Here is a 113,375-nt window from a genome sequence, read left to right on the forward strand (position 1 = left end):
CGCGCCAAGGTGTGGGACTGGGACAGCGCCGAGCTGCTGGCGCTGGAGGTCTATCTGGCGCGGCGCTCGGCCGGCATGGCCATGCAGCCGCCCGGCGTGCGGCCTTGAGCTGAAGCGGACACTGGCGGTGTCGCCTGCTCCGGCTTCGGCGCGCAGGCCCGCCGGGCTCTAAAGTCGGGCGTCATGCCTGCCTACCTCGCCCCCGGCGTCTACATCGAGGAAACGAGCCTGCGCGCCAAGGCGATCGAGGGCGTCGAGACCTCGACCGCCGGCTTCGTCGGCCCGTGCCGCTCGGGGCCGGTGGCCGGTGTGCCGGCGCTGCTGACCAGCCTCGGCGACTTCGAACGCCTGTATGGCGACGGCCAGCCGCTGGCGCTGGCCGCCGACGGCACCGCCGCGGCGCGCCCCAACTTCCTGTGGCATGCCGCACGCAGCTTCTTCGACAACGGCGGGCGGCGCCTGCATGTGAGCCGGGTGTTCCAGCCGCTGGCTGCGACGGCACCGGATGCGCCGCTGTGTGCCGATGGGCGTGCGCGCGGCCGCGCGGGCGAGGCGCCCGTGGCGGCCCGTCATCCGGGGGCCGCCGGCAACCTGCGCGTGCGGCTGGGGCTGAAGCTGGGTGCGGCGCTGGCCTCCTGGGCCGCGCTGGCGGAGGGCGACGTGGTGTGGGTCACGCCGACCGCTGCGGCATCGGCCGTGCGGCATGCGCAGGACCTGCCGCTGGGCAGTGCCACGCTCGGCAGCGATGGCCGCTGGCAGGTCAACGGCGCCACGCCCGTGCCGGCCGCCGTGCAACTGCTGACGGTGAGCGTCGAGACGCTGGCCGCCGATGGCCGCGTGGCGTCGGCGTGGCGTGGCATGTGGCCCAACGGCGCGCGCGCAGCGCAGAGCCTGCAGGCCAGCGTCGGTGCGCAGGCCGGGGACGGCGTGCCGGTCGTGGTGCCGGGCGACGCCTTCGCCGACGGCCTCGCCTGGGTGCAGGCGCTGGCCTCGGGCCTCAGCTGGCAGCTCCCGCCGGCCGACGTGACGGCGGCGGGCGGCGACGAGCGGCTGGCCTGGCGACGCAGGTTCGAGGCAGGCGTGACGCTGACGGTGCAACTGGCCGGCGGCAACGACGGGCAGCTGCCCGGCAGTGCCGCCTACGAAGGTCGTGCCGATCCGGCGACGGGGTTGGCGGCGCTGGCCGCCGTGGACGACGTGGCCCTGGTGGCTGCGCCCGGCAGCACCTGGCACGCCGTGCAGCGCCCGAGCGAGGTCTCGGCCATCACGGCGGCGCTGATCGCGCATGCCGAGCGCCTGCGCTACCGCCTCGCGCTGCTGGATTCGCCCGAGGCCCTGACGGTGAGCGAGGTGCGCGACCTGCGTCGACGCCTGGACAGCCGGCATGCCGCGCTGTACTACCCCTGGGTGACGGTGGCGGACCCGCTCGCCGGCCAGCCGCTGAACCTGCCGCCATCCGGCTTCGTGACCGGCATCTGCGCGCGTGTGGACCAGGAGCGGGGCGTCTGGAAGGCGCCTGCCAACGAGGTGGTGGTGGGCGCCCTCGGTTTCGAGCGGGCCGTCACCGCCGCCGAGCAGGACGTGCTGAACCCCGAGGGCATCAACTGCCTGCGCGCGTTCGCGGGCCGGGGCCTGAGGGTGTGGGGCGCCCGCACGATCAGCTCGGACCCTGAATGGAAGTACGTCAGCCAGCGTCGCTACTTCGCGTACCTGGAGCACTCCATGGACCTCGGGACGCAATGGGCGGTGTTCGAGCCCAACGGCGAAGCGCTGTGGGCCCGGGTGCGCCAGGCCATCGGCGACTTCCTGTCCGGCGAATGGACACGCGGCGCGCTGCTGGGCCAGAAGCCGGAGCAGGCCTTTTTCGTGCGCTGCGACCGCACGACGATGACGCAGAACGATCTCGACAATGGCCGGCTCGTGGTGATGGTGGGCGTGGCGATGGTCAAGCCGGCGGAGTTCGTCGTCTTGCGCATCGGCCAGCAGACCGCCGGCGCCGGGCCCTGACAGACCCTATCGCTGCAGCACCTGCCGCTGTCCGAACAGCGCCTCGCGCGCCCTGTCGTCCGTGAGCGGTTTGCGCGCGCCCGCCAGCACCTGCACGCCGCGCTGCACGGCAGGCCGCTTGGCGATCTCGTCGAACCAACCCTTGAGGTGCGGATAGTCGGCCATCTCCACGCCCTGGGTCTTCCAGGCGCGCAGCCACGGGAAGACGGCGATGTCGGCGATGGAGTAGTCGGGGCCGCCGAGGTAGGTCGCGTGTGCCAGCCGCTTGTTGATGACGCCGTAGAGCCGCTGGGCCTCGCGGGTGTAGCGCTCAATGGCGTAGGGCAGTTTCTCGGGTGCGTAGACGCGGAAGTGGTGCGCTTGGCCCAGCATGGGGCCGACGCTGGCGATCTGGAACATCAGCCACTGCAGCACCTCGTATCGGCCGCGCACATCGGCCGGCAGCAACCGACCCGTCTTGCCGGCCAGGTACAGCAGGATGGCGCCGCTTTCGAACATCGACATCGGCGTGCCATCGGGGCCGTCGGGGTCGGTGATTGCGGGAATCTTGTTGTTCGGGCTGATGGCGAGGAATGGTGGGGCAAATTGCTCGCCGGAACCGATGTCCACGGGATGCACCCGGTACGCGAGGCCGCACTCCTCCAGCATGATGTGCACCTTGTGGCCGTTGGGCGTGGGCCATGAATACACTTCGATCATCCGTCGCCTCCGTCCCAGGGCAACAGGCCCTACAACCAGCCCGATTCTCACGACTCATGGTGGTAAAGCAAGTCAAGCACTGGCTCGTGACCCGCGCCAACGCCGCGCGCTGGCGTCCGATCCAGGACTGGGCCGAGGCGCGCAACGCCAGTTTCACGCAGACCCGCGACGGGCTGGGCTTCCTCATCGAGGCGCCCAAGGCCTTGCCCGGGCCGCTGCGCGTGGAGTGGGGCGTGTCGCAGCGCAGCTACCTGCCCGGCACCGAACTGCGCATGCGCTGCGAGATGGGCCTGCACCCCGACCTGCAGCTCATGGTGCTGTGCCGCTCGCTGATGGAGAACCTGGAGCGCGCGGTCTTCGAGGCCTACACCGACACGCTCAAGACGCGGGTGGACACCGACACGCCCGAGGAGATGCGCTGGCTGGTGATGTTCCCGAAGTTCAACAACACGTCGCAGCTGGTGCGCCAGCGCTACGGCGTCGTCGGCGTCACCAAGGACCTGACCGGTGCTTGGATGGAGGGCGAGCTCAGCGACGCGCTCGTGCAGGCGAGCCAGGACCTGCTGCCCGACGGCCATCCGTTCGTGCTGATGTGCATGCGCGGCAACATCTACCTGCGCACCGAGATGGCGGAGCCCGACATCGCCAAGGTGCAGGCGCTGGTGCGGCTGCTGGAGTGCGCGGCGCGCGAGGCGCTGCGCGTGAATGGCCGGCTGTCGGACAGCGGCGCGTGGCCGACCACCACGTCCATCGCCTTCACACCGTCCACGCGGCCCGGCGACGTGGCCTGAACGCTGTCAGGCCGTCGTGCTCAGGCCTTCTGCGCGAAGCGCCAGGCCAGCTGCGACAGCGGCCCGGCGCTCTTGGCCGTCTCCCGGGCCTGCGCGCTTGACGCGGTGCCGTCCACCACGCGCTTGGCGATGCCCTGCACGATGGCCGCGATGCGGAACAGGTTGTAGGCCATGTAGAAGTTCCAGTCGGCCATGACGGCATCGACGTCGGCGCGGCCGGTGCGTTCGCAGTAGCGCTGCACGTAGTCGCGTTCTGACGGGATGCCCAGCGCGGCCAGGTCCTGGCCGCCCAGGCCACGCGCCGCGCCCGAGGTCTGGATGTGCCAGCTCATGCAGTGGTAGCTGAAGTCCGCCAGCGGGTGGCCCAGCGTGGACAGCTCCCAGTCCAGCACGGCGATGATGCGCGGCTCGGTGGGATGGAAGACGACATTGTCCATGCGGTAGTCGCCGTGCACGATGCCGACTTCGCGCTCGTCGCGCGCAGAAGCCGGGATGTGCGCCGGCAGCCAGGCCAGCAACGCGTCCATCGCCGGGTTGGGTTCGGTGACGGAGGCCAGGTACTGCTTGCTCCAGCGGCCGATCTGGCGCTCGAAGTAGTTGCCGGGCTTGCCGTACGCTGCCAGCCCCACGGCGTTGACATCGACCTTGTGCAGCGCCGCGATGACGCGGTTCATCTCGTCGTAGTGCGCGGCGCGCTCGGCGTTGCCCATGCCGGGCAGGCTCTGGTCCCACAGCACGCGGCCGGGCATGAAGGACATGATGTAGAAAGCCCGGCCGATGACGGCTTCGTCGTCGCACAGCGCATGCATGGCCGGCACGGGCACGTCGGTGGACGCCAGCGCACCCATGACCTGGAACTCGCGCTCGATGGCGTGCGCCGACGGCAGCAGCTTGGCGACGGGGGCCGGCTTGCTGCGCATGACGTACTTCGCGCCGGGCGTCGTCAGCAGGTAGGTCGGGTTGGACTGCCCGCCCTTGAACTGCTCGATCGTCAGCGGCCCGGTGAAGCCGTCCACGTGGGCGGACAGCCAGCCTTCGAGGGCCGCGGTGTCCAGCGGTTGGGCAAGGGGGCGGGTGCCGGTGAATGCGTCCATGGAGGTCGGGTTCGAGAAGGCCAATCGCCGATTCTGCGAGGCGAGGGCGGCGCGCCGTGTCGCCTCGGCGGCAGCCTCAGCGGGCGGCGGCGGCCAGCAGCTTGTCGCGGTTGAGCACGACGAGCCGCGTCGGCTCCACGCGCACCGCGCCTTCGCGCTCGAAGGCCTTGAGCTCCTGGTTCACGCGCTGGCGTGACGCGCCGAGCAGCTGCGCCAGGTCTTCCTGCGCCAGCTGCAGGCCGATGCGGATCTCGTCGCCCTCGTGCACGCCGTAGGAGCGCGCCAGCAGCAGCACCTGTTTGGCCAGGCGTGCGGCCAGCGGGCGGGTGTTGAGGTCCTCGATCATGTCGAACATCAGGCGCAGGCGGCGGCAGTTCAGCCGCAACAGCGCGTCGTACAGCTCGCTGTGCGCTGCCAGCAGCGCGCGGAAGTCGGCCTTGCGCACGCACAGCAGTGTCGTCTCACCGTGCGCGTAGGCGTCATGCGTGCGGGGCAGGCCGTCGAAGAGGGCGATGTCGCCGAACCAAGTGCCGGGCTCGACGTAGGTCAGCGAGATCTGCTTGCCGGCCAGCGACACCGAGCTGACGCGCACGGCGCCCTTGGCGACGGCCGACCATTCCTCGGCGGGCTCGCCGCGGTGGGACAGCATGGTCTCGTCGGCCAGACGGCGCACGAAGGCGCGCTGCAGGATGTCGTTGCGCAGCGGTTCGGACAGTCTGGAGAACCAGACGCCCTGGTCGATCTGCTGGCGTTCGGCGGGAGTGAGGCTGAGTGCGTTCATGGCTGACGGGCATTGTGCCGCCCGCGCGCACCCGGGCCGGCGCCGGGCTGCATGCTAGAGTGGTCCGAGCAGCTGTTACACCTCTTATCAACTTCACCGCAAGCCACTGCCGTCAATGCCCCTCACGGCCCTGCGCCCGACGTTGCTGGGTGCCCTTGCGCCCACCTTGGCTCTGCTGACCAGCCTGACGCCTTCCGGCGTGCAGGCGCTCGGGCTCGGGCGGCCGCAGGTGCATTCGACGCTGGGCCAGCCGCTGGATGTCAGCGTGCCGCTGACGTTGGCTGAGGGCGAACGGCTGGGGGATTCCTGCCTGCGAGCGGAGGTGTCTGCCGGCGACGCGCGCGTGCCGGCCGGGTTGTTGCAACTGCGCGTCGAAGGCGAGCCGGGGCAGCAACGGCTGCGGCTGCAGAGCCTGGTGCGCGTCGAGGAGCCCGCGTTGCGCATCACGCTGGCGCTGGGCTGCCCGTTGCGGCTCACGCGGGAGTTCAACGCCTTCATCGACCCGCCGGCCACGTCGGCCGCCACCGCCGCGCTGCCGCTGCCCGCACCGACGCCGCCGCCTGCGGTGACGCCGCCGGCCGCCGAGCCCGTCGCACGCACTGCGGGGGATGCACCGCCCGCGCCGGCCGTCAAACCAGGGCCGCGCCCGAAGCCGCCTCGCCAGACCGGCCCGCGCCTGGTGCTGGAGCGGCCCGAGGTGCTGGTGGGCCAGGCGCCGCGTCCGGCCAGGGCCGTTGCCAGCGCACCCGAGGTGGAACTCACGCCCGAGCTCGAAGCGCAGATCGCCCAACTGGAGCAGACGGTGGCCCAACTGCGTGCCGAGTTGCAGGCGCGCCAGGCGGCTGCCGCATCCGCGGCCCAGACAGCCGCCGCTGCGCCGCCGGAGCCAGCTTCGGCGCCTGCATCCGTGGCTGCGTCGGTACCAGCCTCTGCACCCGCAGCGGCTCCCGATCCAGCGCCAGCGCCCGTGCGCGGCGTGCGCCCCTCGCCCTACAGCGATCCGATGACGTGGCTGCTGACGCTGGGCCTGAGCCTGCTGGCGGGTGCCGTGGCCTTCTACGGCAGCCGCTGGCTCGACGAGCGGCGGCGCCGCGAGCGTGCCTACTGGCGCGCGCTGCACTCGGCGGAGGGCGGCCGCCGGTCAACGCCAGCGGCGCCGGCCTCCGGCATCGCACCCGCTGTTGCAGGCGGTGCTGCGGCGCTGCCCGACGAGGGGCAGCACACGATCACGAAGCCCCAGCCGCGCCCGATGGCCTGGCCACCGGTCACGCCGGAGCCGCCGCAAGTGGACGACGCGCTCACGGCCTCGCAGGCCATGCGCACCCAGCCCATGCCTTCGCAGGCTGTGGCGTCAGCGCCCCTGCTGTCCGAGGAGTTGCCGGCCGAGCTGACCATCGCCGACGAGCTGCTGGACCTGCAGCAGCAGGTCGATTTCCTGCAACTGCTGGGCCAGCACGAGGCCGCGGCTGACCTGCTGGCCGCGCGGCTGCCCCGCGGCAACGCGGGGGCGATGCCCTACCTGATGCTGATGGAGTTGTGCCAGCACCGCGGCCAGCCCGAGGTGTTCGCGCAACGGGCGATGCAGTTCGAGCAGCGTTTCGGGGCGGCGCCGCCGCAGTGGGCACAGAGCCTGGCGCGAGGCCGCAGCCTGGATGCCTGCCCCAGCGTCATCGCGCACCTGCAGGTGGTGTGGGCCGATCCGGCCGGCGCGATGAAGATGCTGCAGGAACTGCTCGCGCGCGGTGGCGGCCCGGGCGTCAGCAACTTCGATCTGCCGGCCTACCGCGACCTGCTGCTGCTCTACAGCGTTGCGCGCGACCTGTTCGAAGCGGGCCTGCGCGGCGAGGGTGTGGACCTGATGCTGCCGCTGGACTCCAGCTTCGGCAGCGAGACCTGAGCGCTACAGGCCGAAATCCGTCGCGTCGCCGTTCATCGCCTTCTCGATGAGCTTGCGGCTCAGCCGTTCGGACAGCAGCTCGGCAAAGCTGTACACGTAGTTGCGCAGGTAGGCGCCGCGCTTGAAGGCCACGCGCGTGACGTTGCTGCCCAGCAGCGTGCCCAGCGGCCGCGCGACGAGGTCGCTGTTGGCGGGTTCCTCGCGCATGGCCATCTCGGCCACGATGCCCACGCCCATGCCCAGGCGCACATAGGTCTTGATGACGTCGGCGTCGATGGCTTCCAGCACGACGTTGGGCGTCAGGTGGCGGGCCGCGAAGGCCTTGTCGACGCGGGTGCGGCCCGTGAAGCTGGGGTGGTAGGACACCAGTGGCTCCGCGGCCAGTTGTTCCAGGCTGATGCGCTCGACCGAGGCGAGCGGGTGGTCGCGGGGCACCACCATCACATGCTGCCATTCGTAGCAGGGCAGGGTGACCAGCTCCGGGTACTGCGTCAGCGACTCGGTCGCCAGCCCCAGGTCGGCGGACTCGTCCAGCAGCATCCTGGCGACCTGGTCGGGGCTGCCCTGGTGCAGGCTGACGCGCAGCAGCGGTAACTGCTTGCGCAACTGTGCGACCGGCGCGGGCAGCACGTAGCGGGCCTGCGTGTGGGTGGTGGCGATGGAGAAGGTGCCGCTGTCCTGGCGCGAGTACTCCTCGCCGATGCGCTTGAGGTTGCCCACTTCGCGCAGGATGATCTCGATGCAGGCCAGCACCTGCTGGCCCGGCTCGGTGATGCGGCGCAGCCGCTTGCCGTGGCGCGAGAAGATGTCCACGCCCAGCTCTTCCTCCAGCTCCAGGATGGCCTTGGACACGCCGGGCTGCGACGTGAACAGCGCCTTGGCCGTCTCGGTCAGGTTGAGGTTGCGGCGGGCGGCTTCCTGGACGAAGCGGAATTGGTGCAGGTTCATGTCAGTGGCGCGCGGCCGCTCCTGAGCTGCTGACGCGGGGGTGTTTCATTCGAGTGTGCCGAGGCAGGCGTCGCACATGGCTTGAAGTACGGCGTCGTGCTCGCCGAGCGCAGGGTGCAACCGCCATTCAACGGCGTGGCCGTGGCGTGCGCGCAGATGATCCAGCAGCGGCGGGATGTCGCGCCGCACATGGCCGCCGGTGCCGAGGAACAGGGGCAGTACGTGCACGCGTGTGCAGCCGGCGGCTACGAGCGTCTCGGCGGCCGCCTCGACGCCGGGCGACATGAATTCCAGGTAGGCCAGTGCGAGCGGGGTGTCGGGCCTTGCGGCGCGCAAGCGCGCGGCGACGAGCTCGAAGGGCTTCGCCCAGGCCGCGTCCCGGGCACCATGGGCAAACAGCAGCAGGCCGTCCATCAGCGGTAGCGCACGAGCCATGTGAACGCGGCCATCGACAAGCCGAGGTAGAGCAGGCTGGGCGTCGCAGCCACGACCCACGGTGTCCAGTTCTTCAGCAGGCCCAGGTGGCCAGCCACGTTGTTCAGCAGCACGAAGCTGATGCCCAGCATGATGCCGCCGAACACCTTGATGCTGATGCCGCCCGAGCGGCCATGCAGGTAGGCGAACGGCAGCGCCAGCGCCACCATGACGAAGCAGGCGAAGGGGTAGAACGCCTTGCGCCAGAACTGGATGTTGTGGGCCTGGGCCGACTGCTCCTGCGCCGACAGATGCTTGATGTAGCGGTACAGCTCCAGCGTGGACATCGACATAGCCGGCAGCACGGCGGCGGCGATGACGCCGGCATGCAGCGAGCTCTTCCAGTCCAACTGGTCGAGCTGCTGCTCGCTGACGACCACATCGCCCACCGGGCTGGCCGACGCCGATGTGCCGGGGTTCCAAAGGGTGCGCTTGACGGCCTGCAGATGCCACAGGCCCTGCGCGTTCACGTCGACCTTCTCGGCCTCGGTGCGCGACATCAGCCGGCCTTCGGCGTCGAACTCGTAGATGCGCACGTCCTCCAGCTGTCCCCCGGAGCCCACGCGCCCGACCTTGACCGAGTAGCTTCGGTCCTGTCCATCGACCTTCTGGTGGTCCTTCAGCCAGGCGCCACGACTGACGGGATTGGCGTCGTGGCTGAAGCGGGCGCGCATGTCATCGCCCTCGCGTTCGAACTGCGGCGCGACGTAATCACCTACGACGAAGGTCAGCACCGCGAATACGGCCGCGAGGCCGGCCAGCAGCGTGAGCGCGCGCGCCGGGCCGAGACCGCCGGTGCGCAGGATGGTGAACTCGCTGCTCTGCGCGAGGCGCGCCAGCGCGACGATGGCGCCGATCAGCACGGCGATGGGAAACAGCTCGTAGAAATGGCCGGGCAGTTCCATCAACGCCAGCACCGCGGCCTTGCCGCCACCGGCGCCGACGCGGGCCATGCGTTCAAGCTCGTCGACGAAGTCGATGAAGAAGAACAGCGACAGGAAGGCCACGGCGACCAGCAGCACGGAGCCGGTGATGTCCTTGTAGAGCAGGCGGCGCACGGTCCTCATGTGGCGGCCTTCTTCTGCAGCCGCCGCCGCAGGCAGAAGCGGTTGCCGTTGTCGCGCAGCCAGATGACGGACAGGGCCAGCACGAAAGCCGTGCCATGCACGCCGAGCAGCGCCTGCGGCAGCCCGGCGCGGCCGTTGCCCACCCAGGACTGCGACAGGTTGATGAGGTTGAAGTAGACGATGAAGGCCAGCAGCGCGAACAGCAGGTTCCAGTTGCTGGCGCGGCGCGGGTTGGACGCCGACAGGCCCACGCCCAGCAGCGCCATGTTGATGCCGCCCAGGATCATGCCGAAGCGCCATGTCAGCTCGCCCTGGTTCTTGGGTGTGGGCAGGCGCAGCAGGTCCAGCGTGGCCATGGCCTTGGGCGGCAACTGGCTGGCGTTGGCCAGCACCTGCGTGTCGGTCATGACGTGGTACTGCTCGAACCGGGCCAGGCTCTTGTCTCCGGTCTTGAGCTGGGTCTCGTTGCGCTGGCCATGGTCCAGCACCAGGAAGCGGTCATCGCCTTCCATCTCCAGCCGGCCGCGCGCGGAGGTGGTGATGGATTCGCGCTCGTTCTGGTTGGCCAGGATGAAGACGTTGCGGCCCGTGGCGGCGTTGTCGCCATCGCGCTCGATGAAGAACACGCGGCTGCCATCACGTGAGCTCTGGAACTGGCCCGGCGCGACGCGCGACAGGTCGCTGCGCTTCTGGTAGCGGTCGCGCAGCTCGGCGCTGTTCTGGTTGCCCCAGGGCCAGACCAGCAGTTCCAGCACGACCACGGCCAGCAGCACGGGCCAAGCCATGCGCAGCACCGGCCGCACGAAGCGCGCCAGCGGGATGCCGCTGGCAAACCAGATCGTCATCTCGGACTCGCGGTACAACCGGCCCAGCGTGATGACGACGGCGACGAACAGCGACAGGATCAGCATCGTCGCCAGGTGGGAGATGGTTGCGTATCCCATCAGGAGCAGCACGTCCTGCGGCGCCACGTTGCCGCCAGCGGCCTGGCCCAGCGTGCGGATCAGCGTCGACGTGAGCATGATGGTCAGGATGACCACGAGCGTGACGCCGAAGCTCTTGGCCAGCTCGGACCGCGTCGATGAATCGAATAACATCAAATCACTCTATCTACTTCTGGTCATTATGGACTTCAAGATTCAAACCGCAGAGCTCGATGGGCTCGCGGGCGCGGGCGCTGATGCGCTCGTCGTCGTGATCGGTGGCGAGGCGTTGCCCCAGGGTCTGGATGCCGTCGTCGCCAAGCATGTGCAAGCCGCGATCAAGCTCGGCGATTTCGCATTGAAAGCTGGCCAGGCCTTGACGCTGACCCATGCGGAAGGCATCAAGGCGCCGCGCCTTGTGCTGGCCGCCAGTGGCAAGTCGACGCTGGCTGCGGCACGCAGCGCGCTGGCTGCGGGCCTGGCGCAGATCAAGTCGCGCGGCGCCGTCAGCGCGGCCGTGGCCTTCGCCGGTTTTGGTGATGACCTCGCCGAATCCCTCGCCGAGCAGACGGCGCTGGCGGGCATGGAAGCCGTCTACGTCTACCGCCATACCAAGCCCAGCGCGCCTGCTGCACCCAAGCTGGCCAAGGTGGCGCTGCTGGTGGGCAAGGCCGGCTTGAAGGCCGCCAAGGCCGGCCTGCTGCGTGGCCAGGCCATCGCTGCCGGTGTGGAGCTGGCGCGCGAGTGCGCGAACCGCCCGGCCAACTACGCGACGCCGACCTACCTCGGTCAGGTCGTGCAAGGCCTGGGCAAGAGCCATGGCTTGAAGGTCGAGGTGCTGGACCGCAAGGCCGTCGAGAAGCTGGGCATGGGCAGCTTCCTGTCCGTCGCGCAGGGTTCGGATGAGCCGCTGCGCTTCATCGTCGCCCGCTACGACGGGGCGGCCAAGACGGTGGCGCCGGTCGTGCTGGTCGGCAAGGGCATCACGTTCGACACCGGCGGCATTTCGTTGAAGCCGGGCGCCGAGATGGACGAGATGAAGTTCGACATGGGCGGCGCGGCCAGCGTCATCGGCACGCTGCGCGCGGTGGCCGAGCTCCGCCCCAAGCTGAACCTCGTCATGATCGTGGCGGCTTGCGAGAACATGCCCAGCGGTCATGCGGTCAAGCCGGGCGACGTGGTGACGTCGATGTCGGGCCAGACCATCGAGATCCTGAACACCGATGCCGAAGGTCGCCTGATCCTGTGCGACGCGCTGACTTATGCCGAGCGCTTCAAGCCCGCGGTCGTGGTGGACGTGGCGACGCTGACCGGCGCCTGCGTCATCGCGCTGGGCGGCGTGCGCAGCGGCATGTACGCGAGCGACGACGAACTGGCGGCCTCGCTGACGGCGGCTGGCGACGCGGCGCTGGACCCGTGCTGGCGCATGCCGCTGGATGAAGACTACGCCGAAGGCCTGAAGAGCAACTTCGCCGATGTCGCCAACATCGCCGGCCGCGCGGGCGGGTCGATCACGGCCGCGAAGTTCCTGCAGCGCTTCGCCGGCAAGTACCGGTGGGGCCACCTGGACATCGCCGGCACGGCCTGGAAGGGCGGCGCGGCCAAGGGCTCGACGGGCCGCCCCGTGGGCCTGCTGACGCACTTCGTGCTGGGCTACGCGAAGTAAGTGGTGGGAATTCCTCAGCGGGCCGAGCGCCGGGCCGCCCCAAGCCGGCCCGCCATCCCCTCGGGGGATCGCCAGGCGTATCCGACGGCCGAGGGGCGGACATGACGCAGGTCAGCTTCTACAGTGACGCGGCCGACCCGTTGCACTACGCCTGCCGTCTGATCCGGCGCGCTCTCGCGTCGGGCAAGCCGGTCGGCGTGTGCATCCCAGCGACACAGGCGGCGCGCCTGGACGGGTTGCTGTGGAGCTTCGACGCGACGGAGTTCATCCCGCATCGGCGTTGGGACGGCCAGGACTCGCACAGACCGCCCGCACCGGGCGAGGTGCTGCTCGTGGACGACGCGGCGCAGTTGCCGCACCGCGGGCTGTTGCTGAACCTGGGCGACGAGATGCCGTCCGAGGCGCTGCACTTCGAGCGCGTGCTCGAAGTGGTCGGCACTGATCCCCAGCAGGTTCAGGCGGGGCGGGTGCGCTATCGCCACTACAAGCAGTCCGGCGCCAAGCTCGATCACTTCTCGGCGGCCGGTTGACCACTTGGCGTCCACGCTTTCCCGAATGAGGCCCCCCCGGATTTGGGGTATGTTCAATCGGTTGAAAACTCAGCAGTCGATAGCTGTTTTGTTGTTGTTCCTCTCTTTTCCAAACCGGAGTTGATCCATGCAAGTCAAGTTGAATTTGGTGGTGGGTGCCGTCGCCGCGCTGCTCAGCGGTGCCGCGATGTCCCAGGAGCTGGTCGTCAAGATCGGTCACGTTGCACCGACCAGCGGCGCGATTGCCCACCTGGGCAAGGACAACGAACTGGGTGCCCGTCTGGCCATTGAAGAACTGAACGCCAAGGGCGTCATGATCGGCGGCAAGAAGGCCAAGTTCGAACTGCTGGCCGAAGACGACGCCGGCGACCCGAAGCAAGGCACGGCTGCTGCCCAGAAGCTGGTGGACTCCAAGGTCAACGGCGTTGTGGGCCACCTGAACTCCGGCACGTCCATCCCGGCCTCCAAGGTGTACAGCGACGCGGGCATCCCGCAGATCTCGCCGTCGGCCACGAACCCGAAGTTCACCCGCAACGGCTACAAGACCACCTTCCGAGTCGTCGCTGACGACGTGCACCTGGGTGGCACGCTGGGCAAGTACTCGGTCGCGCAGCTCAAGGGCAAGTCCATCGCCGTCATCGACGACCGTACCGCCTACGGCCAGGGCGTCGCCGACGAGTTCGAGAAGGGCGTCAAGGGCGCTGGCGGCAAGGTCGTCGGTCGCGAGTTCACGAACGACAAGGCCACGGACTTCACCGCCATCCTGACCTCCCTGAAGGGCAAGAAGCCCGATGTGGTCTTCTTCGGCGGCATGGACGCCGTGGCCGGCCCGATGTTGCGCCAGATGAAGCAGCTCGGCATCGAAGCCAAGTTCATGGGCGGCGACGGCATCTGCACGGGCGAACTGCCCAAGCTGGCCGCTGGCACGATGGCTGACGGCCAGGTCGTCTGCGCCGAGGCCGGCGGTGTCGAAGGCGAAGCCAAGAAGGGAATGGACGACTTCCGCACCAAGTTCAAGTCCAAGTTCAACGTGGACGTGCAGATCTACGCGCCCTACGTCTATGACGCAGTGAACGTGCTGGCCGCGGCGATGGTCAAGGCTGGCTCTTCCGATCCGGCCAAGTACCTGCCTGTGCTGGCCAAGACGTCCGGCTACAAGGGCGTGACCGGCGTGATCTCCTTCGACGACAAGGGTGACATCAAGAACGGCGCCCTGACGCTCTACACCTACAAGGGCGGCGCTCGCGAGCAGCTCGCTGTGGTGCGCTGAGTTTTCGCTGCGACCCGGAATGCCCACTTCGGTGGGCATTTTTATTTTCTGAGAACCTGCCCGAGGCAGGTTCTATGCATTTGGGGCTTGATCGGGCGAAACACGGCTCCCGGTAACGTAAGCGTTATTTGACCCTCTGCTTTCGCGCCGCCGTGAATATTGCCGATGACAGGCGATACGTATCAATCGCCCAGCGTTTGGCGCTTTGGGAATCGCGCCGGCGGCTGTTCGGGCGCCCAAATCGAGACAGCTCTATCCCAAACAAATGGTTGTGCGTTTCGCACGTTTTGCGATGCCCGATGCAAGGTGCGTGGTGTCGCCGCGATGGACTTTCGGGTCTACTGCCGCCGGAGGCAAAACGCGCGAAACATCAGGTGAGCGCCGCCACCGCCACCCGACCCGAATTCAAGGGGCGGGCACCCTCCAAACGGGGGGCTTTCAAGGTGGGGTGGCGAAGGCATGATGCCGGCGCGATCAAGGTTGGTTCGCATGTCTGATGGGCGTCAAGCCACTGGCATCCACTGGCATCCACGGGCCAGCCGGACGGTCTCCTAGATAGCCTGCAGCAGTTGGGCACGCAAGTTGATGCTGTGGACGGCCAGTGCGCCGGGATGAATGGAAATCGATACTGTTTCGAATTTCGTTGATCGACTTGCACAGGCTTGGATACCGGCGATAGGGATCGGGAATGCAGATGATTCGGATATTCAACCACTACTTGCACAGGCAAACGTTGCTCCAGGTCTTTTTCGACCTCGGCCTGATTGTGTTTGCCGTCATCGCGGTGGTGCTCAGCCAAGGTGAAGCCGCACAAACGGCTCTGCCCTTCGCGGCTTCTCATGGCTTGTCGCTGGCTGGTTGCATGTTCGTCATCAATTCGGCGACGGGCTTCTACCAGCACGTTCACAACCGCTCGATCACTGAATCCTGCGCCCGGGCGCTGTTCGGCTTGTTGTTCGGGCTGCCGCTGGCTTATGCGATCTTCAGCCTGGTGCCTTCGGGTACCAGCCACCGTGACATGCTGACTCTGGTGGCCATGGCGGCGGTCGCGGCGGTCATGGTTCATCGCGTCTACGCAGCGCATTCCGGTACCCAGGCCCGCCTGCGCAGTCGCATCCTGATCTTCGGCACAGGTGCCGCGGCGCGCGCCGTCAGCAACACGCTGCGGGCGTCCGACCCTCATGCCCAGATCGTGGGCTACTACGCCGGTCCCAACGAGGACAAGCCGGAGGTCCCGCATGCCGAGATCATCAATGGCAGTGCCAACCTGACCGAGGCTGCGCTGCGGCATAACGTGGACGAGATCGTGGTCGCCTTGAGTGAACGCCGTGGTGGCAGCATGCCGCTGCGCCAGTTGCTCGACTGCAAGCTGTCCGGCGTGCGGGTGGTGGACATCGCGACGCATTTCGAGAAGACGCTGGCCCAGATCAACATCAAGCACGTCAATGCCGGCTGGCTGATTTTCGGCGATGGTTTCAGCCAGGGCATGCTGCGTGCAGCGATCAAGCGCGTTTGTGATGTCGTCTTTGCCGCTTTGATTTTGGCGGTGGCCTGGCCCATTATGCTGGCCACCGCGGTGATCATTCGTCTCGAGTCGCGAGGCCCGGTGCTGTACCGTCAAGAACGTGTGGGCCTGAACGGCGTACCCTTCAACGTCATCAAGTTCCGCAGCATGCGCACGGATGCCGAGAAGGACGGCAGGCCCCGTTGGGCGACCAAGAACGACGACCGCGTCACGCGTGTGGGGCGCTTCATCCGCAAGGTGCGCATCGACGAATTGCCACAGTTGTTCAACGTGCTCTGGGGCGAGATGAGCATGGTCGGACCGCGTCCGGAGCGTCAGTTTTTTGTCGACGAACTGGTCGGCAAGATTCCCTACTACGCTGTTCGGCACAGCGTGAAGCCGGGCGTCACCGGCTGGGCCCAGGTGCGCTATGAGTACGGCTCCACGATCGAAGATTCGGTGGAGAAGCTGCAGTACGACCTGTACTACGTGAAGAACCATTCGCTCTTCCTGGATCTTCTGATCATGCTGGAGACGGTTGCCGTCGTGCTGACCGGCAAGGGCGCCCGCTGACCGCTTGCCGAGCCCGGCGCCAGCGTCGATGCGTGAGGCGGCCTGGGCATGCTTGAATCTCGCATGCCATTCGCAGCTGAACTGGAATCTGCTCCTGGTGCCTGGGTCGGGGTGCTGTCCGCGCTCTCATCGTTGAGCAGCGTCGGCGATCTGGTCTGCTGCCTGGCCTATGGTCTGTTCGCCCTTCATTTCGCCGTCCGGCTGAGGCAGGGTCGACAGCCGGTGACGTCGCTGGCGCTGGTGTTCCTTGCGGCGCTGGCCGTGAGTTCGCTTTGGGCCGGCGTTGCGCTGGTCGATGCGCTCAGGCATTGGTCTGATCGACTGCCGGGATGGGTCGTGCCGGGGCTGGACCTGCTGCGTTTCAGCCTGTGGTTCGCGTTCATGCTGATGTTGTTGCCGCCCTCCCGGCGCAGCGGCGGCCTGGGCTGGATCCGTCCGTTTGCCATCGGCATCCTGCTGCTGCAGCTGGCCCTCATCGTTGTGGGCGAGTACCTCATGCCGGACAACCTGAGCCGGCCGCATGCCTTGCTGTCGCTTGCACTGGCGGTGCTCGGCCTGGTGCTGGTCGAGCAGATGCTGCGCAATTCGACAGCCGATGCACGCTGGAATGCCAAGCCCGTGTGCCTGGGGCTGGGCGCGATCTTCTTCTTCGACCTTTTCATCAACTCGCAGGCTGCGCTGTTCCAGCGTTTCGATGGCGATGCGGTCAGCGTGCGTTCGCTGGTTCATGCGGCGGCTGTTCCGCTGCTGTACGTGGCTTCCCGCCGGCACGCGAACTGGCTGGGCAAGCTGCATGTTTCCCGCGCGGCGGTCTTTCATTCAGCGACGCTCCTGCTCGTCGGTGCCTACCTGCTGGTGGTGGCCGGCGTCGGCTATTACGTGCGCTACACCGGCGGTCACTGGGGCAGGGCCTTGTCGGTGGCGCTGGTCTTCGTCGCGCTGGTTGCGCTCGCCCTGCTCGTGGCGTCCGGCTCCATGCGTTCGCGGCTGCGCGTCTACATCAGCAAGAATTTCTTCAGCTACCGCTACGACTATCGTGAGGAGTGGTTGCGATTCACCCAACTGCTGTCGGGCAGTGCTGAGACGCAGAACACCTCGGAGACCGTCGTGCGTGCGTTGGCCAATCTGGTCGAGAGCCCCAGCGGCATGCTTTGGATGCAACGCTCGGCAGGCGGCGACTTCATCCAGGCCGCACATTGGAATCTCCCCTCCGTGCAGGGTGGCGAGCCACGTGACGCATCGCTCGCGACCTTCTGGCGCGAGCGGGCCTGGATCGTGGATGTGGACGAATGGCGTGCACGGCGCGAAGCCTACCCAGGCTTGGAGCTGCCGGGCTGGCTCGCCGAAGAGTCGCGCTGCTGGCTGCTCCTGCCATTGCTCGTTCGCGAGTCGCTGATCGGGTTCATCGTGTTGGGCCGCCCGCGCGCCGTTGTCGAGCTGAATTGGGAGGTGCGCGACCTGCTGCGCACCGCCGCCAGCCAGGCTTCGGGCTACCTGGACCAGGCGCAGGTGACCGAGGCACTCCTGGAAGCTCGCAAGTTCGACGCCTTCAATCGCATGTCCGCGTTTGTCGTGCATGACCTGAAGAACATCGTCACGCAACTCTCGCTGATGATGAAGAACGCCAAGCGCTTGCGCGACAACCCGGAGTTCCAGCAGGACATGCTGGATACGGTGGAGAACTCGCTGGAGAAAATGCGTCAGCTCATGCTGCAGCTTCGCGAAGGCGACAAGCCGCACGGCGTGACCAGCGGTGTCGATCTTGAGCAGATCGCCAAGCGGCTGGCGGCAGCGGCGACCAGCAAGGGCCGCACGCTGGAGCTGCGTTTGCAACCCGGTGTCAGCACGCGCGGCCACGTGGAGCGCGTGGAGCGCGTGCTGGGCCACGTGGTGCAGAACGCCTTTGACGCCACACCGCTGAGCGGCTACGTCCGCTTGAGCCTGGACGCCGAAGGCAGCCAGGCTCGCGTTTGCGTGGAGGACAGTGGTTGCGGCATGAGCGAGGATTTCATTCAGAATCGCCTCTTCAAGCCGTTCCAGACCACCAAGGCCAGCGGTATGGGCATCGGCGCCCACGAGAGCTATCAATACGTACAGGAACTGGGAGGCAAGATCAGCGTGCAAAGCGAATTGAACCGGGGCACCACCGTGACCCTGCTGCTTCCCCTGTTCCACGCGCAGGCTGATGCTCCGCTGGCGGCCCTGGACGCTCGATGAGCACACCGCGCCACGCCCCGCTGTTGATCGTCGAGGACGATCTCGCGCTGCAGAAGCAACTCAAATGGTCGCTGGACCGCTTCGAATCCGTCACGGCCGACGACGTCGCCAGCGCGGTGCTGCAGTTCCGCCGGCACAACCCCGCGGTTGTCACGATGGACCTGGGCCTGCCGCCGGACCGTGACTCGGTCTCCGAAGGGTTCAGATGCCTGGAGAAGCTGCTGGAGCTGGACCCTGCGGCCAAGGTCATCGTGCTGACCGGCCAGAACGACCAGGACAACGCGCTGCGCGCCATCCGCATGGGCGCTTACGACTTCCTGGCCAAGCCGGTCGACCCCGACGTGCTCAGCCTGACCGTCGAGCGTGCGTACCGCCTCTACGAGCTGCAGCAGGAAAATCGTCGTTTGCAGATGCGCCAGAGCAGCGACGTGTTCTCGGGCCTCATCACGCGCGACCCGGGCATGCAGCGGGTGTGCCGCATGATCGAGAAGGTGGCGCCCAGCGACGCGACGGTGCTGCTGCTCGGCGAGAGCGGCACCGGCAAGGAGGTGCTGGCCCAGGGGCTGCACGACGCCTCCAAGCGCAAGGGTCGCTTCGTCGCCATCAACTGCGCGGCCATTCCCGAGACGCTGCTGGAGAGCGAGCTTTTCGGCTACGAGAAGGGCGCTTTCACGGGCGCGACCAAATCCACGCTGGGCAAGATCGAAACAGCCAACGGCGGCACGTTGATGCTCGACGAAATCGGCGATCTGCCCATGCCGCTGCAGGCGAAGCTGCTGCGCTTTCTGCAGGAACGCGTCATCGAGCGCGTGGGTGGCCGGCAAGAGATCCCGATCGACGTGCGCGTCGTCGGTGCCACCCACCAGGATCTCAAGGCACGCATCGCCGACGGTCGCTTCCGCGAAGACTTGTACTACCGACTGGCCGAGATCGTCGTCGAGATCCCGCCGCTGCGTGATCGTGTCGGCGATCCCGTGCTGCTTGCGCATGCGATTTCGCGCCGGTTTGCCACCGAGATGCGCCGCTCGGCGCCGACGCTCTCCGATGATGCAGTGAGGTCCTTGGAGGCCCATCGCTGGCCCGGCAACGTGCGTGAGTTGCAGAACATACTCAAGCGCGCCGTCATCATGTGCGAAGACGACCGCATCACGGCCGTGGACCTCGGCCTGCGCGCGGGGCCCCAGTCATCCGAAGACAGTGGGCTGCTGGACCTTCGTACCGTTCGCGAGAACGCCGAGCGTCAGGCCGTCATCACCGCGCTGGCGCGCACCGATGGCAACATCGTTCGCGCGGCGGAGCTTCTCGGCATCAGCCGACCGACCCTTTACGACATGATGAACCGGTTGCAGATCAAATGAAGAACGACAAGGTGCGCTTCGTCCCCGTCCGCCTGCTCGGTGTCGTGCTCGCGGCCTCCGTGCTGCTGGTGGGCTGCGGAGGGCAGTCCGCCACGCAGCTCGTTGAATCGGGCAAGGCGCGCATGCAGAAGAAGGAGTACAAGGCGGCGTCGATCGAGTTCAAGAACGCCCTGCAGAAGGACAGCTCCCTCGTCGAGGCGCGTTTCCTGCTCGGCAAGGCCCTGCTGGAGAGCGGCGACCCCCAGGGCGCGTGGGTGGAGCTGTCCAAGGCCCGCGAGGCGGGCTACAGCAACGACGAGCTGGTGCCGCCGATGGCCGCGACCCTGATCCTGCGCGGCCAGGTCGACAAGTTCGTCTCGGAGTACGCAGACGTCGAGCTGACCGTGCCCAAGCGCCAGGCTGAGCTGAAGGCCGCGCTGGCGACGGCCTACGGCGCCCAGGGCAAGTACGCGCTGGCCCGCACCGCAGCCGATGCCGCCCTGCAGGCCGACCCGAACAACGTCGTGGCCCAGCTCGCCGTCGCGCGGCTGCTGCTGATCAGCGGCGACAAGGCGGGCGCGCTGGCCCAGATCGAGCAGGCTCGCAAGGCGCAGCCCGATTCCGCCAGCCCCTGGCTCGCCAGGGCCGAGACGCTGCAGTTGTCCGGTGCGGATACCGCCGAAGTGATGGCGGCCTATCACGAGACGCTCAAGCGCGAGCCCACCAACCTGCAGGCCCACATCGCCATCTTCAGCCTGCTGTCGAAGCAGCGCGACCTGGCGGGGATGGACCAGCAACTGGCCGACCTGAAGAAGGCCGTGCCCGGGACGCCCTACATCAACTACTTCGGTGCCACGCTGGCGCTGGAGCGCAAGGACCTGAAGACGGCGCTGGAGAACGCCCAGCAGTTGCTGAAGATGGCGCCGGACAGCCCGCGCTTCCTGCACCTGGCGGGCGTGATCGAGTATGAGCGCGGCGCCTATCAGCAAGCAGCGGCCCACCTCGGCAAGGCCGTGTCCGTCGGGCCGCTGTCGCCCGTCGCGACCCGCACGCTGCTGGCGCGGTCGCTGCTGCGCGCTGGCGACCCGCGCAAGGCGCTGACGGCCGTGCAGCCGCTGCTCGACGCCAAGACGCCGCTGCCGGCCGACGTGTATTCGGTCGCCGCGGACGTCTACCTGCAGCTCGGCAATGGCGAGGCGGCCAAGAAGATGTATGCGAGCGCCGTCAAGGCCAATCCGGGCGACGCGCGCGGGCGCACCGCGCTCGCGCTCGCCGAAATCAGCGAAGGCCGCACCGAGCGGGCGATGACCGAGCTGAAGTCGATTGCTGCGTCGGCCGATGGCGCCAACGAAGCCGAGATCGTCATGGTCATGGCCCATATCCGCAGCGGCCGCTTCAACGACGCGCTCACGGTGCTCGACGCGATGGAGCGCAAACAGCCGGGCAAGCCGCAGGCACCGTTCTTCCGAGGCCGTATCGAGCAGTCGCTCGGGCACCGTGACAAGGCGCGCGAGCTGTACGAGCAGTCGATCAGCCGCCAGCCCTCCTACCTGCCTGCGACCATGGCGGTGGCGGCCCTCGACCAGGAGGATGGCAAGCCTGCCGTCGTGGTGAGCCGCTTTGAAAAGCTGGTTGCTGCCGATCCGCTGTCGGCCAATGCCTTGATGGCGCTGATTTCCGCACGGGCCCGAGCCGGCGCGAAGGCCGACGATATCCAGGCGCAGCTGGAGGCCGCCGTCAAGCGCTTCCCCGATGCCGACTCGCCGCGCCTGGCGTTGGTGGCCAACCTGCTGGAGCGTGGCGAGCCCAAGGCGGCGCTGCAGGCCGCCACCGAAGGTGTGGCGCGCTTTCCTGAAGATCCGAAGTTCGTGGAGGTCCAAGGCCTGGCCGAACTGGCTGCGGGCGACTTGAATCAGGCGGCGCAGTCGTTCAGCAAGATGGCGGCTCTGCAACCGAATTCGGTGGGGCCGCTGATGCGCATGGTCGACGTGCACGCCGCGCGCAAGGACGTGCCGGCGGCGATCAGCCAGTTGCGCAAGGTGTTGGTCGTCAAGCCCGACTACCTGCCGGCTCAGGTCCGCCTGGTCACGCTGCTCTCGCGCTCCAACAAGATGGATGAAGCGCTGGCGCTGGCAAAGGGTATCCAGGCCCAGTCCCCTGGTGAGCCGCAGGGTTGGACCTTCGAGGGCGACCTGCAAGCCTCCAAAGGCAACGGTGCGGCGGCCATCTCGGCCTTCAAGACCAGTTTCGCCAAGCGTCCGGCGGAGGAAACGGTGCTCAAGCTGCACCGCGCGCTGATTGTTGCCGGGCAGACCGCCGAGGCAGACAAGCTCGAGGCGGACTGGCTGTCCAAGCATCCTGATGCGTCGATGTTCAGCCTCTACCTCGGTGACCAGGCCATGTCCCGCAAGGACTTTGCCCGCGCCGAGCCACATTACCGCAGGGTGCTTGCGATCCAGCCTGCCAACGTGATCGCCCTCAACAACCTCGCCTGGCTGCTGCACCGTTCGGGCAAGCCGGGTGCGCTGGAGATGAGCGAGAAGGCCTTGGCTTTGGCCCCCAATTCCGATGCTGTCCTCGATACCGTCGCAGAGATTCAAGCGGCCGCGGGACACCTCGACAAGGCCCTGACGATGCAGAGGCGCGCCATCCAGCTCGCGCCCGAGCAGCCCATGCATCGCCTGCATCTGGCGCAGTACCTGGTGACAAATGGCCAGAAGGCGCAAGCCAAGCAGGAGTTGCAGGCACTGGCCGAACTGGGCACAAGCTTCCCGCGCCAGGATGAGGTCCAAAAGCTCCTGGCCTCGCTGTAGCCCCATGATGCCTAACGGACCGTTTGTCCTCCTCCTCCCGTAGGATCGATCCGGCATGCAGATCAAGCAAGCAAGTTTCAGGAAGCGCCTGCATCAGTTGATGCGGCGGGCCTTCGCACGCCTGCCGCGAGACACGCGGCATGGCATCTATCGCAGCATGATCGATTGCGACCCGGCACCCGACCCGCGGCTGGAACTCAAGGTTGCCGAGACCCGCGAGGAACTGGAGGACTGCTTTCGCATCCTGCATGACGCCTACGTCGCCAGCGGCTTCATGAAACCGTCGCCATCGGGCCTGCGCGTGACCATGTATCACGCGCTGCCGACGACGACGACGCTGTGCGCCAAGTACGAGGGCCGCGTCGTTGGCACGATGTCGATGATCCGTGAAGGCGTGTTTGGTTTCCCGTTGCAGTCGGTCTTCGACCTCAGCAAATTGCGCGCCAAGCAGGGGCAGATCGCCGAGATCTCGGCGCTCGCCGTGCACCCGGATTTCCGCAAGACGGGCGGTGCCATCCTGTTCCCGCTGATGAAGTTCATGTACGAGTACTGCACCGAGTACTTCGACACGCGCCACCTCGTGATCGCCGTCAACCCGGACAAGATCGAGCTCTACGAGTCGCTGCTGTTCTTCGAGCGCCTGCAGGAGAACGTCGTCGACAAGTACGACTTTGCCAACGGCGCACCGGCGGTTGGTGCAACGCTGGACCTGCCGGTCGCCAAGGAGATATTCCGGCGCGTCTACGGCAAGCGCAAGGACCGCAAGAACCTGCACCGCTACTTCGTCACGCTGCGCTTGGCGAACATCAAGCTGCCCAAGCGCCGCTACTTCACGACCAACGACCCGGTGCTGACGCCCGCCATCCTCGATCATTTCTTCAATCAGCGCAGCAAGGTCTTCGAGGAGCTCGACGACCGCCGCAAGGCGCTGCTGTGGTCGATCTACGACCAGCCCGAGTTCCGCGCCGTGCTGCCGATGATGAGCGGCTCGGCGACGGGATTCCATCCGATGCGGCGCCATCAACGCTTCTCGCTGCGCTGCCCGGCCGAGTTGCGCCTGCGCGTCGAGGGCGGCGAGCGCGCCATCGTGATGACGGTCATCGAGATTTCGCTGTCGGGCTTCCAGGCCCAGTCCAGGCTGGACATCCCCGTCGGGGCAGAGGGCTTGGTCAGGGTTGAACTGGGCAGCCAGGACAAGGCGACGCTCGATGTGACGGTGATGCGCCACCACCATACCGACACTGGCGAGTTCTATGGTTTCAAGCTCGAAGAGCCCGACGAGGTCTGGCGCCGCGCGGTCAGCGCGCTGGAAACCGAGCATGTCGCGGGCGACCTGTGAGGGCTGAGCGCCGGCGTCTGCTGGGCTTGGGGGCCGCTGCACTGGCCTGCATGAGTGCTGGCGTTCGCGCCGGCACGCTGCCTGACCTGGTGGCGCGCGCCAAGCGCTCCGTCGTCCTCGTCGGCAGCTACGGGTTGATGGACAACCCTCGCTTCGGCTTCCGCGGCACCGGCTTCGTCGTGGCCGGCGGGCTTCATGTGCTGACCAACGCGCACGTGATTCCCGAGGAAACGCCAGGCAGGATTGATCGCAGCATCGCCGTCCAGGTCTGGACGCCCGAACTGCAATGGGTGATGCGCGCGGCCAAGCTGGTCAGCAAAGACATCGCCCATGATCTGGCGCTGCTGCAGATCGACGGGCCGCCGGTGCCGGCGCTGCGCCTGGCCGTGACAGAAGCGCCCGAAGGCACGGCCATCGCCCTGATCGGTTTCCCCATCGGCGGTGCTTTGGGCTATTCCCACGTGACCCATCGGGGCATCGTGTCCGCCCGCACGGCCATCGTGCCCCCCGCTACCGGTCCGCAGGGCCTCAGCGAGCGGGCGGTGAGGCAATTGCGGCAGGGTGCCTTCGAAGTCGTGCAGCTCGACGCCACGGCTTACCCGGGCAACAGTGGTGGCCCGGTCATCGACGTCGAGACAGGTGACGTCGTGGGCGTCGTCAGCATGGTGCTGGTCAAAGGCACCAAGGAGTCCGCGCTCAGCGCGCCGAGCGGCATCAGCTATGCCGTTCCCGTGCGGGATGCCGCGGCGATGCTCGCCGTTGTGGAGGCGCGCTGATTTCAGTGGGCCGTCGGTCACTGCAATCCAGGCAGCGAAAGCGGCGAGGCTTCAAGCGTGAGGCAGGCTCATTTCTGGTCGGTGTCCTGACCGCTTGCGCGCTGAGGGGCTGTCTAAGCCCGTCACGGATCACATACAGAGAGCCAATAAAAAACCCCGCCGAAGCGGGGTTTGTGCGATCAGCGAAGCGAGGTCGCCGCTGATTACTTGGCTTGGCGACGGCGGCTGACGAAGCCCACGCCAGCCAGGGCCAGACCGACCAGCGCGACGGACGTCGGCTCGGGCAGCGCGGTTGCTTCGATGGTGGCAGACCAGGTGTTGTTGCCCAGTGCGCCGCCGCCCAGGATCGTGGCCGCAATCTCGGCAACGGTCGTGTTGGTGAACTGTGCGCTGAAAATGCCCGTCCACTTGGTGATGTCATCACCAGCGTTGCAAGTGCCGCTCAGGTTCAGGTCATCGCAGGCGGTGCCGTAGATCGTCATCGTGACGCCCACGTTGGTGCCTTGCTGCGTCAGCACGAAGGGCGAAATGCCCAGGTAGCCGGGGACCAGGTAGGTCGCGTCGAAAATCCAGTTCGGCTGAGCAGCGAACGTCAGGAAATTGTGGACATTCGTCACCGTGCCGAGCGGGAATGCGTTGCCGGTGTCACCAGGCAGGATGGCCGGATCGGCCATGTCGCGGATGGTGCCGAGGGACAGTTGCGGCGTGCCGGTCAGGAAGGAGCCCGTGCGCGTGTTGATGACGCGGAAATCGCCGGTCGTGATGTTGGCGCCGTTCGGGGGGGGATCGATGTTGGTCGGATCGTTGTTCCAGTCCACACTGCCGTTGCGCACGATGACCTGACCGATGGTCAGGTTGGCGATGCCGACGATAGGCGTGGCGGAAGCGAGCGTCGTCGCTGCGAGGGCGGCGGCAGCAAACAGCGTCTTCAGGGTCTTGCTCATTTGAATCTCCTTGATTCACTTGCTAGAAGTTGGGGCGCTGCCCCGGACGATGTGTACTAAGCAGGGAGCGTGCCAGTTTCTTGAGCGGCGCATTTTGTCTTTTAAAAACAATGTGTTGGCGAGCTGCTCCATGATGCGCCGCCGCTGCTTTGTGGTGATCGAGGCGGTCGCTGTAAAGTCCACCGACAGTGACAGGGGGGCGCGGAAATGAGGGTGATGTGGAGCAGTCTTTGAATCTGCATCGCGCGGCGCGGCGCGACACGGGCAATGTCACAGGTTGTGATCGGGGCGAACTGGAGTGCTGGCGACCGACGTCGGTGGGCGACGTGCAGGCCTGTGTGGAGCGCGCCCGGCGGGAGTCGCGGCCGCTCTATCCCGTCTCCACCGGCCTGAACTGGGGCTACGGCTCTGCCACGCCACCCCAGCCGGGGGCGGTGCTGCTGGACTTGAGCGGCATGAACCGCATCCGCAATGCGTCCGAGATTTCCACGACCCAGCCTGTTGCCGTCATAGAGCCGGGGGTGACCCAGCGTCAGTTGCAGGAGTTCCTGCGCGAGTTCCACCCCGGCCTGAGTTTCAATGTGACCGGCTCGTCCATGGATACCAGCATCCTGGGCAATGCCCTGGACCGCGGTGTCGGCTACCTCGGCCCACGTCGCGAAGACGTTTTCGGCTTGGAGATCGTCACCGGCCTGGGCGATCTGCTGAAAACCGGCTTTCGCCGCCTGGGTGAGGATTCGCCACTCGCACACACCCACCCCTACGGCCTGGGGCCGATGATGGACGGGCTGTTTTTCCAGGGCAATTTCGGCATCGTGACCAGTGCCTGCCTGAAGCTCTTGCCGCGCCCCGCGCGATCCGTCGCCGTCTCTCTGGCCCTGCGCGACGCTTCGAAACTGGCGCAGTTCCTCGATGGGCAGGCGCTGCTCAAGCGCCTCGGGGTCATGAGTGGCGTGACCCACGTGGGCAACCAGGCCCGCACGCGGGCCAGCATGATGTCGGGCATCAGCGACTATCTGAGTGCATCCTGCGGGTTGTCGGGCGCGGCCCTGGTGGCCGAGGCGGACCGGGCGCTCGCGACCGTGGCGCCGTATGAGTGGACGAGCCTGGGCGGTGTGGCGGGCAGCCCGGCCCAGGTCAAGGCGGCCGTCGCGGAGGTGAAGCGGGTGCTGGGCGGCATTGCCCGGCTGACCGTGGTGGACGACGCAAAGTTGGCGGGCGGATTCCGGCTGCTGCATCCTTTGCGCCGCATCTGGCCGTGGGCGCGGGCCAATGCTGCCGCGATCGCTGCCATTCGGCCCCTGCACGGCCTGGCCGACGGTCGCCCCACGGATGCGGCCATTGCCAATCTGCTGTGGCGATTCGGCCAGTCGCAGACGGCCGCGCGAAACCTGGATGACTCCCGCTGCGGCCTGATATTCATCAACCCAGCGCTCCCGATGGATGGCGCAGCGGTGGTGGGCGTCGTCGATGGCATGAAATCCGTGGCGGCGGGATTCGGCCACGAGTTGTATGTGACGCTGAATATTGAAACCACGACATCGCTGGTTGCCGTGGCCAATCTCCTGTTCGACCGCAGCGACGCCGTGGCGGTGGGGAATGCCCGGGCCTGTGCGAAAGCGGTGTGGGAATATTTACGCTCGCGTGGTCTGGAGGTGTATCGAGCGCGGGCGGACATGATGGAAGACATCGTCGATTCGCGAGATCCTTTCTGGCGCACTGTCTGGGGGCTCAAGTCGGTCTTCGATCCTGACAATCTGATCGCGCCCGGTCGGTACAACCTCGCCGACGCGCCGCAGACGCCAGGCGCAGCGGGCGTGTGAAAGTCCGCGTTGTACGCGCCGCGCCCCCGGTTTAGGTTGCCAGGCAAGGCGAGGCGCTATGGCATGATTCCAAGGCTTCAGCCTGGGACGCTGGCGACATGCTCGCCGTGATCCTGGCCCTCGATGAACAGACCCACAGAGGACTCGTCTTGAACACCATTCATGCTTCGAATGACAGCGGTGCGCAGTGGATGCCGGTTGGTAACGCGGCGAGTCGCCCCGGCCGGACTGGCCGGTTTTTTTCGGTGCAGTCTTTGGCTGGATTGGCGCTCGTGTTGTTGTCGGGTTGCGCCAGCACCAGCCATCCGGCAGCGCCCGTGACCGTTGCGAACGACGACTACAGCTACATCATTGGTGCTGGCGACAACCTCAACATCCAGGTCTGGCGCAACCCCGAGTTGTCCATGTCGGTGCCGGTCCGCCCTGACGGCAAGATCGCGGCGCCGCTGGTCGACGAGATGGTGGTCCAGGGCAAGACCTCCGTGCAGGTGGCGCGCGAGGTCGAGAAGCAGTTGGGCAAGTACGTGCGCGACCCGATCGTGACCGTCATCGTCACGGGTTTCATCGGCCCCTACAGCGAACAGATTCGTGTGGTCGGCGAGGCTGCAAAGCCGCAGTTCCTGCCGTACAAGCAAAAGATGACGGTGCTCGACGTGATGATCGCGGTCGGCGGTCTGACCGATTTCGCCGCCGGCAACAGCGCGACCATCCTGCGTACCGCTGAAGGCAACAAGCAGTATTCCGTGCGCTTGAAGGACCTCATCAAGCGCGGGGATGTGTCTGCCAATGTCGAGATGCGCCCGGGGGACATCCTCATCATTCCTCAGAGCCTGTTCTGAATGGTGGTGGCGGTCGGCCGATCGCTCGTTCGTCCCTGCGATAGATTTAACCGAGACTGTTCCCGATGGAATTGCTGATTGCTCAGCTGCTGATGATTGCCCGGCGGATGTGGAAATACCGCTGGGTCGGCCTGGGCGTGGCCTGGGTCGCGGGACTCATCGGTGCCGTGGTGGTGTTCGTCTTGCCCGACCGTTATGAAGCCAGCGCGCGGATCTATGTGGACACGCAGTCCATCCTGAAGCCGCTGATGTCGGGCCTGGCGATCCAGCCCAACGTCGAGCAGCAGGTGACGATGCTGAGTCGCACGTTGATCAGCCGCCCGAATGTCGAGAAGCTGGTCCGCATGGCGGACCTCGACCTGAAGAACCAGTCCAAGGCCCAGCAGGAGGCCACCATCGAGACGGTGACGAGCAACTTGTCCATCCAGAGCAGCGGGCGCGACAACCTCTACATCCTCGGCTACCGTGACAGCGACCCCGAGACCGCCAAGCGCGTGGTGCAGGCGCTGGTGTCCATCTTCGTCGAGTCCAGTCTCGGCCAGACTCGCCAGGGCACGTCGACGGCGACAACGTTCATCAATGAGCAGATCAAGGCCTACGAAACCAAGCTGGAAGAGGCGGAGACCCGCCTGAAGGAATTCCGGCTGAAGAATCTGTCCAGTGGCGCGGGCGACGGCAAGGATTCCGCCTCCCGCATCGCCGAGCTCTCGACCCAGCTCGAGCGCGCCAGGCTCGAATATCGCGAGGCGGTGAATGCCCGTGACGCGGCCAAGACGCAGCTGGAAGCGGAAAAAAACCGCGGCGGCGCGCAGACGACGGTGCAGAGCCTGATTCAGGAATCCACGGCCAACGTCAGCACGCCCGAGATCGATGCGCGCCTGGCCGACCAGCGCCGCAACCTGGACGCATTGCTGCAGCGCTACACGGACCAACATCCGGACATCGTCGCGACGCGCAAGCTCATCAAAGACCTGGAAGAGCAGCGCAAGCGCGAAGTCGCTGAACTGCGCAAGCAGGCGATGAACATGCCGACAGTGGCAGCCGCTCAGGGCGGCGGGAGTCTTGCCGTGCAAGAGATGGTGCGCCTGCTGGCGACGGCAGAGGTGCAGGTCGCGGCGCTGAGGGCGCGTGTCGACGAGTATTCGTCCCGTTATGCGCTGGCCATGTCAAGCATGAAGACGGCGCCGCAGGTTGAGGCGGAGGCGGCGCAGCTCAATCGCGATTACGCCATCCAGAAGCGCAACTATGAGGACCTCGTGCAGCGCCGCGAGCAGGCGTCGATTTCCGGAGAACTGGATGTCGCCTCCGGCGTTGCCGACTTCCGCGTCATCGACCCGCCACGCGCCAATCCCAAGCCTGTGGCGCCCAACCGTTTGCTGCTGCTCGCCGGCGCGATGGCCGGCGCGCTGGGCATCGGCATCTTCACGACGTTTGCGTCGAGTCAACTGCGACCGGTGTTTCATGACGTGAACGACCTGCGCGCCCGCGTTGAACTGCCCATCCTGGGCGTTGTGACGCGGTTGGTCACGGACGCTGACCGTGCGCGTCAGCGTGTGGATCTGGTCCGCTTTTCGGCAGGAGCCGGAGGTCTGTTGGTGATGTTCGCCATCGCGCTGACGGTGTTGGCCGTCCAACTGAGTCGGCAGGTGGTTTGAGATGACGAGCCTGATCGAACAAGCAGCCCAGCGACTGGAACAACTGCGTCAAGCCGGCGTTGTCCTGCCGGGCGACGAGCAGACGCTGCCTGGCTCCGCACCAGCGCGCTTGCCTGCGGTCGAAACGCCCGCCCCCTCCTCGACGGCCGTCGCACCGGCCGCAGAGGCGCCGCGCGCCAATGTCGGCATTTCGGTGCTTGACGATGGGTTGAGCCCATCTTCCAAGCGAGTCGAACTGGATGTCGTCGCCCTTGCGGCCCAGGGTTTCCTGATGCCGCACACGCCGCGCTCCCAGACGGGTGACCAATATCGCGTCATCAAGCGGCCGCTGATCAAGAACGCGATGAGCAAAGGTGCCGCGACGATCAACCATGCCAACCTGCTGATGGTGACGAGTGCACTGGCCGGAGAGGGCAAGAGCTTCACGTCCATCAACCTGGCCCTGAGCATTGCGGCGGAACTGGACAACACCGTCATGCTCGTGGATGCGGACGTGGCGCGCCCGTCGGTGCTGCGCATGCTGGGCTTGCCGCAGGGGCCGGGGCTGTTGGACGTGCTCGAAGAGCGCGTTGAGATGGCCGAGGTGCTTTTGCGGACCAACGTCGAGAAGCTCACCATCCTTCCCAGCGGCACACCGCATCCGCGCGCGACCGAATTGCTCGCCAGCGACGCGATGAGCCATCTGCTGGAAGACATGGCCAAACGCTACCCGGATCGCATCATCATCTTCGACTCGCCGCCGCTGCTGCTGACGACGGAGTCCCGCGTGCTGGCGACGCACATGGGGCAGATCGTCATCGTCGTGCACGCCGAAAAGACACCTCAGAGCGCCATTCAGCAAGCGCTGGCGACCATCGAGAATTGCCCGGTGAAGATGATGCTGCTCAATCAGGCCAGTCCCAACGCTGCCGGCGGATACGGCTATGGGCAGGGCTATGGGTACGGTTATGGTTACGGCTATGGCTATGGCAGCAATGACTCGGCTCAGTCCTGAGTCGCGCCATCTGCTCCTGGCCCTTGCCATCTTTGCGGTGGCGGCCCACGCCCAGCAGGACAGCGCTACTGGCGCCGGTCAGTCGGGCGGCTCGTCGATCCGGCCGCGGATCGGCGTCTCTCTGACCTGGACCGACAACCTCAAGCTCAGCGAAACCGAAAAGGATGCAGCGCTGATCACCACGGTATCGCCGGGGCTCAGCATGGTGAGCAACAGCGGCTCCGTGCGTGGCTCCTTGGACTACTCGCTCAACGGCATCGCCTATCTGAAGTCCAGCCAGGGCTCGCAACTGCAGAACTCGCTGACGGCGAACGGCCAGGCCGAGATCATCCCGGGCACTTTCTATGTCGATGCGCAGGCCAACATCGGCCAGCAGAGCCAGTCCGCCTTCGGCCTGCAGGCCACGCCGACGCTGGGATCGCAGGGTGCCGTGGCCACGCTGGGCAACCCCAATCAGCACGAAAGCGGCACGCTCAATGCGTCCCCCTCGCTGCGCGGCCAATTGGGGGGATTCGCCAGCTTCGATCTGCGTGGCAACTTCTCGATCACCGAAGTCCGCGGCAGCAGCCTGGGTGACAGTCGAGGTACGGGCGCAACGCTGCGTGTCGCGCAACTCGCCCCCGGGGCGCTGGGCTGGTACGCAACGGCCAGCACCCAGCGGGTGCGGCCCGACGCAGCGCCATCCAACAGCAGCAGTTCAATGATTGCGGGCCTCAACTACCGGCCGGACCCTGACTGGTCGTTCTCGGGCAATGCGGGTCGTGAACGCAATGATTACCTCAGCGGCGGAGGCAACTCTCAGCAGGGCTTCACGGGCGGTGTTTCCGCCCAGTGGACGCCCACGCCGCGCACCCGCGTGAACGCGGACTGGCAGCGCCACCAGTACGGCAACAGCCACGGCCTGACGCTGGAGCACCGCATGGCCCATGCGGTGGTGAGCTTGTCGGATATGCGCAATGTCATGCTGGGCAATACCGGCGCGACTGGCGGGGTGCGCACCGTCTACGACCTGTACTTCCTGATGTATGCATCCGTGGAGCCTGACCCGATCAAGCGGGACGCGCTGGTGCGCGCGCTGCTGCTGTCGCAGGGCCTGTCACCCGATGCGCCGTTGTCGCTCGGCTTCCTGTCCAGCGGACCGAGTGAATTGCGCAACCAGATGCTCAGCTTTGCATTGCAGGGCGTGCGCACCAATCTGACGGCCACGGTGGCCCGGGCGGTCACCACCCGCCTGGGCGACAACCTGAACCAGGGCGACCTGGCCACCAATGCCCGCATCGAGCAGCGGTCGTACACCTTGTCGGGCAGCTACCAGCTCACGCCCGTGTCCAGCCTGTCGCTGACGGGGTCACGGCAGCAGAGCATCGGTGATCCGGGCACCCCTGGCGCCCAAATCACCAGTCTGGCGCTGAACTGGACCGGCCGTCTCGGCGCCCGCATCAGCTTGCAGCTCGGCTCGCGCCACAGCCGCTTCGAAGGCGTCACGTCCTACGCCGAGAATGCGGTGTACGCCAACCTGACCCAACAGTTCTGACATGAAAAAACCCTCGCGTTCACGCCATTCGCACCTTCGGCAAGGTGCGCGGGTGTGCTTGCGGGCGGCCGGGCCTCACTGACATGTACGAAGCCTTCTACGGCCTGAGCAGCAAGCCCTTCCAGCTCAGCCCGGACCCCAACTTCTACTACGGCAGCAAGCAGCATCGCCGGGCGAAGGCGTACCTGGACTACGGCGTGCTGCGCAACGACGGCTTCATCGTCATCACCGGCGAGATCGGTGCCGGCAAGACGACGCTGCTGCGCGGCCTGCTGGACAGCCTGAACCGCAGCAACGTCGTCATCGGCAACGTCGTGACCACCCAACTGGATGCGGAAGACACCTTGCGCATGGTGGGGGCCGCGTTCGGTGTGCGGGTGAAGGACGCGCCCAAGTCCGAGCTGCTGATGACGCTGGAGGCGTTCTTCGTCAACCAGGTCACCCAGGGCAAGCGCTGCCTGCTGATCGTCGACGAGGCGCAGAACCTGACGGCGCGCGCGGTCGAGGAACTGCGCATGCTGTCCAACTTCCAGTTCAGCAACCAGTCGCTGCTGCAGACCTTTCTCGTCGGCCAGCCCGAGTTCCGCGGCATCCTGCAGCGGCCCGAGATGGAGCAGTTCCGTCAGCGCGTCGCAGCCACTTGCCACATCGGCCCGATGGACGAGGACGAGACGCAACGCTACATGGAGCACCGCCTGAAGTGCGCGGGTTCCACCGGCAAGCCCACCTTCGACCACGACGCCTTCCCGGCCATCCACAAGGCCAGCAACGGCATCCCGCGACGCATCAACCGGCTGTGCGACCGCCTGCTGCTGCTGGGTTTCATGCAAGGCCGTACGCACCTGACGCTGGCCGATGTGAAGGAAGTGCTGCGCGACATCGCTCAAGAGAGCGAAACGCCCAGGCACAGCGATGTCAGCCCGCTGGACAGCGTGCCGGCCAGGCTGCCTGACAGCCGGCCCGGCGCCCTCGACGGCGCAGCCAGCGTGCCGGGCTCGCTGGATATCGCGAAGCTGAAGATGAGCGTCGCCGACGTCGACGGGCTGTCGTCCGAGATCGCGGCGCTCAGTGCCGACCACCAGACGGACCGCCTGCAGCGCCTGGAGCGCAGCATGATGCGGCTGGAGCGCATCAACCTGCAGACGCTGGCGCTGCTGCAGAAGCTCGTCGACGCTGTCAAGCAGCATTGATATCGAGGTTGCCATGTTGATGCCCACCAAGACTCCCGCCCTGCGCAATGCCATGAGCATCGACGTGGAGGACTACTTCCAGGTCTCGGCCTTTGCGCCCTACATCCGCCGCGATGACTGGGAAGGCCTTGAGTGCCGCGTGGAGCGCAACATCGAGCGCATCCTGGCGCTGCTGGCCGAGAAGCAGGTCAGGGCGACGTTCTTCACGCTGGGCTGGATTGCCCAGCGCTACCCGCAGATCGTCAAGGCCATCGTCGCCGGCGGCCATGAGCTGGCCAGCCACGGCCATGGCCATGAGCGTGCCAGCGACTTGAGTCCCGCGGCCTTCCTGCAGGACATCAGCAGCGCCAAGAAGCTGCTGGAAGATCTCGGCGGCGTGCCCGTCGTCGGCTACCGCGCGCCGAGCTTTTCCATCGGCAAACGCAACCTGTGGGCCTTCGACGTGCTGCGCGACGCCGGCTACCGCTACTCCAGCAGCGTCTATCCCATCGCCCACGACCACTACGGCATGCCGGACTCGCCGCGCTTTGCCTACCCGGTGCGCGACGGCCTGCTGGAGATCCCGGTGACGACGTTGCGCATGGGCTCGCGCAACCTGCCCAGCAGCGGCGGCGGCTACTTCCGGCTGCTGCCGTACGCGCTGTCGCGCTGGATGATCCGCCGCGTCAACGAGATCGACGGTGAACCCGCGGTCTTCTACTTCCACCCCTGGGAGATCGACGCCGGGCAGCCACGCGTTGCCGGCATCGATGCCAAGACGCGCTTTCGCCACTACGTCAACATCCCGCGCACGCATGGCCGCATCGCGCGGCTGCTGGAAGACTTCCGCTGGGGACGCATGGACGAGATCTTCCTGGGCCGCGAGGCCAGCCCGCGTGCTTCGGCACCCTCGCTGAGCCGGGCCTGAATGAGCTCTCCCCTCCGCATTGCGCGCCTGGCCGCGCAAGACCAGGCCTTGTCCGCGCGCTGGGACGCATTCGTCTTCGCCCATCCACAGGCCACGTTCTTCCACCGCAGCGGTTGGCTGCGCGTCATCGAGAAGAGCTTTGGTCACCGCGGCTTCTTCCTCTACGCCGAGCGTGACGGCGTCATCGAGGGCGTGCTGCCGCTCGCCGAGGTCAAGAGCCGGCTGTTCGGCCATGCCGTGACCAGCCTCCCGTTCGCCGTCTACGGCGGCGTCGCGGCGCTGAACGACGAGGCCGCGGCGGCGCTCGAAGCCGAAGCCGAGAAGATCGCCCGAGGGCAGGGCGCCGAGCACCTCGAATACCGCAACCTCGGCGTCACGCGCCATGCCGACTGGCCGCGGCAGGACCTCTACGTGACCTTTCGCAAGGCCATCCTGCCCGACGAGGAGGCCAACATGCTGGCCATCCCGCGCAAGCAGCGGGCGATGGTGCGCAAGGGGATCAAGAACGAACTCAAGGCCGAGGTCGATGCCAGCGTCGAGCGCTTCTTCGACCTGTATGCGGACAACGTGCATCGCCATGGCACGCCGGCCATGCCGAAGAAGTACTTTCAGGCACTGCTGGACGAGTTCGGCCCGGATGCCGAGGTGCTGACCGTCACGGCCCCCGACGGCCGGCCGCTGTCCGCCGTGCTGAGCTTCTACTTCCGCGACGAGGTGCTGCCCTACTACGCAGGCGACGACGAGGCCGCGCGCGACCTCGCCGCCAACGACTTCAAGTACTGGGAGCTGATGCGCCGGGCCTGCGCGCGTGGCCTCAAGGTCTTCGACTACGGCCGCAGCAAGCATGGCACCGGCTCGTTCTCGTTCAAGAAGAACTGGGGCTTCGAGCCGCAGCCGCTGTCCTACGAGTACCGGCTGTTCAAGCGCGAGGCGATTCCGCAGAACAACCCGAACAACCCGAAGTACCAGTTGCTGATCAAGGCCTGGCGCAGGCTGCCCATCGGCGTCGCGAACTGGCTCGGGCCCTTCATCGTGAAGAACCTGGGCTGAGATGAGCATGCGGCCACGTGCACGTCACGCATTGCACCCGGAGGGCGCGCAGCCGCGTTATCCGACGGCCGGGCGGCGCTGACCTTGAAGATCCTCTTCCTGGTCCATCGCCTGCCTTACCCGCCCAACAAGGGCGACAAGGTGCGCTCCTACCATGTGCTCAAGCACCTGGCGGCGCGGCACGAGGTCCATCTCGGCACCTTCATCGACGACCCCGACGACGAGCAGCACCTGCCCCGCGTTCGCGAGATGTGCGCCAGCCTGCACGCCGCGCGACTGAACCCACGTACCGCCAAGCTGTTGAGCCTGCGCGGCCTGCTGACCGGCGAAGCGCTGAGCCTGCCCTACTACCGCGACGCCGGCCTGCAGGCCTGGGTGGACGGCACGGCGGCACGCGTCGGCTTCGATGCCATCGTCGTGTTCAGCGGCGTGATGGCGCAATACACGCGAGGCCTGGCCGGCGTGAAGACGCTGGTGGACTTCGTCGACGTCGACTCCGCCAAGTGGCGCGACTACGCGCCCGAGCATGCCTGGCCGATGTCCTGGCTGTACCGCCGCGAGTTCGCCAGGCTGCTGGGCTTCGAGCAGCGCGTGGCCGAGGCCGCCGACTGCAGCTTCTTCGTCACCGACAACGAGGTCGCGTTGTTCCGCGAGCTCAGCCCCGGCCGCACCCTGCGTCTGGCGCCTTTGGGCAACGGTGTCGATGCCGACTTCTTCACGCCGGACGCATCCCGGGCCACGCCGTTCGTGGCCGATGAGCTGCCGCTGGTGTTTACTGGTGCGATGGACTATTGGCCCAACGTCGATGCGGTGACCTGGTTCGCCAGCGACATCCTGCCGGCGCTGCGCGAACGCTTTCCGGCATTGCGTTTACACATCGTCGGCCGCAGCCCGGCGCCGGCCGTGCAGGCGCTGGCGGGCGAGGCCGTCAACGTGACCGGCACCGTGCCGGACGTGCGCCCCTACCTTCAGCACGCCGCGGCCGTCGTCGCGCCGCTGCGGCTGGCGCGCGGCATCCAGAACAAGGTACTGGAGGCCATGGCCATGGCGCGGCCGGTGGTGGCCGCCGGCAGCTGCGTGCGCGCCATCACGGCGGACGTCGGGGTCGGGCTACTGCCGGCCGACACCGAGAGCGAGTATGTCGAACGTGTCGGCACGCTGCTGGCCGACCCGGCAGCCGCCGACGCCGCGGGTCGCGCTGCGCGCGAATTCGTGCTGGACGCCTACAGCTGGGACGCGCACCTGGCCGGGCTGGACCGCCACCTGGAGGCCGCATGATCCACCTGCCCAAGCCCTGGCGACTGCCGCTGCTGGGCCTGGTCCTGTCGTGGGTGTTTCTCACGGCGCTGTACTTCTCGACCGGCGCGGCCATGGTCGAGATCTGGAACCGCTCGGAGACCTTTGCCCACGCCTGGGTCGTGCCGCCCATCTCGACCTGGCTGGTCTGGCGCCGCCGTGCTGAACTCGCGTCCGTCACGCCGCAGCCCGCGCCTGTGTGGCTGCTGTGGCTGCTGCCGCTGGGCGTGCTCTGGCTGCTGGGTGACCTGGCTGCCGCCAACGCGGCGACGCAGTTCGCACTGGTGGGCATGGGCGTGACCCTGGTGCCGGCTTTCATTGGCAAGCAGGCCGCCGGCCGCATCGCCTTCCCGCTGGGGTTCCTGTTCTTCGCCGTGCCCTTCGGCGACTTCCTGACGCCCTGGCTGATGGAGCGCACGGCGGACTTCACGGTCGTCGCGCTGCGCGCCACCGGTGTACCGGTGTTCCGCGAGGGGCTGGAGTTCGTCATCCCGACGGGAAGTTGGTCCGTCGTGCAGGCCTGCAGCGGCATCCGCTACCTGATGGCCTCGGTGATGGTGGGCACGCTGTTCGCGTACCTGAACTACCGCGGCAACCGCAAGCGCTGGGCCTTCGTCGGGGTGGCGATCGTCACGCCGCTGGTGGCCAACTGGCTGCGCGCCTACATGATCGTCATGCTGGGGCACCTGTCCGGCAACAAGCTCGCCGTGGGGGTGGACCACATCATCTACGGCTGGGTGTTCTTCGGCCTCATCATGCTGGCGATGTTCATGATCGGGGCGCGCTGGTCGGACCCTGATCCCGAGCCCGTGTTGGCGTCGCCAGGCGAAGCCCGTCCGGCCGCCTCGCGCAGCCGACTTGCCATGGTGACCGTGGCGGCCATGCTGCTGTTGGTGCAGCCGATCGGCTTGCGCGTCCAGGCGATGCAGGCCGGGCCGCACGGCAAGCCGGAGCTGACGGCACCGTCATTGCCTGGCTTGACCTGGTCTGCCGAGCCCTTGAGCAGTTGGAAGCCCAATTTCAAGAATGCGGCGGCGTCGCTGCATGGGCGCTTTGAGCCTGCCGCAGCGAGTAGTGCTCCTGTCGGCGTCTTCATCGGGTACTACCGGGACCAGCGCTACGGTCGCCAACTGGTCACGTCGACCAACCAGCTGGTGGGCGGTGAGGAAGCCAAGGACTGGTCGCAAACGTCCGCGGGCCGCACCGAAGTTGATGGGCAGGCATGGCGCACTGCCGAGCTGCGCGGCCAGGCGCTCAACCAGGTCAGCGGTGGTGGCGCCACGGCGCCGCGTCTGCGTGTCTGGCACATCTACTGGATCAACGGCAAGCCGTTCACCAGCGACTGGCAGGCCAAGCTCTACGGCGCCTGGCAGGGCATGCTCGGTCAGGGTGACGATGCCGCCGTTGTCGTCATCTATGCCGACAAGGCGGCTGCGGGCTCGGACGACGAGCTCTTGCGCGGCTTCCTTGACGCGCACTGGGTCTCGCTGGACATCGCTCTGCGGGTCATTCGGGACCGCAACCCACACGCCGGGTGACAATCTTTCTTTCCAAAAATCACATCCAAGAGAAACGATTCATGAACACGCTCGCAGTCATCGGCCTCGGCTACGTGGGCCTGCCCCTGGTGGTGGAATTCGGCAAACAGGTCCGCACCATCGGTTTCGACATCGCCACCCACAAGGTTGAAGCGTGCCGCAACGGCACCGACCCCAGCCGCGAGCTGACCGACGAAGAGGTCAGGGCCGCCAAGCACGCCGTCTACACCGACGATCCGACCCTGCTGTCTGAAGCTGATGTCATCATCGTCGCCGTGCCCACGCCGGTGGACGAGGCCCACATCCCCGACTTCCGCCCGCTGATCGGCTCCTCCACGAGCGTGGGCCGCCACATGAAGAAGGGCGCCATCGTCGTCTACGAGAGCACGGTCTACCCCGGCGCGACCGAGGAGGTCTGCATCCCGGTGCTGGAGCGCGAGTCCGGCATGAAGTGGAAGCAGGACTTCTTCGTCGGCTACAGCCCCGAGCGCATCAACCCGGGCGACAAGGAACACACGCTGACCAAGATCCTGAAGATCGTCTCCGGGGACACTCCCGAGACGCTGGAGAAGGTCGCCCAGGTCTACGAGAAGATCATCCTGCCCGGCGTTCACCGCGCGTCCAGCATCAAGACCGCCGAGGCGGCCAAGGTCATCGAGAACACGCAGCGCGACCTCAACATCGCGCTGATGAACGAGTTGTCCATCATCTTCGACAAACTGGGCATCGACACCTCCGAGGTGCTGGAAGCCGCCGGCACGAAATGGAACTTCCTGAAGTTCAAGCCGGGCCTGGTGGGCGGCCATTGCATCGGCGTGGACCCCTACTACCTGACCCACAAGGCCGACATGCTGGGCTACCACCCGCAGGTCATCCTGGCGGGGCGGCGCATCAACGACGGCATGGGCAAGTTCATCGCCGAGCAGACCATCAAGCAGATGATCGCCAGCGGCAGCCCGATCAAGGGCGCGCGAGTCAACGTGCTGGGGCTGACCTTCAAGGAGAACTGCGGCGACCTGCGCAACTCCAAGGTCATCGACATCATCAACGAGCTCAAGACCTATGGCGTCGAGATCTTCGTGACCGACGCGCAGGCCGAGGTTGAAGAAGCCATGCACGAGTACGGCGTGCGCCTGATGACGTGGGACGACCTGCCGCAAGCCGACGCCATCGTGGCCGCCGTCTCGCACCGCGAGTACGCCAGCCTGTCGATGGAGGACATCGGCAGGAAGCTCGTCAAGGGCGGTGCGTTCATCGACGTGAAGGCAGCGTTCGATGCCAAGGCGCTGGCGGGCGCGGGCTACAGCGTGTGGCGGTTGTAAGTCGCGAGTCGGCCGTGTCGGCGCAGCCGCTGGTCTCGATCTGCATTCCGACCTACAAGGGCGGCGCCTATCTGGCCGCGGCCATCGACTCGGTGCTGTCGCAGACCCTGACGGATTTCGAACTCGTCGTCGTGGACGACAACTCGCCCGATGACACGGCGGATATCGTTGCGGGATTCGACGATGCACGGCTGGTCTACGAACGCAATCCTGCCAACCTGGGCCCCCAGGGAAACTGGAACCGTTGCCTGCAACTTGCGCGGGGCCGCTACTTCAAACTCCTGCCGCACGATGACCTGCTGATGCCAGCCTGCCTTGAACAGCAGGTTGCCATTCTTGAGGCCGACGCTCGCCATGAACTGGCCCTCGTGTTCGGTGCCCGGGACGTGATCGGCCCGGATGGGCGTGTGCTGACCTCCAGGCATTACGGGAGCGCGGGCAGCCAACGGCTGACGGCGCAGGCGGTGCGCGCGCAATGCGCTCGTCGCGGCACCAATGTGCTTGGCGAGCCAGGCAGCGTGATGTTCCGTCGCGAGCTGGCTCGGCGCATTGGGCCATTCGACGCGCGCCATCCCTACGTCATCGACATGGACTACTGGTTGCGTCTGCTCGATCACGGCGATGCCTATTACTGCGATCAAATACTCTCGGCCTTCCGTGTCTCGCGCGAGCAGTGGAGTGTGCGGCTGGGGCAGCAGCAGGCAGACGATTTTCGTCAGTGCATGCGGCAGCATCTTGACCGCACCGGTTCTCGCCTCCATCCCCTGGATCGTGGCATCGGCTGGGTCACGCCGGTGCTCAACAACTGGGGCCGACGCCTCTTCTATCGGTTTTATCTGTGATGAATAACGTCGCACCCGCGCCCTCCGAGGGCTTCGGCGAAGTCTACGCAGAAGAACAGTTGCGCCGCAGCCGCCACCCGCTGCGGCGCTTCATCAAGGGCTTCTACTTGCGCAGCGTCCTTGAACATGTGCAAGGGCCGACGATCGATTTTGGTTGTGGCGCCGGACAGCTGCTGGAGCGACTACCGCCCGGTTCCACCGGCCTGGAACTCAATCCCTTCCTCATCCGGAACCTGACCGGTCGTGGCCTGGACGCCCGGGCGTCCACCGCCGACGAGGCCGCTTTTGATCTGCAAAGCCTGGAGCCCGGACGCTACCGTACGCTGGTGATCTCGCACGTGCTCGAGCATTTGCCGGATCCGACCGCCATGTTTGGTCGTCTGCTGCGCGCCTGCCGCCGTCTGGGCCTGCAGCGTGTCATCGTGATCGTGCCTGGAGCCAAGGGCTATGCATCGGATGCCACACACCGGTGCTTCATCGACTGGAACTACGCCCAGAGCCATGGCTGGCAGCAACTCGAAGGCTTCCAGCTCAGCCGCCGGCGCTTCTTCCCCTGGCCTCAAGAGACGGGAGGCAACTGGTTTGTCTACAACGAGATGCAAATGGTCTTTGACGACATGACGCCGTTGCGATGACGGTGATGAAAGGCATTTTCCGCCTGGAGTTGCTGCGGTTCATCCTGGTGGGTTGTGTCAACACGGCGTTCAGCTATTCGCTGTATGCCTTGTTTCTATGGTGCGGACTTCATTTCGCGTCCGCGAACCTTCTCGCCTTCGTCATCAGCCTGTTGTTCAGTTTCTGGATGCAGGGCCGCTGGGTGTTCAGGCATCTCGCCTGGCAACGCCTGTGGCGATTCGTGCTGGCATGGTGCGCCATCTATCTTGTCAACATCGGATTGATTGCGCTCATTATTTCTGCAGGGCTTACCCCCTATGAAGCGGGTGCCTTGGCATTGGTGCCAGTCACGCTGATGTCTTATGTCATACAAAAGCTGATAGTGTTCCGTCGATCAGAAATTCAGCGCTCTATTTGACAGGAAAGTACAGATGGGTATTCGACTGAGCATTGTGGTGCCTTGCTACAACGAAGAGGCAGTGCTTCCCGAGACGGCCCGTCGTTTGCGGCTGCTGCTGGATCGCATCTACGCCAGCGGGTTGATCACGGGCGACAGCGCGGTGTATTTCGTCGACGACGGCAGTCGCGATGCCACCTGGACCACCATCACCACGCTCAATGGCCAGGATCCGCGCCTGCGGGGTATCAAGCTGTCACGCAATCAAGGCCATCAGGCCGCGTTGCTGGCGGGTCTGTTGACGGTCGAGGGGGATGCCGTCGTCAGCATCGATGCGGATCTGCAGGACGACATCAGCGTGATCGAGGCCATGGTGAAAGAGCATGTCGCCGGTGCCGAGGTCGTCTATGGCGTCCGTGATTCGAGAGCGACCGACACGGCTTTCAAGCGTCGGACAGCGTTGTTGTACTACCAGTTGATGCGGCGCTTTGGCGTGGAACTGGTGCACAACCATGCGGACTTTCGCTTGCTGAGTCGCAGGGCCGTCGAGGCCCTGCGGCAGTATGGCGAAGTCAATATTTTTCTGCGCGGCATCATCCCGATGATCGGCTATCGCGCGGCCACGGTGAAATACGACAGGGCCGAGCGATTTGCCGGCGTTTCAAAATATCCCCTGCGCAAGATGCTCGCCTTCGCTTTGGAAGGCGTCACGTCGTTGAGCGTGGTGCCTTTGAGAATCATCACGCTGCTGGGGTTCCTGGTGTCGATGTTCAGTTTCTTCATGATCATCTTCGTCCTCTATGGGACCCTGGTTGTGAAGGCTGTCATTCCCGGCTGGGCTTCATCGGTGGTGCCGATCTACTTTCTGGGCGGTATCCAGCTGCTCGCGATCGGCATCCTCGGTGAGTACATCGGCAAGATCTATCTCGAATCCAAGGCCAGGCCCAGGTTCTTCATCGAGTCCACCTTGTGACTGCCGTGTTCGCGCTTCGGTCAGAAGACGTGAACTGGCGCCGCCTGGGCATCTGCGCCGCCATCGCGTTGATGACGCTGCTGGCGTTGGCGCTGGCTGTTCGCAACGAACTCGGTGACCGCCTTGATCTCCCGCTCCAGTGGGACGAACTGTTCTTCTTGACCTGCACGGCACGCGAGCAGGTGGAGGGCGGCATGCCATGGGCAGGGTGTCATGACAACAAGGGCCCGCTGATCTATGTGTTGTATGCCCTGCTGCTGAATCCGGAGCAGCTTTATGACATGGCGCGGCTGAAGTACGCCGCGTTCGGCTTCAGCGCAGCGATCCTGGCGGCCGGCAGCGCTCTTGCGTGGCGCGCAGGCGGTCGCTGGGCGGCCTTCATCTTCCTTTCTTTGCTTGGCTTGCATTGGGCATCGTCGCCGGTGTTGATGGCATTGAAGACCGAACAACTCGGCATGTTGCTGATGCTGCTTGGGCTTGTCGTGCTGCCGACCCTGATCGGGGCATCAGGGCGCGACAGGCCGCTGTTGGCTGGCGTGCTGTTCGGGCTGTCCTTGTTGGCCAAGCAGGTGTTCGTCATTCCGCTGGTCGTGTTGGTGATCGGGCTTTGGGCAACGGCGGCAGCGCAACGCGTCAAGCTGAGCGTGTGGATGCTGGCAGGTGTCTGCCTGCCTTTTGTGTTCAGCCTGGCCTATTTCTGGCAAGCCGGCCGGCTCGAGGATCATCTGGCCAGCCTGGTGTTGCACGTCACGATGTACGCCAGCCCTGACCCGGCCACGTTCATCCAGCGGTGGTCCTGGCGCTTCGGTGGCTTGGCCGTCGCGCTGACAAGTTATCCCGTGTTCGGCTCATTGCTGGCGCTGCTCGCCGCAGGGCTTGCGCTGCGCTGGCGCTGGATGTGCAGCCTGGCCCCTGCGGGGCTGCTGTTCCTGGTGCTGGGCCTGTTGCTGATCGGGCTGTTGACGCCGATGCTGATGGCTCAACATTTGGCCCCCTTTTTCGTGGAGTCGGCCGTGCTCGCGGGAGTGGTCGCAGGCCGCTACCTCACCGAGCACGGCACCACGCCCGCGGCCGATGCGCTCGGCATGGGCTGGGCGATCTGCGGCTTGGCCGTCGTGCTCACGGTCTGGTTCGGCCCCGCCGGACGGGCGGAGACGGGCCGGGCGTTCTACCGCTTCGAGAAACTGCCCGCCGCACAGACCCGCTACGCTTACGTGGCCGGCATATGGCCTGAGCTGTTTGTGACCAATGGGTTGTTGCCGGCGTCCGACGTCATGTATCCCACCGCCTTGCCGGGAGCGCCCAATTCGTGGTTCTTCACGCGGCCCGATCCGGCCACGCTCAAAGGGCGGATCGCGATCAAGAACTTTGAACGCAACGCGATATCGCTGATGGCAGACTTCAAGCGGACGCCGCCGTCTTACATCTATGTGTCGAACGACATGGCCCGCTCCCCGGGCCAGGCCAGGCCGACGGACATCCCGGTGCTGGCCGACTACATCGACAGCCACTGCAGCTATTTGCGGGAGATCGTTGGCGTCAAGCAGCATGCGGGTGTGATCTACCGTTGCCATCCCTGATGCCGACAGACGTTGCTGGCTCGTCCGCGGACAACCGTCCCCTGGTCGTTCACCTGTTGCACCGCTTCGATACCGGCGGGCTGGAGAACGGTGTCGTCAACCTCATCAACCACCTGCCGGCCTTCCGGCATGCGGTGGTGGCGGTCACCGAGATCACCGCGTTCAAGGAGCGCGTGCAGGCACCGGGCACGCAGTTCATCGCGCTCCACAAGCCGCCGGGGCAGGGCTTCTGGCTTTACCCGCGCGTCTACCGGCTGTTGCGCGAACTGCGCCCGGCCGTCGTGCACACGCGCAACCTCGGTGCGATGGAATTCCAGCTGCCCGCCTGGGCCGCGCGCGTGCCGCTGCGGGTGCACAGCGAGCATGGCTGGGAAGTGAGCGACCTCGGCGGTATCAACCGTGCCAACCAACGTCTGCGCCGGCTCTATGGCCCTGGCGTGCATCGTTTCGTGGCCTTGTCCCGGGCCATCGAGACCTACCTGACCGGCCCCGTCGGCTTCGCGGGCGAGCGCGTGACGCGCATCTGCAATGGCGTGGACACGCAGCGGTTCACGCCTTCCGCCAGCGCGCCCGCCGCATGGCCCTATCGCCGGGGCGAGCATCTGGTGATCGGCGCCGTCGGTCGCATGCAGGCGGTGAAGGATCCGCTCAACCTCGTCGACGCCTTCCTGCGCCTGCGCGAGCACTGCCCGGCCGACTGGCCGAGGCTGCGGCTGGTGATGCTGGGCGGCGGCCCGCTGCTGGACGTCGCGCGGGCCCGGCTGGCGCAGGGCGGCGCCGACGGGCAGGCCTGGCTGCCGGGTGACCGCAGCGATGTGGCCGCCTTGCTGCCCCACTTCGACATCTTCGCGCTGCCCTCGCAGGCCGAGGGCATCAGCAACACGCTGCTGGAGGCCATGGCCTGCGGCTGTGCGCCGGTGGCGACCGATGTGGGTGGCAATCCGGAACTGGTGGATGACCGCGCCAATGGCCTGCTCGTGCCCGCGCAGGACGATTCGGCGCTCACGAATGCCTTGGCGCTGCTGGTGCATGACACGGACTTGCGCACACGACTGGCTGCCGCATCGCTGGCACGGGCGCGCGAGCAGTTCAGTCTGGCGGGGATGGTCCAGGCCTACGGGCGTCTGTATGGCAGCCACCTCCCCCGGACAGGGGGATAGGCGTGCGGCACGTCACGCCCGGCCAGCAGAACGCCGGGCGGCGTCGCCAAGCTCGGTAAGAATCCGCCTTTGCCCGCGCTGCATCGGCGCGGCTTCTCCATCGATTGGTTGAACCAGGTCCAACCCATGTGCGGCATCACCGGTCTGTTCGATACCCGCGGCCAACGCCTCCCCGAGCGCGAGCGCCTGCACCGGATGAACGAGTCCCAGCACCACCGCGGGCCGGACGAGGGTGACCTGCACATCGAGCCCGGCGTGGGCTTCGGCCACCGGCGGCTGTCGGTCATCGACATCGCGACCGGCCAGCAGCCCATCTTCAACGACGACAAGTCGGTGGCCCTGGTCTTCAACGGCGAGGTCTACAACTACCTGGAGCTGATGGACGAGTTGCGCGGCCACGGCTACGTGTTCCGCACCAAGAGCGACTCCGAGGCCATCGTGCGCGCGTGGGAGCACTGGGGCGAGGACTGTGTGCATCACCTGCGCGGCATGTTCGCCTTCATGATCCACGACCGAAAGCGCGACTGCCTGTTCATGGCCCGCGACCGCCTGGGCGTGAAGCCGCTGCACTACGCGCTGACCGAGGACGGCTGGCTGCTGTTCGGCTCCGAGCTGAAAAGCCTGATGGCCCACGGCGGCCTGCGCCAGGAGATCGACCCGCGCGCCGTCGAGGCCTATTTCGCGCTGGGCTACGTGCCCGACCCGGCCACCATCTACAAGCACGCCAAGAAGCTCGCGCCCGGGCATCGACTGCTCGTCAGGCGCGGCCAGGCGCTGGGCACGCCGCAGCGCTACTGGGACGTCAACTTCACGCTGGACGCGAAGATCGGCGAGGACGAGGCCGCCGAGGAACTGCGGCGGCGCCTCTCGGAGGCGGTCAAGCTGCGCTTGAAGGCCGAGGTGCCGCTCGGTGCCTTCCTGTCCGGCGGCGTGGATTCCAGCGCCGTCGTGGCCGCCATGGCGCAACTGGATGACCAGCCGGTCAACACCTGCTCCATCGGCTTCGACGACCCCAAGTTCAACGAGACGCAGTTCGCGCAGCAGGTGGCGGACCGCTACCGCACCAACCATCGCGTCGAGACGGTCAGCAGTGACGATTTCGGCCTCGTGGACCTGCTGGCCCACCTGTACGACGAGCCCTATGCGGACTCGTCCGCCATCCCGACCTACCGCGTCTGCGAACTGGCGCGCAAGCATGTGACGGTGGCGCTGTCCGGGGACGGCGGCGACGAGAGCCTGGGCGGCTACCGCCGCTACAAGATGCACATGATGGAAGAGCGCATGCGCAGCGCCTTCCCCTTGGCGCTGCGCCGCGGTGTGTTCGGCCCGCTGGCCAGGCTGTACCCCAAGGCCGACTGGGCGCCGCGCGTGTTCCGCGCCAAGACCACCTTCCAGGCCATCGCGCGCAACTCGGTCGACGCCTACTTCAACACCATGGGTCTGGTGCGCGACCCGATGCGCACGGTGCTCTTCAGCGAGGGTTTCAAGCGGGACCTGCAGGGCTGGCACGCCAGCGAGATCTTCCACGAGCACGCGCAGCGTGCGAACACGGACGACCCGCTGGCGCTGATCCAGTACCTGGACATCCACACCTACCTGCCCGGCGACATCAACACCAAGGTGGACCGCGCCAGCATGGCGCACAGCCTGGAGGTGCGCGAGCCGCTGATGGACCACAAGCTGGTCGAATGGGTGGCGACACTGCCGTCCGCGCTGAAGCTGCGCGGCCAGGAGGGCAAGTACATCTTCAAGAAGGCACTGGAGCCCATGCTGCCGCACGACGTGCTGTACCGGCCCAAGATGGGCTTCTCGGTGCCGCTGGCGCGCTGGCTGCGCGGCCCGTTGCGCGAACAGACCCGCCAGGCGCTGCAGAACGGCGCCCTGGCGCAGACCGGCTGGTTCAATGCCGGCGTCATCGCACGCCTGCTCGACCAGCACGAGCGCGGCCAGCTCGACCACTCGCAGCCGTTGTGGGTGCTGCTGATGTTCGACGCCTTCCTGCGCAACGCCGGCCTCGGCCAGGCTCGGGTGAGCGCGGCTGCATGAGAGTGCTCTACCACCACCGCACCGCGTCCAAGGACGGCCAGGCGGTCCATATCGAAGAGATGATCACGGCGCTGCGCGAGCAGGGCCACGAGGTGCGTGTCGTCGCGCCCGGTGGCAGCGACGAGCCCAGCGGCCAGATGGGCGCCGAGGTCGGCTGGGTGGCGCGGTTGCGTGCACGCCTGCCCAAGGCCGCCTACGAACTGCTGGAGCTGGCCTACACCCTCGTGGCCTACCGGCGCCTTGCGGCGGCGGCGCGCGAGTTCAAGCCCGACGTCATCTACGAGCGCTACAACCTCTTCCTGCTGGCGGGGCTGATGCTGAAGCGCCGCACGGGGCTGCCGTTGCTGCTGGAGGTGAATGCGCCGCTGGCGGAGGAGCGCGGCAAGTTCGGCGGCCTGGGCCTGCCGCGGCTGGCGCGCTGGGCGGAGGCCAAGGCCTGGCGCGGTGCCGACTTCGTGCTGCCCGTCACCGACGTGCTGGCTGACCACGTGCGCGCCGTGGGCGTGCCGGACGAGCGCATCGTTGTCGTGCCCAACGGCATCAACGAGGCGCACTTCGCCGCCGCGCCGGACGCTGCCGCCGCCAAGGCTGGCCTGGGCTGGCCGGATGCGCTGGTGCTGGGCTTCACCGGTTTCGTGCGCGACTGGCACGGCATGGATCGCGTCATCCGCTGGATGGCCGGCGGTGATGCGCCGGCCAACGCCCGTCTTCTCATCGTTGGCGATGGCCCGGCGCGGCCCGACCTGGAGCAACTGGCTGCCGAGCTGCAACTGGGCGACCGGGTGCGCTTCACCGGGGTCATCCACCGCGACCGCGTGCCGGCCCTGGTGGCCGCCTTCGATGTCGCGCTGCAGCCCGCCGTCGTGGCCTACGCGTCGCCGCTCAAGCTCATCGAGTACCTCGCGCTGGGCAAGGCCATCGTGGCGCCCAACCAGCCCAACATCGCCGAGGTGCTGGACGATGGCGTCAATGCGCTGCTGTTCGAACCCGACGACGTGACGGGGCTGGAGCGCTCCCTGGCCCGTCTGGCCCACGAGCCCGCGCTGCGCCAGCGGCTGGGGCAGGGCGCCCACGACACCATCGCCCGGCTGCAGCTGACCTGGGCCGGCAACGCCCGCAAGGCAGTCGGCCTGGCGGCCCGTGCCGGAGCGCCCGCGTGACGTTGCGCATCCTGACGTTCTCGACGCTGTTCCCCAGCAGCGTGCGGCCCACGCACGGCATCTTCGTGGAGACGCGGCTGCGCGAGCTGCTCAAGAGCGGCCAGGTCGAGTCCCGCGTCGTCGCGCCGGTGCCCTGGTTCCCGTCGACGGCGCCGCGCTGGGGTGAGTACGCCAAGTTCGCCGCGACGCCGGTTCGCGAGCAGCGCAACGGCCTGGACGTGCAGCATCCGCGCTACCTGCTGCTGCCCAAGGTCGGCATGACTTCCGCACCGTTGACGATGGCGCTGGGCGCGCGATCGGCCGTGCAGAGACTTCTCGACGAGGGCTTCGACTTCGACCTCATCGACGCCCATTACTACTATCCCGATGGCGTGGCTGCCGCATTGCTGGCCCAGTGGTTCGACAGGCCGCTGACCATCACCGCCCGAGGCACCGACCTGAACCTGATCCCGCAGCACAGGCTGCCCAGACGCATGATCGAGTGGGCCGCCGCGCGCGCCGCCGGCTCCATCGGCGTCTGCGCCGCGCTGATGGGCGTGCTGCGCAACTGGGGTCACGACCCAGCCAAGCTGCACACCCTGCGCAATGGCGTGGATCTGGAGCGCTTCCGGCCGTTGCCGCAGGCAGCGGTGCGCACCGAGCTGGGCATTGGCGGCGAGCCGTTGCTGCTGTCGGTGGGTCATCTGATTGAGCGCAAGGGTCATCACATTGCCATCGAGGCGCTGGCCCTGCTCGTCGCGCAGCGGCCGGGCGCCCGCCTCGTCGTCGTCGGCGAGGGCGAAGAGCGCGCCGCGCTGACGGCGTTGGCGGCGCGCCTGGGCGTGGCCGACCAGGTTCGCTTCACGGGCGCGCTGCCCAACACCGAGCTGCTGAAGTGGTACAGCGCCGCCGATGTGCTGCTGCTGTGCTCCAGCCGCGAAGGCTGGGCCAACGTCCTGCTGGAATCCATGGCCTGCGGCACCCCCGTCGTCGCGACTGACATCTGGGGCACGCCCGAGGTCGTCCAGGGGGCGGCTGCGGGCCGCCTGGTGCCCAGCCGGGACGGCCCCGCTTTTGCTGCCGCCGTGACGGCCCTGCTCGCCGCAGGCGTTGATCGCTCAGCCACCCGCCGCTATGCCGAGGGCTTCGGATGGCAAGCGACGACGGATGGGCAACTGGCCTTGTTCAACGACATCAAGGCCAGGACACAGCATGCGTGACCTCACACTGCTCGTCATCATCGGCTGGTGCTTCCTGCAGGCGTTCCGCCGTCCCTGGGTCGGCATCATGTGCTGGACCTGGCTCAGCATCATGAATCCGCACCAGCTCTCCTGGTCGCTGCGCACCATGCCTTTCGCGGCGGCGATCGGCGGCGCGACGCTCATCGGGCTGTTCATCACGCAGGACAAGCGCGACTACTCGCTCAATCGCGAGAACACGACGCTCATCCTGTTCATGGTCTGGATGTGCATCACGCTGCCCTTCTCGATGCTCTTTGCCGAGAGTTTCGAGCTGTGGAAGCGCGTCATGAAGATCGACTTGATGATCCTCGTGGCTGCCGTGCTGCTGCACAGCAAGCGCCACATGATGCTGTTGACCTGGATCCTGGTCATCTCCATCGGTTTTTATGGCGTCAAGGGCGGCGCGTTCACCCTCGCCACAGGTGGCAACTACCGGGTGTGGGGCCCCGACGACACTTACGTCAACGGCAACAACGAGATTGCGCTGGCCATCGTGATGGTCATTCCGTTGATGCGCTTTCTGCAGATGCAGTTGCAGGCCAGGTGGGCGAAGACGGCAATGACTGTCTGCATGATGTTGATGGCCGCCGCAGCGCTGGGCAGCCATTCGCGCGGCGCTTTGCTTGCCATCGGGGCAATGGCCCTGGTGCTGTGGTGGCGGGGCAAGAACAAGTTCGGCATGGCGATTGGCATGCTCGTGGTTGGTGCGGCGCTGCTGTCGCTGATGCCCGCCGAATGGTGGGAGCGCATGAACACCATCAAGACCTACCAGGAAGATGCATCCGCCCTCGGGCGCATCAATGCATGGTGGATGGCCTGGAATCTCGCCAAGGCGAACTTCTTTGGCGGCGGCTTCATGATCTGGACCGGCTCGATCTTCGCCATCTATGCCCCTGACCCGCTGGACCCGCATGCGTCGCACAGCATCTACTTCATGGTGCTCGGCGAGCAGGGCTTCATCGGTCTGTTCTTGTTCCTGACGCTCTTCGGGTTCGTCTGGGGGTCGGCGGGACAGCTTCGGACCCGCGCGGCCAACAAGCCAGAGACCCAATGGATTTCCGACCTCGGTGGCATGCTGCAGGTGAGCCTGGTTGGCTACGCGGTGGGTGGCGCGTTCCTCAGCCTGGCCTACTGGGACTTGCCGTACAACCTCATGGTGCTGGCCGTCGTGGGCCGGCGCTGGCTGAGCAGAAAGGCTTGGCTGACGGAGCGGCCGGAGCCCGTGATCGTGCTGCCCAACTTCTTGCAGCATTGGCTCAAATCCATGAAGCGGCGGGCATCATGAAACCCCTGTTCAGCCTGCTGTCGCCGGCCGGTGCGCGCGCGCGCCTGACCGTGCTGATCTTCCACCGCGTGCTGCGCGAGCCGGACCCGCTGTTCCCAGACGAAGTCGACGCGGCCCGTTTCGACGAGCTGCTGGGCTGGGCGAAATCCTGGTTCAACGTGCTGCCGCTGGACACTGCGATCCGCCAGCTGCACGAGGGCAACCTGCCCGCGCGTGCAGCGGCGCTGAGCTTCGATGACGGCTACGCCGACAACCATGACGTCGCGCTGCCGCTGCTGCAAAAGCACGGCTTGCCGTGCAGCTTCTTCGTCGCCACCGGCTTCCTCGACGGCGGCCGCATGTGGAACGACACGCTGATCGAGGCGGTGCGTCTCAGCACGCTGCCGACGCTGGATCTGCGCGGCTTGAGCGATGGCGAAGGTGAGGACCTCGGCCTGCACACGCTTGGCGACACCGGCAACCGCCGCGCGGCGCTGAGCCGGCTCATCGAGCGGGTGAAGTACCTGCCACCCGAGCCTCGGCTGGCCTGCGTGGACGCCATCGCGGCGCGTGCCGAAGTGAATCCGCCGGGCGACCTGATGATGACCAGCGAGCAGGTCAAGGCGCTGCACCGCGCCGGCATGCAGGTCGGCGCGCACACCGTCAGTCACCCCATCCTCGCCACGCTGGACGCGAACCGCGCCGCCGACGAGATCGCTCGCAGCCGGGACATGCTGCAGTCGCTGCTGGGCGCGACCGTGGGTCTGTTCGCCTATCCCAACGGCAAGCCTGGCACCGACTACCTGCCCGACGTGCATCCGGCCCTCGTGCGCGAGCTCGGATTCGACGCCGCCGTGTCGACGCGCTGGGCGGCGGCGCGCCGCGCGGACGACGTGTTCCAGATTCCGCGCTTCACACCCTGGGATCGTGCAGGGCTGAAGTTCGGGTTGAGGCTGGTGCGCAACTTGTTCAACTGACCCCGCGGGGCCGCAGGCCGCAACCGGCGCGCGCCGAGCCGGTTGACGCGCACCGCGACCTGGGCCACGCCAGGCAGGATGAGCCTGCCGCCGTGGGTGAACCGGAACCTGCGTCAGCGGTCAGTGGCCGATCAGCAGCTTGGCGCCGGCCAGTGCCGACTTGCCCCGCAGACCGAGCCTGAAGGCACGTCCGTACAGCGCCAGCGCCTGCCGCATGTCTGTGCGCCGATAGGCGTAGCCGGCGTGGAAGTTCGCCATGGCGCAGGCCTTGCGAATTGCATCGCGATGCGGGCTGTCTGCTGGCGCAATGCTCAGTAGCGTGTCGAAGACCTTGGCGTTCCAGCCGGCCTTGTCCGGCGCCAAGCTCATGGATGCGCTGTGCACGAAGTACTTGGCGGCCAGCGTCGGGTTGTAGACGATGTGCAGGTCGCCGCCCAATGAAGCTTCCAGGCTGAAGAGCCAGTCCGCGCTCTTCTTCAGCGTGCCGCGGAAGCCGTACCGTTGCAGCAAGGCGCGGCTGAAGAGGGTGTTGGCGCCGTTGAAGTAGATCTGCCCATCGAGGACGGCGCGAAAGAGGTCGCCCGTGAGGTGCTGTTCGTTGCCGACCTGGCTCACCCGACGCAGGCAGGCCGGTGACAGCACGGGCTTGTCGACCGGCGGGTGGTCAGGCTCAGAGACGTGCAGTGCAGTCAGGTAGAGGTCCACATGCTGGCCTTGCAGCGCTGCAAGGGAGGCAAGCGCCCGGGCATAGAAGTCCGCTTCGACGCCATCGTCGTCGTCCAGGAAGTGAATGAACTGGCCGCGAGACTGGGTCAGGCCGAAGTTCCTGCAATTGAACAAGCCACGGTCGCCATCGTTCTCGGCTATGCGCACGCCAGGCAGATGCTGGGTTGCCTCTTGGAGAAAGGCCCGGGTGCCGTCGGTGCAGTGGTCCAACGCATACAGCAGTTCGAGGCCGGCCTGCAGTTGTGGCTTCAGGGCCTCGAGGTGCGTGCGCACGAAGTCCAGCCGGTTGTGCGTGCAGCAGACGATGGAGATCAGCGGTTCTGGCGTCATGCGAGCATCTTCATGCAGGGATTCAGGATCGGCGGCGTACGCGCCGGAGCAGGGTCCGCAGCGCAGCCACGGCGCGGAGATAGACAGGGTCGCTGGCCACGGGATGGCCCCACCAGCGCAGCGCCAGCAGCCAAAGTGGGGGCACTGCGGCTGCAGTTCCCAGGAACAACGCCAAGGGCATCGGCTGCTGTCGCCCCCAACCCCAGGCCAGGGAGACTGCAAGCGCCGGCACCAAGCAGGTCGCCGTGACGGCCAGGCTGCGCAGCGTGACCTCGCGCATCCCGCGCAGGTCGATGGGCACGCAGCGATGCTTGTAGTACAGAAACACCAGCGGAGACACGGCGTAGGCCGCCAGGAAGGCGATCGAGACGTACATGAGGTCGCGTGACAGCAAGGCCGTGGCCACCACCACCAGAACCCGCATGCCGGCGTAGATGATGTCCGCTGCCGCCGCCAATTCCACGCGGCCTGCGGCGATGAGCAACGTCGGGATCAGCGTGTTGACGGACAGAAAGGCGCCCGCAACGGCGAAGACGCCGACCATGGGCAGGGCTGCATCCCATTGCGGGCCGGCAAGCAGACGCAGACTCTCCAGCGGGAAGAGACCGACAAAGCCGTAGTAGGGCAGGCTGCAGGCGAGGACTGCCGCATAGCTGTGCAGGAACAGTGGCTCCAGGGGGTGCCCCTCCCGGTGCGCCTTGGCGAAGGCCGGGAGGGCAACGTTTCGCGCGGCCTGCATCAGGTCGCGCTGCCACATGTTCATCAAGCCCATGGCCCGGCTGAGCAGCGCGACGGGCGCCAAGCCGAGCAGCCGGCCGATGACGAGGTCGTTGATGTCCACGGCAACAGTGGTCACGACAGCGGCTGCGGTGCCTGAACGGCCGAAATGCATGAGTTCCCGCCAATGGCGCCATCGCGGCCGGTGCGGCCTTTGATCCGCAGGCAGGCCGTTCCAGCAGATGGCCGCGATCACCAGGTTCGTGGCCACGCTGCCCCATGCCAGGCTGGCCGGACCCGTGCCATGGAAGGCCAGGCCGAGCGTCGCGATGAAGCCGAAGACGCCGCCCGCGACGCTGCTGTGCAGCAAGCTGTCAAAGCGCAAGGCGCGTCGCAGCAGCGACTGTCCGATCGAGCACAGCGGCAGCAGCAGGAAGTTGAGCGCTGCGACGCGCAGCACGTTGCTGACCTCGGCGTCGCCATAGAAATCCGCTGCCCAGGGGCTGGCAACCCAGGATGCGATGAAGGCCATGAGCCCCAGGCCCAGCGACACGCCGAGGGCGCTGTCCAGGCGCTCCTGGGTCAAGTCCTTTGTTTGGATGAGATAGTTGCCGATGCCGAATTCGCGCAGCACCTGCAAGATGCCGATGAGCGCGGCGGCCACAGAGTACAGACCGATCTCGTGCGGCGTCAGCAGCCGGGCGATGATGACGTACGAGATGAGGTTCAGTGCGATGAGTGCAAAGCGCTCGATGACACTGAGACCCAGAGCGCGGCGGACGCTGGTCATGGTGTGGTGCTGGCGTGCGCGGCGGTCAGGTGCGGACGGCCCAGTCCGGCGCGTGCCTGCGCAGCCACTGCTCCAGCATCATCAGGATCCACACCATCTCGCCGTAATAGCCGGCGTGTTCCTTGAGGCGGTGGTTCAGCAGGCTGTCGACGAACTCGGCGCGCACGATGCCACGCGCGGCCACGCTGCGCAGCGATTCGGTGGCGAGCGCGTTCAGCGCCGCGTCCTTGACGGCCCAGGGACCGAAGGGCAGGCCGAAGCCGTGCTTCTTCTTCGTCAGGATTTCGTCCGGCAGCAGGCCGCGCAGCGCCTCCTTGAAGAACCAGCGCAGCTTCAGACCCCTGAGCTTGTAGCTCGTCGGCAGCTTCAGCGAGAAGTCCAGCAACCGGGTGTCCAGCAGCGGAAAGCTGACGTCGATGCCGGCCAGGCCGGTCGTGCCGACGACCTTGGGCAGGTCGTTCTCGGCCAGCGTGTAGCGCCAGTCGAAGGCCAGCATCTGGTTGACCAGGCTGGCGCCCTGCGGGCCGGCGGTCCACGTCGCGCGCTGGTGCTCGCGCGGCGCGCCCGTGTCGACGACGGCCAGGAAGCGCGGCGTCAACACATCGGCCAGGCCCAGGCGGTCCAGCAGGTTGTAGCTCTGCATGCGATCCGGCATGGGCACGCGAGCCTGGCGGATGTAGCTCGTGCCCTTCTTCAGCAGCGGGATGTTGCCCGCGACCGGGTTGGCGAACAGCGGGTCGACCACGCCGGCGCGCAGCGGCGACGGGATCTGGCTGTAGACGTGGAAGACGCGCTCCTTGGCGTAGCGCACGTTGCCACCGAAGAGCTCGTCGCCGCCATCACCGGCCAACAGGCGGGTGTAGCCGTCGTCATGCGCCTTGCGCGCGCAGTAGAAGGCCGGCACGGCGGAGGAGTTGCCGAAGGGCTGGTCGTAGTGGGCCGCGACGTCGGGAATGGCGGCGACGAGGTCGGCGGGCGTCACGTAGTACTCGTGGTGCTCGGCGCCATAGGCCTTGGCGGCGATGCGCGCGTAGGCCATCTCGTCATAGCCCTCGGCCTCGAAGCCGATGGAGTAGCCCGCCGGCGCCTTGCCGGTGGCCTCGCCGAGCAGGCCGCAGACGGTGGAGCTGTCGGTGCCGCCGCTGAGGAAGCAGGCGGTCCTGCCGTCAGCACTCAGGCGATCACGCACGGCGCTGCGCAGGATGCTGCGGAACTCGTCGCGCAGCGCGTCGAAGTCCGGCCGGGGCTGCTCGTCGAAGCGCGGTGTCCAGTAGGGCGCGACGCTCAGCCGGCCGTTCTCGAACAGCGCGTAGTGGGCCGGCGGCAGGCGCAGGATGCCGGTGTAGATCGTCCGCGGCGACGGGATGCAGTGATGGAAGAGGTAGTCGAAGACGGCCTGCGGGTCGATCTCGGTGATGCCGAGCCGGCGCGCCAGCACGTCAGCGCGCGTGGCGTAGTGCAGGCGCCCGTCGCGCACCGCGTAGCAGACGCTGTGCACCGCGAAGCGGTCGACGGCGAGGTAGGTGGCGTTGCCCGGCAGGTCCAGCGCGACGGCGAACTCGCCGCCCACGTCGGCCGCGCACGCGGGGCCCCGCGCGGCATGGGCCTGTCGCCAGGCGGCCAGCGCGTCGGTCGCGGGCGCGGCAAAGCGCGGGGCACCACAGGCGAACGGCGTGTCGGGCGGCAGGGCTTGGGCTTGCATCGGGCGTGTCGTCGTCATCAGGCGGGAGGATTGTCTGCGGGCAGGGGAGGTCTGGCGCGCAGCCGGCGCGATGCTTGCCTGGCAACCTGGCGCGCGAGGCCCAGCAGGCCTTGCAGTGTCAACGGGTCGTAGGCGACCAGTCCGAAGCGTTCGCGCCGCTGGCTCATCCATGCGGCCTTGTAGGCGTCATCTCCGATCAGGTAGTCGATCTCGCGCACCTGGTCGACGTCGATGGCGTGCTCCATCATCAGCGCCGTCAGCAGCGTGCCGGGGGCGAGCGCCTTCTGGGCCTCGTCGTAGGCGAGCTTGTAGATGTCGGCGCGGCCGTTGGCGACGATCCAGATCTGTGCGGCCACCGGCGTATCGCCCAACCACGCCAAGCCCAGGCGCAGCCAGCCGCGCCGGGCGCACAGGCGGATGAGGCCCGGCACGAAATCGATGAACGGCTCGGGCACCTTCCAGCTCCGGGCGTAGACGGCCTGGTAGGCCGACAGGCCGGCCTCCAGATGGTCGCCACCCTGCACGATCTCCAGCCGGCCGCCTTCGGCGGCGAACTTCTTGGCGTTGCGCTTGATCGTGCTGCGCACCTGGCCGCTGCGTTCCTTCAGGTAGTCGGCCCAGTTCTTCTGCACCGGCTCATGCCAGTTGCCGAAGGCGAAATAGCTGTGCGTGCTCAGGCCCGCCAGGCCCAGCGCGCGCTTGAGCAGCGCGAACTCGCGCGAGGCCGGGTCCATGGGCGAGAATCGGTAGGCTGCCGCGCGCGCACCGCTGCGCCGCAGGGCGCGCGTCAGCGGCAGCAGGTCCTCGGCCTGGATGCCTTCCGCCAGCGCCGGGGCATAGAGGGCCGTGTAGAAGTTGGACAGCGCGCTGACTTCGCGCCCGAGCGCGCCGTTATGGGCGACGGTGGGCAGCACGGCCAGCACGCGGCCCTGGCGGCGCAGCACGTGAAAGCGCACCTCGTGCGCCTGTGGCTCGCGCGCATGGACGTTGTCGATGAGGTTGGCGTACCAGTCGGCGCCGAACTCGATGTGCTGCTGCTCGGCCCGGCTCAGCAGCGCCAGCGCATCGGCCGGCAGGTCGCGCACGTGCGCGTACGTGTCGACGTCGGCGCCGATGCGGTTGCTCATGACCTTGGGTTCCATCGGTTCGTCACCGCGCCGCAGCAGGCTGCCGAGGGCTCATGGACACTTGGGCGACTTGCAAATACACGGCTTGGTGCTTTTGCCAACTCTGCTGCCAACTGAAGCCTTGTGCCCAGGATCGCGCTTCGCTGGCCTTCTCGGCGCGCGCATTGAGCGGCAACGTCGCCGCGCCGTGCAAGGCAGCCGCCCAGGCCGCGAGGTCATCCGCAGGCGCCAGCGTGGCCAGCGGGCCGACCAGTTCCGCCAGGCTGCCGAGCGGGCTGAAGATGACGGGCGTGCCGGCGGCCTGGGCCTCGATGGCCGGGAAGCCGAAGCCCTCATAGAGCGTCGGGTACAGCACGGCAACGGCGCCACGGTAGAGGGCCAGTAGCTCGGCGTCGGACAGGAACTCGGCGAACAGCACGCGGCCCTGCAGCCCGTGCGGCAACGCGTTGCGGGCAGCCTCACGTGCGTCTGCACCGAAGCCGCAGGCCACGAGCATGAGTGTGGGGTCCGGCTGTGCAGCCAGTGTCTGCACGGCCCAGTCGAACCGCTTGCGCTTCATGGGCCCGCCGAGGTACACGGCGTAGCGGGCACCGCCCAGCGCGTGGCTCAGCGCAGCCGGTAGCGCACACTGCGGCGGCTCGAAGTAGGCGGCCTCGATGCCGTGCGGGATGACGGTGAGCTTGGGTTCAAGCGCGGGCCAGCGCGCCAGGATGTCGCGCTTGGACGATTCGCTGATCGTGATGACCGCGGCGCTGCGCCGGAAGGCGGCCGGCATCAGTGTGTGCCAGTACCAGTGCTGCCAGCGGTCCGTCGTCTCCATCTCCCAAGGCAGGGTGTCGTGGATGGTGACGACGGCCGGGCAGGGCTGCCACCAGGCCATGGTGTTCTCGGCCCAGTGGAGAACGTCCAGCCCATGGCGCCGGATGCGCCGCGGAAGACCGACCTGTTCCCAGAGTGCGAAGCGGTCGCCCGGATGGTCGAAGACATCCGTGACCACCTGCTGGTGGCGTGGCAGGTGCATGCGTTGGCGCGCATCCTGCGCGAACAGCGTCCACGCCACGCCGTCCTCGGGCCGAGCCTGGCTGCACATCTCCAGCAGGTACTTGCCCATGCCGCGCAGGTGAGGGGTGTTCAGGCTGGTCGCACTGACGCCGACCCTAATCATTCGGCACCCAGCGGCGGAACAGCGACTTGCCCAGCTTCGTCAACGTGCGCCCCCTGTAAGGGCCTCGGCCGAGGAGGTGAGCAAACGTCCTGAGGCCCAGACCCAGGTCTCCCCTGGCGGTGTGGGCATCGGCGAAATTGCACCAGCCGCGATGTTGGAAGTCGCGCAGCCGCTGCGGGTCCACCTCATGGCCCGGCGGCATGCTCATGCCGAAGCGCCGGATGAGGTCGGCACGCATCAGCTCCGTCGTGTTGGTGGCGGGGATGCGGCGCGACAGCGACACCGGGTGCTGGCGATACAGCACCAGCGGCTCGGCCAGCCGCACGAAGCGGTGCTGGGTGCTGGCCCGCACGAGGTATTCCCAGTCGTCGGTCTGCTGGTTGTCGGTGAGGAAGCCGCCCAGCCTGTTCCAGGCACTGCGGCGCCAGACGACCGAGGAGGGCAGCGCATGGTTGTCGAGAATGAGGTGCGGATAGATCCAGCCGGACAAGGCCTCGTCGACGCTGCCGCTGCGCGGTTGTCGGGCAAAGTCCGGCCGTGGCTCGCCGTGCCAGACATCGAAAGCCGTGTAGCAGAAATCGTGGTCCGGACGGCTTTGCAGCGCGTCGAGCTGCAGGCGCAGCTTCTCGGGGTGCCATAGGTCGTCGGCGTCGAGCAGCGCGACGAATTCCGAGTCCGTCTCCGCGATGCCGCGGTTGCGCGAGCGCGACATGCCGCGGTTCTGTTGCGAGATGACGCGCACGCGCGCATCACCCAGCGCGGCACGCTCGGCCGTGGCGTCCGTGGAGCCATCGTCGATGACCGTGACCTGCAGGTCGGCAAAGGTCTGGCTCAGCGCGGAGCGGACCGTCTCGGCGACGAAGGCTTCGGCGTTGTAGGCAGGGACGACGATGTTGACGCGAGGCATGGCGTGCGAACTTCAGGGCGAGGTCTGCGATGCGGCCGACGCCGCCGCTTCGGGCGCCGACGCTCCGGCAGCGGGCTCAGGCTCTCTCCAGCGTCCGACGGACTGCAGCCGGTCGCGCAGTTCCGTCCGCGTCATGCCCATGGCCATGACCCGATGGGCCTGGGCCAGTGCGCGGTCATAGTCCTTCAGGTCGAAAAAAAGCATCCCGGCGTTGAAGTGGGTCAGCGGGTTGTCGCCGGCCTGCTCGACGACGTAGTCGAGGAAGCGCCGCGCGTCCTCCAGGCGATTGCGTCGCGTCAGGTAGCTGACGTAGAACATGCGGAAGACGAGATCGTCCGGTGCATACGCCATTCCGCGGCCGTAGTAGCACTCCAGCGTCATCCCAGCGCCCTTGGGCGGGTCCGATTTCTCCTTCTCCACCAGGCGCTCCATCGACATGATGGCGCGCGGATGGTTGGGGAAGACGGCCAGCGTGTAGTCGATATCGCTTGCGAAAGCTCCGGTTGAACCCCTGGTCAGCGTTTCAACGCCATGCGTAAAGTGCGTGTTTTCCACGATGGAGCGTTGCGAGGGGTGTGCCGTCCGGTAGTCGAACGGGCCATAGCTGTTCAGCGTCTCGCCGCAGCCCGGGGGCGACGGTGCCGGCCGATGCGGCTGTGCCAGGGCGGGCATGGCCGCCAGCGCCAGCGCCAGCCAGGTGGCACGCAGGTCCGTGACAGGGTTCAGCTTGCTAGGCATCGTGTCCTCAACCAGTCCAAAAAGATGTGGCATTGGGCGTCCTGATCCGGGAGGGCCGAGAACGTGTGGTCGGCCGCCGGCATTTCGTGCAGGTGCAGCGTCGGCCGGGACAGCAGGCCTTGCCATGCGGGCGAGGTCTGCGCATGCAGACCAAATTCGCGCGCAGTGTAGTCATCGCCACTCAGGATCAGCAGCGTTGGCCCGGCGAAGCCGCGCAGCCCGGCGGCCATGCGCTCCTGGTAGCTGCGGGCATCGGGCCGGTCCTTGCCGGCACCGCGGGCCAGGCGCACATTGCTGCCCAGCGTGCGCAACGCCGTCAGGCCCACGCCACCGCGCAGCAGCTTCAACCAGAACTCCTTCTGGCGCAGTCGCCGCCAGTAGTAGTGCCTGACATGGGTCTGGGCCAGCGTCTGGGCCGAGCGGGCCCAGGGGTTCAGCAGGGCGACACCGGCGACGCGGGGATCACGGGTCGAGTCGAGGTAGAGCAACGCGGCCGAGGCGGCGTCGCACAGCCCCCACAGCACCACGCGCCGCAGCGCCGGGCGGGCAGCCAGCAGCGCATCGATGGCGGCAGCGATGTCGGCGTCCACGCCCAGGAAGTCACGCGTCTCGCCCGCGCTGTCACCCATGCTGCGGTAATCGAAGCGCAGCGCTGCGAAGCCGTTGGTGGCCAGGTGGCGCGCCAGCAGCGTGAACTGGCGATGGCTGCCGGCGCGGTACTGCGGGCCGCCGACGATGATGAGCACGCCCACGTCGGCCGGCGTGCCGTCGGGCTCGGCCAGGATGCCGACCAGCGGCTGGCCTTCGCAGGTGAAGCTCAGGACCGATTCCTTCACGACAGCGCCTCCACGGTGCGGCTGATCAGCGCGGGCGCGAGCTCGATCTCGCTCGTGGCCCAGAAACCCGGGCCCGGCGCGATCTGCGGGCGCACGGCCCAGCCGGCGTCCTGCCAGTCCTTGACGGCCTGCTCGCTGACCGGCGTCAGCGCTGCGTCCTCACGCGAGTTGACTTCCAGCCATTCGACGCGGCCCGGTGCGCCCAGGGGCGCCAGCCTGGCGGCGTCGAGGCCGCCGGCCAGCGCGGCGCCGAGGCGGTAGCCGGCGATCTCGACCGGACTGCCGGCGGCCAGCTCGGCCTTCATCTGTTCCATCAGGCCCTTGCTGGCGCCGCTGGCCATCTCGGCGGCCAGCTTCAGTCGCAGGAACTGCTGCAGCGCCAGCTTGCCGCTGGTCATCGGCTGCCAGAACAGGTGGTTCACCGGCCGGCCCCAGTCGGCGGCCGTCAGCAGGCACCCGGCACGCAGGCCCCACAGCCACAGCGGTGCATCGGGGGCGTGGCCGTCCAGCCAGGCCATGCCCCGTCGCACGTCGTCCTGCCAGTCGGTCCAGCTCGCATCGCCGAAGTCGGCCGACGAGTCGCCGCAGCCGCGCAGGTCGATCTGCAGCACGGCGTGCCCAGCATCGGCCAGCGCGCGGCAGGCGAGGGCGGCCATGCGGCGCGACTTATTCATCTCCTCGGCGAACGGGTGAAGGTAGAGCACGCGGCTGCGCGGCACACCGGCCGGCGCGTGAAACAGGCACAACCGCTGCTCGCCGCCGGCGGGCAGGAAGAAGACGTCGGGCGAGGTGTTCAAGCGGCCGGCGCTTTGGTACGGGCCAGCCGGTCCAGCGCCGCCCTGAGCCAGGCCCAGCGGTAGGCGGTGATGTGAACGAGCGGGCGGGATTTCTCGGTCCAGCGGGTGTGCCACTCCATCACGCGGCCGAAGAACTCGATCCGCTTGAAACGACCTTCGTCGAACAGCGCGCGGAACTCCTCGGCGCGCATCAGCGTCGATGGCGATACCGCCTGGTGCGCCTGCTGGTAGGCCGTCTTCAGGATCACAAGGCAGTCACCCTGGTGCACGCACAGGTCCATGGCCACCACCTCGTCGCCGAACCAGTAGCGGTAGATGCGGGCCTGGCCGGCCTGGGCCGCCTGCTCCAACGCCTGCTGGTAGAAGCGCCCCTGCGCGCCGTCGGTCGAGATGGCGGTGCCGATTTCGGCCTTCCAGCCGCTGGCTTCCAGCAAGCCGTACTGGGCGATGGCCTCGGCCACCTGTGCGGGCGCTTCGATCAGGTCCATGCGCGGCGTCGAGCCGGTGGCCTCGACCTTTTTCAGCTGCTTGCGCGTGTTCTGCCGCAGATTCTTGCCGCGGCCTTCCCAGTAGGTGTCGAAGCTGGTGTCGACGTCGACCCAGGCGGTGTCGATGTAGTGCAGCTGGCGCAGCTGAGGGCTGTCGAACCTGCCGGGGTAGGCGAGCGAGTCGAGCTGCGTCAGCCCGAGTGCCAGGCCGAAGCCGGGCAAGGCGCCCAGCAAAGACTGCATTGAGGCTTCCAAGCCATCGGCCGGCAGCATCACCGGGCCGAGGGGCAACTGGGACGGCTGGAAGCTGTTCCAGCGGCCCTTGCCTTGCGGCTGGAGCAACAGCGCGGCGTCCCAGCCCGAAGCGCCCTGGCGGTAGGCGAGCCATTCATCGCCCTGGCCGAATTGCTCCAGCAGGCAAAGAAGGAAGCTGCTGCGCATGAACGCATGCGGCAGGCTGCGTTCCTGCAGCCCGTCCCAGTGCGAGGCCAGCGCCTTGAGCTGCTTGGCCGGAACGAGGCTCCAGCCGTTATTGTGTGTCGTCTTCAAGGTCGTCAACCCGTGCAGTGGGAGAGTAAAGAGCCGATCACCCAGTCGCGGTCTTGGTCGCTCATGTCCTGGTGGCAGTGAAGCTGAAGCACGTGGAGCGACCAGGACTTGCCATGGTCCCCCGGCATGTCTGGCACGCCCGGCCACAGCCAATCCCAGCGGGACACCGGAACGCCGGATTCCCTCAGCAACTGGTAGGTCGGGTCCGGCCGGTCGACCCACAGCGGGAAGACATAAGGCGCGCATCGCTCGGGCAGGGCAGCGAATAAGGGCCGCATACCGGCCCGGCCTGCGAAGGCGGTGGCCATGGCGGCGTAGTGCTGGCGGCGCTGGGCGATGACGCGCTCGCGCGACGAGTGCAGGGCTGCACGCACAGTGGCGCGCGTGGGCTGACGGTGGCTCAAGGCCATGTCGATGCGCGCGTAGTCGCCCTCGGGCACGAACCCGGCAGGCGTGGGCTGCGTGGCGGCGGTGGTAGGGCTGCTCCGCAGCAACTGCTTGACCCCGAGCAACGGTTCAGCCCAGACGCGCCAGCGGCCCAGCCGGCCAAAGCGCGCACTGATCTCCAGCGTGTCGAACCCCGACTTCAGCTCGGCCTTTGCACCCGCAGGCGTAAGCGGCGGCAGGGGCCTGGCAGGGCGTGCGACCTTCAGCAGGCCGCCGTCCTGCGTCGCGAAGAACTTGGGCAGGCTGGCGATGACCACATCGCCCAGCGCGCCGACGGCGCCGTGCGGCGCCTCTCCGAACATCGCGTGGGCGCAGTCTTCCAGCAATAGCACGCCACGCTGCTGGCACCAAGCGCGCACGGGGCGTAAGTCCAGCGGCAGCCCGAAGAAATGGGCCACGCACAGCACTCGCGTGTCCGCCGGGGCGTGCTGTTCGAGCCACGCCAGACTGGGGCGGCCATCGGCGTCAATGGGATAGAAGGCCACTTGGTGGCCTAGGGCCAGCACCGGCGACACCATGGTCGGGCAGTGGTAGCTCGGCACGAGCACGCGGTCCGCGGGAGACAACGCCAGCGCTTCCAGCCCGAGCAAGATGGCTGCGCGCCCGCTGGTGGTGAACAGGGTGCCCGGCTGGTCGAGCAGGCAGTGCAGGGTCGGCGCCCCGCAAGCGCCCTGCCAGTTGTGCGGCCCGGGCACGGGATGGCGCGGCACCACGCGCGATGGGCCGAGGGAGGGCGTCACTTGATGGCCGGAGGTGGTCAAAGCCGGGCGGCGACGAAGTCCGCCAGCGAGCCCACGGTGGCGAAGGTGTCCCCATCGATGTCGTCGTCATCGACGACCAGGCCCAGTTGCTCCTCCAGTGCCGTGATCAGGCCGACCACGGCCATGGAGTCCAGCTCGGGCAGGGCGCCCAGCAGTTGCGTGTTGCGGTCGAAGGTCTGGGCGCGGCCGTCCAGGCTCAGCACGTCGTCGAGAAGCCTCAGCACATGGCCGAGCACTTGGGCGTTGTCCATCGGTCTAGCGTCCAAAAATTCAGCTGTGCAGTTTAGCGGTCCGCCCCCTTGCACCCGGGGGCTCCCACCCCTGCTCCTCGGGGGCGCGTGAGATACTTTTTTCACTCTTTATGCGCACTTCTTCGCTCGCGCCCCCATGCCCGAATCAACCTTGCTGAACGAGTTGGTGGCCGTTGCCGCCGAGCGCACACCCGATGCCCCGGCGCTGACCGCCGGTGCCGCCACGCTGAGCTATGCCGAGTTGGACGCCGCCGTTCGTGGCTTCGCCGGCGGCCTGATGCAGTTGGGCCTGGCCCGCGGCGAGCGTGTGGCGATCTACCTGGAGAAGCGCTTCGAGACCGTCGTCGCCAGCTTCGGCGCGCCGGCCGCGGGTGGCGTGTTCGTGCCACTGAACCCGCTGCTCAAGCCCGAGCAGGTGGGCTTCATCCTGCGCGACTGCGACGTGCGCGTGCTGGTCACGTCGCCCGAGCGGCTGGCGCAGCTGGGCGATGTGCTGACGCAGTGCCCCGCGCTGCGCCATGTGGTGCTGACCAGCGGCGAGGGCGCCGCGCCGGTGCCCGTGCATGACTGGCCGGCGCTGCTGGCCGCGCCGGCCCGCGCCGGCCATCGCGTCATCGACACCGACATGACGGCCATCCTGTACACGTCGGGCTCGACGGGCCGGCCCAAAGGCGTCGTGCTGTCCCACCGCAACATGGTGGCCGGCGGCAAGAGCGTCGCCAGCTACCTGGAGAACCGCGCCAGCGACACGCTGCTGGCCGCGCTGCCGCTGTCGTTCGACGCCGGCTTCAGCCAGCTCACGACCGCCTTCCACAGCGGCGCGCGCGTCGTGCTGCTGAACTACCTGATGCCGCGCGACGTGCTCAAGGCGATGGAGCGCGAGCAGGTCACGGGCCTGACCGCCGTGCCGCCGCTGTACATCCAGCTCACCCAGCTCGAATGGCCTGCTGCCATCGACCAGCACCTGCGCTACTTCGCCAACACGGGCGGGCGCATGCCGCGCGCGACGCTGGACCTGCTGCGCGCCAAGGCGCCGTCGGCGAAGCCCTTCCTGATGTACGGCCTGACCGAAGCCTTCCGCTCGACCTTCCTGCCGCCCGACGAGGTGGACCGCCGCCCGGACTCCATCGGCAAGGCCATCCCGAACGCCGAGATCCTGGTGCTGCGCGAGGACGGCAGCGAGTGCGGCCCGGACGAGCCGGGCGAGCTGGTACACCGCGGCGCGCTGGTGGGCCTGGGCTACTGGAACGATGCCGAGAAGACGGCCGAGCGCTACAAGCCGCTGCCCGTCGTGGGTTCAGGCGTGGGCGGCCGCGAGGCGGGCCTGCAGTTGCCCGAGATCGCCGTGTTCTCGGGCGACACGGTGAAGCGCGACGCGGAAGGCTTCCTGTACTTCGTGGGCCGCCGCGACGAGATGATGAAGACTTCGGGCTACCGCGTCAGCCCCACGGAGGTGGAGGAGGTCCTGTACGCGACCGGCCTGGTGGGCGAATGCGTGGCCTTCGGCGTGGACCACGACGCGCTGGGTCATGCCATCCAGGTCATCGCCACGCCGCCCGAAGGCCAGCCCGCGCTGGATAAGACCGCGCTGCTGGCGGCCTGCAAGGCCCGCATGCCCGCCTACATGGTGCCCCACGGCTTCGAAGAACGCGCGGGCCCGCTGCCGCGCAACCCCAACGGCAAGATCGATCGCAAGACGCTGTCGACCGACTGGAACGAGCGCCACGCGGCATGAGCGACATCACCCCATCGAAGCGCGCGCCGGCGCACGCCCCCGTCCTCTTCCCGCGTGACGCCCAGGGCGAGCTGCTCGTGGGCGGCCAGCGGCTGTCCGTGCTTGCCGAGCGCGTGGGCCAGACGCCGTTCTACGCCTATGACCGCGCGCTGCTGAAGGCCCGTGTTGCCGAGCTGCGCGCCGCGCTGCCGGCCGGCATCGAGCTGCATTACGCGATGAAGGCCAACCCGATGCCGGCGCTGGTGCAGCTGATGGCCGCCCTGGTGGACGGCATCGACGTCGCGTCGGCCGGCGAGTTGCAGGTCGCGTTGAACGCGGGCGCCGACCCGCACGAGGTCAGCTTCGCCGGCCCCGGCAAGCGTGACGTCGAACTGGCCCAGGCCGTGGCGGCGGGTGTGCTCGTCAACGTCGAATCAGCGCGAGAACTGGCCCCGCTGGCGCGCGCGTCGCAGCGCCTCGGGCTGCCGGCGCGCGTGGCGCTGCGCGTGAACCCGGACTTCGAGCTCAAGGGCTCGGGCATGCGCATGAGCGGTGGTCCCAAGCAGTTCGGCATCGACGCCGAGGCGCTGCCAGGCGTTCTGGCCGAGGTCGGCCGGCTGGCGGGTGACGGCGTCGCCTTCGAAGGCTTCCACCTGTTCGCCGGCTCGCAGAACCTGAAGGCGGACGCCATTTGCGAGGCTCAGCTCAAGAGCTACGAGCTGGCGCTGCGGCTGGCCGAGTCCGCGCCGGCGCCGGTGAAGTTCCTCAACCTGGGCGGCGGCTTCGGCATCCCGTATTTCCCCGGTGAAACGCGGCTGGACCTGGCGCCCATCGCGGCCAACCTGGCCGAACTGCAGGCGCGGGCGAAGGCCGACCTGCCGCAGACCAAGCTGGTCATCGAGCTGGGCCGCTACTTCGTCGGCGAGGCCGGCGTCTACGTGAGTCGCATCGTGGACCGCAAGGTCTCGCGCGGCCAGGTGTTTCTCGTCGCAGACGGCGGCCTGCACCACCACCTGTCGGCCTCGGGCAACTTCGGCCAGGTGCTGCGCAAGAACTACCCCGCCTCCGTCGAGCCGCAGGGCCGCACCGAGCCGCAGACGGAGGCCGCCAGCGTCGTCGGCCCGCTGTGCACGCCGCTGGACCTGCTGGCCGACCGCATGGACATGGCCAAGGGCGAGATCGGCGACCTGGCGGTCGTCTACCAGAGCGGCGCCTACGGTCGCAGCGCCAGCCCCGAGGGCTTCCTGGGGCATCCGGCCTGCGTCGAGGTGCTGGTCTAGGCGGCGTCTTCCCAGTTCCCGTTCTTCAGGATCTGGTGCGGCCTGAACCCCGCCTTGTAGGCCATCTTGGGGCTCTCCTCGATCCAGTAGCCCAGGTAGACATGGCTCAGCTTGAGGTCGCGGGCCTGCTGGATCTGCCACATGACGCCGTAGGTGCCGAGGCTGCCGGGCACGTCCGGGTCGTAGAAGGTGTAGACCGCCGACAGGCCGTCGTTGAGGATGTCCAGGATGGACACCATGCGCAATGGCGCGCTGCCGTCGGGCATGGGCTCGCGGAACTCCACGAGGCGTGAGTTGATGCGCGACTGCAGCAGGAACTGCGTGTACTGGTCGACGCTGTCGTGGTCCATGCCGCCGCCGCTGTGCCGGCCGGCCTGGTAGCGCAGGTACAGCGCGTAGTGCTCGGGCGAGTAGCCCAGGCGCATGACCTTGGCCTGCAGGTGTCGGTGGCGTTGCAGCGCCCGGCTCTGGCTGCGTGTCGGCTCGAAGCGCACCACCGGCACGCGCAGCGCGATGCAGGCGCGGCACTGGTCGCAGTAGGGGCGGTAGGTGAACAGCCCGCTGCGGCGAAACCCCGCAGCGACGAGGTTGGAATAGGCGTCGGCGTGGATCAGGTGGCTGGGCGTGGCGACCTGCGAACGCGCCTGGCGGCCCGGCACGTAGCTGCACGGGTAGGCGGCCGTGGCGTAGAACTGGATCTGCGCGAGGGGCAGTTCTTTGGGGTGAGTCACGTGGAGGTCAGCAACCGGTGCCAGTGCTGCGGATGATAGGTCCACGGCCCCGGCGTCGCGTCGCCCACATGGGCGGCCAGGTGGGCTTCGAACACGTTTCGCGGCACTTCATGCGCGCCCAGCGACGCCAGGTGGCCGGTGTTCTGCTGGCAGTCGATCCACGGGATGTCGAAGGCGCGGCACAGGCAGACCAGCGCGCACAGCGCGATCTTGGAGGCATCGGTGCGGCGCATGAACATCGATTCGCCGTAGAACATGCGGCCCAGGTTGACGCCGTACAGCCCGCCGACCAGTTCACCGTCCATCCAGGTCTCGACGCTGTGCATGGCCGGCCAGGCCAGGTAGGCCGCCTGCAGTTCCGGCACGATCCAGGTGCCGTTCTGGCCTTCGCGCGGCGCGCTGGCGCAGGCGTGCAGCACGGCGGCGCGGTCAAAGTCCACGCGGATCTCGCAGCCCGGCGTGGCCGCGAAGCGCTGCACCGTCTTGCGCAGCGAGCGCGACAGCTTGAAGTGCCGCGTCTGCAGCACCATGCGCGGGTCGGGCGCCCACCACAGCGGTGGCTGGCCGGGCCCGTACCAGGGAAAGATGCCGCGGCGGTAGGCCGCCTGCAGCCGCTCGGGCGTCAGCGTGCCGCCCGCGGCGAGCAGGCCCGGTGCGTCGGTCTGCGCGCCCAGCGCGCGATGGCTGGGCGGGAAGTCCAGGGAAGCCTCGTCCAGCCAGTCGATCATGCGGGCATGGTACGGTCATGGCCATGATCACCGTTTACGGCATTCCCAACTGCGACACCGTCAAGCGCGCCCGCGCCTGGCTGGCCGAACAAGGCCTGGCCACGACGTTCCACGACTTCAAGAAGCAGGGTGTTCCTGCGGCCGACCTGCCGGCCTGGTTGCAGGCCTTCGGCCGCGACAAGCTCGTCAACCGCGCCGGCACGACCTGGCGCAAGCTGGACGACGCGGCCAAGGCCGGCGTCGTCGACGACGCGTCGGCCACCGCGCTGATGCTGGCCGAGCCCAGCGTCATCAAGCGCCCCGTCGTGCGCTGGGCAAACGGCAGCCTGACGCTGGGCTTCACGCCCGAGGCGTTCGCCACGAAGCAGGGAGCCTTCTGATGTTCACCGGCATCGTCCAGGGCGTGGCGCGCGTGCAGGCCATCGAGGCGCGCGAGGGCCTGCACACGCTGCACCTGCAGTTCCCCGACGGCTTCGACGACGAACTGGCCATCGGCGCCAGCGTCTCGTGCGATGGGGTGTGCCTGACGGTCACCGAGCGCACGGCGCCGGGTGTGGCCACGTTCGACGTGATGGCGCAGACGCTGAACCTCACGACGCTGGGCGGCTTGCAAGTCGGCGCCGGCTTGAACGTGGAGCGCGCCGCCCGGGAGGGCGTCGAGATCGGCGGCCATCCGCTGTCCGGCCATGTGGACGTGTCGGCGCGCATCGCCGAGATCCGCCGGCCCGACAACAACCACGTCATCCGCTTCGCGCTGCCGGCGCCTTGGATGCGCTACGTCTTCGCCAAGGGCTACATCGGCGTCAACGGCTGCAGCCTGACCGTGGCCGAGGCCCGGCGCGAGCGCGACGGCTCGGGCTGGTTCGAGGTCTGGCTGATCCCCGAGACGCTGCGCATGACGACCTTCGGCGACAAGCAGGTCGGCGACGCGGTGCACATCGAGATCGAGCGCAGCACGCAGGTCGTCGTCGACACCGTGCGCGACGCGCTGGACGAGAAGCTGGGGCCGCTGCTGCCCGTGCTGGAGGCCATCGCCAGGGAACGCGGCATCGAGCTGACGCAGCTCGCGCTGAAGTAGCCCTCAGCGCTGGCGCATCTTCTCCAGCTCGCTGCGCGAGCGCGAGATGACGCCGTCGATGCGATCGATCACCGAGATCCAGCGGCTGCCCTGGCCGACCGCGAAGTGCAGCGGCGTGACCGCCAGCGGCACCGGCACCAGCACCAGACCACGCCGGCGCGACTCGGCCAATGCCGGGTGGCGGGCCGCCTGCTTCGCGTCGTCCGTCTCCAGCGTGATGAGCGCCGCGCGGCAGCGCCCGGCCGCCACCATGCGCAGCGCGCCGTCGTCGTCGCCGGCCTCGCGCGCATCCATGCGGCCCAGGCCCGCGTGCGTGAACAGCTCGCCGTAGCTGGAGCCGCGTGCCCAGCAGACGACCTGGCCGTCCAGGTCGGCATACCGGGTGATGCCGGCCTGCTGGCCGTCGCGCACGACGGCCCAGGTGTGGTTGGTCCAGACCGGCAGGCTGAAGCGCAGCAGCTTGTCGCGCTGCGGTGTGCGCGTGAGGCCGAACATCACGCCGTCGCCCGCGGCGGTCAGCTTCTGCGCCCGCAGCCAGGGTGTCGGGCGATAGTCCCAGGTGATGTTCATCCGGCGTGCCACCCAGGCCAGCATCCTGGGCGTCTGGTCCGACGGTGCGCCGGTGCCCACGAACAGCGGCACCAGCGACTCGGCGCGCACGGGCAGGCCGAGCGCGGGGCCCAAGGCCAGCGCCAGCATCTGGCGGCGGCGCGCCTGGGTCGTCCGGGTGGTCGGGGCCATGCGCTCATTCTAGGAAGCGCCCGCGCTGCGATCTTGATGCTTTCTTGATGCCGCCCGCTGCGATCTTGTCGGCGGTTTGACGGCCGGATTTCCAGAATGCCTTCCATCAAAGGAGGTGTCATGGACATCGTTTATCTGGGCCTGGGCATGGCCCTGGCTCTTGTCACCGCGCTGGCGGCCTGGGGTTGCGAGCGCCTGCGCGGCGCCGGCCGCGGAGGTCGCCCATGAGCGCGCTCGAGTGGGTGGCGGCCGCGCTGGTGGCCTTTCTGGTGGTGTACCTGTTCTGGGCGCTGCTGTTTCCGGAGGACCTGACATGAGCACGTCGGCCTGGATTCAACTCGTCGCTTTTCTCGCCGTGCTGCTTGCGCTGGCCTGGCCGCTCGCGCATTGGATCCATGCGGCCATGGAAGGCCGCATCGCCTGGCTGCGCCGCGTGGAGCGGGGCCTGCTGAAGCTGGCCGGCGTCGATGCCGACGCCGAGCAGGGCTGGCTGCGCTACGCGCTCGGCCTGGTGATCTTCAATGCGCTGGGCGTCGTCGCCGTGTATGCGTTGCAGCGGCTGCAGGTCTGGCTGCCGCTGAACCCGCAGGGGCTGGCTGCGGTCACGCCGGACTCGGCCTTCAACACCGCGGTCAGCTTCGTCACCAACACCAACTGGCAGGGCTACGGCGGCGAGTCGACGATGAGCTACCTGACGCAGATGCTCGCGCTGACAGTGCAGAACTTCCTGTCCGCGGCCACCGGCATCGCCGTGGTCGTGGCCCTCGTGCGCGGCTTTGCGCGCCACGCCGGCACGGCCATCGGCAACGTCTGGGCCGACCTGACCCGCGCCACGCTGTGGGTGCTGCTGCCGCTGTCGGTGGTGTTCGCGCTGGTGCTGGCCGGCCTGGGCGTCGTGCAGACGCTCAAGCCCTACCAGGACGTGACGACCGTGGAGGTGCAGCACTGGCAGGAGCCCCGGCTCGATGCCCAAGGCCAGCCCCTCAAGGGTGCCGACGGCCAGCCCGTCATGGTGGACAAGAGCGGCCAGAGCCAGAGCATCGCCGTCGGCCCGGTCGCGTCGCAGCTCGCCATCAAGATGCTGGGCACCAACGGCGGCGGCTTCTTCAATGCCAACTCGGCCCACCCGTTCGAGAACCCGAGCGCGGCGACGAACGCGCTGCAGATGCTGTCCATCTTTTTGATCCCGGCGGCGCTGTGCTTCGTGCTGGGCCGCCAGGTGGGCGACATGCGCCAGGGCTGGGCGCTGCTGGGCGCGATGACGGCGATGTTCGTCGTCGCCGTCGTCATCGCCACCGGCGCCGAGCAGGCCGGCAACCCGCACCTGGCGGCGCTGGGTGTCGACGCGGCCAACAGCGCCACGCAGTCGGGCGGCAACATGGAGGGCAAGGAAGTGCGCTTCGGCATCGACGCGTCCGCGCTGTTCGCCGTCATCACGACGGCTGCGAGCTGCGGCGCGGTCAACGCCATGCACGACAGCTTCACGCCGCTGGGCGGGCTGGTGCCCATGGTCATGATGCAGCTCGGCGAGGTGGTGTTCGGCGGTGTCGGCGCGGGCCTGTACGGCATGCTGGTGTTCGCCGTGCTGGCCGTCTTCGTCGCGGGCCTGATGATCGGCCGCACGCCCGAGTACCTCGGCAAGAAGATCGAGGCGCACGAGATGAAGATGGTGTCGCTGGCCATCCTGCTGACGCCGCTGGCCGTGCTGGTCGGCACGGCGGTGGCGGTCGTCGCGGAGCCCGGCAGGGCCGGCATCGCCGCACCCGGCGCGCACGGCTTCAGCGAGGTGTTGTACGCGCTCTCGTCGGCCGGCAACAACAACGGCAGCGCGTTCGCAGGGCTGTCCGCCAACACGCCGTTCTACAACCTGCTGCTGGGCCTGGTGATGTGGATAGGCCGCTTCGGCGTCATCGTGCCGGTGCTGGCCATGGCCGGCTCGCTGGTGGCCAAGAAGCGCCTCGCACCCGGCGAAGGCACGCTGCCCACGCACGGCCCGCTGTTCGTCGTGCTGCTGATCGGCGCCGTCCTTCTCGTCGGCCTTCTGAACTACGTGCCGGCGCTGGCCCTGGGGCCGGTCGTCGAGCACCTGATCCTGTGGAGCACGCAACCATGAGTCGCGCTGGTTTTTCCCTGTTGGACCCGGCGCTGACGCGCATCGCGCTCGTCGATGCGCTGCGCAAGCTGGACCCGCGCACGCAGCTGCGCAACCCGGTGATGTTCGTCGTCTACCTCGGCAGCGCGCTGACGACGGCGCTGGCCGTCGCGAAACCCGATGGCTTCGTCATCGCCGTGACCGTGTGGCTGTGGTTCACGGTGCTGTTCGCCAATTTCGCCGAGGCGCTGGCCGAGGGCCGCAGCAAGGCGCAGGCCGCGTCGCTGCGCGGCCTGAAGAAGGAAACCTGGGCCAAGGTCGCCGATGGCTGGAAGCCCGGCACGCCGCGCGAGGCGCTGAAGTGGCACCCGCGCGAGGCCGGCACGCTGCGCCGTGGCGAGGTCGTGCTGATCGAGGCCGGCGACGTGGTGCCGGCCGACGCCGAGGTCGTGGCGGGCGTGGCGTCGGTGGACGAGAGCGCCATCACCGGCGAGTCCGCACCGGTCATCCGCGAGAGCGGCGGCGACTTCTCGGCGCTGACCGGCGGCACCCGCGTGTTGTCGGACTGGGTCGTGGCCCGCGTGGCCGTGAACCCCGGCGAGACCTTCGTGGACCGCATGATCGCGATGGTGGAGGGCGCGCAGCGCAAGCGCACGCCCAACGAGATCGCGCTGACCATCCTGCTGGTCGCGCTGACGCTGGTGTTCCTGGGCGTGTGCGCCACGCTGCTGCCGTTTTCGACCTTCAGCGTGGCGGTGGCCGGCGCGGGCCAGCCGGTCGGCATCGTCGTGCTCGTCGCCCTGCTGGTGTGCCTGATCCCGACGACCATCGCCGGCCTGCTGTCGGCCGTGGGCGTGGCGGGCATGAGCCGCATGCTGCAGGCCAATGTCATCGCCACCTCGGGCCGTGCCGTGGAGGCTGCCGGCGACGTGGACGTGCTGCTGCTGGACAAGACCGGCACCATCACGCTGGGCAACCGCCAGGCCGATGCCTTCTGGCCGGTGGACGGTGCCAGCGAGGCGCAGCTCGCCGAGGCCGCGCGCCTGGCGTCGCTGGCCGACGAGACGCCCGAGGGCCGCAGCATCGTGGCGCTGGCCGAGCGCAGGTTCGGCCTGAAGGGCGCCGGCGGGCAGGGCGTCTTCGTGCCGTTCACGGCGCAGACGCGCATGAGCGGCGTGGACCTCGGCTCGCGGCTGATCCGCAAGGGTGCCGGCAGCGCCGTGCGCGCCCATGTCGAGGCCTTGCACGGCCGCTGGCCCGCCAGCGTGCAGGCGGCGGTGGACGAGGCCGCGCGCCGCGGCAGCACGCCGCTCGTCGTGGCCGACGGCACGCAGGTGCTGGGCGTCGTCGAGCTGAAGGACATCGTCAAGCCCGGCATCAAGGACAGGTTCGCGCAGCTGCGCCGCATGGGCATCAAGACCATCATGGTCACGGGCGACAACCGCTTGACGGCTGCGGCCATCGCGGCCGAGGCCGGCGTGGACGACTTCCTCGCCGAAGCCACACCCGAGGCCAAGCTCGCGCTGATCCGCGAGCACCAGGCCCAGGGCCGGCTGGTCGCCATGACCGGTGACGGCACCAACGATGCGCCCGCGCTGGCCCAGGCCGACGTGGCCGTGGCCATGAACACCGGCACCCAGGCCGCCAAGGAAGCCGGCAACATGGTCGACCTGGACAGCAACCCCACCAAGCTCATCGAGGTGGTGGAGACCGGTAAGCAGATGCTGATGACGCGCGGGTCGCTGACGACCTTCAGCATCGCCAACGACCTGGCCAAGTACTTCGCCGTGCTGCCGGCGGCCTTTGTGTCGACCTATCCGCAGCTGGCCGCGCTGAACGTCATGCACCTGGCCAGCCCCAACTCGGCCATCCTGAGCGCCGTCATCTTCAACGCGCTGATCATCGTCGTGCTGATCCCGCTGGCGCTCAGGGGCGTGCGCTATCGCGCCATCGGCGCCGCCGCGCTGCTGCGCCGCAACCTGCTGGTCTACGGCCTGGGCGGCGTCATCGTCCCCTTCATCGGCATCAAGGCCATCGACCTCGTCCTCGTTGCGCTCGGCCTCGCCTGAGCGCCACTCAACCCCGCATCCCGACCATGAAATCTCTCGTTTCCCTGCTGGTGCTCGCCGCCACCGTTCCCGCCTTCGCCGACGATCCGGCACCGGCCGCCGATCCGCTGTCGTTCAACATCGGCGCCGTCAGCGACTACCGCTACCGCGGCATCTCCCAGACCCGCCTGAAGCCCGCGCTGCAAGGCGGCATCGACTACGCCGCGGCCAACGGCTTCTACGTCGGCACCTGGGCCTCCACGATCAAGTGGATCAAGGATGCCGGTGGCGACGGCCAGGTCGAGCTGGACCTGTACGGCGGCTACAAGACCGAGGTGGCCCAGGGCCTGACGCTGGACGTGGGGGTGCTGCAGTACCTGTACCCCAGCAACAAGCTCAACCCGAGCGCCAACACGCTGGAGGTCTATGGCGCCCTGAGCTACGGGCCCTTCACGGCCAAGTATTCGCACAGCGCGACCAACCTGTTCGGCTTCCCGTCCAGCAAGAACTCCGGCTACCTCGACGTGTCGGCCAACGTCGACCTCGGCGACGGCCTGACGCTGACGCCGCACGTGGGCCACCAGACGGTCAAGCACAACTCGGCGGCCTCGTACACCGACTACTCGCTGACGCTGGCCAAGGGCTTCGCCGGGCTCGTGGTCAGTGGCGCCATCGTCGGCACCGATGCGAATAAGACGGCCTATGCCAACCCGGTGACGGCCCGGTTCATGGGCAAGACCACGCTCGTCGTCGGCCTGAAGAAGACCTTCTGAACCGGAGTGCCACCATGACCACGCCCCTTTCTCCCACCGCCATCGCCGCAACGGCCCCGGTGCCGCTGTGGCGCCCCGCGCTGACGCTGTTCGTCGTGCTCAGCCTCGTCACCGGCCTGGCCTACCCGCTGGTCGTCACCGGTGTGGCGCAGACCGTGTTCCCGCGCGAAGCCAACGGCAGCCTCGTCCAGCAGGGCGGCCAGCCGGTCGGCTCCGCGCTGATCGGCCAGGCCTTTGCCGACCCCGGGCACTTCTGGAGCCGCCCGTCCGCCACCGGGCCCATGCCCTACAACGCGGCCAATTCCGGCGGCTCCAACCTGGCGCCCACGGCGCCGGCGCTGACCGACGCGGTCAAGGCGCGCCTCGAGGCCTTGCGCGCGGCCGACCCCGGCAACACCGCGCCCGTGCCGGTGGACCTGGTCACCACTTCCGCCAGCGGGCTGGACCCGCACATCAGCCGCGCCGCCGCCGACTACCAGGTGGCCCGCGTCGCCCGGGCGCGCGGCCTGCCGGTCGAGCAGGTGAAGGCGCTGGTGGCCCGGCAGACCGAGGGCCGCTGGCTGGGCTTCATCGGCGAGCCGCGCGTCAACGTGCTGGCACTGAACCTGGCGCTGCAGGCCTTGCCCAAGTGAGCCGCGCGCGCGGGCCGTGCGAGGATGGCCCGGTGTTCAAGAAGAAGCTGCCGCCATGCTGATCAACAGCGCCTTGTACGACGATGGGCGAGTCGTGGCCGAGCCGGGCCTGGAGGGGGTCTCCGAAGCGCTGGAGCGCCAGTCCGGCTTCGTGTGGATCGCGCTGCGCGACCCCACCGACGAGGAGCTCAACCTGCTGCAGCGCGAGCTGAACCTGCCGCCGCTGGCGGTGGAGGACGCCCGCAAGGGCCACCAGCGGCCCAAGCTGGAGGAATACGGCGAGATCCTGTTCGCCGCGATGCATCTGCTGGAGCCCGGCCCGGACGGGCTGCAGATCGGCGAGGTGCACGTCTTCGTCGGGCCGCGCTTCATCGTCTCGGTGCGGCACAACAGCCAGCAGGGCTTCCTCGGCGTGCGCGGCCGTGCGGAGCGCGAGCCGCACCTGCTGCGCCAGGGGCCGGGCTTCGTCTTCTACGCGCTGATGGACGCGGTCGTGGATCGCTACTTCCCGCTGATCGACGAAGTCGAGGCCGAGCTGGAGCAGCTCGAAGAGACGATGTTCCAGCCGCACCAGGACCGCCAGGCCGTCGTGCAGCGCCTGTTCGCGCTGAAGCAGCGCCTGGGCACGCAGCGGCATGCCGTCACGCCGCTGCTGGAGGTGACCTCCAAGCTGCACGGCGGCCGCGTGCCGGTCGTGTGCGAGGCGCTGCAGGACTACTTCCGCGACGTCTACGACCACCTGCTGCGCATCCAGGCCAGCATCGACGCGGCACGCGAAACCATCATCGCCGCCACGCAGGTCAACCTCACGCTGGTGACCATCGACGAATCCCTGGTCACCAAGCGGCTGGCCGCCTGGGCCGCCATCTTCGCCGCGTCCACCGCGCTGGCCGGCATCTGGGGCATGAACTTCGAGCGCATGCCCGAGCTGAAATGGGCCTTCGGCTATCCGATGGCGCTGGGCGCGATCGTGCTCGTCAGCGGCGCGCTGTACTGGCGCTTCAAGCGCGCCGGCTGGCTCTGACCGGCGATGACCGACGAGCGCCCCGACCCCGATGCGCTGCTGGCGCAGGTGCAGCGCGACGAAGCCGCGGCGCAGCGCGGGCGGCTGAAGATCTTCTTCGGCGCCAACGCCGGCGTCGGCAAGACCTACGCGATGCTGGCCGCCGCGCACGCGGCGCGTGCCCAGGGCCGCGCGGTGCTGGTGGGCGTCGTCGAGACCCACGGCCGGGCCGACACCGAGGCCGTGTCGCGCGACCTGCCGCGGCTGGCGTTGAAGGACATCGCCCACCAGGGGCGGACGCTGCGCGAGTTCGACCTCGACGCCGCGCTCGCCTGGGGCCACGCCCAGCCGGACGGCGTGCTGCTGCTGGATGAGCTGGCCCACAGCAACGCGCCCGGTTCGCGCCATCCCAAACGCTGGCAGGACGTGCACGAGCTGCTGGCCGCCGGCGTGGAGGTGTGGAGCACGCTGAACGTGCAGCACCTCGAGAGCCTGAACGACGTGGTCGGCGGCATCACCGGCATCCGCGTGGCCGAGACCTTGCCGGACAAGGTGTTCGACGAGGCCGACGAGGTGGTCGTCGTGGACCTGCCGCCCGACGAGCTGCTGCAGCGGCTCAAGGAGGGCAAGGTCTACCTGCCGGCCCAGGCCGAGCGTGCGGCGAAGCACTTCTTCCGCAAGGGCAACCTGCTCGCGCTGCGGGAGCTGGCGCTGCGCCGCACGGCCGACCGCGTGGACGACCAGATGCAGGCCTACCGCCGCGAGCGCGTCGACCAGGGGCAGGGCGCGGTGTGGCCCAACCGCGAGTCGCTGCTGGCCTGCATCGGCAGCGCGGCGGCCGGCGACAAGGTCGTGCGCAGCGCGGCGCGGCTGGCGGGGCAGCTCGGCGTCGTGTGGCATGCCGTCCACGTGGAGACGGCACGGCAGACCGACGACGCGACGCGCACCCGCGTGCAGCGCCTGCTGGAGCTGGCGCAGAGCCTGGGCGCGCGCACGGCGGTGCTGTCCGCGCCCGCGGTGGCGCCGGCGCTCATCGGCTACGCGCGCGAGCACAACCTGGCCCGGCTGGTGGTGGGCCGGCGCGACCAGGCCTGGCGCTGGCCCGGGCGGCCGTCGCTGTCCGAAGCGCTGAACCTGCTGGGCGACGAACTGGACGTGCTGCAGGTGGCACTGCCCGCCACGACGCGGGCGCCGCAGCCCGCCGCACCGCAGGCGCCGCGCCACGCGCTGCTCACGCCGCAGCAACTGCGCGGCTACGCCGCTGCGGTGCTCGCCTGCGGCCTGGCGACGGCCGTGGCGATGCCGCTGCTGCCGTTCATCGCGCCCACCAACATCGCGATGCTGTACCTGCTCAACGTCGTCGGCGTGGCGCTGAAGTTCGGCCGTGCGCCGGCGGCGCTCGCGGCGCTGCTGGGGGTGGGCGCGTTCGATTTCGCCTTCGTGGAGCCCCGCTGGTCGTTCGCGGTGGGCGATGCCCAATACCTGGTCACGTTCGCCGTGCTGCTGATCGTGGGCCTGGTCATCGGCCAGCTCGCGGCCGGCCTGCAGGCGCAGGCCCGGGCGGCGCGCGAGCGCGAGCGGCGGGTGCGTGGCCTGTACGCGATGTCGCGCGACCTGGGCGGCGCGCTGCTGGCCGAGCAGGTGGCGCAGATCGGCGCGCAGTTCCTCAGCGCCGAGTTCGGTGTCGCGTCCGCCGTGCTGGCCCCCGAGCCCGCGGCGCAGGCCGGCCGCGAGGTGCTGGCCGTGCTGCCCGGGGCGACGGCCGCGCCCGACCTCGGCGTGGCGCAGTGGGCCTACGACAGGGGGCAGCCGGCGGGGCTGGGCACCGACACGCTGCCCGCCAGCGCCTGCCTGATGCTGCCGCTGTCCGCGCCGATGCGCGTGCGCGGCGTGCTCGCGGTGGCGCCGCGGGGCGACGCCGGCGCCCGGCGCTGGTCGCCCGAGGAGCGCCAGGTGCTGGACACCTGCGCCGCGCTGCTGGCCATCTCGCTGGAGCGCATCCACTACATCGAGGTGGCGCAGGGCAGCACGCTGCAGATCGAGACCGAGCGTCTGCGCAACTCGCTGCTGACGGCCGTCTCGCACGACCTGCGCACGCCGCTGGCCGCGCTCGTGGGTCTGGCGGATGCGCTCAAGCTGACGCCGCTGAGCGCCGCGCAGGCCGACGTGGCCGACGCGATGCGCCGCTCGGCGCTGCGCATGAGCGCGCTGGTGGCCAACTTGCTGGACATGGCGCGGCTGCAGGCCGGCGGCGTGCAGCTCAACCTGCAGTGGCTGCCGCTGCAGGAGGTCGTCGGCAGCGCGCTGGCCAGCCTCGACGAGACGCTGGCCGGCCGCGACGTGGCGGTGGAGCTGGCGCCCGACCTGCCGCTGCTGCATCTGGACGCGGTGCTCATCGAGCGCGTGCTGGTGAACCTGCTGGAGAACGCGGCCAAGTACACGCCGGCGGGCAGCCCCGTCACGATCAAGGCCGGCGCGCAGGCGCGGGCGGCGGGGCCGGGCGTGGAGATCGACATCATCGACACCGGCGCCGGCCTGCCCGCGGGTCGCGAGGGCCAGCTCTTCGACAAGTTCGAACGCGGCGAACGCGAAAGCGCCACGCCCGGCGTCGGCCTGGGCCTGGCCATCTGCAAGGCCATCGTGCAGGCGCATGGCGGCAGCATCAGCGCTCACAATCGCGCCGCGGGCGGCGCATGCTTTCGCATCGAGCTGCCACTGGGCCAACCCCCCGCCTGACGAGGAGAAAAAGTCTTGGGTGCTGCGCGCGTGCTGATGATCGAGGACGAGCCGGAGATCCGCCGCTTCGTGCGCATGGCGCTGCACAGCGAGGGCCTGGAGGTGTTCGAGGCCGCCACGCTGCAGCGCGGCCTCATCGACGCGGCCACGCGCCGGCCCGAGCTGGTGGTGCTGGACCTGGGCCTGCCGGACGGCGACGGGCTGGACTTCATCCGCGAGTTCCGCGGCTGGTCGCAGGCGCCGGTGCTGGTGCTGTCGGCCCGCGAGGGCGAGGAGCGCAAGGTGCAGGCGCTGGACGCCGGTGCCGACGACTACCTCGTCAAGCCCTTCGGCGTGGCGGAGCTGCTGGCGCGCGTGCGCGTGCAGCTGCGCCGTGCCACCCGCGGTGGTGGCGATGCCGACCCGGTGCTGCGCTTCGGTGACGTGGCCGTGGACCGCGCGCTGCGCACCGTCACGCGCGGCGGCCAGGAGCTGCACCTCACGCCCATCGAGTACCGGCTGCTGCAGGAGCTGTGCAGCGCACCCGGCCGCGTGCTGACGCACCAGCACCTGTTGAAGGCCGTGTGGGGGCCGGGCCATGCCGAGGACGTGCACTACGTGCGCGTGCACATGGCCAACCTGCGCAAGAAGGTCGAGGCCGACGCCAACCGCCCGCAGTGGCTGTTGACCGAAGCCGGCGTGGGCTACCGCCTCAAGACCTGAGCGAGGGCGATGCGGCTGTAGGCAATTTGCCTACGGCAAGTGCCGCGATCCACGCGCAAGGGCGTCAGGCGTCGCCGGCTCGCCGCCTGAAGCCCGCTTTCGGAAGATGACGGTCATCAAACGTTGATGCATCTCCAAGGGAGCGGTGACCATGAACTTCTGGAACAACCTGTCGGTGAAGACCAAGCTGATCGGCGCCTTCGGCCTGCTGATCCTGATGATCGTGGCCATCTCGGCCGCGGCGCTGGGGTCCATCAAGCAGGACGGCGACCAGTTCGCCGATTACGTGCAGGGTGTCGAGGCGCGCGCCGCCATGGCCAATCAGGTGCGCCTGGCGGTGGACCGCCGCGCCATCGCGGCCCGCAACCTGGTGCTGGTGACCAAGGCCGAGGATGCGGCCGTCGAGAAGGCCGCCGTGCTGGCCGCCGTCGAGGACGTGCGCAAGTCGCTGGATGCGCTGCAGGCGCTGTCCAACAAGGCCGGCGTGCCGTCGGAGGTGCGCAGCCGCGTCGAGGAGATCGCCCGCATCGAGGGGCAGTATTCCGCCGTGGCCGAAGCCATCGTGGGCCTGGCGCTGGCCGGCGACCGCGAGGCCGCCATCGGCCGCATGAACGAGCGCTGCCGCCCGCTGCTGGCCGCCCTCGTGAAGGCCACGGACGACTACATCCGCTTCACCGCCGAGACCTCCAGCCGCCTCATCGCCGAAACCGACCAGGTGCATGGCCAGCGCATCGCCGTGCTGGCCGCGGCCTGCGCGGCGGTCGTCGTGCTGTCGCTGCTCGCGGCGCTCGCCATCACCCGCTCCATCGTCAAGCCGCTGCAGACCGCCGTCACCCTCATCAACGACGTGGCCGAGGGCAACCTGGACACCGAAGTCCAGGTCCAGACGCGGGACGAATTCGGCCATCTGCTGCAGGCCATCGCCGCGATGCAGGGCGGCCTGCGTGAACTGGTGACCAGCGTGCGCCATGGCGCCGACAGCCTGTCGCTGGCCAGCGCCGAGATCGCCCAGGGCAACCACAGCCTGTCGTCGCGCACCGAAACCCAGGCCAGCGCGCTGCAGCAGACCGCGTCGTCCATGGAGCAGTTGAGCGTCACCGTGCGCCAGAACGCCGACAACGCCAGCCAGGCCAACCGCCTGGCCGAGGCCGCCAGCACCGTCGCCCAGCAGGGCGGCCAGGTCGTGGCCCAGGCCGTGGACACGATGCGGGGCATCAGCGAATCCAGCAAGCGCATCGCCGACATCACCTCCGTCATCGACGGCATCGCCTTCCAGACCAACATCTTGGCGCTGAACGCCGCCGTGGAAGCCGCACGGGCCGGCGAACAGGGCCGCGGCTTCGCGGTGGTCGCCAGCGAGGTGCGGGCGCTGGCCCAGCGCAGCGGCGAGGCGGCCAAGGAGATCAGGCAGCTCATCACCGACAGCGTCGGCCGCGTCGAGGTGGGCGTCACGCAGGTCAGCCAGGCCGGCCGCACGATGCAGGAAGTCGTCGCCAGCATCGGCCGCGTGACCGCCATCATGGGCGAGATCAGCACCGCCAGCGCCGAGCAGAGCGAGGGCGTGGGCCAGGTCGGCGGTGCCGTGTCCAGCATGGACCGCACGACCCAGCAGAACGCCGCCCTGGTCGAGGAAATGGCTGCCGCCGCCTCCAGCCTGAAGGGCCAGGCGCTGGAGCTGGTGCGTGCCGTGGGCATGTTCAAGCTGTCGCACTGAGTTCCCGGGTCTCCACCCCCGCGCGGCCACCCGGTCGCGCTTGCCCGACGCGCCGCAGGCCGTCGGGCCTTCCTGCATCCGGGGCTGGCACACTGCCGCCATGACCCCCGACGACCTGCTCAAGCTCGAGAAGACGGCGATGCCCTTCGGCAAGCACCAGGGTACGCTGATCGCCGACCTGCCGGGCAACTACCTGGGCTGGTTCGCGCGCGAAGGCTTTCCCAAGGGCGAGATCGGGCGGCTGCTGGCGCTGATGTACGAGATGGACCACAACGGCCTGCGCGACCTGCTGAAGCCGCTGCGGGGCCGGGGCTAGCGTGATGGGGCGCGTGCTGTCGGCGATCTGTGTCGCGGCGGCCTTGGCCGGCGGCGGGGCGCGGGCGGCCGACGAGCTGTTCACCGTCGTCCGCGTCGACGTCGCGAAGCAGGACCTGCGCCTGTTCTGGCGCGACGACCGCGGCCAGCCGTGGCGGCGCCTGGATCGGTTGGCCGACGGCCTGAAGGCGCGGGGCAGGACGCTCACCTTCGGCATGAACGCCGGCATGTTCCACGCCGACGCGAGCCCCGTGGGCCTGCTGGTGATCGACGGGCAGGAGCTGGCACCGCTGAACCTCGCCGGCGGCGAAGGCAACTTCTTCCTGAAGCCCAACGGCGTGTTCCTGATCGGGCCGCAGGGCGCGCGCGTGGTGGACGCCGTGGACTACCCGCAGTGGCGCGACGGCGTGCGCCAGGCCACGCAGTCCGGGCCGCTGCTGCTCAAGGGCGGCGAGATCCACCCGGCCCTGCGCCCGAACTCGGCGTCGCGCTACGTCAGGAACGGCGTCTGCGTGCTGGGCTCGCAGGCCGTCTTCGTCATCAGCCGGCGGGCGGTCACCTTCCATGAGTTCGCAGTCTTCTTCCGCGACGAGCTGCACTGCCGCGACGCGCTGTACCTCGACGGCGCCGTGTCCAGCCTGTACTCGCCCGCGCTGGGGCGCAACGACCGCTGGAGCGCGCTGGGCCCGATGTTCGGCGTCGTGCAGGACGTGACGCAGCCCTGACCCCGCGCCGGCCCAGGCCGCGGTTTTGCCGGCCTGGCCCACGCGGCCTGCGGCCTGTCGGAACGGCGTTCGAATTGCTGTGGCCGGTCCCTAACCTGCAGGTCATCGCAAGCTCGGAGGTGGTCATGCTGCACATCGACAACGTCGTCAAGACCTTTGGAAAAATCAACGCCGTCGATGGCGTGACGCTGCATCTGCAGCCCGGCGTCGTGGGCCTGATCGGCCACAACGGCGCCGGCAAGAGCACGCTGATGCAGATGCTCGCCACGCTGACCCGGCCCACGCGGGGCCGCATCCTGCTGGACGGGCAGGACATCGTCGCCCGGCCCGAGCTGATGCGCCGCCGCCTGGGCTACCTGCCGCAGGACTTCGGCGTCTACCCGCACCTCACGGCGCTGGAGTTCCTGCAGTACTTCGCCGCGCTCAAGGGGGTGCGCGGCCGGCAGCGGCTGCAGGAGCTGCTGGAACTGGTGAACCTGCACGAGCAGGCGCACCGGCCCGCGGCCGGCTTCTCGGGCGGCATGCGCCAGCGGCTGGGCATCGCGCAGGCGCTGCTGAACGACCCGGACGTGCTCATCGTCGACGAGCCCACCGCCGGGCTGGACCCCGAGGAGCGGCTGCGCTTTCGCCACCTGTTGGGCGACCTGGGCCGCAAGCGGCTGGTCATCGTCTCCACGCACATCGTGTCGGACGTGGAGAACATGGCCTCGCACCTGGCCATCCTGCGCCAGGGCCGGCTGGTGGCGTTCGAGACACCGGACGCCGTGCTGGCGCGCGCAGCCGGGCAGGTGTGGACGGCGCTGCTGGTGCCCGCGGCCTACGAGGCGCTGCGCGAGCGGGTGCACGTGCTGCAGGCTCAGCCGATCGGGTCGCGGGTGCAGGTGCGCATGGTGCATCCGTCGCTGCCTTGCGACGGGGCCGAGCCGGCGCATGCCAGCCTGGAAGAGGCGCTGATGGCGCAGCGCTATGCCGACGCGCGGGTGGCGGCATGACGGCCGCGCACCTGCCGCTCGGTGCGCTGCCTGCCGCGGCGCCGATGAGCTCGTCGCTGTACAGGGCGCTGGTGGTGAACGAATGGCGGCTGCGCAGCCGGCGCCTCTCCAGCCTGGTCATCCTGCTGGCCGTCGTGGCCGTGAGCTGGCTGATGGTGCTGGACCCGAAGAGCGGCTACGCGATGATGGTGGTGCACCACCAGCGCGTGGCCTACGAGAGCCCGGCGCTGGCCTTCGCCACGACGCTGATCGCCTCGCTGCTGTTCGGCCTGGCGGGCTTCTATCTCGCGCGCGGGCGCAGCCAGGAGGACCTGCGCTGCGGCACCGCCCACGTGCTGGCCGCCACGCCGGTCAGCAACGCGCAGTTGCTGGGCGCCCGCTGGCTGGGCGCGTTCGGGTTCCTGCTGTCGCTGGGCACGGTGGCGATGCTGACGAGCTGGGTGTTGCAACTGGTGCGCGGCGAAGGCCCGCTGCAGCCCGGGCCTTACCTGCAGATGCTGGTGCTCGGGCTGGCGCCTGGGCTGATGCTGTGCGCCAGTCTCGCCGTGCTGGCCGACGCCTGGGCGCCGCTGATGGGCAAGCGCGGCGACGCGCTGTACTGGCTGTTCTGGATCGCGCAGTTCGCCTTCCTGCCCGCCACGCTGGGCAACGGCCCGGCGCGGCTGACCGGCTGGCAGGTGTTCGACATCAACGGCATGTCGCCGCTGCTGGTGGGCGTGAGCCGGCTGATGGACGTCAGCCACATCAGTGTGGGCGGCAGCCGGTACGACGCCTCGCTGCCCATGCTGCACATGCCCGCCGGGCTGTGGACGTCCGAGCTGGTCGCGCTGCGGGTGGGTGCCATGGTGCTGGCGCTGCTGCCGCTGGTGCCGGCCGTCCTGGCCTTCCACCGCTACGCGCCGGACCGCGTGAAGCTGCGCAGCGCGTCCGGCCGCTGGCGCATCGTGCGGCTGGCGCAGTGGCTGCTGCGCCCGCTGATGCGGCCCTTCACCGCGGCGCTGGGCGGGCTGCTGCGTGCCAGTGCCCGGCTGCCCGGCCTGGCGGGCCGCTGGCTGGCCGACGTGAGCCTGCTGCTGCTGAGCCAGCCGCTGCTGGCGCTGGCGATGCTGGGCACCGCCGCCGCATGCGCGTTCGTCCCGGCCGAGGTGCTGCCGCGGCTGCTGGCCGTCACGCTGGGCGCCTGGGGCATCGCGGTGGCCGATGTGAGTTCGCGCGACCTGCAGAGCGGCACGCTGGCGCTCGCCACGGCCGTGCCGGGCGGCGCGCGGGAGCGCGGCTGGCGCCAGGCGCTGGCGGCCTTCGGCCTGGGCGTGCTCGTGGCGATGCCGGCGCTGTGCCGCTGGGCCATGGCCGCGCCGCTGCAGGCGGCGGCCTGCGCCGCCGGGCTGCTGTTCCTCAGCGTGGCCGCCACGGGCCTCGGCCGGCTGACGCAGGGCTCGCGCACCTTCCTGGCGCTGTTCCTGTTCGGGCTGTACCTCAACCTGCAGGCGACCGGCCTCGCGGCACTGGACATGCTGGGCCTGGGCGGCGCGGCGCAAGCGGGCAGCGTGGCGGGGTATGGGCTGGCCGGGCTGCTGGGTCTGGCCGCGCTGGCCGCACCGCTGCCGATGCGGCGCCATTGACGGTCCCCTGCGCGGCGTTGGCCTACACGCCGCGCGGGTCGCAGGCGCAAGATGTCATCACCATGCATGTGAGTCCCCTTCGCCCACCTTGTGCCGCTGCACTGAGCCTGTGCGGGCTGCTGCTCGTGCCACCCGGCGCACAGGCCGAAGACCTGCCGAAGTCCCCCGCCTGCCGCACGGCGCTGCAGGCGTTGACCGAGGCCGAGGACGCGCTGGCGGATACGGCGGCGGCGTCCTCTGCCGCTGCCACCGAGCGCCGGCGTGCCGTCGCGGTGCAGTTGCAGCCGTTGCGTCGGCGCGTGGCGGATGCCTGTCTGGGCGGTCTCACCACGTCGCCGCCGCCGTCACAGCACACGCTGGTCGTGCCCGCGCCGCCTGCGCGGCCCGCCACCGCCGCGCCGCGCCCGCTGACCCCGGCGATGCCACCGGTCGTCGTCACGGTGCCGCGCCCCGACGTGCCGGTCACGGTCACGACCTGCAATGCGGCGACCTGCCTGGGCAGCGACGGCTCCACGCTGACGCGCGTGGGCCCCAACCTCATCGGGCCGCGCGGGGCGTGCACGGTGCAAGGGATCTTTGTGCGCTGCCCCTGACGCGCGGACCCGGGCGTCGCTAGGATGCGGCACCCCAACGCATCCCGGTGCCCCATGGCTTTCAAGATCGCTCTCGCGGTGTTCGCCGCGACCGTCGCGGCCGCTTCGGTCTGCGCGCAGACGCCAGCGCCCGCCGACCCCGTGGCCACGCTCGTGGACCATCTCGCGCTCGACAACTACAAGGCCACCATCCAGGGCCTGACGCAGTTCGGCGACCGACGCCAGGGCACCGAGCGCAACCGGCAGGCGCTGGACTGGATCGAGGCGCAGCTGAAGCGCTACGGCTGCACGAACACCGAACGGCTGCGCTACGAGTTCACCGAGCCCGCCCGGCGCGGCCCGGTGCAACTGCAGCCGCTGCGCGCGGGCGGCCCGGCGGCGCAGGGCGGCGGCACGCTGTTCGGCCGGCGTGCGCCCATCGGCGTGAACACCGACCCGATGGCGCAGCCCGACGAGCGGCTGCGCGCGCTGAACGCGGAGCCCACGCCGCCGGGCACGACGCCGCGCGAGAGCGTCTACTGCACCAAGGTCGGTTCGACGCGGCCGGACGAGATGTACATCGTCTCCGCGCACATGGACGGCATCGGCTTCGGCGAGGCCGCCAACGACGACGGCTCGGGCACGGCGCTGGTCATGGAGCTGGCGCGCATCTTCAGCCTGCCCGGCGTGACGACGGAGCGCTCCATCCGCTTCATCCTGTGGAACAACGAGGAGACCGGCCTGAACGGCGCCTACGCCTATGTGGCGCAGCGCAAGGACCTGCAGGGCATCGAGTCGCCCAAGGGCTCGGGCCGGTACCCGGAGCCGACCTGGCTGGGCCTGATCCAGCACGACATGCTGCTGTTCGACCACGGCATGCCCGTGCCCAAGCTGGACGCCGCGGGCAAGCCGGTGCTGGACGCCCGTGGCCAGCCGGTCTACGTCGCGCCGAAGGAGCAGCGCGCCGAGGCCGACGTGAACGTGGAGTTCCAGGTGAACTCCAGACAGGCGGAGGGCTCGGCCAGGCTGGCCTGGCAGCTGCGCGCGGCCAACGAGAAGTACGCGACCGACTATCCGGCCGCCGTCGGCAACCGCATGACCAACACCGACTCCACGCCGTTCATGGACCTGGTGCCCGCCATCTCCGTGCGCGAGAACGAGCGCGGCATGCAGATCGGTGCGGGCTGGAACCCGCACTGGCACCAGCCCACCGACCTGTTCTCCACTTACTCGGACAAGGATTTCCTGCTGGGCCTGAACGCCGCGCAGACGACGTTGGCGGCCGTCGCGCAGCTGGCCGGCGCCAAGGTCGGGCGCTGACGCATCAGGCCTGACGCGTCACACCGTTATGGCGCTGGGCGTCGCGGCCGCTTGCCGTTTCGCCAGCCGGTCGCGCAGCCGCAGGCAAGGGCGCTCCACCCCGTGGTGCAGCGCGGCGCCCACGGCCAGGATCGCCACCGCATGGAGGGCGAACAGCGCCACGCCCTGCAGCGGCAGCGGCAGCGCCGGCGCCAGCCACGCGTGCATGACGAGCTTGTGGCTCAGGTACAGGCTGTACGACGCCGCCGCCACCCAGCCCGCGCCGGGTACGGCCCTGCGGCCCAGCAGCCCTTGCGGCGAGCTGGCCGACAGCACCAGCAGCCCGAAGCCTAGCGACAGGATGGGCCAGCCGATGGCGTTGGCCAGCAGGCCCGTGCGGTCGCGGAACAGCCAGAGGGCCAGCGCCGCCACCGCGAAACCGCACAGCATCAGCGGCGTCGAACGCGCCAGCAGCTTTTCCCACCAGAGCGGCCGGTACACGCGCAGCGCCGCCAGCATGACGCCGACCAGCAGGCCGTCCAGCCGCATCCATGTCGGGTAGTAGAGGTCCTCGATGAACCAGGGGCGCGGCGGCTGCGTGGCGTCGTCGTGGAGCCAGACGCCGGTACGCAGCGCGATGCCCGCCAGCACGAGGCCGAGGCACAGCGCCGCGAAGCGAGCCGCTGACGCACGGCGCGTGGCCCACCAGGCCAGCAGCGGGAACAGCAGGTAGAAGTGCTCCTCCACGCACAGCGACCAGGCATGCGAGAACGCGGGGTTGCGGCCGTAGTCGATCAACAGGTTCAGCGTGAAGGTCGCGAACTTCCACCACGCGTCCAGCCCCGGTGCCTCGCGCAGCACCGGGAAGGCCACGTACACCGCCAGCACGACGGCGAACGCCGGCAGGATGCGCCAGGCGCGCCGCCCGTAGAAGCTGCCCAGCCGCAGCGGCTCGCCGCGCTGCAGCGTGCGCAGCAGTTGCGAGCCGATCAGGAAGCCGCTGAGCACGAAGAAGATGTCCACGCCGGCCCAGCCGAATCGGGACAGCCACTCGAAGCGCGGCCCCAGGCCATCGACAAGGAAGGAGTGGAAGAGCATCACCCAGACGATGGCGATGCTGCGCAGCAGGTCGAGACCAGGCAGATGTGGCATGGAGGGCGTAGTGAATGGGTCTTCGGGCCGAGCGCCGGGCCGCTCCCAAGCCGTCCCCTCGGGGGACCCGATCAGGCCCGCCCGCGTTCAGCGGAAGCGGGACTGGGCGAGGGGCATCAGCTCAGGCAGCGAGGAGCTGTCTGAGTACAAAAGGCAGGATGCCGCCGTGGAAGTAGTAGTCCACCTCGATGGCGGTGTCGATGCGCAGCGTCAGCTTCACGGCCACCTGGCTGCCGTCCGCCCGTGTGATGGTCATCACCGCGTCGCCCTGCGGCTTGATGTCGTCCGCCAGCGTGATGTCGATGGTCTCGGCGCCGGTCAGGCCCAGGCTCTCCCAGGAGTCGCCGGCCTTGAACTGCAGCGGCAGCACGCCCATGCCGATCAGGTTGGAACGGTGGATGCGCTCGAAGCTCTTGGCGATGACGGCCTTGATGCCCAGCAGTTGCGTGCCCTTGGCGGCCCAGTCGCGACTCGACCCGGTGCCGTACTCCTCGCCCGCGAAGATGACGGTCGGCGTGCCCTCCGCGATGTAGTCCATCGCGGCGTCGTAGATGGCCATCTTGTGGCCGCCCTTGAGCGTGTAGCCGCCTTCCTCGCGCGAGCCGTCGGGGTGGGCGGGCAGCATCAGGTTCTTCACGCGCACGTTGGCGAAGGTGCCGCGCATCATGACGTCGTGGTTGCCGCGGCGCGCGCCGTAGGAGTTGAAGTCGGCCTTCTGCACGCCGTGCTCGACGAGGAACTTGCCGGCCGGCGTCGTTTCCTTGAACGAGCCGGCAGGGCTGATGTGGTCGGTGGTGATGGAGTCGCCGAACAGTGCCATGACGCGGGCGCCCTTGACGCCGGACACCAGCGTCTTGGGCTGCATCGTGAAGCCCGAGAAGAACGGCGGCTGCGCGATGTAGGTGCTCTTGGGCCAGTTGTAGACCTGGCCCTTGACGCCCTTGATCGCGTCCCAGAGCTTGCCGGGCTTGCTGGCGACCTGCTCGTAGTTGGCCCTGAACGCCTTGGCGTTCATCGCGTACTTCATCAGCGCGTAGATCTCGTCGCTGCTGGGCCAGATGTCGCCCAGGTAGACCGGCTTGCCGTTCTTGCCGTGGCCCACGGGCTGGGTCATCAGGTCCGTGGTGACGTTGCCGGCAATCGCGTAGGCGACGACCAGCGGCGGGCTGGCGAGGAAGTTGGCCTTCAGGTTGGGGTGGATGCGCGCCTCGAAGTTGCGGTTGCCCGACAGCACGGCCGCGCAGACGAGGTCGTTGTCCTGGATGAGCCGGTTCAGCTCCGGCGTCAGGTCGCCCGCGTTGCCGATGCAGGTCGTGCAGCCGTAGGCGGCGACGTTGAAGCCCAGCTTCTCCAGATAGGGCAGCAGGCCGGCCTTCTCCAGGTACTCGGTGACGATGCGCGAGCCGGGCGCCAGCGACGTCTTGATGTGCGGCTGCACCGTCAGCCCCGCCTCCACGGCCTTCTTGGCCAGCAGCCCGGCGGCCAGCAGCACGCCGGGGTTGCTGGTGTTGGTGCATGACGTGATGGCAGCGATCAGCACGTCGCCGTTGCGGATCTCCAGGCCCGAGTCGGTCTTGAACGGCTGCGTGAGCTTTTCGGCCGGCTGGTTGAAGCCGTTCTCGGCCGTGGACTTGCTGAACAGCTCGGCGAACTGGGTCGCGAGGTGCGTGATCTCGATGCGGTCCTGCGGGCGCTTGGGGCCGGCGAGGCTGGGTGCCACGGTGCCGAGGTCCAGCGAGACGACGGAGGTGTAGTCCAGCTCGCCCTTTTTCGGGATGCCGTACATGCCCTGCGCCTTCCAGTAGGCCTCGAAGGCCTCGATCTCGGCCTTGGTGCGGCCGGTGCCCTTGAAGTAGTCGACGGTCTTGTCGTCCACCGGGAAGAAGCCCATCGTCGCGCCGTACTCCGGCGCCATGTTGGCGATGGTGGCCCGGTCGGGCAGCGCCAGGCTGGCCGTGCCCTCGCCGAAGAACTCGACGAACTTGCCCACCACCTTGTGCTTGCGCAGGATCTCGGTGACGGTCAGCACCAGGTCGGTCGCCGTGACGCCCTCGCGCAGCTGTCCGGTCAGCTCGAAGCCGACGACGTCCGGCGTCAGCATGTACACCGGCTGGCCCAGCATGCCGGCCTCGGCCTCGATGCCGCCCACGCCCCAGCCGACGACGCCGATGCCGTTGATCATGGTGGTGTGGCTGTCGGTGCCGACCAGGCTGTCGGGGTAGTAGACGCCGGCCTTGGTCTTGTGCACGCCGCGCGCCAGGTATTCCAGGTTCACCTGGTGCACGATGCCGAAGCCCGGGGGCACGACGCCGAAGGTGTCGAAGGCCTGCATGCCCCACTTCATGAACTCGTAGCGCTCGCGGTTGCGCTCGAACTCCAGCTTCATGTTCAGGTCCAGCGCCTGCTGGGTGCCGTAGTAGTCGATCATGACGCTGTGGTCCACCACCAGATCCACCGGCACCAGCGGTTCGATGGCCTTGGGGTCGTGCCCCAGGTCGGCCGCCACGTTGCGCATCGCGGCCAGGTCGGCCAGCAGCGGCACGCCGGTGAAGTCCTGCAGCACGACGCGGGCGACGACGAACGGGATCTCGTCCACGCGTTCGGCGACGGGCTTCCAGTTCGCCAACTGCGTCACATGCTCCGCCGTCACCTTCTTGCCATCGCAGTTGCGCAGCACGCTCTCCAGCACGATGCGCATGGACACCGGCATGCGGCTCACGTTCGGGAAGGCCTCGGCCAGCTTGGGCAGCGAGAAGAACTGGCCGGCCTTGCCGGACGCGGTCTTGAAGCTGGCCTGGGTGTCGGCGAACGCGTGCGAGGAGGCTGCGGACTTGGGTTTCACCATGGTTACTCCATTACGATTTCGGGCCATTGTGGCGAGCTTGCCGTGACTTGTGTGAATCCCGCCTTTCGCGCTCGGCCATGACGGCCGTTGCCGCTCGCCCCCGTCTCTTTGCGCTGACCTGGCCGCTGCTGCTGGAGCTGCTGCTGGGCATCGGCATCGGCGTCATCGGCACGGCGCTGGCGGCGCGGCTGTCGGATGACAGCGGCGCCGCGTTCGGCCTGGCCAACCAGGTCTTTGCAACACTTTTCATCCTGTTCCGCATCATCGGCGCGGGCGTCAGCGTGGCCATCACGCAGGCGCTGGGCGCGGGGCGGCGCGACCAGGCCGACGCGGTGGCCCGCGCGGTGGTGGGCGCCAGCACCTGGCTGGGGCTGACGGGCGCGGCCGTGGCCCTCATTGCGGCCGGCCCGCTGCTGGGCGTCGTCAACGCGCCGCCCGAGGTCGCGCCGCTGGCCGGCACGCTGCTGCAAGCCCTGGCCCCCGCGCTGCTGATGGACGCCTGGAACGCCAGCATGGCCAGTGTCATGCGCGCCCACCTGCGCAGCCGCGACGCGCTGGCCGTGGTCATCGCCATCCAGCTCGTCACGCTGCTCGTCGCGTTGGCGGCCATGCCGCACCTGGGCCTCGTGGGCTATGCGCTGGCCTGCACCTGCGGGCGCGCCGTGGGCCTGGCGCTGCACATCCTGCTGTGGCGCGCGCGGCTGGGCCTGCGACTGCGCCCGGCCGACTGGTGGCGCCTGGTGCGCGCGCCGCTGGCCACCGTGCTGCACATCGGCATCCCGGGCGCGGCGGAGAACATCGCCTGGCGCCTGGCGTTCATGACGAGCCTCGCGGCGGTGGCGCAACTGGGCGCGCACTCGCTGGCCACGCACGCCTACACGATGCAGTTTCTCTACGTGATCCTGATGTTCAGCCTGGCCATCGGTTTCGCGGTCGAGATCCTCGTGGGCCACCTCGTCGGGGCGGGCGAGCTGCATGCGGCACACCGGCTGGTGCGCCGCGCGCTGGCGCTGGGCTTCGTCGTGGCCTTGCTGGTGGCGGGCGCCTTCGCGCTGGCCGGGCCCTGGCTGCTGGCCCGCTTCACGTCCGACCCCGAGATCATCGCGCTGGGCGCCACGCTGCTGTGGTGGACGGTGCTGCTGGAGCCGGGCCGCACGTTCAACCTGGTCGTCATCAACGCGCTGCGCGCCACGGGCGACGCGCGCTACCCCGTCATGGCTGGCGCGGCGTCCATGGTCGTCGTGCTGGCCGGCGGCAGCTGGTTCCTGGGCGTGTACCTGGGCTGGGGGCTCGTGGGCGTGTGGATCGCCTACGCGGCGGATGAGTGGATTCGCGGGCTGCTGATGTGGCGGCGATGGGCGACACTGGGGTGGTTGCCCCACGCCCGTGCGGCTCACAGGCGGCTGCGAAGCCGTACCAGCTCCTGACTGGCTCCAGCGATGTCTGGCTTCCAGACCGCCATGAGATACAGACCAGAAATCGACGGCCTTCGCGCGTTCGCGGTTCTGCCCGTGATCTTCTTTCATGCCGGCGTTGCTGGGTTTGAAGGCGGCTTTGTCGGCGTCGATATCTTCTTTGTGATCAGTGGATTCCTGATCACGTCAATCCTGGTGTCGGAACTCGAGACAGGCAAGTTCTCGATTGTTTCATTTTATGAGCGACGTGCCAGAAGGATTCTTCCGGCGCTGTTTTTCATGATGCTGTTGTGCCTGCCTCTGGCATGGCTGTTCCTGCTGCCGGCTGATCTCGAAGATTTCTCACGCAGCATGGTGGCCGTCGTGGCCTTTGTTTCTAATATATTTTTCTGGTGGACGAGCGACTATTTTGCCGCCGCCGCAGAGTTGAAGCCTTTGCTGCACACCTGGAGCCTGGCGGTTGAAGAGCAGTATTACCTGTTCTATCCGGTCTTGCTGCTTTCTCTGTGGCGTTGCGGGCGACGCAGCGTGTTTTGGGTGCTGGCTGTTGCCAGTGTTGCGAGCCTGGTGACGGCCCAGATCGGCATTGCCACGAAACCAGTGGCGGCCTTTTATCTGTTGCCAACACGGGCCTGGGAGCTGTTGTTAGGCAGTCTGGTGGTTTTCGTTGTGCCCAAGATTGATGCGCTTCTGAACAATCAAGTGGTTGCCGAGATTGCAGCGGCGCTCGGGCTGATGTTGATTTCTTACGCCATCCTGTGGTTTGACAAATCGACGCCGTTTCCCGGAGCGTGGGCGTTGGTGCCTACCGTCGGGACGGTACTCATCCTCGCCTTTGCTCGACCGGCGACGCGGGTTGGCCGGCTGCTCGGCTGGGGGCCGTTCGTCAAGATGGGGCTCATCAGCTACAGCGCCTACCTGTGGCACCAACCGCTGATCGCTTTCGTTCGCCATGAAGCGGTCAGCGCACCCGGACCTGGCCTTCTTGCCGCCGTGATCGCGACGTCCCTGGTGTTGGCTCACGTCAGTTGGCGTTATGTCGAGAGCCCATTCAGGGCCAGGGGTGTGTTTTCCCGTCGCCAGATTTTCGTTTTCAGCGCGGTTGGATTGCTGTTCTTCGGTGGCGTGGGCGTTGTCGGCGCTGTTAACAAGGGCTTCGCCGACAGGTTGCCAACTGCCTCGAGGGGAGCTGATGCGGACATGGCGAGATCGGACAGCGGCTGGTGTTTTTACAGTATCGACGCCAATGCGGCGTTGAAGGTGGGTTCTGCGGGCACCACGTGCTGGCTGGGGGAGCGTGCCGCTCATACCAAAGCATTGCTCGTTGGCGATTCTTTCGCTGGGCAGTACGAGCCGCTGTGGGATGTGGTGGGCCGCAGGTCCGGCTTCGCCGTCAACTCCATCACCACGAACTGGTGTTTTCCGGCCTTGGGCGATGAATTCATCGGCCCGAAAACCAGCATGGCGTACAGGCAATGCCAATTCAATCGTGCCTTCGTCGGCAGCGAGATTGGACGGTATGATTTTGTCGTTGTTGCTGGCCATTGGATGAAAGTGGCCAACTTGGATCAGCTGAAGGCAACGATGGAATTCATCGACTGGCTCAGTGCACGGGTCCGATTTGTCGTTGTGATGCCCAGCCCACGGCTCTACGATGCCGACATCGCCGCATACTATAAGAAGTCTCATATTCGAGGTTCGGCCTTTGATCCTCGAAAGGTGGGTGTCGAACGGGACAGGCAAGCCGAAGCGGCAAACCGCGCGTTGAGCGCGAGAGTTGCCGGTTGGGGCAATGTATTGATGCTCGACCGTGCAGACTTGTTCTCGATCGATGGGCATGTTTCCGATGTGACGGAGGCGGGCGTTCCCTTCAGCTTGGAGGGCACGCACATCAGCGTGGCGGGCGCCCAGGCGGCCGCAGCGGGGTTCATGCGGTCCGGTGCCTATGTTCGCTTCGAGCAATTGTTGAGAGGCGATGCACTTCCGCGTTGAGTAGGCGGCGCAGCGTGAGTTGTGGCTCGGTGCGGAGCTGATCGTCTATGCTGCGGATGGGCCCGCTGAGCGGCGTTGCGGTGTGCCGGCGCGGGGCGCTTCATGGCCAGTTGTCGAGGACCTCTACAGGGCTTTCGCTGGTTCAGCCCAGTTCAATCCCGTCCCACGGCTCCGTATTTTCCTGGTTAGTAAATATTGAGGGTAGCTGCCTACAATGCACGCCTTTCGCCTGGCCTCTCCTGTGCCCATGAAAACTGTTCTGCGTCTCTCCGCTCTTGTCCTGTCGCTTGCGTCGGCCCTGGCCCAGGCCCAGCAGCCCGCAGTGATCTTCGACATGGGCGGCAAGTTCGACAAATCCTTCAACCAGGCCGGCTACCAGGGGGCTGAGCAGTGGAAGAAGGAGACCGGCAAGGCCTATCTCGAATTCGAGATCAGCAACGACACCCAGCGCGTGCAGGCCATCCGCCGCATGGCCGAGCGCGGCGCCAGCCCCATCATCAGCATCGGCTTCGCCCAGGCGTCGGCGCTGCAGCAGGTGGCCAAGGACTTCCCCAAGACCCAGTTCGCCATCATCGATGCCAAGGTGGACCTGCCCAACGTTCAGTCGCTGCTGTTCAAGGAGCATGAAGGCAGCTACCTGGTCGGCGCGATGGCGGCCATGGTCAGCAAGACCGGCAAGGTCGGCTTCGTGGGCGGCATGGACATCCCGCTGATCCGCAAGTTCCAGTGCGGCTACGAGCAGGGTGCGAAGGCGACCAACGCCAAGATCGAGGTGTTCTCCAACATGACGGGCACCACGTCCTCGTCGTGGAACGACCCGACCCGCGGTGGCGAGCTGGCCAAGGCGCAGTTCGCCAAGGGCTCGGACGTCGTCTTCGCCGCGGCCGGCGGCACCGGCGTGGGCGTCTACCAGGCGGCCAAGGACGCCGGCAAGCTGGCCATCGGCGTGGACAGCAACCAGAACCACCTGCAGCCCGGCACCATGCTGACCTCCATGGTCAAGCGTGTGGACGTGGCCGTCTACAACGTGCTGAAGGCCTGGAAGCCCGGCGTCAGCGTGCTGGGCCTGAAGGAAGGCGGCGTGGACTATGCCGTCGACGACAACAACGCCAAGCTGCTGAACCCGGCGCTGAAGGCCAAGGTCGATGCCGTGAAGGCCGACATCATCGCCGGCAAGGTGAAGGTGGCGGACTACATGGCGGACAACGCCTGCAAGTACTGATGGCTCTGCGGGACGGGCCTGCAGCCGACTCAGCCGTCGGCGACCCGTCCTCAACTGACTAGAGAGCGTTCTCGCCCCGACATGCCAGAGCAAGCCACTCCCGTAGCCGTCCGTCTGCGGGCGATCTCCAAGCGCTTCGGCGCCGTGCAGGCCAACCGCGAGGTGTCGTTCGACATCGCCGCGGGCAGCGTGCATGGCCTCGTCGGCGAGAACGGCGCCGGCAAGAGCACGTTGATGGCCATCCTGTATGGCTATTACCACGCCGACGCCGGCAGCATCGAGATCGACGGCCAGCCCGCCCACATCGCCAACTCGCAGCAGGCGATTGCGCTGGGCATCGGCATGGTCCACCAGCACTTCATGCTGGTCGACACGCTGACCTGCCTGGAAAACATCATGCTGGGCGCGGAGGGCGGCTTCTTCCTGGCGCCGTCCAAGGCCAAGGTGCGCGCCAGGCTGGACACGCTGATGGCCGAGACCGGCCTGCAGGTGCACCTGGACGCTCTCGTCGGCGACCTGCCCGTCGGCGAGCTGCAGCGGCTGGAGATCCTGAAGGCGCTGTACCGCGGCGCCAAGATCCTGATCCTGGACGAACCCACCGCGGTGCTGACGCCTCAGGAGACCGACCAGCTGTTCGTCACGCTGCGCCGGTTGAAGGAGCGCGGCACGACGCTTATCCTCATCACGCACAAGCTCAAGGAAGTGATGAGCCTGTGCGGCGCCGTCACGGTGATGCGCCAGGGCCAGGTTGTCGAGACACGGCACATCGCGGCCTGGAGCGAAGAGGCGCTGGCCGAATCCATGGTGGGCCGCAAGGTCACGCTGGGCCGGCCTGAATCGGAACCTGGCCTGGAAGTTCATGTGGGCGAGGTGCGCCTGCAGGCGTCCGGCCTGAGCCTGAAGCACGCCAATGGCGTGCCGGCGCTCAAGGACGTGAGCCTCACGCTCAAGGCCGGCGAGATCGTCGGCGTGGCCGGCGTGTCGGGCAACGGCCAGAGCGAGCTGCTGGAAGTGCTGTCCGGCCTGCGCGCGCCAGAGGGCGGCCGGCTCGAATTGGGCGGGAGGTCGTTCGCGCCCGGCGCCTGGCTGGACACGGCCCAGGCCCGCCCGCTGCGGCTGGCGCACGTGCCGGAAGACCGGCATGCGGTGGGTCTGGTCATGAGCTTCCCAGCCTGGGAGTCCGCCGTGCTGGGCTACCAGAACCTGCCGAAGTACCGCAAGGGCGCGTCCATGAACCACGCCGCGATGCGCGAGGCGACACGGCAGATGCAGGCCCGTTTCGACGTGCGCCCGCGCGACGAGAACCTGGGCTCCAGCAAGTTCTCCGGCGGCAACCAGCAGAAGCTCATCCTGGCGCGCGAGATCGGCGAGCAGCCGACCGTGCTGCTGGTGGGCCAGCCCACGCGTGGCGTGGACATCGGCGCCATCGAATTCATCCACCACCAGCTGCGCGCGCTGCGCGACGCCGGCTGCGCCGTGCTGCTGGTCAGCAGCGAGCTGGACGAGATCCTGGCGCTGGCCGACCGCGTGATCGTCATGAACGCCGGCCGCATCACCGGCGAGCTGGCCATCGAAGACTGCGACGAACGTCGCCTCGGCCTGCTGATGGCCGCACAAGAAGAACGAGCGGCCGCATGAGCCAACCCCTGACCCTTCCCCGCTGGATCGACATCGGCCTGCTGCCGCTGTGGAACCTCGCCATCGCGCTGGTCGTGGCGGGTCTCGTCGTCATGGTCATCGGCCACAGCCCCTGGCAGGCGCTGACGGTGCTGCTCAACGGCGCGCTGGGCAGCGTGCGCGGCCTGGGCTATTCGCTGTACTACGCGACGACCTTCATCTTCACCGGCCTGGCGGTCGCGGTCGCCATTCACGCCGGGCTGTTCAACATCGGCGGCGAAGGCCAGGCGACGCTGGGCGGCGTGGGCGTCGCGCTGGTGGCGCTGTGGCTGGGCGCCAAGCTGCCGGCCGTCGTCATGCTGCCGCTGCTGGTCGTCGCCGCCGCGCTGTTCGGCATGCTGTGGGCGGCGCTGCCGGCCTATCTGCAGGCCTGGCGCGGCAGCCACATCGTCATCACGACCATCATGTTCAATTTCCTCGGCGCGGCGCTCAACGCCTACCTGCTGGTGAACTGGCTGCGGCCGGCCGGCAGCATGTCGGTCGAGTCAGCGGAGTTCGCCGACAGCGCCCGCATGCCGGCGTTGCACCAGATGGCTGCTGCGCTGGGCTATGAACTGCCGTCGTCGCCGCTGAACTTCAGCCTCGTCATCGCGCTGCTGGCCTGCGTGGCCGTCGGCTGGTTCCTGTGGAAGAGCGCGGCGGGCTACGCGGTGCGTGCCGTCGGCAGCGCGCCGCGTGCCGCGCACTACGCGGGCATCCACCCGCGCGCGCAGGTGCTGCTGGCCATGGCCATCTCCGGCGCGCTGGCCGGCATGGTGGGCATCAACGAGATCTCTGGCGTGCAGGGCAAGCTGACGCTGGACTTCGTGGCCGGTGCCGGCTTCACGGGCATTGCCGTGTCGCTGATGGGTCGCAACCATCCTGTGGGCATCATCCTCGCGTCGCTGCTGTTCGGCGTGCTGTACCAGGGCGGCGTCGAGGTGAGCTTCGAGCTGCAGGGCTTCAGCCGCGAGATGGTGGTCACGGCGCAGGGCCTGATCGTGCTGTTCTCCGGCGCGATGGCCACCGTCAGCGCGCCGCTGTTCGCGCGTGTCTATGCCGCCGTGAAGGGAGGCCGCCGTGGATGAAGTCCTGATCGCCTCGGTGATCGCCTCCACGCTGCGCGTGAGCGCGCCGTTGCTGCTGTGCGCGATGGCGGGCGTGCTGTCCGAGCGCGCCGGCGTCGTCGACCTGGGGCTGGAAGGCAAGATGCTGTTCGCCGCCTTCGCCGCCGCGGCGACGGCTTCGGTCACGCATTCCACCGGGCTGGGGCTGCTGGCCGCTGTCGCGGTGGCCTGCGCGGCCTCGCTGCTGCACGGCTTTGCCTGCGTGACGCACCGCGGCGACCAGGTCGTCTCGGGCGTCGCGCTGAACATGATCGCGGCCGGCCTCACGGTGGTGCTGGGCATCGCCTGGTTCCAGCAGGGCGGGCAGACGCCGCCCATCGAACCCGACGTGCGCCTGACCGCGCTCGCCAAGGGCTTCGCCGAGCCGCAGCCGGGCCACTGGTTCGCGTCCGTGTTCGGCCACGGCTTCCTCAGCCACAACGTGCTGGTCTACATCGCCTTCCTGATGGTCGCGGCAGTGTGGTTCTTCCTGGAGCGCACGCGCCCGGGCCTGAGGCTGCGCGCCGTCGGCGAGAACCCGGCCATGGTGGAAGCCGCCGGCATGTCCGTGCAAGGCCTGCGCTACCAGGCGCTGCTGATGAACGGCGTGCTGTGCGGCCTGGCGGGCTCCTACCTGACGCTGGCGCAGAACGCGTCCTTCTCGCCCAACATGACCGCCGGCCGCGGCTTCATCGCGCTGGCCGCGATGATCTTCGGCAAGTGGAAGCCGCTGCCCACGATGGCTGCCTGCCTGCTGTTCGGCTTCCTGGACGCCATCGCCATCCGCATGCAGGGCGTGCAGCTGCCAGCGAGCCTGGGCGGGGGCGAGGTGCCGGTGCAGCTGATCCAGGCGTTGCCCTACATCCTGACCGTCGTGCTGCTGGCCGGCTTCATTGGTTCGGCCATCGCACCCAAGGCCCTGGGTCGTCCGTACGTGAAGGAACGCTGATGGACCTCTCCCAAGACCTGCTGGACCGCCTGCTGGCCGAGTCGCTGCGTGCGCGCGACCTGGCCCACGCGCCGTACTCCAGATACCGTGTCGGCGTGGCCCTGCTCGACGAGCAGGGCCGCATCCACGTCGGCGCCAACATGGAGAACGCGTCCTACCCGCAGGGCTGGTGCGCCGAGCCGTCGGCGCTGACGGCGATGCGCATGGCCGGCGGCAAACAGGCCAGGGCGGTGCTGGTGACGGGGCCCGGCCCGGACATCATCACCCCCTGCGGCGGCTGCCGCCAGAAGCTCCGGGAGTTTTCCGTGCCCGACGAGCTCGTCATCATTGCCGGCGACCCGGGCGGCATCCGCCAACGCTGGACCCTGGCCGAACTGCTGCCCCACAGCTTCGGGCCGGATCATTTGAAGTTCTGAGGTTTCCCATGATCGACAACAAAACCCTCGACGTCGCCATCACCGCGAGCGTCGAGAAGCTGCAATCCTTGTTCGGCAACGCGCCCGGGGTGGCCGTCGTGCTCGGCTCCGGCTGGGCCGGTGCGGTCAGCCATGTGCAGGACGCACAGAGCCTGCCCTACACCGAGCTGCCGGCTTTCCCGCAACCCAAGGTCGAAGGCCATGTCAACGAGGTCGTCGTCGGCCGCCTGGGCGAGCAGCGCGTCATCATGCTGCGCGGCCGCGCCCACACCTACGAGAGCGGCGACTGCACCGGCATGGCGGGTGCGCTGCGCACGCTCAAGCGCTGGGGCGTCAAGCTGCTGCTGCAGACCAACGCCTCCGGTTCGCTGCGCAGCCACATGCCGCCCGGCAGCCTGATGCTGATCGCCGACCACATCAACGCACCGCAGCGCAGCCCGCTGGTGGGCGAGCCCGGCAGCCACCGCTTCGTCGACATGAGCGCGGCCTACGACCCCGAGCTGCGCCGCCACGCGCTGGCGCTGGCCAAGCGCGAGAACCTGATGCTGGGCGAAGGCACCTACTGCTGGGCGCTGGGCCCGCAGTTCGAGACGCCGGCCGAGATCCGCATGTTCGCCGCCTGGGGCGCCGACGCCGTGGGCATGAGCACCGTGCCCGAGACCATCCTGGCCCGCCACGCCGGCCTGAAGGTCATGGGCCTGGCGCTGATCACCAACATGGCCGCCGGCCTGTCCGCCGAGGCGTTGACGCATGACCTGACGCTCAAGCAGGCGCAGATGTCCGGCGAGCGCGCGTCCGCCTTCCTGGCCGCGCTGGTGGGCAGCTTCGCGGGCACCGCGCTGTGACCACCGACGGCCATGCCGCTTTGCGGGCCGCGGCCCGCACGGCGCTGGCCTGCCTGGACCTGACCAGCCTGAACGACGCCGACACCGCGGCCGAAATCGAGGCGCTGTGCCGGCGCGCGCAGACGCCGCACGGCCCCGTGGCGGCCGTGTGCGTCTGGCCGCGTTTCGTGGCGCAGGCGCGGGCGGCGCTGCCGGCGTCGATCAAGGTCGCGGCCGTCGCCAATTTCCCGGACGGCCGGCTGGACCTGCCGCGCGCACTCGCCGACGTCCAGGCCATCGCCCAGGCCGGCGGTGACGAGGTCGACGTCGTGCTGCCGTACCGCGCGCTGCTGGCGGGCAAGACGACCGACGTGGCCGAGTTCCTGTCCGAAGTCCGCTTCGCGAGCCGCCCGCTGACGCTCAAGGTCATCATCGAATCCGGTGAGCTGGGGTCGTCGGACCGCATCGCGCAGGCCACGCGCCTGGCGCTGGCCGCCGACGCCGACTTCGTCAAGACCAGCACCGGCAAGACCGCCGTGGGTGCCACCCCCGCTGCAGCCGCGACCATGCTCAAGGAAATTGCCGCCAGCGGCCTGTCCGCGGCTGGCTTCAAGGCCTCGGGCGGCGTGCGCTCGGTGGCGGATGCCGCCGGCTACATCGCCCAGGTCGAGGCTGCGCTCGGTGCTGCCGCGGTGAATCCGCAGCGCCTGCGCTTTGGCGCCAGCGGCCTGCTCACCGATATCGAATCCGTTCTTTCCGGCGCGGAATCCGTCGCCACGACCTCGGCCTACTGACTCGGCCCACTGCCCCATGCTTGCTCAAGAAATCATCCGCGCCAAGCGCGACGGCCAGGCGCTCAACGAAGCGCAGATCAACCACTTCGTCCGCGGCCTCGTCGACAACTCCTGGAGCGAGGGCCAGGTGGCGGCGCTGGGCATGGCCGTGTTCCTCAAGGGCATGGGCCGCGACGAAGCCGTGCTGCTGACGCGGGCGATGATGAACTCCGGCCGCGTCATGCGCTGGCCCGACATGCCCGGCCCGGTGCTGGACAAGCACAGCAGCGGCGGCGTGGGCGACAAGGTCAGCCTGATGCTGGCGCCCATGGTCGCCGCCTGCGGCGGTTATGTGCCCATGATCGCCGGCCGCGGCCTGGGCCACACCGGCGGCACGGTGGACAAGCTCGAAGCCATCCCCGGCTACACGACCACGCCCGAGCCGGCGCGCTTCGACCAGATCGTGCGTTCGCTGGGCTGCGCCATCATCGGCCAGACCGCCGACCTCGCACCCGCCGACAAGCGCTTCTACGCCACGCGTGACGTGACGGCCACGGTCGAGAGCGTGCCGCTGATCACCGCCAGCATCCTGTCCAAGAAGCTGGCTGCCGGCCTCGAAGGCCTGGCCATGGACATCAAGTGCGGCAACGGCGCGTTCGCGTCCACGCCCGAGTTCGCCAAGGAGCTGGCCGAGAGCATCGTCGCCGTGGCCGGCGGCGCGGGCCTGAAGACGCGCGCGCTGATCACCGACATGAACCAGATCCTGGGCAGCGATGTCGGCAACTCGCTGGAAGTCATCGAGACGATTCGCTACCTGACCGGCGAGCACCGCGAGCCGCGCCTGCACGAGGTGACGCTGGCGCTGTGCGCCGAGATGCTGGTGCTGGGGGGGCTGGCTGCCAGCACTGCCGGTGCGCGCGTGAAGCTGCAGGCTGCACTGGACTCCGGCGCTGCCGCCGAGAAGTTCGCCCAGATGGTCGTGGCCCTGGGCGGCCCGGCCGACCTGATGGAGCGTCCCGACGCCTACCTGGCCGCCGCGCCGGTCGTGAAGCCCGTCGCCGCGCCGCATGCCGGCGTCATCACCACCATGTCGACCCGCGACCTCGGCGTGGCCATCGTCGAGCTGGGCGGCGGCCGCCGCAAGGCGGGCGACGCCATCGACATGCGCGTGGGCTTCTCCGACGTGCGCCCCATCGGCACGCGCGTCGCCGCCGGCGAGCCGCTGGCCCTGATCCATGCGGCGGATGACGCCGCCGCCGACCGCGCCATCGCGTCCTATCTCGCCGCCGTCGCGCTGGGTGATGCCGACGTGGCTGCGACACCCATGGTCATGGCCGAGGTGGGCTGATGTCCGACGAGCAAGGCCAGCCGCCGCAGGACCCGCCGCGCCGCGCGATCAAGAGCTTCGTCACGCGCGCCGGCCGCATGGGCACGGGCCAGATCAAGGCGCTGGCCGAGCTGGGCCCGAAATTCGTGCTGCCCTACGAGCCCGAACGCATCGACCCTGAACAAGTCTTCGGCCGGAAGGCCCCGTTGGTGCTCGAGATCGGTTTCGGCATGGGCGGCGCCACCGCCGAGATCGCGGCCACGCTGCCGGACCACGACTTCATCGGCTGCGAGGTGCACGAGCCCGGCGTCGGCGCGCTGCTCAAGCTCATCGACGAGAAGCAGCTCGCCAACATCCGCATCGTCCAGCACGACGCCGTCGAGGTGCTGCGCGACATGATCGGCCCCGACCTGCTGGCCGGCGTGCACATCTTCTTCCCCGACCCCTGGCACAAGAAGCGCCACCACAAGCGCCGCCTGATCCAGCCCGAGTTCGTCGCCAAGCTGGTGGCACACATCGCCCCCGGCGGCTACCTGCACTGCGCGACCGACTGGCAGCCCTATGCCGAGCAGATGCTCGACGTGCTGACGGCCGAGCCCCACCTCCTGAACACCGCGGCCAGCTATGCTGACAAGCCCGCCTACCGCCCCCTGACCAAGTTCGAGAACCGCGGCATCAAGCTCGGACATGGCGTGTGGGACCTGGTGTTCAGGAAGCGCTGATGACGTCACCCCTTTACGGCAAACACATCCTCCTGGCGATGAGCGGCGGCATCGCCGGCTACAAGATCGCCGAGCTGACGCGGCTGTTCGTGAAGGGCGGCGCGACGGTGCAGGTCATGATGACCGAGGCGGCCGAGCAGTTCATCACCGCGGTGACGATGCAGGCGCTGTCCGGGCGCCCGGTCTATACCAGCCAGTGGGATGCGCGGCCCGACAACAACATGGCTCACATCAACCTCAGCCGCGAGGCCGACGTGATGCTGGTCGCACCCGCCAGCGCCGACGCCATCGCCGCGCTGGCGCAGGGCAGGGCGGACGACCTCGTCAGCCTGACCGCGCTGGCGCGCCGCATTCACGAATGCCCGCTGCTGGTGGTGCCGGCGATGAACCGCGAGATGTGGGCCCACCCGGCCACGCAGCGCAACGTCGCGCAGATCATGGCCGACGGCGCGACCGTCATTGGCCCGGCCAGCGGCGACCAGGCCTGCGGCGAGATCGGCGACGGCCGCATGCTGGAGGCGCAGGAGATCTTCGACGATGTCGAGGCCTTCCTGGCGCCCAAATCCCTGCGCGGCAGGAAGCTGTTGATCACCGCCGGGCCGACCTTCGAGCCCATCGACCCGGTGCGCGGCATCACCAACCACAGCAGCGGCAAGATGGGCTTCGCCATCGCCCGCGCGGCGGCCGAGGCGGGTGCCGAGGTCGCGCTGGTGGCCGGCCCGGTGCACCTGCCCACGCCGCGCGGCGTGCAGCGCATCGACGTGCAGACCGCGCAGCAGATGTTCGACGCCGTGCTGCCGCTGGCGGCGCATCAGCATGCCTTCATCGCCGCCGCAGCCGTCGCCGACTGGCGGCCGGCGCAGACGCATGAGCACAAGCTGAAGAAGACCGAAGGCGGCGCAACGGCGCCGACCCTCGCGATGGCCGAGAACCCCGACATCCTGGCGGCCGTGGCCAGACTACCCAAGCCGCCTTACTGCGTCGGCTTCGCGGCCGAGAGCGAAAAGCTCGCCGAGCACGCCGACGCCAAGCGCCGCCGCAAGGGCATCCCGCTGATCGTCGCCAACCTCGGCCCGGCCACGTTCGGCCGCGACGACAACGCGCTGCTCCTCATCGACGAGCAGGGCCAGCGCGAGCTGCCTGAAATGGGAGGGCGGGCCGACAAGCTCAGCCTCGCGCGCGAGCTGATCGCTGAACTCTCGGAACGACTCTGATGACCCCGATTGACCTGCAAGTGCTCGACGCCCGCATGGCCGAGCAGATCCCCGCCTACGCCACGCCTGGCAGCGCCGGCCTGGACCTGCGCGCCTGCCTGGACACCGCCATCACACTGGCCCCGGGCCAGACGACGCTCATCCCCACGGGCCTGGCCATCCACATTGCCGACCCGGGCCTGGCCGCCCTCATCCTGCCGCGCTCGGGCCTGGGCCACAAGCACGGCATCGTGCTGGGCAACCTGGTCGGCCTGATCGACAGCGACTACCAGGGCCAGCTGATGGTCAGCTGCTGGAACCGCGGCCAGACCGAGTTCACCGTCCAGCCGTTCGAGCGCATCGCGCAACTCGTCATCGTGCCGGTCGTGCAGGCGCAGTTCCGTCGCGTGGACAGCTTCGATGCCTCATCCCGAGGCGCGGGTGGCTTCGGGTCTACCGGCAAGCGCTGAGTTTCTGGACCAGTTGGGGACAGAGCTTGCCGCTGCGCGGCGGCGGTCTGTCCCGCAATCAGTGAAGCTGCTCGTCCGGCGGCGCGCCGGTCTGCACCATGAAGATGGGTTCGCCCACCGAGCCCGCTTCCACCTCGGCTTCGGTGGCCGCACGCACATCCAGCAGCGTCAGGTGCATGCGCAGGCCGATGCCGGCCAGCGGGTGGTTGCCGTCCAGCACCACATGCTCCGGATAGACCTCGGTGACGGTGTAGACCGCGTCCGGCATGCCTTCGGTGGCGGCACCTTCGGGCAGGCCTTCGAACTGCATGCCCGGCTCCACGTCCGACGGGAACAGGGCCTTGGCTTCGAAGCAGACGAGGTTGGAGTCGTAGTCGCCGAATGCTTCCTCGGGCTGCAGCGCGAGCGCCGTTTCGAAGCCGACCTCCTGGCCGTCCAGCGCTTCCTCGACCTTGGCGAACAAGTCGTCACCGCCAAGCAGGAATTCCATGGGTTCGGTCAGCTCGTCGATCAACTGGCCTTGGGCATCTTCGAGTCTCCAGCGCAGGGAGACGACACAGGGGCGGGTCACTTGCATCGCTGAATTTTCCCACACCGCATCGGCACAATGGCCCCATGCAGACCGCCCTCCCAACTCCCCTGCTCGCCGGCCTGAGCCCGGCGCAGTTCATGCGCAAGCACTGGCAGAAGAAGCCGCTGCTGGTGCGCCAGGCCTTCGATCCCGTCGCGCCGCCGGCTTCCCTCAAGGACCTGGCCGCGCTGGCCGCGCGCGACGATGTCGAGTCGCGCCTCGTGACCGCCTTCGACGGCGACTGGCAGCTCCGGCAAGGGCCCATTGCCCGGCTGCCGGCCATGAGCAAGCCCGGCTGGACGCTGCTCGTTCAGGGGCTGGACCAGCACCTGGCCGCGGCGCGCGAACTGCTGGACCTGTTCCGCTTCGTGCCCGATGCGCGGCTGGACGACTTGATGGTGTCCGTGGCCAGCGATGGCGGTGGCGTCGGGCCGCACTTCGACTCCTACGACGTGTTCCTCATCCAACTGGCCGGCCGGCGCCACTGGCGCATCGGCGCCCAGCGCGACGCGGTGCTGCGCGACGATGTGCCGCTGAAGATCATCGCGAATTTCAAGCCCGAGCAGGAGTTCGTGCTGGAGCCGGGCGACATGCTCTACCTGCCGCCCGGCTGGGCGCATGACGGCGTGGCCGTCGGCCCGGGTTGCATGACGGGCTCGGTGGGCTTTCGGGCGTCCACGGCCGACGGCCTGGCGGCCGAGCTGCTGCCGCGGCTGCTGGACGAGGCGGACGGCAGCGGCAAGCGCTACGGCGACCCGCGCCAGGAGGCCGCCACCGAGCCGGCACGCATGCCCGCGGCGCTGCTGGACTTTGCGCGCCGCGCCGTCGAGGCCGCCGTGCAGCGCCCGCGTGCACTGGAGCGGGCGCTGGGCGAGGCGCTGACCGAGCCCAAGGCCAATGTGTGGTTCGACGCAGCCGACGTGCTGGCACCGGGATCGGGCGCCCGGCTGGACCGCCGCAGCCGCATGCTGTACGACGAGGTCCACATCTTCCTGAACGGCGAGAGCTTTCGCGCCGGCGGCCGGGACGCCGTGCTGATGCGCCGCCTGGCGGATGACCGCGAGCTGGGTGCGGCGGAGGTCGGTCGGCTGTCGGCCGAGGCGCGTGAGCTGCTGGACCAATGGGCCGAGGACGGTTGGGTGCAGCCGCTGGCGCGATGAACGCGCAAGGCTTCGCCGGCCGCGCCGGCTTCCAGCGCGTGCTCGGGGACACGCTGGCCTGGGCCAGCGCGCAGGGCTGCCGCGAGCTGCAGGCCTGGGACGCGAGCTTCGTGGACTGGCCGCTGTCGGATGCGAACGTGCTGGCCGCGCTGACCGCCTGGGCGCGACCCGCCCGCCAGTTGCATCTGCTGGCGCTGCAGTACGACGACGTCGCACGCCGCCACCCGCGCTTCGTGCGCTGGCGGCGCGATTACGCGCATTGCGTCACCGCCCGCGCCGTCGAGCCGGAGGTGCGGCTGGAGGCCGCGCCGCAAAGCCTGCTGCTGGCCGTCAGCGCCGACTTGAAACTGACCCTTCGCCTCTTCGACCGCCATTTGTGGCGCGGCGAGCTGAGCTTGGACGCCACCGAGCATCAACGCGGCCTGGAATGGTTTGATGCCTTGACGCAACGGTCCAGCGATTCATTTGCGCCCACGACCTTGGGGCTATGAGGTTCTGTGACAGGGGAAGCCCTATACTTGTTGGCTAGGCGAGGGAAGCGCTCGAGGTTTTCCGCGTCTTGTTCTTTCGGGGTCGGCAGTTGGTGTGAAATATGCACTGGTGCACGACCCCAAAGTTATGGTGTGCACCATCGTTTAAACGTTTGAGGACAAGTATGAATAAGTCGATCCTGTTGGCTTCCCTGCTGGCTGCTGCTGCCCTGACCGCTTGCAGCAAGAAGGAAGAACCCAAGGTTGAGGCCCCCGTGATCGTGGCTCCGGCCCCGGCTCCGGAAGCTTCTGCTGCCGCCAGCGCTGCTGACGCTGCCGCCTCGGCTGCCGCGGTTGCCGTGGACGCTGCTGCTTCGGCCGCTTCGAAGTAATCACTTCGTCCCCGCGGAAAGAGCCGCCGCTGCGCAAGCAGCGACGGCTTTTTTCCTTTTTGCGACAGTGACGTCGAGGTTTCGAGTCCTGTTACAAAACTTTGCGAGCGACTTGAACTCGCTGCCGCCAAGTCGCCGATTCAGTTCAGCGCCAGCCATTCCACACCCAGTTTGGGATGTGCGACCTGGATGTCCGAGGCGTTGCAACCCAGCGTCTGAGCCAGCGCCGCCTGCGCCAGTGCCGGGCTGTTGTTGTGCTCGCTGAGGTGCGCCGCCACCACCGTGTTCAGCGTGGCATGCCGGCATCGCGCCAGCAGGTCGGCCGCCGCTTCGTTGGACAGATGGCCGTGCGTACCGGCGATGCGCCGCTGCAGTGACGGCGGATACGGCCCGGCGCGCAGCATGGCCTCGTCGTGGTTGCTTTCCAGCAGCAGCGCCTGGCAGCCCGCCAGTGCCTCGGCCACATCGTGAGGTGCGTATCCGAGGTCGGTGACCACACCCAGGCGCATCGCGCCGTCCCCCAGTGTCAGCTGCAGCGGCTCGTTGGCGTCGTGGGGCACCGCGAAGGGGCGCACCTGCATGTCGCCCAGCGCGATGGGTTCTGCGCCCCGCGCCAGGCGCAGCAGCGTGGGGTCGAAGTCGGCGTTGCCGACCGCCCGCCAGGTGCCGCGGCTCATGAGGAGCGGGCGCCGGTACTTCGCGGCAAAGGTCAGCGCACAGCCGACATGGTCGCCATGCTCGTGCGTGATGAAGACCGCGTCGACATCCTCGGGCGCGCAGCCGGCACGCGCCAGCCGCTTGACGAGTTCGCGCAAGCTGAAACCGGCATCGATGAGCAGCCGCGTGCTCGTGATGCCCTGGCTGGCCTCGACCAGCGTCGAATTGCCGCCGCTGCCGCTGCCGAGGCTGCAAAAGCGCATCACGGCGGCGGTCCCTGGTTCTGCAGAAGCCTGATTACTTCAGGTCGTCCATCAGCAGGCTGAGGATGCGCTTGGCGTTGTCGTCCGTGACCGCCTGGCTGCGGTCATCCAGGATGCGCACCGTGCTCTTGTCGCCATCGGCCTTGACCGAGACGCGGTAGCGCGCGGGGGTGGGGGCCTTGGCGCCGAACAGCTTCTGGAAGAAGTTGGGCTCTTCCTTGCCTGCCTGCTCGGGGTCGGCGTAACGCAGGTAGAACAGGCCGGCCGCGCGGTCGCGGTCTTCGATGGTGAAGCCATGGCGGTCCAGCGACAGGCCGACCCGGCGCCACGCCCGGTCGAAGCCGTCGGCGACGGTCAAGCTGTCAGGCACTTCGGACAGCGGACGGCGTGCCACGCGCTGGCCTTCGCCGCCGACCTTGGTCACACTGGTGGCCGGTGCCGGCTTGCCGGCTTCGGCGACGACGGTCTTGGCCGCGTCTTCCTTGCCGCCCAGCTTGAGCATCAGGCGCGACAGCATCTCGGCTTCCAGATACGGGTCGCTCGGGCGGTTCTGCCACGCGGTCGAGTCGCGGGCCTGGGTCGTGTAGACCTCCTGCATGCCGCGGTGGCTGATGAAGATGTCCGTGCCGCTGGCGCTGCGTTCGATGCGGGTGCGGTACATGTCGCGCTCACCGGTCGAGTACAGGCCGTCGAAGACCTTGCCGATGGTCGAGCGGACGAAATCCTGCGGCAGCTTGGCGCGGTTCTCGGCCCAGTTGGTCTCCATGGTGCCGACTTCGGGCTGCTCCTTGACGAGCTCCAGGCCGCGCTCCTGCCAGAACGCGCGCAGCTGCGGCCAGATTTGCTCCGGCGTGGCCGAGGTGTGCAGCCAGCGGTCGGTGCCGCTGCGTTCCAGGCGCACGTCGCCGGCCGCGTTGAGCGCCACGGTGCCCGAGGCCGTCGTCGACGTCTGGACGCCAGCCGGCGTGGCCGGCTTGACGGCGGACAGGGCCGACGCGGTGATGGAGCCACCCTGCACCTGGGCGCGGTTGTCCTTGGCGAGCTGGCTCAGGTCGGGCGGGACTTCCAGGCCCTGGGTCTGGCGTGCCGCGGCGCCGCGGTAGTCGACCTTGTCACTCGAGAACAGGCTGTCGAAAGTGCTGCAGCCGGCGAGCGACAGGACGAAGGCCGTGCAGGCCAGGCGGGTCGCCGTGGGGCGGAGCGAGGAAACAGACATCACGCTGGAAATCTCCGGGGAACAAAGACGCCGGACTTGGCCGGCGCAGCCGCGCATTAGACCAGAGGCGGCCGCACGTTTCAGAGCAGGCCGGCCTCGACCATCGCCTGGCCCACGCTGGCCTGGCCGGCGGTCGTCATCGGCGTGATCGGCAGGCGCAGCGCGGCGCCGCACCGGCCCAGGCGGGACAGCGCCCACTTGGCCGGGCCGGGGCTGGGCTCGCAGAACAGTTGCTTGTGCAGGCCCAGCAGCTTCATGTGGACCTTGCGCGCCTCGACGGCATTGCCTTCGAGGGCCAGCCGGCACAGCTCGGCCATCTGGCGCGGTGCCACATTGGCCGTCACGCTGACGTTGCCGTGGCCGCCCAGCAGCATCAGCGCGACCGCCGTGCCGTCGTCGCCGGAGTAGATGTGAAAGCCGGCCGGCGCGTGCTTGATGAGATAGGCCGCGCGCTCGATGTTGCCAGTGGCCTCCTTGACGCCGAAGACGCCGGGCAGCGTGGCGCAGCGCAGTGCCGTCTCGGGCGCCATATCGGCCACGGTCCGGCCGGGCACGTTGTAGAGCATCATGGGGATGTCCACGGCCTCGGCGATCGCCTTGAAGTGCTGGTAGATGCCTTCCTGCGAGGGCTTGTTGTAGTAGGGCACGACCGACAGCGTGCAGTCCGCGCCGACTTCCTTGGCGTAGCGGCTCAGCTCGATGGCCTCGGCCGTGGAATTGGCGCCGGTGCCGGCCAGGATGGGGATGCGTCCCTTGGCGTGCTCGACCGCGACGCGGATGATCTCGCGGTTCTCTTCCATGCTGACCGTGGGCGACTCGCCCGTGGTGCCGACGACGCCCACGCAGGCCGTGCCTTCCTCGACATGCCAGTCGATCAGGCGGCGCAGGGCGGGGTAGTCGATGCTGCCGTCCTCGTTCATGGGCGTGACGAGGGCGACGATGCTGCCGAGGATGGGCTTCATGGTGAGGCTGTCTTTGGGAATCCGGGGATTTTAGGCGGCCGCGGGCGGTGAATCTGTCGGCCGGATGGCGACCACGCGCTGGACGAAGCGTGGCGAGGTTTTGGCATCAGCGCCGTGCTCGAACAGGTCTTCGTAAGCCACGATGCGCCAGCCCTCGCAGACGCGCAGCAGTTCGCCACGCTGCAGCAGAAAATCGGCGCGCGATGGCCGGCCGATGGTTTGCTGGCCGTCGGCGAAGGTCTCCCAGACCAGCCAACCGCCGGGCTTCAAGGCGGACTTGACGGTATCGAACAGCGGACGCCACAGGTAGTTGCAGACGACGACCAGGTCGAATGCGCGGTCCTGCAGCGGCCACGGGCTGTTCTCGATGTCGGCATCGACGATCTCGGCGATGGAGCGCAGCGGCGCCGTGGCCGCCGTGTCGCGGTCCACGCCCGTGACCCGCCAGCCCGCATCCGCCAGCCAGCGCAGGTTGCGGCCCGAGCCGCAAGCCACGTCCAGCGCCAAACCTGGCACCTCGGGCGCAAAGCGCTGCAGCCACGCGGACGGCGCGGGCGTCATCCGAAGCAGGCCCAGATCTGTTCGCTGAGCTGCACCATCACCGCAGGGTGCAGGTAGGCCAGCGCCGTTGCGCTCAGCACCGCCGCGGCCGCGAGGCCGATCAGCACATGGCGCGTCCGCTGCCTCATGCCGCCTGCAATCGCTGGATGGGCGTTTCTCGCACCGGCAGGTTGGCCAGCATCGCCATCACGCCCAGTGCGATGGACAGCCACCAGACCACGTCGTAGCTGCCGGTCGCGTCGTAGAGCTTGCCGCCCAGCCACACGCCCAGGAAGCTGCCGACCTGGTGGCTCAGGAACACGAAGCCGCCCAGCATCGACAGATGCTGCGCGCCGAAGATCTGCGCGACGACCGCGTTCGTCGGCGGCACCGTGGACAGCCACAGGAAGCCGATGACGGCGGCGAAGAGGTAGACGCTGATCGGCGTCAGCGGCGTCGTGATGAAGATGGCGATGGCGACGGCCCGCAAGCCGTAGATGGCAGACAGCAGGTAGGTCTTCGGGAAGCGCTGGCCCAGCAGTCCGGCGGTGTAGGTGCCGAAGATGTTGAACAGGCCGATCAGCATCAGCGCGCCGGTGGACACCTCGATGCCGAGGCCGTGGTCCTTCAGGTAGCTCGGCAGGTGCACGCCGATGAAGACGACCTGGAAGCCGCAGACGAAGTAGCCCAGCATCAGCAACTGGAAGCTGCGGTAGCCGAAGGCCTCGCGCAGCGCCTGGCCGATGCTCTGGTGGGCGCCGCTGAAGGCGGTCACGCTGCGCTCGCGCACGCCCAGCGCCAGCGGCACGATCAGCAGCGCGGCGCCGGCCAGCAGGTAGAGCGCCCCTTGCCAGCCGAGGTGGCTGATCAGCCAGGTCTCGATGGGGATCATGACGAACTGGCCGAAGGAGCCTGCCGCCGCCGCGACGCCGAAGGCCCAGGAACGCTTGTCGGCCGACACGGTGCGACCCAGCACACCGTAGATGACGGCATAGGTCGAGCCCGACTGCGCGATGCCGATCAGCATGCCGGCACTGAGCGTGAACGTCAGCGGGTGGGACGACACGGCCATCAGCACCAGGCCCAGCGCGTACATCAGCCCGCCGGCGATGAGCACCTTCCAGGCGCCGAAACGGTCCGCCAGCATGCCGGCCACCGGACCGGCGATGCCCCAGGACAGGTTCTGCACCGCGAGCGCGAACGAGAAGGTCTCGCGCGTCCA

General features: G+C 68.2%; 102 protein-coding genes (2 of these 102 only partly in view). 70 read left to right on the forward strand and 32 right to left on the reverse strand.

Translation table 11 applies throughout. The features are described 5' to 3' along the window. Positions 1–108, forward strand: the end of a protein-coding gene (soxA, locus tag ACO07H_RS10385; protein WP_422013762.1) for a sulfur oxidation c-type cytochrome SoxA. 636 nt of this gene lie to the left of the window's left edge; the window shows 108 of its 744 coding nt (coding positions 637–744); the start codon falls outside the window, past its left edge; its stop codon occupies positions 106–108. A gap of 75 nt (positions 109–183) precedes the next feature. After that, the gene (locus tag ACO07H_RS10390; RefSeq protein WP_422013764.1) at positions 184–2,007 is read left to right on the forward strand and encodes a phage tail sheath family protein; all 1,824 of its coding nucleotides are present in this window, start codon (positions 184–186) and stop codon (positions 2,005–2,007) included. A 6-nt stretch (positions 2,008–2,013) separates the two neighbouring features. Here the strand turns inward: ACO07H_RS10390 and ACO07H_RS10395 are convergent, their stop codons facing one another. Continuing rightward, positions 2,014–2,706, reverse strand: a complete 693-nt coding sequence (locus tag ACO07H_RS10395; RefSeq protein ID WP_422013766.1) for a glutathione S-transferase C-terminal domain-containing protein — start codon at positions 2,704–2,706, stop codon at positions 2,014–2,016. A 56-nt stretch (positions 2,707–2,762) separates the two neighbouring features. Here ACO07H_RS10395 and ACO07H_RS10400 point away from each other — a divergent pair, with 56 nt between their 5' ends. Beyond that, a complete protein-coding gene (locus ACO07H_RS10400; protein WP_422013768.1) occupies positions 2,763–3,497 on the forward strand; it encodes a hypothetical protein in 735 nt (244 codons plus the stop codon). Between the two features lie 20 nt (positions 3,498–3,517). Here ACO07H_RS10400 and ACO07H_RS10405 read toward each other — a convergent pair whose 3' ends face one another. Continuing rightward, positions 3,518–4,591: a phosphotransferase gene (locus tag ACO07H_RS10405; protein WP_422013770.1), complete on the reverse strand. Its 1,074-nt coding sequence runs from the start codon at positions 4,589–4,591 to the stop codon at positions 3,518–3,520. A 76-nt stretch (positions 4,592–4,667) separates the two neighbouring features. Beyond that, positions 4,668–5,372 carry a Crp/Fnr family transcriptional regulator gene (locus tag ACO07H_RS10410; RefSeq protein ID WP_422013772.1) on the reverse strand — a complete coding sequence of 235 codons (705 nt, stop codon included), beginning with the start codon at positions 5,370–5,372 and terminating at the stop codon, positions 4,668–4,670. 115 nt (positions 5,373–5,487) lie between these two features. On the opposite strand from ACO07H_RS10410, the gene ACO07H_RS10415 reads away from it, so the two are divergent. Beyond that, complete coding sequence (locus ACO07H_RS10415) at positions 5,488–7,269, forward strand: type IV pilus assembly protein FimV (protein WP_422013774.1); 1,782 nt, start codon at positions 5,488–5,490, stop codon at positions 7,267–7,269. Positions 7,270–7,272: 3 nt separating this feature from the next. Here ACO07H_RS10415 and ACO07H_RS10420 read toward each other — a convergent pair whose 3' ends face one another. The 4 genes from ACO07H_RS10420 to lptF are packed head-to-tail and all read right to left on the reverse strand — an operon-like array spanning position 7,273 to position 10,855. Next, entirely contained in the window at positions 7,273–8,217 is a 945-nt protein-coding gene (locus ACO07H_RS10420) for a CysB family HTH-type transcriptional regulator (RefSeq protein ID WP_422013776.1), read from the reverse strand. Between the two features lie 45 nt (positions 8,218–8,262). Beyond that, positions 8,263–8,631 (reverse strand): sirohydrochlorin chelatase, encoded by a 369-nt coding sequence (locus ACO07H_RS10425; RefSeq protein ID WP_422013778.1) that lies wholly within the window; start codon positions 8,629–8,631, stop codon positions 8,263–8,265. Then, positions 8,631–9,758, reverse strand: coding sequence for an LPS export ABC transporter permease LptG (lptG, locus tag ACO07H_RS10430; RefSeq protein ID WP_422013780.1), 1,128 nt, complete (start codon positions 9,756–9,758; stop codon positions 8,631–8,633). The genes ACO07H_RS10425 and lptG overlap by 1 nt, the downstream gene beginning before the upstream one ends. Further along, on the reverse strand, positions 9,755–10,855 hold the full coding sequence (lptF, locus tag ACO07H_RS10435) for an LPS export ABC transporter permease LptF (RefSeq protein ID WP_422013782.1): 1,101 nt from the start codon (positions 10,853–10,855) through the stop codon (positions 9,755–9,757). Before lptF ends, lptG begins: the two co-directional genes overlap by 4 nt. Positions 10,856–10,883: 28 nt before the next feature. Here lptF and ACO07H_RS10440 point away from each other — a divergent pair, with 28 nt between their 5' ends. The 9 genes from ACO07H_RS10440 (at position 10,884) to ACO07H_RS10480 (ending at position 24,706) form a co-directional block, all read left to right on the forward strand. Continuing rightward, entirely contained in the window at positions 10,884–12,347 is a 1,464-nt protein-coding gene (locus ACO07H_RS10440) for a leucyl aminopeptidase (RefSeq protein WP_422013784.1), read from the forward strand. A 101-nt stretch (positions 12,348–12,448) separates the two neighbouring features. Continuing rightward, the gene (locus tag ACO07H_RS10445; RefSeq protein ID WP_422013786.1) at positions 12,449–12,877 is read left to right on the forward strand and encodes a DNA polymerase III subunit chi; all 429 of its coding nucleotides are present in this window, start codon (positions 12,449–12,451) and stop codon (positions 12,875–12,877) included. A gap of 127 nt (positions 12,878–13,004) precedes the next feature. Then, positions 13,005–14,147, forward strand: a complete 1,143-nt coding sequence (locus tag ACO07H_RS10450) for a branched-chain amino acid ABC transporter substrate-binding protein (RefSeq protein WP_422013788.1) — start codon at positions 13,005–13,007, stop codon at positions 14,145–14,147. Positions 14,148–14,835: 688 nt separating this feature from the next. After that, positions 14,836–16,224, forward strand: a complete 1,389-nt coding sequence (locus ACO07H_RS10455; protein ID WP_422013790.1) for a TIGR03013 family XrtA/PEP-CTERM system glycosyltransferase — start codon at positions 14,836–14,838, stop codon at positions 16,222–16,224. A gap of 63 nt (positions 16,225–16,287) precedes the next feature. Then, positions 16,288–18,441 (forward strand): XrtA/PEP-CTERM system histidine kinase PrsK, encoded by a 2,154-nt coding sequence (prsK, locus tag ACO07H_RS10460; protein WP_422013792.1) that lies wholly within the window; start codon positions 16,288–16,290, stop codon positions 18,439–18,441. Then, positions 18,438–19,799: a PEP-CTERM-box response regulator transcription factor gene (gene prsR, locus ACO07H_RS10465; protein ID WP_422013794.1), complete on the forward strand. Its 1,362-nt coding sequence runs from the start codon at positions 18,438–18,440 to the stop codon at positions 19,797–19,799. The genes prsK and prsR overlap by 4 nt, the downstream gene beginning before the upstream one ends. Beyond that, positions 19,796–22,591 carry an XrtA/PEP-CTERM system TPR-repeat protein PrsT gene (gene prsT, locus ACO07H_RS10470; RefSeq protein WP_422013796.1) on the forward strand — a complete coding sequence of 932 codons (2,796 nt, stop codon included), beginning with the start codon at positions 19,796–19,798 and terminating at the stop codon, positions 22,589–22,591. The genes prsR and prsT overlap by 4 nt, the downstream gene beginning before the upstream one ends. Positions 22,592–22,646: 55 nt before the next feature. Next, complete coding sequence (locus ACO07H_RS10475) at positions 22,647–23,930, forward strand: GNAT family N-acetyltransferase (RefSeq protein ID WP_422013798.1); 1,284 nt, start codon at positions 22,647–22,649, stop codon at positions 23,928–23,930. An 89-nt stretch (positions 23,931–24,019) separates the two neighbouring features. Beyond that, on the forward strand, positions 24,020–24,706 hold the full coding sequence (locus ACO07H_RS10480; RefSeq protein ID WP_422013800.1) for a S1 family peptidase: 687 nt from the start codon (positions 24,020–24,022) through the stop codon (positions 24,704–24,706). Between the two features lie 203 nt (positions 24,707–24,909). Here the strand turns inward: ACO07H_RS10480 and ACO07H_RS10485 are convergent, their stop codons facing one another. Beyond that, positions 24,910–25,650 (reverse strand): PEP-CTERM sorting domain-containing protein, encoded by a 741-nt coding sequence (locus ACO07H_RS10485; RefSeq protein ID WP_422013802.1) that lies wholly within the window; start codon positions 25,648–25,650, stop codon positions 24,910–24,912. 230 nt (positions 25,651–25,880) lie between these two features. On the opposite strand from ACO07H_RS10485, the gene ACO07H_RS10490 reads away from it, so the two are divergent. From ACO07H_RS10490 to ACO07H_RS10595, 22 genes are all read left to right on the forward strand, one after another. Then, on the forward strand, positions 25,881–27,473 hold the full coding sequence (locus ACO07H_RS10490; RefSeq protein ID WP_422013804.1) for an FAD-binding oxidoreductase: 1,593 nt from the start codon (positions 25,881–25,883) through the stop codon (positions 27,471–27,473). A 191-nt stretch (positions 27,474–27,664) separates the two neighbouring features. Next, on the forward strand, positions 27,665–28,312 hold the full coding sequence (locus ACO07H_RS10495) for an XrtA/PEP-CTERM system exopolysaccharide export protein (protein ID WP_422018626.1): 648 nt from the start codon (positions 27,665–27,667) through the stop codon (positions 28,310–28,312). A 65-nt stretch (positions 28,313–28,377) separates the two neighbouring features. Next, complete coding sequence (locus ACO07H_RS10500) at positions 28,378–29,967, forward strand: XrtA system polysaccharide chain length determinant (RefSeq protein WP_422013806.1); 1,590 nt, start codon at positions 28,378–28,380, stop codon at positions 29,965–29,967. Between the two features lies 1 nt (position 29,968). Continuing rightward, positions 29,969–30,961: an XrtA-associated tyrosine autokinase gene (locus tag ACO07H_RS10505; RefSeq protein WP_422013808.1), complete on the forward strand. Its 993-nt coding sequence runs from the start codon at positions 29,969–29,971 to the stop codon at positions 30,959–30,961. After that, the gene (locus ACO07H_RS10510; RefSeq protein ID WP_422013810.1) at positions 30,915–32,495 is read left to right on the forward strand and encodes a TIGR03016 family PEP-CTERM system-associated outer membrane protein; all 1,581 of its coding nucleotides are present in this window, start codon (positions 30,915–30,917) and stop codon (positions 32,493–32,495) included. The genes ACO07H_RS10505 and ACO07H_RS10510 overlap by 47 nt, the downstream gene beginning before the upstream one ends. Before the next feature lie 83 nt (positions 32,496–32,578). Next, positions 32,579–33,685 (forward strand): XrtA/PEP-CTERM system-associated ATPase, encoded by a 1,107-nt coding sequence (locus ACO07H_RS10515; protein WP_422013812.1) that lies wholly within the window; start codon positions 32,579–32,581, stop codon positions 33,683–33,685. 13 nt (positions 33,686–33,698) lie between these two features. Next, a complete protein-coding gene (locus ACO07H_RS10520; protein ID WP_422013814.1) occupies positions 33,699–34,592 on the forward strand; it encodes an XrtA system polysaccharide deacetylase in 894 nt (297 codons plus the stop codon). Positions 34,593–34,640: 48 nt separating this feature from the next. Further along, on the forward strand, positions 34,641–35,642 hold the full coding sequence (locus tag ACO07H_RS10525) for a FemAB family XrtA/PEP-CTERM system-associated protein (protein ID WP_422018627.1): 1,002 nt from the start codon (positions 34,641–34,643) through the stop codon (positions 35,640–35,642). Between the two features lie 84 nt (positions 35,643–35,726). Further along, the gene (locus tag ACO07H_RS10530; RefSeq protein WP_422013816.1) at positions 35,727–36,920 is read left to right on the forward strand and encodes a TIGR03087 family PEP-CTERM/XrtA system glycosyltransferase; all 1,194 of its coding nucleotides are present in this window, start codon (positions 35,727–35,729) and stop codon (positions 36,918–36,920) included. After that, entirely contained in the window at positions 36,917–38,476 is a 1,560-nt protein-coding gene (gene xrtA, locus ACO07H_RS10535; RefSeq protein ID WP_422013818.1) for an exosortase A, read from the forward strand. The genes ACO07H_RS10530 and xrtA overlap by 4 nt, the downstream gene beginning before the upstream one ends. A 41-nt stretch (positions 38,477–38,517) precedes the next feature. Further along, positions 38,518–39,798: a nucleotide sugar dehydrogenase gene (locus ACO07H_RS10540; RefSeq protein WP_422013820.1), complete on the forward strand. Its 1,281-nt coding sequence runs from the start codon at positions 38,518–38,520 to the stop codon at positions 39,796–39,798. A gap of 14 nt (positions 39,799–39,812) precedes the next feature. Continuing rightward, complete coding sequence (locus tag ACO07H_RS10545; protein ID WP_422013822.1) at positions 39,813–40,640, forward strand: glycosyltransferase family 2 protein; 828 nt, start codon at positions 39,813–39,815, stop codon at positions 40,638–40,640. Further along, positions 40,640–41,275, forward strand: a complete 636-nt coding sequence (locus tag ACO07H_RS10550; RefSeq protein WP_422013824.1) for a class I SAM-dependent methyltransferase — start codon at positions 40,640–40,642, stop codon at positions 41,273–41,275. The genes ACO07H_RS10545 and ACO07H_RS10550 overlap by 1 nt, the downstream gene beginning before the upstream one ends. Further along, positions 41,272–41,673: a GtrA family protein gene (locus tag ACO07H_RS10555; RefSeq protein ID WP_422013826.1), complete on the forward strand. Its 402-nt coding sequence runs from the start codon at positions 41,272–41,274 to the stop codon at positions 41,671–41,673. The genes ACO07H_RS10550 and ACO07H_RS10555 overlap by 4 nt, the downstream gene beginning before the upstream one ends. A gap of 13 nt (positions 41,674–41,686) precedes the next feature. Further along, the gene (locus ACO07H_RS10560; RefSeq protein WP_422013828.1) at positions 41,687–42,625 is read left to right on the forward strand and encodes a glycosyltransferase family 2 protein; all 939 of its coding nucleotides are present in this window, start codon (positions 41,687–41,689) and stop codon (positions 42,623–42,625) included. Positions 42,626–42,654: 29 nt separating this feature from the next. After that, positions 42,655–44,205, forward strand: a complete 1,551-nt coding sequence (locus ACO07H_RS10565) for a hypothetical protein (protein ID WP_422013830.1) — start codon at positions 42,655–42,657, stop codon at positions 44,203–44,205. Beyond that, positions 44,205–45,365, forward strand: coding sequence for a TIGR03088 family PEP-CTERM/XrtA system glycosyltransferase (locus ACO07H_RS10570; protein ID WP_422013832.1), 1,161 nt, complete (start codon positions 44,205–44,207; stop codon positions 45,363–45,365). Before ACO07H_RS10565 ends, ACO07H_RS10570 begins: the two co-directional genes overlap by 1 nt. Positions 45,366–45,491: 126 nt before the next feature. After that, a complete protein-coding gene (locus ACO07H_RS10575; protein ID WP_422018628.1) occupies positions 45,492–47,411 on the forward strand; it encodes an XrtA/PEP-CTERM system amidotransferase in 1,920 nt (639 codons plus the stop codon). Next, positions 47,408–48,571 carry a glycosyltransferase family 4 protein gene (locus ACO07H_RS10580; protein ID WP_422013834.1) on the forward strand — a complete coding sequence of 388 codons (1,164 nt, stop codon included), beginning with the start codon at positions 47,408–47,410 and terminating at the stop codon, positions 48,569–48,571. The genes ACO07H_RS10575 and ACO07H_RS10580 overlap by 4 nt, the downstream gene beginning before the upstream one ends. A 2-nt stretch (positions 48,572–48,573) precedes the next feature. After that, the gene (locus ACO07H_RS10585; protein WP_422018629.1) at positions 48,574–49,770 is read left to right on the forward strand and encodes a glycosyltransferase family 4 protein; all 1,197 of its coding nucleotides are present in this window, start codon (positions 48,574–48,576) and stop codon (positions 49,768–49,770) included. Next, the gene (locus ACO07H_RS10590; RefSeq protein WP_422013836.1) at positions 49,763–51,076 is read left to right on the forward strand and encodes a putative O-glycosylation ligase, exosortase A system-associated; all 1,314 of its coding nucleotides are present in this window, start codon (positions 49,763–49,765) and stop codon (positions 51,074–51,076) included. The genes ACO07H_RS10585 and ACO07H_RS10590 overlap by 8 nt, the downstream gene beginning before the upstream one ends. Next, complete coding sequence (locus ACO07H_RS10595) at positions 51,073–52,032, forward strand: polysaccharide deacetylase family protein (protein ID WP_422013838.1); 960 nt, start codon at positions 51,073–51,075, stop codon at positions 52,030–52,032. Before ACO07H_RS10590 ends, ACO07H_RS10595 begins: the two co-directional genes overlap by 4 nt. A 120-nt stretch (positions 52,033–52,152) precedes the next feature. Here ACO07H_RS10595 and ACO07H_RS10600 read toward each other — a convergent pair whose 3' ends face one another. Genes ACO07H_RS10600 through ACO07H_RS10655 form a run of 12 tightly spaced genes read right to left on the reverse strand, consistent with a single transcriptional unit; the run spans position 52,153 to position 64,363 of the window. Beyond that, entirely contained in the window at positions 52,153–53,088 is a 936-nt protein-coding gene (locus tag ACO07H_RS10600) for a glycosyltransferase family 2 protein (RefSeq protein WP_422013840.1), read from the reverse strand. A gap of 22 nt (positions 53,089–53,110) precedes the next feature. Then, entirely contained in the window at positions 53,111–54,595 is a 1,485-nt protein-coding gene (locus ACO07H_RS10605) for an oligosaccharide flippase family protein (protein ID WP_422013842.1), read from the reverse strand. A 25-nt stretch (positions 54,596–54,620) separates the two neighbouring features. Continuing rightward, a complete protein-coding gene (locus tag ACO07H_RS10610) occupies positions 54,621–56,297 on the reverse strand; it encodes an asparagine synthetase B family protein (protein WP_422013844.1) in 1,677 nt (558 codons plus the stop codon). A 17-nt stretch (positions 56,298–56,314) separates the two neighbouring features. Then, a complete protein-coding gene (locus tag ACO07H_RS10615) occupies positions 56,315–57,424 on the reverse strand; it encodes a GNAT family N-acetyltransferase (RefSeq protein WP_422013846.1) in 1,110 nt (369 codons plus the stop codon). A 22-nt stretch (positions 57,425–57,446) separates the two neighbouring features. After that, a complete protein-coding gene (locus tag ACO07H_RS10620) occupies positions 57,447–58,589 on the reverse strand; it encodes a glycosyltransferase family 4 protein (RefSeq protein WP_422013848.1) in 1,143 nt (380 codons plus the stop codon). Then, positions 58,582–59,496, reverse strand: a complete 915-nt coding sequence (locus ACO07H_RS10625; RefSeq protein ID WP_422013850.1) for a glycosyltransferase family 2 protein — start codon at positions 59,494–59,496, stop codon at positions 58,582–58,584. The genes ACO07H_RS10620 and ACO07H_RS10625 overlap by 8 nt, the downstream gene beginning before the upstream one ends. Positions 59,497–59,508: 12 nt before the next feature. Continuing rightward, positions 59,509–60,234 carry a tetratricopeptide repeat protein gene (locus ACO07H_RS10630; protein ID WP_422013852.1) on the reverse strand — a complete coding sequence of 242 codons (726 nt, stop codon included), beginning with the start codon at positions 60,232–60,234 and terminating at the stop codon, positions 59,509–59,511. Continuing rightward, positions 60,219–61,070 carry a hydrolase 1, exosortase A system-associated gene (locus ACO07H_RS10635; protein ID WP_422013854.1) on the reverse strand — a complete coding sequence of 284 codons (852 nt, stop codon included), beginning with the start codon at positions 61,068–61,070 and terminating at the stop codon, positions 60,219–60,221. The genes ACO07H_RS10630 and ACO07H_RS10635 overlap by 16 nt, the downstream gene beginning before the upstream one ends. Then, the gene (locus ACO07H_RS10640; protein ID WP_422013856.1) at positions 61,067–61,867 is read right to left on the reverse strand and encodes a hydrolase 2, exosortase A system-associated; all 801 of its coding nucleotides are present in this window, start codon (positions 61,865–61,867) and stop codon (positions 61,067–61,069) included. Before ACO07H_RS10640 ends, ACO07H_RS10635 begins: the two co-directional genes overlap by 4 nt. Beyond that, the gene (locus ACO07H_RS10645) at positions 61,864–62,904 is read right to left on the reverse strand and encodes a GNAT family N-acetyltransferase (protein WP_422013858.1); all 1,041 of its coding nucleotides are present in this window, start codon (positions 62,902–62,904) and stop codon (positions 61,864–61,866) included. Before ACO07H_RS10645 ends, ACO07H_RS10640 begins: the two co-directional genes overlap by 4 nt. 5 nt (positions 62,905–62,909) lie before the next feature. After that, positions 62,910–64,091 carry a DegT/DnrJ/EryC1/StrS family aminotransferase gene (locus ACO07H_RS10650; protein WP_422013860.1) on the reverse strand — a complete coding sequence of 394 codons (1,182 nt, stop codon included), beginning with the start codon at positions 64,089–64,091 and terminating at the stop codon, positions 62,910–62,912. 17 nt (positions 64,092–64,108) lie between these two features. Beyond that, positions 64,109–64,363, reverse strand: coding sequence for an acyl carrier protein (locus ACO07H_RS10655; protein ID WP_422013862.1), 255 nt, complete (start codon positions 64,361–64,363; stop codon positions 64,109–64,111). A gap of 136 nt (positions 64,364–64,499) precedes the next feature. On the opposite strand from ACO07H_RS10655, the gene ACO07H_RS10660 reads away from it, so the two are divergent. Together ACO07H_RS10660 and ACO07H_RS10665 are read left to right on the forward strand one after the other, a co-directional pair. Continuing rightward, on the forward strand, positions 64,500–66,098 hold the full coding sequence (locus ACO07H_RS10660; RefSeq protein WP_422013864.1) for an acyl-CoA ligase (AMP-forming), exosortase A system-associated: 1,599 nt from the start codon (positions 64,500–64,502) through the stop codon (positions 66,096–66,098). Further along, positions 66,095–67,357 (forward strand): pyridoxal-dependent decarboxylase, exosortase A system-associated, encoded by a 1,263-nt coding sequence (locus ACO07H_RS10665; protein ID WP_422013866.1) that lies wholly within the window; start codon positions 66,095–66,097, stop codon positions 67,355–67,357. Before ACO07H_RS10660 ends, ACO07H_RS10665 begins: the two co-directional genes overlap by 4 nt. Here ACO07H_RS10665 and ACO07H_RS10670 read toward each other — a convergent pair. Together ACO07H_RS10670 and ACO07H_RS10675 are read right to left on the reverse strand one after the other, a co-directional pair. Beyond that, positions 67,354–68,088 carry an arginyltransferase gene (locus tag ACO07H_RS10670; RefSeq protein WP_422013868.1) on the reverse strand — a complete coding sequence of 245 codons (735 nt, stop codon included), beginning with the start codon at positions 68,086–68,088 and terminating at the stop codon, positions 67,354–67,356. The two genes, ACO07H_RS10665 and ACO07H_RS10670, sit on opposite strands and share 4 nt — an antisense overlap. Next, on the reverse strand, positions 68,085–68,816 hold the full coding sequence (locus ACO07H_RS10675) for a leucyl/phenylalanyl-tRNA--protein transferase (RefSeq protein ID WP_422013870.1): 732 nt from the start codon (positions 68,814–68,816) through the stop codon (positions 68,085–68,087). Before ACO07H_RS10675 ends, ACO07H_RS10670 begins: the two co-directional genes overlap by 4 nt. A 23-nt stretch (positions 68,817–68,839) precedes the next feature. On the opposite strand from ACO07H_RS10675, the gene ACO07H_RS10680 reads away from it, so the two are divergent. Continuing rightward, positions 68,840–69,196: an arsenate reductase gene (locus ACO07H_RS10680; protein ID WP_422013872.1), complete on the forward strand. Its 357-nt coding sequence runs from the start codon at positions 68,840–68,842 to the stop codon at positions 69,194–69,196. Beyond that, positions 69,196–69,894 carry a riboflavin synthase subunit alpha gene (locus tag ACO07H_RS10685; protein ID WP_422013874.1) on the forward strand — a complete coding sequence of 233 codons (699 nt, stop codon included), beginning with the start codon at positions 69,196–69,198 and terminating at the stop codon, positions 69,892–69,894. Before ACO07H_RS10680 ends, ACO07H_RS10685 begins: the two co-directional genes overlap by 1 nt. A 3-nt stretch (positions 69,895–69,897) precedes the next feature. Here ACO07H_RS10685 and ACO07H_RS10690 read toward each other — a convergent pair whose 3' ends face one another. Continuing rightward, positions 69,898–70,635 carry a substrate-binding periplasmic protein gene (locus ACO07H_RS10690; protein WP_422013876.1) on the reverse strand — a complete coding sequence of 246 codons (738 nt, stop codon included), beginning with the start codon at positions 70,633–70,635 and terminating at the stop codon, positions 69,898–69,900. Positions 70,636–70,859: 224 nt separating this feature from the next. Here ACO07H_RS10690 and kdpF point away from each other — a divergent pair, with 224 nt between their 5' ends. The 15 genes from kdpF (at position 70,860) to ACO07H_RS10765 (ending at position 87,881) form a co-directional block, all read left to right on the forward strand. Next, positions 70,860–70,952, forward strand: coding sequence for a K(+)-transporting ATPase subunit F (kdpF, locus tag ACO07H_RS10695; RefSeq protein ID WP_422013878.1), 93 nt, complete (start codon positions 70,860–70,862; stop codon positions 70,950–70,952). After that, the gene (kdpA, locus tag ACO07H_RS10700) at positions 70,949–72,748 is read left to right on the forward strand and encodes a potassium-transporting ATPase subunit KdpA (RefSeq protein WP_422013880.1); all 1,800 of its coding nucleotides are present in this window, start codon (positions 70,949–70,951) and stop codon (positions 72,746–72,748) included. The genes kdpF and kdpA overlap by 4 nt, the downstream gene beginning before the upstream one ends. Continuing rightward, positions 72,745–74,796 (forward strand): potassium-transporting ATPase subunit KdpB, encoded by a 2,052-nt coding sequence (gene kdpB / locus ACO07H_RS10705; protein ID WP_422013882.1) that lies wholly within the window; start codon positions 72,745–72,747, stop codon positions 74,794–74,796. Before kdpA ends, kdpB begins: the two co-directional genes overlap by 4 nt. A 26-nt stretch (positions 74,797–74,822) precedes the next feature. After that, complete coding sequence (locus tag ACO07H_RS10710) at positions 74,823–75,548, forward strand: TorF family putative porin (protein ID WP_422013884.1); 726 nt, start codon at positions 74,823–74,825, stop codon at positions 75,546–75,548. 14 nt (positions 75,549–75,562) lie between these two features. Beyond that, a complete protein-coding gene (kdpC, locus tag ACO07H_RS10715; RefSeq protein WP_422013886.1) occupies positions 75,563–76,180 on the forward strand; it encodes a potassium-transporting ATPase subunit KdpC in 618 nt (205 codons plus the stop codon). A gap of 55 nt (positions 76,181–76,235) precedes the next feature. Further along, the gene (locus ACO07H_RS10720; protein ID WP_422013888.1) at positions 76,236–77,204 is read left to right on the forward strand and encodes a magnesium and cobalt transport protein CorA; all 969 of its coding nucleotides are present in this window, start codon (positions 76,236–76,238) and stop codon (positions 77,202–77,204) included. A gap of 6 nt (positions 77,205–77,210) precedes the next feature. Beyond that, a complete protein-coding gene (locus tag ACO07H_RS10725) occupies positions 77,211–79,919 on the forward strand; it encodes a DUF4118 domain-containing protein (protein ID WP_422013890.1) in 2,709 nt (902 codons plus the stop codon). A 36-nt stretch (positions 79,920–79,955) separates the two neighbouring features. Continuing rightward, positions 79,956–80,621 carry a response regulator gene (locus ACO07H_RS10730; RefSeq protein WP_422018630.1) on the forward strand — a complete coding sequence of 222 codons (666 nt, stop codon included), beginning with the start codon at positions 79,956–79,958 and terminating at the stop codon, positions 80,619–80,621. Positions 80,622–80,772: 151 nt separating this feature from the next. Beyond that, on the forward strand, positions 80,773–82,335 hold the full coding sequence (locus ACO07H_RS10735; RefSeq protein WP_422013892.1) for a methyl-accepting chemotaxis protein: 1,563 nt from the start codon (positions 80,773–80,775) through the stop codon (positions 82,333–82,335). A gap of 100 nt (positions 82,336–82,435) precedes the next feature. After that, positions 82,436–82,651, forward strand: coding sequence for a DUF3820 family protein (locus tag ACO07H_RS10740; protein ID WP_422013894.1), 216 nt, complete (start codon positions 82,436–82,438; stop codon positions 82,649–82,651). Between the two features lie 4 nt (positions 82,652–82,655). After that, on the forward strand, positions 82,656–83,375 hold the full coding sequence (locus tag ACO07H_RS10745) for a phosphodiester glycosidase family protein (protein WP_422013896.1): 720 nt from the start codon (positions 82,656–82,658) through the stop codon (positions 83,373–83,375). Between the two features lie 125 nt (positions 83,376–83,500). Continuing rightward, on the forward strand, positions 83,501–84,367 hold the full coding sequence (locus ACO07H_RS10750) for an ABC transporter ATP-binding protein (protein ID WP_422013898.1): 867 nt from the start codon (positions 83,501–83,503) through the stop codon (positions 84,365–84,367). Next, a complete protein-coding gene (locus ACO07H_RS10755) occupies positions 84,364–85,989 on the forward strand; it encodes a hypothetical protein (RefSeq protein WP_422013900.1) in 1,626 nt (541 codons plus the stop codon). Before ACO07H_RS10750 ends, ACO07H_RS10755 begins: the two co-directional genes overlap by 4 nt. Before the next feature lie 68 nt (positions 85,990–86,057). Further along, positions 86,058–86,582 (forward strand): hypothetical protein, encoded by a 525-nt coding sequence (locus tag ACO07H_RS10760; RefSeq protein WP_422013902.1) that lies wholly within the window; start codon positions 86,058–86,060, stop codon positions 86,580–86,582. Positions 86,583–86,636: 54 nt separating this feature from the next. Beyond that, entirely contained in the window at positions 86,637–87,881 is a 1,245-nt protein-coding gene (locus ACO07H_RS10765) for a M28 family peptidase (RefSeq protein WP_422013904.1), read from the forward strand. 18 nt (positions 87,882–87,899) lie between these two features. Here the strand turns inward: ACO07H_RS10765 and ACO07H_RS10770 are convergent, their stop codons facing one another. Together ACO07H_RS10770 and acnA are read right to left on the reverse strand one after the other, a co-directional pair. Beyond that, the gene (locus tag ACO07H_RS10770; RefSeq protein ID WP_422013906.1) at positions 87,900–89,012 is read right to left on the reverse strand and encodes an acyltransferase family protein; all 1,113 of its coding nucleotides are present in this window, start codon (positions 89,010–89,012) and stop codon (positions 87,900–87,902) included. Between the two features lie 121 nt (positions 89,013–89,133). Next, the gene (gene acnA / locus ACO07H_RS10775; RefSeq protein ID WP_422013908.1) at positions 89,134–91,857 is read right to left on the reverse strand and encodes an aconitate hydratase AcnA; all 2,724 of its coding nucleotides are present in this window, start codon (positions 91,855–91,857) and stop codon (positions 89,134–89,136) included. Positions 91,858–91,934: 77 nt separating this feature from the next. Between acnA and ACO07H_RS10780 the strand changes: the two genes are divergently transcribed. The 13 genes from ACO07H_RS10780 (at position 91,935) to dut (ending at position 105,922) form a co-directional block, all read left to right on the forward strand. Beyond that, the gene (locus tag ACO07H_RS10780; protein WP_422013910.1) at positions 91,935–93,284 is read left to right on the forward strand and encodes an MATE family efflux transporter; all 1,350 of its coding nucleotides are present in this window, start codon (positions 91,935–91,937) and stop codon (positions 93,282–93,284) included. 12 nt (positions 93,285–93,296) lie between these two features. After that, complete coding sequence (locus ACO07H_RS10785) at positions 93,297–95,264, forward strand: acyltransferase family protein (RefSeq protein ID WP_422013912.1); 1,968 nt, start codon at positions 93,297–93,299, stop codon at positions 95,262–95,264. 247 nt (positions 95,265–95,511) lie between these two features. Further along, positions 95,512–96,486 carry a BMP family lipoprotein gene (locus tag ACO07H_RS10790; RefSeq protein ID WP_422013914.1) on the forward strand — a complete coding sequence of 325 codons (975 nt, stop codon included), beginning with the start codon at positions 95,512–95,514 and terminating at the stop codon, positions 96,484–96,486. 81 nt (positions 96,487–96,567) lie between these two features. Continuing rightward, the gene (locus tag ACO07H_RS10795) at positions 96,568–98,124 is read left to right on the forward strand and encodes an ABC transporter ATP-binding protein (RefSeq protein ID WP_422013916.1); all 1,557 of its coding nucleotides are present in this window, start codon (positions 96,568–96,570) and stop codon (positions 98,122–98,124) included. Next, positions 98,121–99,230 carry an ABC transporter permease gene (locus tag ACO07H_RS10800; protein ID WP_422013918.1) on the forward strand — a complete coding sequence of 370 codons (1,110 nt, stop codon included), beginning with the start codon at positions 98,121–98,123 and terminating at the stop codon, positions 99,228–99,230. Before ACO07H_RS10795 ends, ACO07H_RS10800 begins: the two co-directional genes overlap by 4 nt. Beyond that, on the forward strand, positions 99,223–100,197 hold the full coding sequence (locus tag ACO07H_RS10805; RefSeq protein WP_422013920.1) for an ABC transporter permease: 975 nt from the start codon (positions 99,223–99,225) through the stop codon (positions 100,195–100,197). The genes ACO07H_RS10800 and ACO07H_RS10805 overlap by 8 nt, the downstream gene beginning before the upstream one ends. Further along, complete coding sequence (gene cdd / locus ACO07H_RS10810) at positions 100,197–100,613, forward strand: cytidine deaminase (protein ID WP_422013922.1); 417 nt, start codon at positions 100,197–100,199, stop codon at positions 100,611–100,613. Before ACO07H_RS10805 ends, cdd begins: the two co-directional genes overlap by 1 nt. A gap of 8 nt (positions 100,614–100,621) precedes the next feature. Beyond that, positions 100,622–101,458 (forward strand): purine-nucleoside phosphorylase, encoded by an 837-nt coding sequence (locus ACO07H_RS10815; protein ID WP_422013924.1) that lies wholly within the window; start codon positions 100,622–100,624, stop codon positions 101,456–101,458. Continuing rightward, entirely contained in the window at positions 101,455–102,231 is a 777-nt protein-coding gene (gene deoC, locus ACO07H_RS10820; protein ID WP_422013926.1) for a deoxyribose-phosphate aldolase, read from the forward strand. The genes ACO07H_RS10815 and deoC overlap by 4 nt, the downstream gene beginning before the upstream one ends. A 16-nt stretch (positions 102,232–102,247) precedes the next feature. After that, positions 102,248–103,558 (forward strand): thymidine phosphorylase, encoded by a 1,311-nt coding sequence (deoA, locus tag ACO07H_RS10825; RefSeq protein ID WP_422013928.1) that lies wholly within the window; start codon positions 102,248–102,250, stop codon positions 103,556–103,558. Next, entirely contained in the window at positions 103,558–104,259 is a 702-nt protein-coding gene (gene trmB, locus ACO07H_RS10830) for a tRNA (guanosine(46)-N7)-methyltransferase TrmB (protein ID WP_422013930.1), read from the forward strand. The genes deoA and trmB overlap by 1 nt, the downstream gene beginning before the upstream one ends. Beyond that, positions 104,259–105,473, forward strand: coding sequence for a bifunctional phosphopantothenoylcysteine decarboxylase/phosphopantothenate--cysteine ligase CoaBC (gene coaBC, locus ACO07H_RS10835; RefSeq protein ID WP_422013932.1), 1,215 nt, complete (start codon positions 104,259–104,261; stop codon positions 105,471–105,473). The genes trmB and coaBC overlap by 1 nt, the downstream gene beginning before the upstream one ends. Continuing rightward, on the forward strand, positions 105,473–105,922 hold the full coding sequence (gene dut / locus ACO07H_RS10840; RefSeq protein WP_422013934.1) for a dUTP diphosphatase: 450 nt from the start codon (positions 105,473–105,475) through the stop codon (positions 105,920–105,922). The genes coaBC and dut overlap by 1 nt, the downstream gene beginning before the upstream one ends. A gap of 58 nt (positions 105,923–105,980) precedes the next feature. Here the strand turns inward: dut and ACO07H_RS10845 are convergent, their stop codons facing one another. Next, positions 105,981–106,499: an FKBP-type peptidyl-prolyl cis-trans isomerase gene (locus ACO07H_RS10845; RefSeq protein WP_422013936.1), complete on the reverse strand. Its 519-nt coding sequence runs from the start codon at positions 106,497–106,499 to the stop codon at positions 105,981–105,983. A 38-nt stretch (positions 106,500–106,537) separates the two neighbouring features. Here ACO07H_RS10845 and ACO07H_RS10850 point away from each other — a divergent pair, with 38 nt between their 5' ends. The 3 genes from ACO07H_RS10850 to ACO07H_RS10860 all read left to right on the forward strand — a co-directional run bounded on the left by ACO07H_RS10850 (position 106,538) and on the right by ACO07H_RS10860 (position 108,515). Continuing rightward, positions 106,538–107,653 (forward strand): JmjC domain-containing protein, encoded by a 1,116-nt coding sequence (locus ACO07H_RS10850; protein WP_422013938.1) that lies wholly within the window; start codon positions 106,538–106,540, stop codon positions 107,651–107,653. After that, on the forward strand, positions 107,650–108,144 hold the full coding sequence (locus ACO07H_RS10855) for a hypothetical protein (RefSeq protein WP_422013940.1): 495 nt from the start codon (positions 107,650–107,652) through the stop codon (positions 108,142–108,144). Before ACO07H_RS10850 ends, ACO07H_RS10855 begins: the two co-directional genes overlap by 4 nt. A gap of 164 nt (positions 108,145–108,308) precedes the next feature. Beyond that, positions 108,309–108,515 carry a hypothetical protein gene (locus tag ACO07H_RS10860; protein ID WP_422013942.1) on the forward strand — a complete coding sequence of 69 codons (207 nt, stop codon included), beginning with the start codon at positions 108,309–108,311 and terminating at the stop codon, positions 108,513–108,515. A 140-nt stretch (positions 108,516–108,655) separates the two neighbouring features. On the opposite strand, the gene ACO07H_RS10865 is transcribed toward ACO07H_RS10860, so the two are convergent. The 6 genes from ACO07H_RS10865 to ACO07H_RS10890 form a co-directional block, all read right to left on the reverse strand. After that, positions 108,656–109,435 (reverse strand): MBL fold metallo-hydrolase, encoded by a 780-nt coding sequence (locus tag ACO07H_RS10865; RefSeq protein WP_422013944.1) that lies wholly within the window; start codon positions 109,433–109,435, stop codon positions 108,656–108,658. Between the two features lie 34 nt (positions 109,436–109,469). Continuing rightward, positions 109,470–110,651, reverse strand: coding sequence for an outer membrane protein assembly factor BamC (gene bamC / locus ACO07H_RS10870; RefSeq protein ID WP_422013946.1), 1,182 nt, complete (start codon positions 110,649–110,651; stop codon positions 109,470–109,472). Positions 110,652–110,731: 80 nt separating this feature from the next. Then, positions 110,732–111,613, reverse strand: coding sequence for a 4-hydroxy-tetrahydrodipicolinate synthase (gene dapA / locus ACO07H_RS10875; protein WP_422013948.1), 882 nt, complete (start codon positions 111,611–111,613; stop codon positions 110,732–110,734). Positions 111,614–111,643: 30 nt separating this feature from the next. After that, entirely contained in the window at positions 111,644–112,174 is a 531-nt protein-coding gene (locus ACO07H_RS10880) for a class I SAM-dependent methyltransferase (RefSeq protein WP_422013950.1), read from the reverse strand. Further along, positions 112,171–112,302, reverse strand: a complete 132-nt coding sequence (locus ACO07H_RS10885) for a hypothetical protein (protein ID WP_422013952.1) — start codon at positions 112,300–112,302, stop codon at positions 112,171–112,173. The genes ACO07H_RS10880 and ACO07H_RS10885 overlap by 4 nt, the downstream gene beginning before the upstream one ends. Beyond that, positions 112,299–113,375 carry the 3' portion of an MFS transporter gene (locus ACO07H_RS10890; RefSeq protein ID WP_422013954.1) on the reverse strand. It continues 141 nt past the right edge of the window, so only the last 1,077 of its 1,218 coding nucleotides appear in the window; the start codon falls outside the window, past its right edge; the stop codon is at positions 112,299–112,301. Before ACO07H_RS10890 ends, ACO07H_RS10885 begins: the two co-directional genes overlap by 4 nt.

It is taken from the genome of Roseateles sp., from assembly GCF_965229315.1.
Taxonomy (GTDB): domain Bacteria; phylum Pseudomonadota; class Gammaproteobacteria; order Burkholderiales; family Burkholderiaceae_C; genus Pelomonas.

Bases quoted from the DNA above. Each gene is read 5' to 3' on its own strand.
- ACO07H_RS10390 (WP_422013764.1), top strand. From the start codon at position 184: ATGCCTGCCTACCTCGCCCCCGGCGTCTACATCGAGGAAACGAGCCTG.
- ACO07H_RS10395 (WP_422013766.1), bottom strand. From the start codon at position 2,706: ATGATCGAAGTGTATTCATGGCCCACGCCCAACGGCCACAAGGTGCAC.
- ACO07H_RS10400 (WP_422013768.1), top strand. From the start codon at position 2,763: ATGGTGGTAAAGCAAGTCAAGCACTGGCTCGTGACCCGCGCCAACGCC.
- ACO07H_RS10405 (WP_422013770.1), bottom strand. From the start codon at position 4,591: ATGGACGCATTCACCGGCACCCGCCCCCTTGCCCAACCGCTGGACACC.
- ACO07H_RS10410 (WP_422013772.1), bottom strand. From the start codon at position 5,372: ATGAACGCACTCAGCCTCACTCCCGCCGAACGCCAGCAGATCGACCAG.
- ACO07H_RS10415 (WP_422013774.1), top strand. From the start codon at position 5,488: ATGCCCCTCACGGCCCTGCGCCCGACGTTGCTGGGTGCCCTTGCGCCC.
- ACO07H_RS10420 (WP_422013776.1), bottom strand. From the start codon at position 8,217: ATGAACCTGCACCAATTCCGCTTCGTCCAGGAAGCCGCCCGCCGCAAC.
- ACO07H_RS10425 (WP_422013778.1), bottom strand. From the start codon at position 8,631: ATGGACGGCCTGCTGCTGTTTGCCCATGGTGCCCGGGACGCGGCCTGG.
- lptG (WP_422013780.1), bottom strand. From the start codon at position 9,758: ATGAGGACCGTGCGCCGCCTGCTCTACAAGGACATCACCGGCTCCGTG.
- lptF (WP_422013782.1), bottom strand. From the start codon at position 10,855: ATGTTATTCGATTCATCGACGCGGTCCGAGCTGGCCAAGAGCTTCGGC.
- ACO07H_RS10440 (WP_422013784.1), top strand. From the start codon at position 10,884: ATGGACTTCAAGATTCAAACCGCAGAGCTCGATGGGCTCGCGGGCGCG.
- ACO07H_RS10445 (WP_422013786.1), top strand. From the start codon at position 12,449: ATGACGCAGGTCAGCTTCTACAGTGACGCGGCCGACCCGTTGCACTAC.
- ACO07H_RS10450 (WP_422013788.1), top strand. From the start codon at position 13,005: ATGCAAGTCAAGTTGAATTTGGTGGTGGGTGCCGTCGCCGCGCTGCTC.
- ACO07H_RS10455 (WP_422013790.1), top strand. From the start codon at position 14,836: ATGCAGATGATTCGGATATTCAACCACTACTTGCACAGGCAAACGTTG.
- prsK (WP_422013792.1), top strand. From the start codon at position 16,288: ATGCCATTCGCAGCTGAACTGGAATCTGCTCCTGGTGCCTGGGTCGGG.
- prsR (WP_422013794.1), top strand. From the start codon at position 18,438: ATGAGCACACCGCGCCACGCCCCGCTGTTGATCGTCGAGGACGATCTC.
- prsT (WP_422013796.1), top strand. From the start codon at position 19,796: ATGAAGAACGACAAGGTGCGCTTCGTCCCCGTCCGCCTGCTCGGTGTC.
- ACO07H_RS10475 (WP_422013798.1), top strand. From the start codon at position 22,647: ATGCAGATCAAGCAAGCAAGTTTCAGGAAGCGCCTGCATCAGTTGATG.
- ACO07H_RS10485 (WP_422013802.1), bottom strand. From the start codon at position 25,650: ATGAGCAAGACCCTGAAGACGCTGTTTGCTGCCGCCGCCCTCGCAGCG.
- ACO07H_RS10495 (WP_422018626.1), top strand. From the start codon at position 27,665: ATGCCGGTTGGTAACGCGGCGAGTCGCCCCGGCCGGACTGGCCGGTTT.
- ACO07H_RS10500 (WP_422013806.1), top strand. From the start codon at position 28,378: ATGGAATTGCTGATTGCTCAGCTGCTGATGATTGCCCGGCGGATGTGG.
- ACO07H_RS10505 (WP_422013808.1), top strand. From the start codon at position 29,969: ATGACGAGCCTGATCGAACAAGCAGCCCAGCGACTGGAACAACTGCGT.
- ACO07H_RS10510 (WP_422013810.1), top strand. From the start codon at position 30,915: ATGGTTACGGCTATGGCTATGGCAGCAATGACTCGGCTCAGTCCTGAG.
- ACO07H_RS10515 (WP_422013812.1), top strand. From the start codon at position 32,579: ATGTACGAAGCCTTCTACGGCCTGAGCAGCAAGCCCTTCCAGCTCAGC.
- ACO07H_RS10520 (WP_422013814.1), top strand. From the start codon at position 33,699: ATGTTGATGCCCACCAAGACTCCCGCCCTGCGCAATGCCATGAGCATC.
- xrtA (WP_422013818.1), top strand. From the start codon at position 36,917: ATGATCCACCTGCCCAAGCCCTGGCGACTGCCGCTGCTGGGCCTGGTC.
- ACO07H_RS10540 (WP_422013820.1), top strand. From the start codon at position 38,518: ATGAACACGCTCGCAGTCATCGGCCTCGGCTACGTGGGCCTGCCCCTG.
- ACO07H_RS10550 (WP_422013824.1), top strand. From the start codon at position 40,640: ATGAATAACGTCGCACCCGCGCCCTCCGAGGGCTTCGGCGAAGTCTAC.
- ACO07H_RS10555 (WP_422013826.1), top strand. From the start codon at position 41,272: ATGACGGTGATGAAAGGCATTTTCCGCCTGGAGTTGCTGCGGTTCATC.
- ACO07H_RS10560 (WP_422013828.1), top strand. From the start codon at position 41,687: ATGGGTATTCGACTGAGCATTGTGGTGCCTTGCTACAACGAAGAGGCA.
- ACO07H_RS10570 (WP_422013832.1), top strand. From the start codon at position 44,205: ATGCCGACAGACGTTGCTGGCTCGTCCGCGGACAACCGTCCCCTGGTC.
- ACO07H_RS10575 (WP_422018628.1), top strand. From the start codon at position 45,492: ATGTGCGGCATCACCGGTCTGTTCGATACCCGCGGCCAACGCCTCCCC.
- ACO07H_RS10580 (WP_422013834.1), top strand. From the start codon at position 47,408: ATGAGAGTGCTCTACCACCACCGCACCGCGTCCAAGGACGGCCAGGCG.
- ACO07H_RS10590 (WP_422013836.1), top strand. From the start codon at position 49,763: ATGCGTGACCTCACACTGCTCGTCATCATCGGCTGGTGCTTCCTGCAG.
- ACO07H_RS10595 (WP_422013838.1), top strand. From the start codon at position 51,073: ATGAAACCCCTGTTCAGCCTGCTGTCGCCGGCCGGTGCGCGCGCGCGC.
- ACO07H_RS10600 (WP_422013840.1), bottom strand. From the start codon at position 53,088: ATGACGCCAGAACCGCTGATCTCCATCGTCTGCTGCACGCACAACCGG.
- ACO07H_RS10605 (WP_422013842.1), bottom strand. From the start codon at position 54,595: ATGACCAGCGTCCGCCGCGCTCTGGGTCTCAGTGTCATCGAGCGCTTT.
- ACO07H_RS10610 (WP_422013844.1), bottom strand. From the start codon at position 56,297: ATGCAAGCCCAAGCCCTGCCGCCCGACACGCCGTTCGCCTGTGGTGCC.
- ACO07H_RS10615 (WP_422013846.1), bottom strand. From the start codon at position 57,424: ATGAGCAACCGCATCGGCGCCGACGTCGACACGTACGCGCACGTGCGC.
- ACO07H_RS10620 (WP_422013848.1), bottom strand. From the start codon at position 58,589: ATGATTAGGGTCGGCGTCAGTGCGACCAGCCTGAACACCCCTCACCTG.
- ACO07H_RS10625 (WP_422013850.1), bottom strand. From the start codon at position 59,496: ATGCCTCGCGTCAACATCGTCGTCCCTGCCTACAACGCCGAAGCCTTC.
- ACO07H_RS10630 (WP_422013852.1), bottom strand. From the start codon at position 60,234: ATGCCTAGCAAGCTGAACCCTGTCACGGACCTGCGTGCCACCTGGCTG.
- ACO07H_RS10655 (WP_422013862.1), bottom strand. From the start codon at position 64,363: ATGGACAACGCCCAAGTGCTCGGCCATGTGCTGAGGCTTCTCGACGAC.
- ACO07H_RS10660 (WP_422013864.1), top strand. From the start codon at position 64,500: ATGCCCGAATCAACCTTGCTGAACGAGTTGGTGGCCGTTGCCGCCGAG.
- ACO07H_RS10665 (WP_422013866.1), top strand. From the start codon at position 66,095: ATGAGCGACATCACCCCATCGAAGCGCGCGCCGGCGCACGCCCCCGTC.
- ACO07H_RS10675 (WP_422013870.1), bottom strand. From the start codon at position 68,816: ATGATCGACTGGCTGGACGAGGCTTCCCTGGACTTCCCGCCCAGCCAT.
- ACO07H_RS10680 (WP_422013872.1), top strand. From the start codon at position 68,840: ATGATCACCGTTTACGGCATTCCCAACTGCGACACCGTCAAGCGCGCC.
- ACO07H_RS10685 (WP_422013874.1), top strand. From the start codon at position 69,196: ATGTTCACCGGCATCGTCCAGGGCGTGGCGCGCGTGCAGGCCATCGAG.
- ACO07H_RS10690 (WP_422013876.1), bottom strand. From the start codon at position 70,635: ATGGCCCCGACCACCCGGACGACCCAGGCGCGCCGCCGCCAGATGCTG.
- kdpF (WP_422013878.1), top strand. From the start codon at position 70,860: ATGAGCGCGCTCGAGTGGGTGGCGGCCGCGCTGGTGGCCTTTCTGGTG.
- kdpA (WP_422013880.1), top strand. From the start codon at position 70,949: ATGAGCACGTCGGCCTGGATTCAACTCGTCGCTTTTCTCGCCGTGCTG.
- kdpB (WP_422013882.1), top strand. From the start codon at position 72,745: ATGAGTCGCGCTGGTTTTTCCCTGTTGGACCCGGCGCTGACGCGCATC.
- ACO07H_RS10710 (WP_422013884.1), top strand. From the start codon at position 74,823: ATGAAATCTCTCGTTTCCCTGCTGGTGCTCGCCGCCACCGTTCCCGCC.
- kdpC (WP_422013886.1), top strand. From the start codon at position 75,563: ATGACCACGCCCCTTTCTCCCACCGCCATCGCCGCAACGGCCCCGGTG.
- ACO07H_RS10720 (WP_422013888.1), top strand. From the start codon at position 76,236: ATGCTGATCAACAGCGCCTTGTACGACGATGGGCGAGTCGTGGCCGAG.
- ACO07H_RS10725 (WP_422013890.1), top strand. From the start codon at position 77,211: ATGACCGACGAGCGCCCCGACCCCGATGCGCTGCTGGCGCAGGTGCAG.
- ACO07H_RS10730 (WP_422018630.1), top strand. From the start codon at position 79,956: ATGATCGAGGACGAGCCGGAGATCCGCCGCTTCGTGCGCATGGCGCTG.
- ACO07H_RS10735 (WP_422013892.1), top strand. From the start codon at position 80,773: ATGAACTTCTGGAACAACCTGTCGGTGAAGACCAAGCTGATCGGCGCC.
- ACO07H_RS10740 (WP_422013894.1), top strand. From the start codon at position 82,436: ATGACCCCCGACGACCTGCTCAAGCTCGAGAAGACGGCGATGCCCTTC.
- ACO07H_RS10745 (WP_422013896.1), top strand. From the start codon at position 82,656: ATGGGGCGCGTGCTGTCGGCGATCTGTGTCGCGGCGGCCTTGGCCGGC.
- ACO07H_RS10750 (WP_422013898.1), top strand. From the start codon at position 83,501: ATGCTGCACATCGACAACGTCGTCAAGACCTTTGGAAAAATCAACGCC.
- ACO07H_RS10755 (WP_422013900.1), top strand. From the start codon at position 84,364: ATGACGGCCGCGCACCTGCCGCTCGGTGCGCTGCCTGCCGCGGCGCCG.
- ACO07H_RS10765 (WP_422013904.1), top strand. From the start codon at position 86,637: ATGGCTTTCAAGATCGCTCTCGCGGTGTTCGCCGCGACCGTCGCGGCC.
- ACO07H_RS10770 (WP_422013906.1), bottom strand. From the start codon at position 89,012: ATGCCACATCTGCCTGGTCTCGACCTGCTGCGCAGCATCGCCATCGTC.
- acnA (WP_422013908.1), bottom strand. From the start codon at position 91,857: ATGGTGAAACCCAAGTCCGCAGCCTCCTCGCACGCGTTCGCCGACACC.
- ACO07H_RS10780 (WP_422013910.1), top strand. From the start codon at position 91,935: ATGACGGCCGTTGCCGCTCGCCCCCGTCTCTTTGCGCTGACCTGGCCG.
- ACO07H_RS10785 (WP_422013912.1), top strand. From the start codon at position 93,297: ATGTCTGGCTTCCAGACCGCCATGAGATACAGACCAGAAATCGACGGC.
- ACO07H_RS10790 (WP_422013914.1), top strand. From the start codon at position 95,512: ATGAAAACTGTTCTGCGTCTCTCCGCTCTTGTCCTGTCGCTTGCGTCG.
- ACO07H_RS10795 (WP_422013916.1), top strand. From the start codon at position 96,568: ATGCCAGAGCAAGCCACTCCCGTAGCCGTCCGTCTGCGGGCGATCTCC.
- ACO07H_RS10800 (WP_422013918.1), top strand. From the start codon at position 98,121: ATGAGCCAACCCCTGACCCTTCCCCGCTGGATCGACATCGGCCTGCTG.
- cdd (WP_422013922.1), top strand. From the start codon at position 100,197: ATGGACCTCTCCCAAGACCTGCTGGACCGCCTGCTGGCCGAGTCGCTG.
- ACO07H_RS10815 (WP_422013924.1), top strand. From the start codon at position 100,622: ATGATCGACAACAAAACCCTCGACGTCGCCATCACCGCGAGCGTCGAG.
- deoA (WP_422013928.1), top strand. From the start codon at position 102,248: ATGCTTGCTCAAGAAATCATCCGCGCCAAGCGCGACGGCCAGGCGCTC.
- trmB (WP_422013930.1), top strand. From the start codon at position 103,558: ATGTCCGACGAGCAAGGCCAGCCGCCGCAGGACCCGCCGCGCCGCGCG.
- coaBC (WP_422013932.1), top strand. From the start codon at position 104,259: ATGACGTCACCCCTTTACGGCAAACACATCCTCCTGGCGATGAGCGGC.
- dut (WP_422013934.1), top strand. From the start codon at position 105,473: ATGACCCCGATTGACCTGCAAGTGCTCGACGCCCGCATGGCCGAGCAG.
- ACO07H_RS10845 (WP_422013936.1), bottom strand. From the start codon at position 106,499: ATGCAAGTGACCCGCCCCTGTGTCGTCTCCCTGCGCTGGAGACTCGAA.
- ACO07H_RS10850 (WP_422013938.1), top strand. From the start codon at position 106,538: ATGCAGACCGCCCTCCCAACTCCCCTGCTCGCCGGCCTGAGCCCGGCG.
- ACO07H_RS10855 (WP_422013940.1), top strand. From the start codon at position 107,650: ATGAACGCGCAAGGCTTCGCCGGCCGCGCCGGCTTCCAGCGCGTGCTC.
- ACO07H_RS10860 (WP_422013942.1), top strand. From the start codon at position 108,309: ATGAATAAGTCGATCCTGTTGGCTTCCCTGCTGGCTGCTGCTGCCCTG.
- ACO07H_RS10865 (WP_422013944.1), bottom strand. From the start codon at position 109,435: ATGCGCTTTTGCAGCCTCGGCAGCGGCAGCGGCGGCAATTCGACGCTG.
- bamC (WP_422013946.1), bottom strand. From the start codon at position 110,651: ATGTCTGTTTCCTCGCTCCGCCCCACGGCGACCCGCCTGGCCTGCACG.
- dapA (WP_422013948.1), bottom strand. From the start codon at position 111,613: ATGAAGCCCATCCTCGGCAGCATCGTCGCCCTCGTCACGCCCATGAAC.
- ACO07H_RS10880 (WP_422013950.1), bottom strand. From the start codon at position 112,174: ATGACGCCCGCGCCGTCCGCGTGGCTGCAGCGCTTTGCGCCCGAGGTG.
- ACO07H_RS10885 (WP_422013952.1), bottom strand. From the start codon at position 112,302: ATGAGGCAGCGGACGCGCCATGTGCTGATCGGCCTCGCGGCCGCGGCG.